The following is a 109,108-nucleotide window of genomic DNA, read 5'->3' on the forward strand; positions in this document are numbered from 1 at the left end:
TACCGAACTGATCGACCGATCCGGTCACGGCTATTTGCTGGTTGATCGGTTGAGTGGCCAGCGCGCTGATTAAGGCGCAGAGTTCAGCCAGCGAGGCGCTGTCACCATCAACTTCGGAATAAGATTGCTCAAAGACCATTGAGGCTGAGAAGGGCAGTTGCTGATCGAGTTCCAGCTCTGCAATCAGGTAAGCCTGCATAATCATCATACCTTTGGCATGAATATTACCGCCCAGCTCCGCTTTGCGCTCAATATCCATGAACTCACCATCGCCGGGATGGACCACACAGGTAATACGCGAAGGATCGCCCCAGGCACGGGGATGGCCAGGATATTCCACGACCGACAGACCGTTAATCTGACCGACCACTTCGCCTTCGGTTTCAATCAAAATCTGTCGCAGCAGGATCTCGTCACGCATCCGCTCATTGAGATAATTCTCGCGCCACAATCGTGCTTCCAGCGCATCACGCAGCGCTTCAGCATTCAGTTCATCACCCATCAGGGTCGACTCGCGCATCTGGCGCTGCAGCCAGCGCGGGCAAAGTGGCAGGGTATCCTGATCGCCGCTGTAGCGGACACCTTCCTTGATCAGCTCTGGCCAGAAGTCCGATTCCGGCAAGGGGAGACCTGCCTGTTGCGCCAGTTCAGCGTTCCAGCGACACCAGGCAAGCATGTCATCTTCATCCAGAATCTGAATGTTCTCTTCAAATTCAGTATAGATGGCCATTTCGTGCGCTTCAGGGTCAAGTTCCTGGAAGTCTGCCAGCGCTTCCCGATCGCCACACAGGACCAGGTTAAGGCTGAGCGGCAAAGGAGGAATCGAGACTGGTAGCGGCCGGCATTCATCCTGGGATATCCATTCAATATAGCCTTGCTCAATACACTTCCTGAGGCGCAACCAGAGAATCGGCTGCGTCATCAGGCTACGCAGTGACAGCACCATCGTGCCGCCATTAGCGCGATGGATCAGGCCAGGTTCCAGCTGGATTCTGTCTTTATACTGACGCACGCAGCCAAACAACTGCTCCATCTCAATCCACTCAGCAAAGTGAATACCCCCTTGACTGGTGAACGGGCGTTGAGGATCAGAGGGGGGCTGAAGCGTGACGTTATCAGCCATGATATGGTAATCACCGCCGTACAGAGTGGTACTGTCAGCCATGACCCGCTGCGCGGCCTGGGCAATAAATGCCAGATAATCGCGATTCTCCTGGCTACGAACCAGCAGTAACGGGAAACCTTGCGTCTGGTGGTGTAAATGCGCCAGTGCATTCAGCAACCGGGGCTGTACCGTTGCCAGAGCATCAGTTTCTTCATCAGCAATTCGGGAGAAAACGGATTGGTATTGCGCGCTATCTGGCTGTAAGGTCTGCCACGTAAGTTGAGTGCTGGTCAAAATAATCGCATTTGTCTTTTTAAGAAAAGCGAGATTATACAGGATTCACCCTTGTTAAGCACTGCAGACTTCCTGTTGAAGATGTGATGATGACAGCATGTTTTTCGTTGCTGCATCCGGGAAAAAAGCTGTTATTCTTAGTTCGTTACGTGATCACGATGAGATTCCGATGAAATACCAGCAACTCGAAAATCTTGAATGTGGATGGAAGTGGAAATACCTGGTGAAAAAACATCGGGAAGGTGAACTGATCACCCGTCACCTTGAGTTAAGCGCGGCGCAGGCAGCAGTAGAGAAGCTGCTGGAGATGGAAAATAATCCGGTCACGGTCAATGAATGGATTGCTGAGCATATCCATTCTGATCTTGATAACCGACTGAAACAGACCATTCGTGCTCGTCGAAAACGCCATTTCAACGCGGAACATCAGCATACCCGTAAAAAATCGATAGACCTGGAATATCTTGTCTGGCAGCGACTGGCAGGTCTGGCACAACGGCGCGGCTGCACGCTCTCTGAAACGATTGTACAGCTGATAGAAGATGCAGAACGCAAAGAGAAATATGCCACTCAAATGTCAAGTCTGAAGCAGGATTTGCAGGCGATTCTGGGTAAATCGGGTTCAGAAAGCGAATAAACAGGCAGGGAAGTCATAGTCTGTATGCTTTAGACCGAAATTTATTACTGGCATAAAAAAAACCCCGCATTAGCGGGGTTCTTTATTACGTATAAACTTAAGCTTGTGGCTGAGTTACAACGTCTTTGATACCTTTAACGTCGATTTCTACGCGACGGTCCGGTGCCAGGCAGTCGATCAGGGCATTGCGGCCTTTCACGCTGTCACAGGTGTTGCCGGTAACTGGGTTAGATTCACCCATGCCACGTGCAGAGATCTTATTAGAAGGGATACCTTTAGAGACCAGGTAATCTACAACTGACTGGGCACGTTTCTCAGACAGTTTCTGGTTGTACTGCTCTGAACCGATGCGATCGGTGAAGCCCAGTACGACAACGGAACCATCTTTAGGATCCATTGAGCTCAGCTGGCTGTACAGCTGATCCAGAGCCTGCTGACCTTCTGGCTTCAGGGTAGACTTGTTGAAGGTGAACAGAACGTCAGACTTCAGAGTGAAACGCTTGGTTTCAACAACTGGAGCTGGTGCTGGAGCCGGAGCCGGAGCCGGAGCAGCGACGTCATCCTGACCGAAGCGGTATGAAACGCCTACGCTCAGCATGCCATTGTCTGGACGGGTACCAACGGTCTGTGCATCGCCGATGTTGTTAACCCACTGGTAATCCAGACGGGTAGCCCAGTTTTTGGTCAGCGCATATTCAACACCAACAGCAGCCAGCGGAGATACGCCGGTGTCGTGGTCGCTGATGCGGCCATTAGTTGGGTTAGTCTGCGTTGCATCTGCGCGCCATACCATGCCGCCCAGACGAGTATATACGTCCAGATCGTCGTAGATTGGGTAGCTCAGTTTAGCGGCCAGCTGAACGCCCTGTGCTTTGAATGCGCCGTTTGTCACAGTACCTTTGTTAGGCATGCGGCCCAGCCAGTCATAGCCCAGCTCGAAGCCCAGGTATGGGTTTGCCTGATAGCCAACGAACGCACCTGCGCCTAGCTGACTTTCATGAGTTGGACCGTTGTTGTTCTCGTAACCGTTACCGTAGTAACCAGTGTCGTGATACTGAGACCAGCCCAGTTTAGCACCGGTGTACCAGGTGTCATCTTTCGGAGCGGCCTGCGCTACGGTAGCGAAGCCAGCCAGTGCCACTGCAATTGCGATAGCTGTCTTTTTCATTTTGCGCCTCGTTATCATCCAAATAGGCAATGAGCAAAAAGGTTGCTCTTGGTTTAAATCCTTCGCCGGGTCAAAATGCTCGCTTATGACTCTACCGCAAAAAACGGAGGTTATTGAGCACCCTGGCGAGATAAAGTCTACAACGAGATTGGAAACTTACAAGTATGATGTGAGGCGCTTGTGTAAAAAAACAGAGATTTATACACAATTTCTAACAATTAACCTGGTAGTATTGTCGTGTCAAAAAGCCCGAAAAACCGGCTAAACCATTGTCAACACTCGAACTAACAGAATCAGTGGCTTAGCGACGACAGATAAGAAAAATAGCTTGGGAAACTTCTGATTTTTACTTAATGAAACAAATCCGACTGAATTTTTATCGCAGTTTGCGGTCTGAGAGGCGCTTCTGATGTCCCACTTGCACGTAAAATCAAACCCAGCGCTTCACCTTCAGCCGCCGCAATTTCAAGTTGACGTCGCTCATCTTCATTAAGATCGTAGGGAATCCATGCCAGAACAACACTGTAATTTCCCGTACGTAACGCCTTGACCATTGCTTCAACCGCATTCAGACGTTCAGAATCGGCGATATGCATACTTTTATCCAGCGGTAATCCCGATTCCTGCAGCCAGGTACGATTAAGTTTATGTGCCGGTGTTAACCACAACTGCCAGCGTGATTGTAGACTCAGCTGCTGTAATAACGGTAACAGCAACATTTGCATCATTCCAGGCTGTTCGCTGTAGCGTAACTCAGTAATTCCACCGCCCTGAGAGGCCGGAATGGAAGCTGACGCGTAATGATGAGCATAGCGTGCATTATTAGGATGTTGTGTTCGCATAAGTTAATCACCCGCAGTGGACTGTATGAATGTACAGTACTGTCATCCTGGATAAAGATCAACCCAAATTTCTGAAAACGTCTCGCAAAAACGCGACAAGATTAGTTGAAGCGTTATTTATTCATTGAACCCGCTGACGCTTTTTTCTATCTTCTAATTACCTGATACCCAAGGTAATTTACGAGATATTTCTTACATGGAGGTGGTGCAATGAAAAAGGTGAATCCGGTTGTAGAGCGCTCCAGAGCGCGCCTGGCCCCATTGGGAACGATCGAGTCTCGCACCCAATTTGGTGGATATGCCCTGGCTGTTGAAAGCGTAGTTTTTGCCTTAATTAATAAAGATGAACTTTACCTGCGTGCCAGTGAACCCCTGCGGGAATACATTACAGATCGTCCTCTGCAACCCCTGATTTTTCGCAAGCGGGGCAAACTGGTGAGTCTCAATTACTTTCGGGTCGATGAGGCATTATGGCGCGATTCTGACCATCTGCTGGCGCTCTCAGCTGCCTCTTTAGAAACGGCGCAACTGGAGCAGCAGGACAGGCACTCTTCTCCGCGGTTAAAAGATCTGCCAAATCTCAGTGTACGCATGGAGATGATGCTGTATGAGGCGGGTGTGATGAGCGTCAATCATCTCTATCAGATTGGGGCCAAACAGTGCTGGCTTAAGTTAAAAGCGATCAACCAGCACGTTGGTTTTCAGACCTTGCTTGCGCTGCAGGGAGCGATTACGGGCCATCATGCCGCCGCGTTGCCGCAGGCAACCCGGGCCGAGCTGAATGCATGGTTTCAGCGTACTCTCTTATCAAATCCTGATCGCAGAAGCGGTGAAGGCTAGTCGGTAATTAGCGTGCGGCGAAGGCGAGCGACATCGGGCATTAATGCCACCAGCAGACCGAGTTGCTGAAGCACCAGCGGCGCACGCGTATCCGCATCTGCGGTCAGCTGGCTGATTCGCTGAGCCAGTTGATGGCGCATCGTTTCAACATGATCATCGCTGACAATCTCTGTCTGGAGCACATCCTCAACATAGCACACCGTATCATCCAGCAGTGCCAGCAGTTCTGGCGCGGTAACTTTATCGCGGTGGGCGCCCAGCGCAGAAATGTAGCTCAGAAATGAGTGGTTGGAGCACAGCAACTGAAAAGCTGAATCGCGCAGCATCTGGCTGGTGCGGATTTCACTGCTGATGTTTGATACCACCGACGCCAGTTCAGCATCCGCATTATGCGCATCACGGCGTGCAATACGATAGCCGAGACGATTATCTTTACCCTGATGATATTGCTCCATGATTGCGTCAAGATAGCGACAATTCGCTTTTAGCGTGCGCTCTGCCACTGCCGGTAACTGACGAAAGCGCCAGTCAGGCCAGATAAACGCGACAGCAAGCCAGGCCAACCCACAGCCGAGTAAGGTATCGACTACTCGCGGTAAGGCGACCTCAAATCCTTCACCTAGCAGGTTAAAGCAGAGCAGCACCAGCAGGGTGATAAACAGTGTGGCCTGAGCATACTGCACCTGCCTGAAAGCGAAGAAGAGTACGCCACTGATAACAATAAGGATTAACTGACCTTCAATCGAGGGCACCAGCCATAAAACGGGCAGACCAATCGCAATCCCCGCCAGTGTCCCGCCGATGCGCAAGGCCAGTCGTCGCTGCGTTGCGTTGTAGTTAGGCTGGCAGACAAACAGGCTGGTTAGCAAAATCCAGTAACCTCGCTCCAGTCCGGTTATCTGAATAAAACCGTATCCAATGCAGAGCACCACTGACATGCGAACAGCATGCCGGAACAGCGCTGATGCGGGAGAGAGGTGGCGGCTGAAGCGCAGCCGGATATCACTCCAGCCACTTAATCCTTCGCGCGACAGTAGATTGTCACTGTGCTGAGGATCTTCACCGGCCAGCGTCTGTTCCGATTCAATCGAAGCTAGCTGTGCGTCAATAGCGCGAAGGTTGCGCAACAGCCAGAACAGTGCGCGGGTATGTGTAGCATCGGGTTCATGCTGCTCCAGACGTTCAATCGCATTCTGTAATCGTTCAAATGCCCGCTCAAAGCGGTTGTCATGTCCCCATCTTTCACGCATCAGAATGCAATGTGCCAGTTGGCGACAGGCCTGAGCCTGCATATTCAGCAGGCGCTGAAAGCGAAACAGAATTTCGTTATAGCGCCAGTCGCCTCGTAGCAGATGATATTGCAGATGGGAAGAGCTGGCCCGTTCATGAATATCCTGCGCCACGAAGTAATAGTGAAGACTACGGCGTGTCCCGCGCGACCCGCGATCGCCGCGCAGACGACTTTGCACAGTGGTTTTGGTCAGATTCAACTGCGCCACTAACTGGCTGTTGACCATCGCCGCATCGATAAACGCGGCATCATCCTGCTCGCCAGCATCCGGATCGAACAGATTTGCCTTGGCATCAAGGTAACGCGCTAGTTGTGAAAAACTGCCGGCCATATGTTCCTGCACCGGTCGCACCGGAAACATCAGATGACCCAGTAATGTCAGCAGGTTGTACCACAGCGCGCCGAGCAGCAGCAGCAGCGGCTGCATATACCACTGACTAAATAGCCCGATGCCAAGCATGGTATAGACTGCAATCAGCAGAGCACCAAAGGCGATAGTGGCGTAGCGCTGGCCAAGGGCACCCAGCAGAATAAAGCCCCAGGTCGAGAGCGCCAGGCCGATAATAAAGGCGAACGGATAAGGAAACAGTAACTCTACTGAAACCGAAGCGATGCAGAAGCAGAGTAAGGTAATCAGCAGATTTTTCAGACGACCGGCCAGGCGATCATCGAGATCGGCCAGCGCAGCAGCGACCACTCCCAGTGTGAGAGGAATCGTCCACTCAATCTGATGAAGCCACCAGGGTATTGCGGCGCAACCACTCAGCGCAAACAGGATCCTCAGCAAATAACGCCAGGTACTGTTAAACAGATATTTCCGCCAGCCTGGCACGGCATCGGACATCATATTAATAGCGACGGGCATTGGCTTCGCGCGCTGCACGCGCCTCTTCCACGGACACAACCCTGCGTCCAACGGGCCAGAGCGCGATGGCGGCGATCTTAAAGTTAGCAATCCCTACCGGGATGCCGATGATACTGATGCACTGCACAATTCCCACGGAAATATGCGAAAGGCAGAGCCACCAGCCGAAGAAAATCAGCCAGAAAATATTCAGAAAGGTCCCGCCAGTGTTCAGAATATGACTCTTACTTTCCGGACGCAGCACATCAACATGTACCGCCTCGTTGCCAAACGGCAGCAGCGAGAGTTTAGTGATTTCCCAACAGGAGCGGGTCAGCGGCAGGGTAAAAATCAGCACGATGCTGATTAACGTGGCAAACAGCCAGCTCAGGGTGGTAAAAAACCCGCCCAGAACAAAATTGAGAATATTTAAAACGGTGCGCATGATCTTCTTTTCCTTTTGCATTCCGCAAGATGTGACGCCAAGTTTAGCCTGTTTTAAGGCTGGAGCGCCAAGGGTCTGACAGGTAAACTCCCCCTAATCCTATTCTCTGACGTTGGTGTCGGCGTGGAACTGAAAGCAACCTCAATGGGCAAGCGGCTTGCCCGCCATCCTTATAATCGTGTCCGTCTGATGGCGGCGGGTGTCGAAGTCAGTGGCGATAAGCATGAATATCTGATCCCCTTTAACCAGTTACTGGATATCACCTGTAAGCGCGGGCTGGTGTGGGGCGAGCTGGAATTTTTGCTGGCCGATGAAAAAGTGGTCCGGCTACACGGGACGGAATGGCAGGAAACGCAACGCTTTCACCACTATCTGTTGCAGGCCTGGCAGAGCTGGAGTCTGGAGATGAGCGTGGTGTGCTGCGAGGTGCTCCAGACGGTATGTGATGAAATTGAAGCGTTTAGCGCACAGGATCGCTGGCTGAACCTTCATGAGTTGCAGGCGCTGAAAACTAAAATTCGTAAACAGTTCGATGCGTTGCCGATGCCGCTCTCCCGCTTAAAAGATTTCACTGACTGCCGTGATAATTGGGCTTTTTGTCAGCACTGGCTGGAGCAGGGCGAGTCAGCCTTACGGCAGCGTAACCGCGACTGGACTGCCGCCATGCTAACCCGCTATCAGGCCTTCTTTGCCAGCGTCGAGAGCACGCCACTTAATCAATCGCAATGTGAGGCGGTGGTCAATGGCGAGAATTCTCTGCTGGTGCTGGCAGGTGCCGGTAGCGGTAAAACTTCGGTGCTGGTGGCCCGGGCAGGCTGGTTAATGCAGCGCAAGCTGGCCAGCGCCGATCAAATCCTGTTGCTGGCCTTTGGCCGCCAGGCTGCTGATGAGATGAACATACGTATTCAGTCACGGCTTTCCGCTGCTGACATCCAGGCGCGGACCTTCCATTCTCTGGCTCTGCATATCATCCGTGAAGGCAGTAATAAACAGACGGTTATTAGCAAACTAGAAAATGATGGTGATGCGCGCCGCACATTACTGATCCAGCAGTGGCGGCAGCAGTGCCGTGAAAAGAAGGCGATGGCAAACGGCTGGCGTCAGTGGCTTCGTGACGAACTTGAGTGGGAAGTGCCGGATGGGCCATTCTGGGATGATGACAGCCTGGCAAACCGGCTGGCGTCACGACTGGAGCGCTGGCTCGGTCTGATGCGTATGCATGGCGGCGCACAGGCGGCAATGATCGCGGATGTGCCCGAAGAGGTCCGGGACCTGTTCAGTAAACGTATCAAACTGATGGCACCTTTGCTGAAAGCATGGAAAAGCGCATTAAAAGAGGAGGGCGCAGTCGATTTTTCGGGGCTGATTCACCAGGCGATCGCCATTCTGGAGAAAGGGCGGTTTATCAGTCCGTGGAAACATATTCTGGTAGATGAGTTCCAGGATATTTCGCCTCAACGAGCCGCGTTACTTTGCGCATTACGCCAGCAGAATAAGCGCACCGCGCTATTTGCGGTTGGCGATGACTGGCAGGCTATCTACCGCTTCAGTGGTGCAGAGATGATGCTGACGACGTCATTCCATCACTATTTTGGTGAGGGCGACCGTTGTGTGCTGGACACAACCTACCGTTTTAACGATCGCATCGGCGACATTGCCAACCGATTTATACAACAGAATCCGCAGCAGCTGGCAAAACCGCTTAACAGCATTACCAAAGGCAATAAAAAGTCGATTTCGCTGCTGGCTCAGGAGCAACTGGAAGCCTTGCTGAACAAACTCAGCGGTTACGCGAAGCCTGATGAGCGAATTCTACTGCTGGCGCGTTATCACTATCTGCGGCCGGATTTACTGGATAAAGCCAGAACCCGCTGGCCGAAGCTCAATCTGGAATTTACGACGATTCATGCCAGCAAAGGTCAGCAGGCAGATTACGTCATTCTGCTGGGATTACAGCAGGGTAAAGAGGGTTTCCCGGCAGAGGCGCGCGAGTCGATTATTGAACAGGGCTTATTACCGCAGCCAGAAGCGTTCCCTGATGCAGAAGAGCGCCGTCTGGCCTATGTAGCACTGACGCGCGCGCGTCAGCAGGTTTTTCTGATGTTCGATAAGGCAGCGCCGTCACCGTTTGTCGATCACTTCCGCGAGCTGGGTGTGCCGGTGCTGCGTAAAGCCTGAGTTACTTCAGACGAGCGGCCAGATAACGCTGATAGTCCGGGATCATAATCTCAACGCTTTGCGCAAACAGTGGCGACTGAATGATAAAGTCAGCCGTGGAGCGGTTAGTGGCTACCGGGATATTCCATACGGTAGCCAGACGCAGCAAAGCTTTGACATCCGGATCGTGCGGTACTGCGTTGAGCGGATCCCAGAAAAAAATCAGTGCATCGATCTTCCCTTCCGAAATCAGCGCACCCACCTGCTGATCGCCACCCATCGGGCCGCTCAGCATGGCTGTCACATTCAGACCGGTATCACGATTGATCAGATTCCCGGTAGTGCCGGTGGCATAGAGGATGTGCGATTCCAGTGCGGGCTGGTTCTGTTTAACCCAGTCAAGCAGGGCGGCTTTGCAGTGGTCGTGGGCGACCAGTGCGATATGTTTTGTGGTGCCGAGGGTACGAACAGTCTGTTCCATAAAGGCGTCCTGGTAAAGCTCATGCGCAAGAAGAGAGAGCTCGAGTGTACCTCTGGCCTTTCGACGCTATCAACTCGTACGTAGCATTTTGACCAGCGTCAGTAGCTGCTGGCGTGTAGCTTCATCGAAGCGGTGAAACCAGCGGTGCAGTGAGGGCTGTTCGGCCTGAGTTGTCCAGTCCAGATCGGCGGTAAGCCGAACAGAAGAGGGCGTAGCAGAAGCAGAATTTGCAAACCGGGGCACAGAGGCAGTCTGGTGGGTGCGATTATAATTCAGCATCGCTTTTTCCATATCCGTGGTCGTGGTGTCCGGCAAGTGGTCGCGCACGCTGGTAATCTCGTTGCCCTTTTCATCCACCAGCTGAAAGTTCAGGCTGCGATCAAAATGATAACGCTCGCGTTTTGTCTCCAGCGCAGGTAAGCGAATGGTGATGGTTTTGGCCACAGCGGTGAAGGTGACGATCATCGGTACCGACTGATAATAAATGACACTCTCATTCTGTTCCTTGCGCCGCTGCTCTACCCGAAACAGAAACTGATGCTGCCCGTGGTCCAGCTCTAAACTATCCGCTCCTTTGAGAAGTGAGCCTGAAATTTTTCGACCATCCAGCACCAGCAAATCGATCTGAGGATCGAGCTTTAATGTGATGGCAGAACAGGACGCCGAAACGAGGAGGGTAAGTAACCCCGTTACAGCCAGCGACAGCTTCATTTCAACTCCGGTAACTGAAGACACAACGGATGGTGTGTAGCAAATTCTTACATTATGGCAGTTAATTTACATTTAAACATATTTATTCGTGCACGGGTTCAATTAATTTCGCTGAGGGCTTACCCGCTAAAGGGTACGCCAATCTACACTCAACACTGGCCTGAAAGGAGATAAACATGAACGATCAGACAATTCGTGAGGTGCTGACGCGCACCCAACGTATCGCCTTAGTCGGGGCAAGTGATCGCCCCGAACGTCCCAGTTACGGTGTGATGAAATATCTGCTCGACCAGGGGTATGACGTGATCCCGGTCAGCCCGAAACTGGCAGGAAAAACGCTGCTGGGGCAGCAGGTTTTTACCAGCCTGGCGGACGTGCCTGGCAAAATTGACATGGTGGATGTCTTTCGCAATTCTCAAGCCGCCTGGGATGTGGCCCAGGAGGCGATCGCCGTGGGGGCAAAAACATTATGGCTGCAACTGGGTGTGATTAATGAGCAGGCAGCGGTACTGGCACAGGATGCGGGCATGACGGTGGTTATGGATCGCTGCCCGAAGATTGAAATTCCGCGTCTGGGAATAACGCGTCAGAAATGATGAGTGTGGCGGCAGAGCGTGCCGCCACAGATTAATGTCGCAGATGAGGCGCCTCTAATTGCTGACGTACCGATGCTGCCAGCTCATCCATTGAAGGCTGCTCAGGGTGTTCAATGCTGGTTTCGCCGGAAAGTTGAATCTCAGCAACATAGGTATGAACCTGATCGCCTTCCTCATCTTCCATCACGACATGATACCAGGGCGCAGTCCGCATCTTCTCTTCCGCGCCAACATCTTCAATTGCAGGCTCATCTAACGAGTATTCAGGATCGACGTCGACGATAACCCCGAGTACGCCGGACAAACGATGACGGACCTGCTGACCAATACCAAATTTACTGGCAATCATAGTGACCTCCGAAAAAAAGCTCTTTTCCAATATGGGGTCAGGAGCCGATTTTTCAAGTCACATCACGCGGCAGGCAAAACCTTTCAGATAGAGACCTTCCGGATAGCTGGCGATCACCGGATGGTCTGCTGCCTGCCGGAACTGTTCAATGAACTGCATTTCACGGCCAGCATCCAGTGCGGCATCGGCAATGATCTTCTGGAAGAGATCGGTGGCCATCAGACCAGAACAGGAGAAGGTCAACAGGACGCCGCCTGGATTCAGTAACTGAATGGCGAGCATATTAATGTCTTTATAGCCGCGACAGGCACCCATCAACTGGCTTTTGTTTTCGACGAACTTCGGCGGATCCATAATGATCAGATCAAATTTCTCACCGCTGTCACGATAACGGCGCAGCAGTTTGAAAACATCATCACGCTCAAAGCGCGCGCGGAAAAGATCCAGCTCGTTCAGTTCAACGTTCTGACGCGCAATGTCCAGCGCCTCCTGAGAGGTATCAACGCTGATCACTTCTTTACAGCCCCCCATCAGGGCTGAAACGGCGAATCCACCCGTATAAGAGAAACAGTTAAGTACACGGGCATCCTGCGCGTAACGACGCGTGGCGAGACGACTGTCACGCTGATCAAGGTAATAGCCGGTTTTATGACCGCCCTGGATATCAACCAGCAGTTTCATACCATGTTCTGTAATCGGCAGCAGAGGCGGCGGCAATTCACCGGTGACGGTTCCCTGGGTCAACTCCAGCCCCTCTTTCTTACGCACGGCGACGTCAGAACGATCGTAGATGGCGCAGTCAGGGAAGCACTGCTGCAGGGCGGTAATAATCGCCGCACGCTGATACTCTGCGCCTGCTGAGAGCAGCTGCATTACTAAAAAGCTGCCGAAGCGGTCAATGGTGACGCCCGGTAAACCATCTGATTCACCGGCGATCAGGCGATAGCTGTCCAGACCATCGTGGGCCGCCAACCATTTGCGCCACAGCATTGCCTGTTCAAAACGGCGAACAAAAAAGGCGATATCAATAGATTCATCGGCCTGCCAGCTCCAGACGCGGGCGCGGATCTGCGATTCAGGAGAATAAGCGGCGCGTGCCAGCCATTTACCGTTGCTGTCACAAACGTCAATGGTTTCACCGAGCTGCGCTTTACCTTCCAGCCGTGCAACGGCACCTGAAAATACCCAGGGATGGCGACGGAGAAGGGACTTTTCACGTCCCTTTGCGAGAATCAATCTGACTGTCATAGTTTGCTATGCTTACCTGAAAAAATGAGGCGCCATTGTCTGGCGGATAACAGAAAATTGCAACGAACAGCAGCAGGAGAAAATAATGTCAGCAGCCTGTTTTAAAGCATGGGTTCATGGCCGCGTCTAGGGCGTCGGGTTTCGTTACAGTACTCAGGCAGAAGCCAGGACGCTGGGCGTGCTGGGCTATGCGCGAAATCTGAATGACGGCAGTGTAGAGGTACTTGCCTGGGGTGAGGCGGCGCAGGTCGATGCACTGATCGCCTGGCTTAAAGCCGGCGGGCCCGGCAACGCGCGCGTTGATAAGGTGCTGGTGGAGCCGCACCAGCCTGCAGAGCCGCCACACGGTTTTACTACCGGTTAATTACAGACATTTCGCCGGTTTTGGCAGGCCGGCGATTTTAGTTGCCTGCTTAGCCGGCCCCTCAGGGAACAGACGAAACAGATAGCGGCTGTTGCCTTTTTCTTCCCCATATTTTTGCGCCATCGCCTTTACCAGCATTCGCACGGCAGGTGAAGTGTTATATTCCAGATAAAACGCGCGTACAAAGTGTACCACTTCCCAGTGTGCCTCGGTCATGGAGAGGCCTTCCTGCCCGGCAATGTGTGCCGCCAATGCTTCACTCCAGTCGCCGGGGTTCTTCAGATAGCCTTCGGCATCGACGGCGATTTCGTTACCGTTAAAATTCACGTGACATCCTCTCAGTAAATGACGGCGCAGTTTATCAAACCGCGTGGGTAGTAAAAGCAAAAACCCCGCCGAAGCGGGGTTTTACAGTCTGACTGTCGTTGCGGATTAGTTACTGCGGGCAAAACCCAGCAGGCTCAGCAGGCTGACGAAGATGTTATAGAGCGAAACATAGAGGCTGACCGTCGCCCGTATGTAGTTGGTTTCACCACCATGAATGATATTGCTGGTTTCCCACAAAATCGCACCGGCTGAAAACAGGATGAATAGGGCGCTGATGGCCAGATGTAATGCCGGCAACTGCAAGAAGATGTTGGCCACCACAGCAACCAGTAGCACCACAAAACCTGCCATCATCATGCCGCCGAGGAAGGACATATCACGACGGGTGGTCAGCACATAGGCAGAACAGCAGAAGAACACCAGCGCAGTGCCGCCCAGCGCCAGCGCGATCACGTCGCCCATACCTGCAGTTAAAAAGGAACTCAGGATAGGCCCCAGGCAATAACCCAGGAAACCGGTGAAAGCAAAAGCGGCCAGAATACCCATCGGGCTATTAGCCAGGCGGTAGGTTAAAAACATCAAGCCATAGAAGCCGACCAGCATCAGGATTAAGCCAGGCGCGGGCAACGCAAGCAGGGTGCTGGCTGTGGCCGTAACGGCTGAAAAGGCCAGGGTCAGTCCGAGCAGAAAATAGGTATTGCGCAGAACGCTGTGCGTTGACAGCAGTGAGGACTGCGATGAAGTGACAATTCTTTCCATGTTGCGCTCCTTTAAGCAGAACACTAAATATGTGCCGAGAATACGCAGGCCATTAATGAGGGAAAAGGCGTTTTACCCTTCTTTACGCGTTAATCTGCTAATTGATTGAGCAGAGTGGCGGTTTTAACACCGAAAAATTACAATCTGGCTGTTTTTCAGGCGAATAGACAGTTACAGGCTTTACATCACTGAGCGGGGTGTTTATAGTGCGCGTCATTGCGGAGGGGTGGCCGAGCGGCTTAAGGCAGCGGTCTTGAAAACCGCCGATGGGAAACCATCCGAGAGTTCGAATCTCTCCTCCTCCGCCACTTTATCTGCCTTGGGCAATAAAGCGGCAAAAATAAATGCATTTGCCAATGCAGTATCGTTTCAAAACGGAGGGGTGGCCGAGCGGCTTAAGGCAGCGGTCTTGAAAACCGCCGATGGGAAACCATCCGAGAGTTCGAATCTCTCCTCCTCCGCCACATTTTACAGGCCAGCACTCAGTGCTGGCCTGTTTCGTTTCTGCCCTCTCTGTTTCTTCTTCCTGTCCGAAAAAAGCGTGCCTCTCTCTGTGATGCGTGGCTGCGCATTCATCTCTCCGGTGCATCTCTGCTATAGTCCACTCACCGTTTTTGCAAACATCTGGCGCTTTTCTGAGGCGAGCTGAGTTACACTGTTGATTACATCGCTCTGAGGCGAGCTAATCGGTTGATAGCCAGAGTGTTTCTTTACTGAATGAATGGAATAGGCCCAATGATCAAGAAACTGAGTCTTTGCGCATTGTCAGTGCTCGCTGCATTGCCGGTCGGAACGGTAGCATTTGCTGCTGAGGGTGATATGCAGCTGCAACAGGTGCTGATGTTAAGTCGTCACAATCTGCGTGCACCGCTGGCTGATAATGGCAGCGTGCTGGCGCAGTCGACCAAAAAGAGCTGGCCGCAGTGGGATGTTCCCGGCGGACAGCTGACCACTAAAGGTGGTGTGCTGGAAGTCTACATGGGTAACTATACCCGCCAGTGGCTGGCACAGCAGGGCCTGGTGAAGAACGGCAGCTGTCCTGACAGCAATAACGTCTTTGTTTACGCCAACAGCCTGCAGCGCACTGTGGCCACCGCCCAGTTTTTTGTTAATGGTGCCTTCCCAGGCTGTGACGTCGCTGTCTCTCATCAGGATGAAATGGGTTCCATGGATCCTATCTTCAATCCGGTTATCACAGATGGCAGCGAAGCCTTCAATAAGAAAGCGTTGGCCGCGATGGCCGCCGCGAACGAAAAACTGTCGCTGAAGCCTGCTTTCCAGCGCCTGGAAAAGATTGTCGACTACAAAGGATCGCCGGTTTGCAACAATAAAAAGCAGTGCGACCTGAGCAGTGGCCAGAACACCTTTAGCGCTGAAAATGGTAAAGAACCGAATGTGAGTGGCCCGCTGAAAACGGGTAATTCCCTGATGGATGCGTTCACGTTGCAATATTACGAAGGTTTCCCGCTGGATCAGGTTGCATGGGGCCAAATCAAAACGCCTGAGCAGTGGAAAGAGCTGTCAGCGATTAAAAATGGTTACCAGGACGCGCTGTTTACCAGCCCGGACATTTCCCGTGAAGTGGCGGCTCCGCTGGTGGATTACATCCGCAGTCAGTTAGTGGATCAGGACAAAGCCAACGCGCCAAAAATTACGCTGATGGTAGGCCATGACTCAAACATCGCCTCGCTGCTGAGCGCGTTGCAGGTCAAGCCTTATGAACTGCCTGATACCTTCGAAAAAACGCCGATTGGCGGTCAGGTTGTTTTCGAACGCTGGCATGATGCGAAAAATGATAAGGATCTGCTCAAAGTTGAGTATGTCTATCAGAGCGCCGATCAACTGCGCAACGCAGACGTGCTGAGTCTGAAGAACCCGCCGAAGCGTGTTACGCTGCAGCTGGCTGGCTGTGAGACCAATGCAGACGGCTATTGCAGTTGGGATCAATTCTCTCAGGCACTGAATGCTGCGCTACAGGGCACGCCAATGCAGCCTGCGGCACCACAACCAGCTGCCCAGTCAGACGACGGCAGTGCGAAAGCAGCAACGACACAGGATGCTGCCGCTGATAAGGCTGAGGCTGATAAAGTGACCGAGGCCAAAGCGAAAGCCGACGCCGACAAAGCCGCCGCTGAAAAAGCAAAAGCGGACAAGGCAGCAGCCGATAAAGCTGCAGCCGAGAAGGCAAAAGCGGACAAGGCAGCAGCCGACAAAGCCGCCGCTGAGAAAGCAAAAGCGGACAAGGCAGCAGCTGATAAAGCCGCCGCTGAGAAAGCAAAAGCGGACAAAGCCGCAGCCGATAAAGCTGAAGCTGAGAAAGCGAACAATGCGGCCGTAGAATCAGCAAGTGACCATAAAGCCACCGCTGACAAGGCTAACGCCGCTAACACGACTGCCACAGCGCACAACGACGAATCAAAGTCAGCGGCTGTGGCGACCCCGTAATCGCGCTATCCGGCCGATAATAAAAAACCCCGTCGAGACGGGGTTTTTTTTATGGCTACGGCGATTAACCCGCCACGACGACCAGTTTCTGGTTAGCAAACTCTTTGATGCCCAGATCAGAAAGCTCACGGCCATAGCCTGAACGTTTCACGCCACCAAAAGGCAGTTCCGCTGAGGTATCACTCTGCGAGTTGATAAACACCATGCCGGTTTCAATGGCAGAGGCCAGTTTACGACCTCGAGCAATATCGCGAGTCCAGACCGAGCCGCCCAGACCATAGTGAGAATCGTTCGCCAACGCCACAGCCGCCTGATCGTCGCCCACCACATAGACCTGCGCGACCGGTCCGAAGAACTCCTGATAATAGGCGGGGTTGTCCGGGGTGATGCCAGTGAGAAGGGTTGGCTGATAAAAGCAGCCCGCACCTTCAACAGCGTTACCGCCCGTCACCAGATTTGCGCCATTAGCGACCGCTTCGTCTACCTGTTTCACCAGGCGGTCACGCGCGTCAGCGGAAGAGAGTGGGCCAAGTGTGGTCTTCTCATCCAGCGGATCGCCCAGCGTGGCGGAACTCAACGCAGCGCTGAACTGGCTGATAAAGCGATCGGCAATCTTCTCATGCAGAATAAAACGTTTTGCGGCGGTACAAACCTGACCGCAGTTGCTGAGGCGCGCCTGCACGCCCTGACGTACCGCTTCGTCAAGATCAGCATCATCCAGCACCACAAACACATCATTGCCACCCAACTCCAGCGTGGACTTCTTAAGATGCTTACCCGCCTGCTCAGCCACGGCGCTGCCCGCGCGCTCAGAACCGGTCAGGGCGACACCCTGCACCCTGTCGTCAGCGATCAAATCGGCGACCTGATCGGTTGAGATGAATAGGTTAGTCCAGGCCCCTTCAGGCGCACCTGCTTCACGAACCAGCTTTTCAAAGACATCTGCACAATGCGGCACAATATTGGCATGTTTAGCCAGCACCGGGTTACCCAGCGCCAGGTTAGGGGCCAGCACGCGCATCAGCTGATAGTAAGGGAAGTTCCACGGTTCGACGGCCACTAAAACGCCAATAGGGTGATACTCAACCCAGGCCTCGCCCAGCTCGCTGGGATAGGACTGCGGCTGCAGAATACGTTCCGCATTCTCTGCGTAGTAGCGGGCAATCTGCGAACAGATTTTTACTTCCCCACGACTCTGACCAATCAGTTTACCCATCTCTTGACTGGCGATGGTGGCCAGTTCTTCCGCGCGGCTATCAATCAGGTCAGCCAGTTTTTTCAAGACCTGCAGACGAGGCTGAATATCACCTTTGCTCCATGAAGAATGGAAAAGGCGATCGGCCACGTCCAGCGCATGGCTGACGGCGGCTTCATCGTGTGACGGCCAGCTCTTCAGTAGCTGGTTGTTCGCGGGATTAATGCTTTGATAAGAAGACATAGCGTTCTCCTGGTGCGATAAAAAATGAGGGCGGGAAAGTCCCGCCCCTGAATCAGACGTTCTTACGTTCTACGGGCTTGTCATCCCAGGTCAGGAGATCTTTATCGGTTTTTTCGAAGGCACGAATCAGCACGTCATCATTGCCTTGCTGACGCCAGATCTCTTCTGCCAGTCTCTCATCGTAATTGGCCACTTCGAAAATGGCCTCAGCGATTTCAGGGGAGGTATGACGCAGACTGGCCCATTCGCCAACGTGATGTGCTTTTGATTGTTCAGTAGACATAGTTTTTTCCTTTGGTTAAATCAGTCCTGCAGTTTGACGGTCACTCCGGCAACATGTTCACCCTGAAAACGGGCGATGTTGAGTTCCGCTTCCGTCGGCTGACGCGAACCATCGCCGCCCGCCAGGGTAGTCGCACCATAAGGCGTGCCACCGCGAACCTGAGAAATATCGAACAACTCTTTGGTTCCGTAGCCGATAGGCACAATCACCATGCCGTGGTGCGCCAGGGTGGTCCAGACTGACGTAATGGTCTGTTCCTGACCGCCACCGGTGCCGGTTGAGGTAAAGACGCTGGCAACCTTGCCAAACAATGCGCCCGATGCCCAGAGACCGCCGGTACGATCCCAGAAAGTCCGCATCTGCCCGGCCATATTGCCAAAGCGGGTCGGGGTGCCAACGATAATCGCGTCATAGCGCGGCAGCACCTCAGGCGTAGCTTCTGCCGCCTGCTGATCGGTTTTGCCGCTCACCTGTGCAAAGCGGTCGGCCTCCATCGTTTCGGGTACCCGCAGGATATCCACTTCCGCGCCGGGAACCCGACGAGCGCCTTCTGCAACCGCGTTCGCCATTGTTTCAATGTGTCCGTACATCGAGTAGTAGAGCACCAGAATCTTGGCCATATATCTCTCCAGCTGGTTTTGACGTCCAGAAAAAGTATAGAAGAGCTTTCGTTTTACGCAGGCGATGCAGCAGACGGAGCGGATTAGTCGGGCAATAAATCTGCAGCTAATCGGTTGTAAGTTGGTAAAATGTTCATTTTTTGATCAAATTGCTGCTGGTTACTCTGTTGCTAAATGTGACTATAGGGCGAGATAAAGAAGAAACTGGCTATTATTTAATCATGGGTTAGATTCGGGCTTCGCGCCGTCAGCCCTCTGCTTTTTATTCTTAGGTATCGCAGTACGCGACAGGAGCAAACCATGACAACACATCGTGGAGGTTCAGGAAATTTTGCTGAAAACCGTGAGCGCGCCGCAGAAGCGGGACGCAAAGGGGGGAAAAACAGCGGCGGTAATTTCAAAAATGATCCGCAGCGTGCCGCACGTGCGGGTGAAAAGGGCGGACGCAGCAGCCCTAAAAAAGCGGGCGCATAAACTCATTATGCCGCCGGTTGATACCGGCGGTTAACGTCGTTGCATTTCCACCTCGCTCTCCCCCACAATGTCGTCCGAACACATCATCAGGTGAATTATGTCGGACCTACACCGCGGTTTAACACTGCGCCTGACGCGTCAGGAGCTGGTATTGCTTTTTATAACCCTGATCTGGGGCGGCACCTTCCTGGTGGTGCATCGCGCGATGCAGCACGCCGGCCCGTTTTTCTTCGTGGGACTGCGTTTTGCCACCGCCGCACTGTTGCTGGCGCTCTTTTTCCGCCGTTATCTGGCAGGTATGACCTGGCTGGAGGTTAAAGCGGGTGTGCTGATTGGTCTGTCGATCGCTGGAGGTTATGGTCTTCAGACCTGGGGAATGCAAACCATCTCCAGCAGTCAGTCCGCCTTTCTGACTGCGCTTTATGTCCCGGTGGTACCGTTGCTGCAATGGCTGTTTTTACGCCGTCCCCCGGGTTTGATGTCATGGCTGGGGATTGTTCTGGCGTTTACCGGCTTGCTGCTGGTGGCCGGGCCGCAGGATGGTCGCATCAGCCTGAACGCAGGTGAAATAGCGACGTTGCTTAGCACGCTGGCGATCGCTGCCGAGATCATCCTGATCAGCCGCTATGCCGGTAAGGTCGATGTGCGCCGCGTGACGCTGATCCAGCTGGCGGTGGCATCACTGTGTGCTTTTGGACTGATGATCCCCAATGGGGAAACGGTGCCCGCGATCTCAACGCCACTGCTGCTCAGCGCGCTGGGGCTGGGTGCGGCCAGTGCTCTGATTCAGGTCACTATGAACTGGGCGCAACGCAGCGTTTCGCCAACCCGTGCCACGGTGATCTATGCTGGAGAGCCGGTCTGGGCTGGCGTTGTGGGGCGTATTGCCGGTGAGCGCCTGCCCGCGCTGGCGTTACTGGGTGGAGCGCTGATCGTTTGCGGGGTAATCGTCAGTGAGCTACGTCTCCAACGAAAAAAAGCGGTGCAGCCTGCTACCACACCGCTGGAGTAGTTAACCCTGCTGTCGCGCCAGCGGCTTGTCCCTCTGCGCTGCACTGCGTCGGCGCAGAATGGCATTAAGGATGATCGCGCCAAAGGTGGCGGTACCGATACCGCCCAGCGTGAAAGAGCCGATTTTCAGCGCGAAATCCCCTGCGCCGAGAACCAGCGTGGTGGCGACCATAATCAGGTTACTGTTCTGACCTAAATCAACATGGTTCTGTACCCAGATGCGTGCGCCCGCCACCGCAATCAGTCCGAACACCACAATGGATGCTCCGCCAATTACCGGGGCCGGAATGGTGTGGATCAGCGCACCAAACTTGGGTGAGAAACCGGCGAGGATAGCGATGATCGCCGCGGCAACAAACGCCAGCGTGGAGTAGACTTTGGTCACGGCCATCACCCCGATATTTTCGGCATAGGTGGTGACGCCACTGCCGCCGACCGAGCCGGAGAGCATTGTGGCCAGACCATCGCCAACAAAAGCGCGCCCCATATAAGGATCGAGATTACGGCCGGTCATGCCCGCCACTGCTTTCAGATGTCCGAGGTTCTCAGCCACCAGAATGATCGCCACCGGGGCGATCAGGACCATCGCCTGCAAATTAAAGGTCGGTGCTGTCGTATGTGGCAGGCCAAACCATGCTGCCTGTGACAGCAGCGTAAAATCGACCGGCTTGCCCAGCCCCAGACCGTTGGTCAGCAGCGCATAGATCGCCCAAGCCAGAATCAGGCCGACCAGAATCAGCAGACGCTGTATCATTCCGTGGGTAAACACCGCCACCAGCCCAATGCAGAGCACGGTCATTACTGCGACCCAGCTGTCGAATGACGAGGCGGAGACGCTGTGAACCGCAATCGGTGCCAGATTCAGCCCGATAGCCATCACCACTGCGCCGGTGACCACCGGCGGCATCAGATTTTCAATCCAGCGTGTGCCGGACTTCATCACCACCAACCCTATCAGCGTATAGAGCAGGCCGCAGGCGATCACGCCGCCCAGCGCTACGCTGAGGTTAGGGTTCAGTCCCTGACCGCTGAAGCCGGTCACTGCAATCACCACGCCGACAAAGGCGGCACTTGATCCAAGATAGCTGGGCACCCGACCGCCGGTAATAAAGAAGAACAGCAGCGTACCCATACCCGAGACCAGAATGGCCAGATTGGGGTCCAGTCCCATCAGCAGTGGCATCAGTACCGTTGCGCCAAACATCGCCACCGCATGCTGTAAACCCAGCACCAGCGTCTGTCCCAGAGGCAGTGTCTCATCCGGGGCGATAATACCGTTTTCTGTTTGTGCCGACTTCTTTTGCCATTGCGGAAACCATGATCGTGCCATCGTCTACTCCAGAGCGTTATGAATGCCAGTGGGTTTCAGGGAAGCGTTAACAGGCATCCTGCCGCTTCAGGGGATGGTATCCCCTGTCAAACCACGCCAGGCCGTGGGTGGCGTCATTGCGAACTAATCCCACGACTTCGCAGAACAGGGTGTCATGCGTGCCGACACTGACAATCTGAGTGATGCGACAGTCAAAGGAAGCGAGCGCGCCGCTTAATACCGGCGAGCCGGTCACGGCCGTTGACCACTCAGCGGCGATAAAACGGTCAGTCATTGGCGTTTTGCCGCCAAACAGACTGGAGAGCGTTTCGTGGCCCGCTGCCAGAGTATTGACACAGAGCTGCATGTTTTCGCGAAACACCGGATAAACCGAAGCAGAGCGGTTAAGGCAGACCAGCAGCGTGGGCGGCGAATCCGTGACGCTGCACACCGCAGAGGCGGTAAAGCCAGCGCGTCCAGCCGGGCCTTCAGTCGTGATGATGTTGACCGCCGCGCCCAGCCGCGACATCGCATTACGAAACTCAGTTTTCTCAACGGCTGGGGTAAGGGTATCCTGGCTCATGGTGTTCTCCGCAATAGGGTTTTATCCGGCGACGCGGTGCAGCGGCTGCACGTCATCAGTGTGATCCAGCCACTGCAGCAGCAGGGCATTAAAGTTTTCGGGGTCGGTGACACTCATGGCGTGGCCGCCCCAGGTCATCATCACGTCAGTGGCATTGGGCAGGGCCGCCACCAGCTCGGTTGAGCAACTGCATGGCACCAGCAGATCGTCCTGGCTGGCAATCACCAGCACCGGTTGCGGAACGGTAGCAGCCCGTGCGCTGAAGTCGGCGCTCATCAGGGCGTGCAGCCGCCGCATCAGATTTTCCATCCCCTGAAAATGCGCGACGTGATGGCTATCTTCCCGCTCCAGCCGCGTCTGATGCTGTGCCATCCACTCAGCAGGATAGAGAAACAGCGGCTGAGCGCGAACAAATGCCTCAACGCCGACGTTGAGCAGCAAATCCTGCCGCACCTGAAAGCAGCGGCGGGTATGGGGATGCAGCGTCAGCCAGCCATTGATCACCACAATGCGTTGTATCCGATCGGGATAATCCAGCGCCAGCTGCATCCCTATCAGACCGCCCAGCGCATGACCGATCAGGCTGAAGCGCAGGATACCCTGCTGCGCCAGGGCGGCGGCCAGCTCCGCTGCCATCATCGCCATGCTGTAGCCTTCCGGTAAGCTTTCAGCGCTGCGACCGGTGCCGCGCTGGTCATAGAGCACAACCCGATAGCGTGCCGTCAGCGCCGCCAGCTGCGGCTGCCAGAAATTCGCCACGCCGCCCAGACCAGATGAGAGCACCAGCGTCGGTGCATCGGGATTCTGTAGGCCCAGAATATCCAGCTGCATCAGACCTCCGCTTTACCGATGTGCGCCACACTGGCGATCTCAATCAGCGCGTCAGGCTTGACCAGCCCGCACTGAATGCAGTAACGGGCGGGTTTATCACCGGGAAAATAGTCGGCATAGACCTGATTCACCGCGGCGTAATTTGACCAGTCGGTGATAAAGATCGAATTAAACGTCACATCGGCCATGCAACCACCGGCGGTCTCAATCACCTTTTTAATGGTTTCCAGCACATGGCGGGTCTGCGCTGCGGCATCACCCACATGTACCACGTTGTTGTCACCATCAAACGGCAGCGTACCCGAAACATAGACCACGCCATCCGCCAGCGTGCCAGGGACAAAGGGGGCAATGGGTGTGGTGGTGCCTGGCGGAACAAGGATACTTTTCGGCATAGCGACGTCCTTATAGTGGATTAGCGGTCATTCAGGCTTTCGCAGAAGGTATCAACATCAGATACCCAGCCAAAAAAGGTTTCGATATTGAACAGGGCTGCCTGCTGAGCAAAGGGCGGGCCGGCCTGATACGTGGCATCTTCCAGCACCACGCCGAAGTACTCTAGGAAGAAACCGTCGCGCAGCGTCGATTCCACACAGACGTTGGTGGCGATGCCGGTAAAAATCAGATGCCGAATCCCGCGACTGCGCAGCATGCTGTCGAGTGAAGTGTTATAAAAGCCGCTGTAGCGGGATTTTGGCAGCACAATGTCACCGGGTTGTGGCACCAGCTCATCGACCAACGCGTAATCCCAGCCGCCTTTCGACAGCAGCGAGCCCTGCAGTTCAGGCCGTTTGCGCATGGTTTTCAGCGCATTCGATTTGTGGAAGTTGGGGGAACCGGCATCGCCCGCTTCGACATAGTCACTGTCCCAGCCGTTCTGAAACCAGATGATCTGCACGCCTGCCGAACGGGCCGCTGTCACCGCCTGATGGATTTTCGCAATGACCGGCTTCGTTGCGGAGACGTCGAAGCCCGCCAGATCGAGGTAGCCGCCTTCAGTGGCATAGGCATTCTGCATATCCACAACAATCAGCGCCGTCTGGACTGGCGGAAAGGCGATCGGCTCTGGCCGCGCTGGCAGTTCAACCTGAGGAACATCCGGCGTGTGAGCACAATAAACAGTATGCATCATGCCACCTCCTGTTGTGTGTCGGGCAGCGTACTGCGACAGGCCATCAGCGGCTGAATGTGCTGCCCGAAGTTCTCGATACCTTCCAGGAAATCATCAAAAGTCAGCAGCACGCCGTGCGTGCCGTCAACCAGTGCCACCTCATCCAGCATCCGCGCCACGCTGGCATACGACCCCACCAGGGTGCCCATATTGATGTTGACTGCCGACGTCGGATCCGCCATCTGGCGCACATTGGTGTCGCTGCCCGATTTGGTATCCTGCTGACTCTGGGTGGTGAGCCACGAGAGCGCCTCTTCATCCGCACCGGCTTTGTAGTGCTCCCACTTTGCCCGTGCTTCTTCGTCCGTTTCGGCAGCAATGATCATAAACAGCACATAGGAGCCGACATCGCGACCCGCTTTTTCAGCAGCCTGCTTCATGCGAATCGAGGTCGAGCTGAACGCAGAAGGCGTATTCACACCTTTGCCGAAGCAGAAGTTGTAATCGGCGTGCTGGGCGGAGAAGGCCATACCGGCATCGCTTTGTCCGGCGCAAATCACCTTCATCGGACGCTGCGGCTGCGGACTGACACGGCAGTCGTTCATGGTGAAGAACTCACCTTTAAAGTCAGATTTTCCGGTGCCCCACAGGTCGCGCAGCACGGTAACGTATTCGGTCAGGTAAGCGTAGCGACTGCCGAAGTACTCATCGCCAGGCCAGATTCCCATCTGTTCATATTCCGGTTTCTGCCAGCCAGTCACCAGGTTAACGCCGAAACGACCGCCTGAAATGGAATCAATAGTAGATGCCATGCGCGCTACAATCGCCGGGGGCAGCGTCAGGGTGGCGGCGGTGGCATAGATCTCAATACGCGACGTGACGGCGGCCAGACCAGCCATCAGGGTGAACGACTCCAGGTTGTGATCCCAGAATTCTGTTTTTCCGCCGAAGCCGCGCAGTTTGATCATCGAAAGCGCAAAATCGAAATGGTAATACTCTGCTTTCAGCACAATCGCTTTGTTTAGTTCAAAGGTCGGCATGTACTGCGGTGCATTGGACGAAATCAGCCAGCCATTGTTACCAATCGGAATAAAGACGCCTATCTTCATGTGAAACCTCGTTGCGATGGGAAAAGGTGTTTCACGCGCTGCACTGCATCCTGCTACGTCCGTGGGGGCCGCGCTCAGTCACAATTTTGCAAACTATGTGCCACATTTTTTATTGTTATAAATAACAATGAGTTAAATTTATCCTGAAAGAGATAAGTGAAATGACGGATCCATTTCAGACCATTTGGTCAAAATTCACTGCACGTTTTTCATGCAGGCTGAGCAAAAAAGGTGCAGGGTGCGGATTGGGCAGCGATGAATCCCTTTGCTATGATGCGCTGACACCAGATGGATGAGGTAAATGTGTGAAAAGCGATGAAAAAAAGCCAACGCGTCGTTCGCGTGCGGTTGCAGCGAAGCGGGCCGCCATACTGGAAGCAGCATTAACCTTCTTCTCACAGTTTGGCATTCATGGCTCCAGCCTTGATAAGGTGGCCGAGCTGGCCGATGTCTCTAAAACTAATCTTCTCTACTATTTTCCCTCTAAAGAAGTGCTCTATGTAGCTGTGCTCAAGCAGATTCTGGATGTCTGGCTGGCTCCGTTGCGCGCGCTGGCGCACGATCAGGATCCGCTGGTTGCGATTCGGCGCTACATTCGGCTGAAGCTGGAAGTGTCGCGCGATCATCCTCAGGCATCCCGTCTGTTCTGTCTTGAGATGCTGCAGGGCGCACCCTTGCTGAAAGGGGAGCTGGCGGGCGATCTCAAGCAACTGGTGGATGACAAAGCGGCAATTATTGAACGCTGGATTGATGAAGGACGCCTGGCGGGCGTACAGCCAGAGCATCTGATATTCATGCTGTGGGCCACCACGCAGCATTACGCCGATTTTGCCACTCAGGTCGAGGCCGTTACCGGCCAGACGCTCAGCGATCCGGCGTTTTTTGAACAGACCGTTGAGAACGTTCAGCGGATGATCATTGAAGGGATTCGCGTACGCTAATTCAGGACATATCCACGGTTCGGTAACGGAGTTAATCAATGGATTCTGTTTCGCAGTTCGTGCTGGGTGCCTCAGTCAGTGTTGCCGTGATGGGACGTCGTGTACCGGTCTGGCAGGCGGCGGCGGTGGGCGGTCTCTGTGGCACCTTGCCGGATCTCGATGTCTTTATTGACCATGGCGATGCAATACGCAACATGACCCTGCACCGCACTGAAAGTCATGCGTTGCTCTGGCTCACGCTGCTCTCACTACTGATTGCAGGGCTGGTGGCGGGTCTGTTTCGTCAACGGCTGAAATGGCAGGTAGGGTGGCTCGCGATCTGGCTGGCGCTGATTACGCATCCGCTGCTCGATTTAATGACGGTTTATGGCACCCAGCTTGGCTTGCCAATGACTAATTATCCTTATGCCATTGGCAGTATCTACATCATCGATCCACTTTATACTCTGCCGCTGCTGATGGGCCTGGGCGTAGCGCTCTGGCGTCGCGGGGAAAAAGGGCTGCGCGGAAATCGGCTCGGACTGACGTTGAGTACGCTTTATCTGGTGTGGAGCGTGGTGATTCAGGGAGTCGCAGGCTGGCAGATCAAGGCATCGTTGATGGAGCAGGGCATTGCCACCAATAAAGTGCTGATAACGCCCACTGCCTTTAATACGCTGGTATGGCGCAGCGTGATTATGACGCCGGATCGCTATGGCGAAGCCTACTGCTCGTTGTTGTCGCCCTCGCGACCGCTCCAGGTGGTGTGGCATCCACGTCATCCTGAACTGTTCGACGCCTTGCGGGGCAACGGGTATGCAGAACGTATCGCCTGGTTCAGCCACGGCTTCTATGCCCTGCGTGAGCAGGATGGGCAGACGACGATTGCCGACCTGCGCATGGGCGAAGGCGATAAGTATACTTTCACCTTTGGTCTGGGTACGCCCCAACAGCCCGATCCCCGCCCGCAGCGCTTACCTTATAAACGCCCCTCTTTGTCAGTTATTTTCTCTGCGCTGGGTGAGCGCTTGTAAAAAAAGCCCGGTCAGGCGACCGGGCTGATTTCATGAAGTTACAGGTTAGCGGCTGCGACGATTACGCAGCATCCAGCCCACGCCCAGCAGCGCAAACCAGAGTGGCGTAACCATCAGGGCCTGGCGCGTATCGTCCTGCAGCGTCAGCAGTACCAGCACAAAGACGAAAAATGCCATGCAGACCCAGCACATGAATTTGCCCAGCGGCATCTTAAATGCCGATTCCGCATGACGCTGCGGATGCTTTTTACGGTAGGCCAGATAACTGCACAGAATGATGGTCCACACGAACATAAACAGAATGGCCGAGACGGTAGTCACCAGCGTAAAGACCTTCATCACATCCGGGATCAGGTAGATCAACGCTACACCAATCAGCAGGCAGAGGCAGGAGAAAAACAGGCCGGTGGTTGGCACCGCGCGGGCAGAGAGTCGGCCAAAGGCACGGCTTGCTACACCCTGCTGCGACAGGCCATAGAGCATACGGCTGGTGGAGAAGATGCCGCTGTTGGCTGAGGAGGCGGCCGAAGTCAGCACCACAAAATTGACGATACTCGCCGCAGCTGGCAGACCAATCAGGACGAACATCTCAACAAACGGACTGCGATCGGCCATCACCTCTGTCCAGGGCGTCACCGCCATAATGACCATCAGCGCCAGTACGTAAAACATAATCACCCGCAGCGGAATCGCATTAATCGCGCGCGGTAAAACTTTATGCGGATCGTGGGTTTCTGCTGCTGCCGTGCCTACCAGTTCAATACCGACAAAAGCAAACACTGCAATCTGGAACCCGGCAAAGAAGCCGCTGAGACCTTTCGGGAACAGGCCGCCGTGTTCCCAGATGTTGCTGAGCGCTGCCGAGCTGCCGCTCGGTGAGGGATAGTGAATCGAAACCAGCACAATCCCGGTCACAATCAACGCCACAATCGCGACGATTTTAATGATCGCGAACCAGAACTCCATCTCGCCAAACAGCTTGACGGTGGCGATGTTGAGTGCCAGAAAAACCACCACGCAGAGCAGGGCGCTCATCCAGATCGAGAAGCCCGGAAACCAGAGCTGGAAATAGGCGCTGATTGCCACCACGTCGGCGATGCCGGTTACCACCCAACAGAACCAGTAAGTCCAGCCAGTGAAGTAACCCGCCCATGGGCCAAGCAAATCAGCGGCAAAATCGCTGAACGATTTGTACTCGAGGTTGGAGAGCAGTAGCTCCCCCATGGCGCGCATCACAAAGAAGAGCATAAAACCGATGATCATATAGACGAAAATGATCGAGGGACCAGCCAGGCTGATGGTTTTGCCTGAGCCCATAAACAGGCCGGTCCCGATAGCGCCACCAATGGCAATCAGCTGGATGTGGCGATTATGCAGATTACGCTGTAGCTTATCGGGCGCTTCGTGAGTGCGTACGGTTTCTTTAGATTGATCAACCATAGAATTGTCTTTCCTGTCGTAATGTTGTGTCAGCTCTGCTGGCTGTTAGTCAAAGCGTCTGCCCAAGGGCAAGTGGGCATAAGATAGAGGAAGTCACCCCTAAGCCGGTAACAGTTTTTTACCTGATGTGACACCGGCCATGCCAAATTGCGGCAGCGGCAGGCCATCCTGATTAATTCTGCGTCAGTCTGAGTAATGATTCATCACGTTGTGTCAGGCAGACAGCGTAAAGGGGAATGTGCTTCTACACTTTTGTTGCTCATTATCATGCTGCAAGAGGGACTATGCGCACGCTTATCCTGTTTTTGCTATTGATCGCGCTGGGATGGGGGAGCTTACCCTGGCTTAAGCAGCATCTGCCGCCGCAGTTCAATCCCTTTAAGCCGCTCTCGGTCACCGATCCACCGGGCTGGATGACACAGATTAAAATGAAACGGCTGGCCAGCAGTCCCGACGAATGTCTGGCAGTGATGCGCCGCGCTCAACAGGCAGGCTGGGTCAGTTTCAGCGAACGTCCGGCCGTCGCGAGTAACTGTCCGCTCACTCATCCGTTGCGGATTCAGACATTTGGCCCGGTCAGCCTTAGCAGCAGCTTTTTGGCCAGTTGTCCTATGGCGGTCGCCAGCACCATGTATGCTCTGCGCAGTCGTGAACAGACCGCCAGGGATATGCACAGTCCACTGGTACGAATTACGCATGTCGGTAGTTACGCCTGCCGCAATATTTATCATCGCGCACAGGGGCGGCTCAGTGAACATGCCACCGCTGATGCCTGGGATGTGACTGGCTTCCAACTTGCTAATGGTGAGCGGCTTGAAGTCAATCGTCACTGGCAACAGCCGAAAGAAAAAGCGGCAATGCTTCATACCCTATGGCGTGGTGGCTGTGAAGTATTTGGTAATGCGCTAGGCCCGGACTATAACACCGCTCACGCCTCTCATTTTCATCTGGGTATGCGTGGCGCAGGCTACTGCCGATAACTCACCGGGCAGAATCAATACCGTGTTTGATTAAGAAACGTTCAGACGGGGGCAGCAAAACCAATCCAGTTATCATCGCTGAACCTGAGCCACACCTGAAATAGTCTGATAACAGATTAGGGAACTAATAACGAAGCTGATTTTAGTACCATTTATTGTAATAGTTCGACGCCAGCGGGATAAATCCTTTGTGCAAATTCTCAGCGTCATTTGCTCCCCTTATGCAGGGGCATAATGAAATTTTTTCATGATATCTCTGGAAGAATTAAGGGAAATTAATCCTATAAATAAAGAATGCATCTTTGTGGAAATAAACGCTTTCTAAGCCAATCTATTTTCAAATGGTTTAGTTGTGTGACTATCGGCAAAGTGATTTAACGGCCTAAAATAGAGTCAGTGTGGATCGCGCTGTCGCCATAAACAGTGATCTTAGCCATGCATTGCGGTCAGGCAGAAGAGATAAGTCAAGCTGACTTTCACGGATAGGCTTTAATGGGGTTAGGTTAGCCCCGCCGCCGCAGGATGCGAACCGATTAGCTAAGAGTATTCTCAGCCACGGGGTCAGCGGAATATTCCTAATAAGAACGTCTGTACGCTTACAGACCCGCCACTGGAACAGAGGCCGGTCTTTCGCCGTGAAGCACAGGGCGCGGGCTGTGAGCCAGTAGTCTGTCTCAAAGGTCGCCACAGGTGCTACGGCACTTTCTGACTTTGCCTGGACTTAAGGCCACAGTAACAGAGCCAACCTTATTGCCTGATGAAAAATAGGTCAGCTGATTGTGTCTGCCGCCGGGCTTGTAGAGTCGTAATTAACGCCTTGTTTAGTCATTATTTAATCAACATTAAGAATGGCTATTCAGTATTTTTAGCAGAATTTTCGGGCCTGCGATGAAATTGTATCTGTGGTCAGGGATTGAAATCCCATAAGAAAAATCTTATTCTTCAGGTGTGATTGAAATTGCCGTGGTCGGCCTCATATTGTAGAGGCAGGAACACTTTTTACTCCGCCACATCGGTGAAAGGTTAAATACGCTGTACATTGTGCCAGATTCATCCTCCAGCGATAAATTAATTTTCTTCTGCTAATTTATTCTATCCGATGAATCCCAATGATTAATACCGGAAGGGTGAGTGAAATTAACGCTGAGGCAATATGGGTACTGAAAATTATTTCGCCTGGCGAAGTGAGGCGAAAGAACAATTTCAGGCATTAACGGTTTCTTCAGAACTGAAGCCGTTATTGCAACAATTCACTGAATCATTAGGTTTCGATTATTTTGCCTTTTTGATTCAGCATCCGGTGCCTTTTACCCGACCGCGCATTCATTTACATAGCACTTATCCCCGGTCATGGGTGGAACGCTATGTGAAGCAGAATTATTACGCTGTCGACCCGGTGCTCACATTGTGTCAGCGACCGGGCAGAGGGATAGCGTGGACGCAGGAACTCTTTGCTGACGCCGGCAATCTGTGGCATGAGGCGAGAGAATATGGGCTGCAGAGCGGATTTTCATGCTCTGCAATGGCACCAAATCGCGTCATTGGTATATTATCTATATCGTCGCAACAGCCCATTTCTGTCCAGCTCTGCCATGCTGAGCTGGAGGTGAAACTACACCTTTTAGCGGAACTAAGCCTCTCTACGCTGGAACGCTTTAGCGATGATGCAATGATGGTACTAAAGAAAGAGTTTAGTCGGCGTGAGCTGGAAATTTTGAAATGGACAGCTGAAGGAAAAACGGCGGTCGAAATTTCACTTATTTTATCCATCTCTGAACATACCGTTAACTTTCACCAAAAAAACATGCAAAAGCGTTTCAATGTTTCCAATAAAACGCAGATTGCCTGCTATGCAGCGGCAATCGGACTGATTTGAACATAAAACAGCTGCTAAATTTAGCAGTTACTTTGTACAGGTCTGTTGTTTACCCTGCGCCGGGACTTTGCCAGGCTGGCGCAAAGAAATCACTGCAAACATGGGGATGTCAGAGGCGCATGATGAAAATAGTGCAAACGCAATTAAAGGATATGCCATCCTCTTTGCTTGCCGAACTCGGCAGCTACCGATATAGCGTCTTTGCGCGCGGCGAAGGGTGGTCAATTCCGCCACGCCTGAGCACGCCAGGACAGGAATATGATCGCTACGATCGTTCAGATGTCACCTGGCTTATTGCATGGAATGCACGCGAGGGCATCAGTGGCTGCGCGCGTCTGATGCCCTGGTTTGAACCTGAGCAGAGTGAAGGCATTGTGCTGCCTTTCAGCCATGAGAAAGTGTGGGAAATGTCGCGCTTCTCGGCACGGCTGGAGGTAGATGCTGAACTACCGCTGAATATTCTCTGGCACGCGGTGCAGCTGGCAGAATTGAACGGCATCGAGTACATCATCAGTTCGGCAACGCCGATGCTGGAGAAGATGTTTGAGCAGCATCAGGTGGTGTATGAGCCGCTGACACCGGGACTCATTCTGTCAGAAGATAATCTGTTTGCGATTCGTATTCCGGTGGTTCAGCCAGCTCTGGCAGAAAAGTATCGGGGAACACGGCGCTTTAATCCGGAAGAGGTCCTGCCCACGCTGGGTGTTTCGGTTAACTGGCAGGCGCACAGTTAGGATGTTTGCCCCCGCCGCTGGGGGCAAAAAGCTTACTGACGGTACGCCGTTTTAATCTGTTTAATGGTGTTGCTGAACACTTCCGCCTGGGGCTTGTCGCCCAGCGTCTGTACATAGCGTTCCATGTTGATAATCACTTTTCCTGCATCGGCCTGGCCCATACCTTTCAGGATCAGGGTGATCATCATCTTCAGACCCGCAATTTCATCCGATAATTTCCGGGCTTCCTGCGAAGTTGCAAAATCTTCATCGCTCATGAGTTTCTCCTTGGTGAATGACAACGTGTCGGCAATCTCTCCGAACAGCAGTGCGTGAGTATATCACAGGGGCTGTAAGTTGCTGATGCAGCCGGTCCGACTCGGTATAAACAGCTAATTTGTCCAGTGCAACTAATCAATCGCTGAAAGTAATCACAGCGATCGGCGGGTCAGGTTTCGCCAGAGTGTGCCGGCACAGCTTTTCATAATGCCAGTTCTTAATATACTGAAATAGTGAGAGTTTAATAATCATTTTGCGGCCCTGTCTGTTGTGAGAAAAGTCTGTTATTACTGGCTGGACGGGTCTGAAAGTAATCATGTGAAGCCTGTATTGTGTTGCTTTGTTGATGTGCTTTTGAGTCAAAAACGGTTATAATTATCGCTTGCAAGAGTGAAGTGCTCCCTCTTTTTTTAGCCTCTGGAGTTTCCCCGTTGATCAATGTGCTTCTTGTTGATGATCATGAACTTGTCCGTGCTGGTATCCGTCGCATTCTGGAGGATGTCAAAGGTCTGGCCGTGGTTGGAGAGGTCAACTGTGGCGAGGATGCGGCTAAGTGGTGCCGTGCCAATCAGGTTGATGTGATCCTCATGGACATGAATATGCCGGGGATCGGCGGACTGGAGGCGACGCGTAAAATTGTGCGTTATAATCCCGATATCAAAATCATCATGTTGACCATTCACACGGAAAATCCGCTGCCTGCTAAAGTGATGCAGGCGGGTGCAGCAGGCTACCTTAGCAAAGGTGCTGCGCCCCAGGAGGTGATCAACGCAATCCGCTCTGTGAATGCCGGACAGCGCTACATCGCATCTGATATCGCTCAGCAGATGGCCCTGAGCCAGATTGAGCCGCAAAAAGCGGAATCACCCTTTAGCTGTTTGTCGGAAAGGGAATTGCAGATTATGCTGATGATCACCCGTGGACAAAAGGTCACGGAAATTTCCGAGCAGTTAAATCTCAGTCCTAAAACCGTTAACAGCTACCGCTACCGGATGTTCAGCAAGCTGAATATCAGTGGCGACGTAGAGTTAACGCATCTGGCCATTCGACATGGCCTCTATAATGCGGAGCCGTTAATCAGTAGTGAATGACGTTTTTGATTCGAAAGCCTTTCTGAGTACGGTAACCAGTAAGCCCGGTGTTTACCGCATGTATGACGCCTCAGGCACCGTCATTTATGTGGGCAAAGCCAAAGACCTGAAGAAGCGCCTGACCAGCTACTTCCGTGCTCAGGTCGGCAGCCGCAAAACCGAAGCGCTGGTAAACAATATCCAGCATATCGATGTCACCGTAACCCATACCGAAACCGAAGCGCTGCTGCTTGAGCATAACTACATCAAGCTCTATCAGCCGCGCTACAACGTGCTGCTGCGCGATGATAAATCTTATCCCTACATCTTTCTTAGCAGCGATACCCATCCGCGACTGGCGATGCACCGTGGTGCAAAGCATGCCAAAGGCGAATACTTTGGTCCGTTCCCGAACGGCTATGCGGTGCGCGAAACCCTGGGGCTGCTGCAAAAAGTCTTTCCTATTCGCCAGTGCGAAAACAGCGTCTACCGCAATCGTTCCCGGCCCTGTCTGCAATATCAGATTGGCCGCTGTCTTGGCCCCTGTGTCGCTGGCCTGGTCAGTGAAGAGGAGTATGCACAGCAAACTGATTACGTGCGTCTGTTCCTGGCGGGGAAAGACGATCAGGTACTCAACCAGCTGGTCAAACGAATGGAAGAGGCGAGTACTGGCTTGCGCTTTGAAGAGGCGGCACGACTGCGCGATCAGATTCAGGCCGTGCGACGGATCACCGAAAAGCAGTTTGTCTCGAATCAGGGTGATGACCTTGATGTGATGGGAGTGGCTTATGAAGCAGGCATGGCCTGTCTTCACGTGCTGTTTATCCGTCAGGGCAAAGTGCTGGGCAGCCGCAGCTACTTCCCAAAAGTGCCGGTGGATACCGATCTGGCCGAGGTCGTTCAGACCTTTGTCGGGCAGTTCTACCTGCAGGGCAGCGAGGCACGTACTCTGCCAGGTGATATTTTGCTGGACTTTACCTTGCCGGATCGAGAACTGTTGGCGGAGTCGCTTAGTGAACTGGCGGGACGTCGGGTTAATATTCAGAGCAAGCCGCGTGGCGATCGCGCCCGCTATCTCAAACTGGCGCGCACCAATGCCGCGACTGCGTTAACCACGCGTCTGTCACAGCACTCCACTATTCATCAACGGCTGATGGCGCTGGCGGAGTTTCTTGAGCTTGACAAGATTAAACGCATGGAGTGTTTCGATATTAGCCACACTATGGGTGAGCAGACCATCGCCTCCTGCGTAGTGTTTGACCAGAATGGTCCGCTACGTGCCGATTATCGTCGCTATAACATCAGTGGCATTACACCGGGTGATGACTACGCTGCGATGAATCAGGTGTTGCGACGCCGGTATGGTAAAGCGATTGAAGAAGATAAAATTCCGGATGTGATTCTGATCGATGGCGGTAAGGGCCAGCTCTCACAGGCGAAGCAGGTTTTCGCAGAGCTGGATGTGCCTTGGGATAAAAACCAGCCTATTTTACTCGGGGTAGCTAAAGGCAGCGACCGTAAAGCCGGACTGGAGACGCTGTTCTTCGAAGCAGAAGGTGAGGGCGTTTCGCTGCCACCCGATGCGCCTGCGCTGCATGTTATCCAGCATATTCGTGATGACGCTCACAATCATGCCATTTCAGGCCACCGTAAAAAACGGGCCAAAGTGAAGAATACCAGCGCACTGGAAAGCATCGAAGGGGTGGGGCCAAAACGGCGTCAGCAACTGCTCAAATACATGGGGGGCCTGCAACCGCTGATGAATGCGTCCGTTGAGGAACTCGCCAATGTCCCCGGTATCTCGCATGCTCTGGCAGAAAAAATATACTACTCGTTGAAACACTAGCATTGAAACGGGGGGGGCAATGTAGGAACATAGACTAAATTCTACCTATATCCAGACAGTTACCGGCATATGCAATTAAACATCCCGACGTGTCTCACCCTGTTTCGAGTCGTGCTCATCCCGTTCTTTGTGCTGGCTTTCTATCTGCCGTTCACCTGGGCGCCGCTTGCTACTGCATTGATTTTTGTTTTTGCTGCCATCACTGACTGGTTTGATGGTTTTCTGGCGCGCCGCTGGAAGCAGACAACGCGCTTTGGTGCGTTTCTCGATCCGGTAGCGGATAAAGTGATGGTGGCGATTGCGCTGGTGCTGGTGGCAGAATATTTCCATGCCTGGTGGATTACGCTGCCCGCAGCTACCATGATTGCGCGCGAGATTATTATCTCTGCCCTGCGTGAATGGATGGCGGAGATTGGCAAACGCAGCAGCGTGTCGGTTTCCTGGATTGGTAAGGTGAAAACCACCGCCCAGATGTTCTCACTGTTCGTCTTGCTGTGGCGACCTGATGCGACCGTTGTGGGGATTGGCGTGGTGGCGTTATACATTGCTGCAGTACTGACATTCTGGTCTATGTTCCAGTATTTAAGTGCCGCGCGCGGTGATCTGCTCGAACCGTGATCGATACGATTCAAAAAGCAGCAAACGGACAGCCTGTGAGGATAATTTTATTGACTCATTGCGTCAGGTCAGTAGAATGCATCGCATCGAACGGCAGCTTGTCTGTCAGAAGGTAAGTAAAATCAGCAGGTTCGACGAAATTGCTGAAAATTGCGGGAATAGCTCAGTTGGTAGAGCACGACCTTGCCAAGGTCGGGGTCGCGAGTTCGAGTCTCGTTTCCCGCTCCAGATTCGCCGGTCAGGCTAGCCTGGCGGCATATCAATTTAAGGCGTGTTGGCAGAGTGGCTATGCAGCGGATTGCAAATCCGTGTACCTCGGTTCGACTCCGGGACGCGCCTCCAGTTACACCCTGCCCGGGTGGTGAAATCGGTAGACACAAGGGATTTAAAATCCCTCGGCTGTAAGGCTGTGCGGGTTCAAGTCCCGCCCCGGGCACCATATCGAATTACCAATAAAATCAATGATAAGCAGTGTCGTATGACCGCCCCTCAGAGGCGGTTTTTTTGTATCTGAATTACTATTCCTAATACCTCTTCCTAATATTACTTCCCTTTTGCCTGCCCTCCAACTACAGGGACAACAACTATTTTCCTGTCATATGCCGTAGTCTGCTCCACGTTCTTATGGCCTGTTATGGCTCTCTTCTCATACAAATCTCCCTCAAGATCAGACACACCCTTGGCCTTCAAATCATGGAATGTGAAATCAAAAATAAGCTCCGGAAATTTAAGCTTTGCCGCCTCACGTGCAGCACTCCAGCGACTGTTAAACCCATCGCGAGTGTAGCCCGAGCCATTAGGCTGGTGGAGTATGAAGATACTGCTCATTCCTGGCTTTAGCGGTAGTCCAGATGCCATTTTTATTGCTGCAGCAAATCGTGGTGACCACGCCTTAATCTGAGCAACACTGGTCTTGCTCTGCTTGATCAGTACACCCTCATCCATGATCTGGCTCTTTTTCATTGCGAGAACATCACCTTGTCGGGAGCAAGTGAGGTAGGCCAGTTCCATTGCTATCTTCACAATGTCCGGCGCACATGAATACAGAGCCTGATACTCTGCATCGGTAACATATCGATCTCTCGACGTCTCCTTAAATTTTTTAACTCCCTTGGTCGGATTACCTTTTACCATGCCACGCTCATAGCCCCAGCGGTACATGCGGGACATAAACGCCTTTTCCCTGTTGGCCTGAACTCGACTTTTCAATCCGCGTCTGTCCATGTACTTTCTGACGTGTTCAGGACGAATTGCATCTGAGGGCATGGCACCAAAGACAGCTAAAACATTTTTTGAATACTTCAGGTAATCCCGCTGCGTTTCACGAGCAAGCTCAAAAAAATCAGCCGATTTGAAAAAACGCTCAGCCAGTGACGCCAGCAGCTTGTCATCAGGTATTTCATTGATCAGCGCCTCATATGCCGACCATACTGAGGACTGAGCTGCATCCAGCGCACAGAGGCGTATAGCGCCTCCGTTTTTGGGATGAAACTCATAGGCTGATTTGCCGCGATAAACGCGCGGCGGCATCCAGGCATCAGCACTATTTTTGCGAACACGAGCCATTAATCCAATGCTCCGAAGTTGGGTTCAGGTTGATTCATTTCTGGGGCTTTGCGCGACGACATTGGGTCATTGAAATGCTGCCAAGTTGTCCGCGGGCGACCATCACGGCGGACGACGAAAAATATACCTGCCTGTTTCAGGCACTGGCATTGCTTAGACGGGATTTTATAGCCGGTTAATTTTTCGATATCGGCATCAGAAATAATTACGTTATTGATATCAGACATATAGTTTCTCCACACATTCCTGCTGCATCAGGTTTGTTTAGCCGTGACAGGTCACAGCGTGTTGATATTTAATTTCAGTTCATGCCAGCCGCTGGTGGCCCAGCATGCTGCTTCACCCTGGCAAGGGCAGGACTTCACCGGCAGATGATCGTCACACTTACCGCATTGCTGCTGTGATAGCACTTCAATCTGCTGCGCCAGTTCAGCGGCATCTTTGCGAATGAGTAACGCTATATACTCGTTCAGCTCATATGGTTCACGACCGGGGCGGCGTGCGGCGCAGTTATGCGCCAGCATCTCCAGTTCCTGACTATCCAGCGCCAGCTCCAGCTTTTTACCACCGGCAGCGGCCTGTCTGGCACGCTGCGCTGCTTTGCGTTCGGCGGGGGATTTAGGCATCAATTACCCTCCGCCGATTTGCGCATGTGACCAGGTGCCAGACAATGAGTTTTGTTGGCGTTGAACATCCATCCCCGTTTTTTAGCTGCCCGAACACACTCTGTTAAATTGCTGCCAGCAATACTTTTGAACCCGGTCTCTTCGGTTCGGTACTCAACGGGCAGCTTTATGACCTCGCAATTTTGGCAGTCACAGTAGAGGTCTAAGGTATAGCCACCAATTACCATCACTCCATCTCCTTCAAGAAGATAATCCAGTGGGTTTTGTCGCCTTTGCCGGTACGCTGCCAGATGGTTGGCTTCTGCTCGGTTAGGGCGATTACCTGACTTACCGGAATCTGTGTCTCATTCCATTTAAAAATCAGCGTGCCGTGTGGCCGCAATACCCGGAAAGCCTCACTGAAACCGGCACGTATATCATCGCGCCAGTTTTGCTTATCCAGCGCACCATACTTTTTCCGCATCCAGCCGTTCTCTCCGGCGCGGTCGAGGTGAGGCGGGTCAAAGACTACCTGAGCAAAACTGCAATCAGTGAACGGTAGGGCGCGAAAATCGGCGATTACATCCGGATTGATATGCAGTTTTCGCCCATCACAAAGTGTGTGCTGCTCATTACGGATGTCGGTGAATAAGGCCCGAGAATCAGTCTTATCCAGCCAGAACATGCGAGAGCCGCAGCACATATCGAGGATTGGCTGTTCCATCACTCAACCTCCACGGGCTTAAACTCAATGACCCACACCCACGGGTTAGCCTGCCAGTTGTCATCGCCGTAGATGGATGACCACAACACACCAAAGTCATGCATCTTTGCTCGACCTTCAATGCCTTCAGCAGCGGCGTCCTCCGCACTGATATCCTGCAGCCGCTCCACACGAACGCCGGTAATCTTCAGCGTTATGCGGGAAGCCCAGCGCGGCATGTGGATTGATGGCGTCCAGTTATCGACCACGGCTGGCTTATTGCATTTCTCAATTGGCACCCGGTATGTCTGCTGCGTCCAGCTCTGCTGCTCACTGGCTTTATAAACCAGTGTGGCCACGTCAGTAGCCCGGCTATGAACCCGGAATGCCTCACGCACCCACAGGCGATCACCTATTGCACCGAATGGGAAGGAGAACGGAGCCGAACGAATGTGGTTTCCGGTAGCGTTCGATTCAGTCCAGTGGTATTTGCCTGTATCGCTGCGTTTAGCTGAAGCAATTATGCGTCTTAGCCCGAACTGATTTGATTCAGGCTGCACCCTCATGATCCGGCGCGTCTGCGTCTTTCTGCCGTCGAGAACTGCACGAACCATGTCGGCGTTAAAGATGATTGGGCGTTCACGCATCTTCTTCATCCTCTTCAACAGCTTCAACTTCAGTACCATCGTAAGCAGCCTTGACGCTACTGGCTGCCGCGATAATGGTGTTGAACTGGTCAGCGTCTACTGTCACGCCGGGATACTGGCGAGAGACTTCAAAGCTGATTGCAGTAACCAGCTTCATCTGGTCGATGCGGATAATGGTTTTCATCACTCACCATCCTTACCAGTCAGCAAATGATATGGAACGCCGGGAGCATTCAGTTCGGCATAAGCAACAATCTCACCGCAATCCCAGCCCAGATAATAGGTTGAGAAATCTTCATGGCAGAAAGTCTGATGCCAGCCCACAGGCCAGTAGGGTTCACCGTCAGGCGTGTACAGCTCACAATCGGCACTATCATCTTCGTCATTATCTTCAGGCTCTGGCTGGTTGAACCATACGGCCTGCGTAACATAGAGCTGACCATTGCCATTATTGCGATAACAAACCCAATAGAGCGCACTCTCGCCTAGTTTATGAACCGGCTCACCGTCTTTGCTTAACTGCTGCCATTTGATAGCCAGCTTCGCCTCTGCTGCTTCTGCTCGCTGCTCCAGCCCCGTAAGCCGCTCCGTCACTGCCTGACGGATTTTGTTGATTTCATCCTGGGCGTCTTCTTCGCTGTTCACTTCACGAACATCGACACATGACAGACAAAGCCAGTCAACAAACTGGTTCGCTGGGAAATCTTTGATTCTTTCGCTTAATGGTTTCATGACACCACCTTCAGGGTTACCGTGCGTGTGCGAAGCAAATCCATTTCCAATTGGGAAATGATGTTGATCGCATGTGAAATGCCGGGCTGCTGGTGGTTACCCAGCGTTGTTACAGCGCGGCGTGCTTCCCCAAGGGCTTCACCGCGCAATGTACGAATCCACTGATCACAAGCTGGAGTGGCCAGCGCTGCGTTAAGGTCATCAAGCAGGGTCATGTCAGCCCCGGCAGCCTGAAGCGCGGTGATGGTGTCTGGCAGCACGCTGTTGATGCGCAGAACCTCTGCAGCCATCAGATTGGCGCGAACGGTGGCAACGTCGAGACGCGATGACAGCTCGGTGACCATCTTTGCCATTTCAATCAGAGGCGTTTCCGCACCGATGTTTTTAGCGAACTGGTGGCCGGCAGCGACGACTTCTTTATTCGATTTGAAGTGATGCATGTCATCGCCCTCAGTGAATGGTGATGGTGCTGTTAAGGCGCTCTGCTTCGTTCTGCGCCTTAATAGGATTAGTGATTACTGAACCGTCAGGCATGAACCAGCCGTTAAGGATATGGCTGTAGGGCAGGGTGATAATGCCTACGGTGATATGGTCATTAGGCTTTTGCATCGCTGTACTCCCTCCGGGCTTTATCAAACTCACTGCCAACGATCTCAACCGCGCCAAATCCATCTTTAGGCGTCGCACTGGTCTGAATGTAAATGGCATCACCATGACGGAATAAAGTAAGGCCACACAGAACCAGCATTCCCCAATCCAGACCAATAGCTTCATAGAGTTCGTCGTTATCGACTTTGGCTTTCGGGTAGTTTTCACTCCACAGCTTCTTAACTGCGGCATGCTCTTCCTTAAGGCCTTTGGGTGGTCTGGCTTTCGGCCAAGACGCATAACCAGTGTTACCCGTTGGTACTGTCCACAGCTCCTTAGCGAGGTAAGGTGCAGCATCAAAATTCACGCCGTAGAAGGTTGAGCGCGTTATATCGCTTTTAAAAACTGGCTTGCCGCCAATCAGTGAAGTCAGCTCTGCCGCTTCTTTGCGCATCTGCGCTTCATCAGCACGCGTCTTATCCCATGCTGCTAACGCCTCAGCGTTCGTAAACTTCCAGTAGCCCATAAAAGTCTCCACACACGATTTTTGGTTGCATGAATCCCTTGCCAGTGATGGCAATAAAAAACTTTTGGGATTCGTTTAAGTTGGCTGGTGAGCTACTGCAATAACCCACAGCCCGATTACTCCACACATTTGAAAGGTTGTTGCGGTGCCGGGTGCCTCCCGGGGCTCTGGTCAGACTGACAGACACCAGAGCGGAGACTCTTAGACTGTATGCAGTTTTTGTCAGTCTTCCGCGTGCGCTAGCCGCATTCACCACAACGAAAAGGACACTTACCCCACGTCTCTAAAGCGTTCGAAAACACCCGCTTTGCAAATGCCCTTATCGTTGTGAAAAAGGGCGGTTTAACCAAACCATCATGAGTAACCGCCAACACAGCAATTCAGTACTCTTAAAACGCTGGACCGCGAACTACGTTTTCAACATCACACTGCACACTCACCACACCTGCATCACCACAACAGATCACATCGGCATCCGGGAAGAGACGTAGAAAGGTAATCAGGTCCCGGAGCGTTGTGTTCGCCATGTTCTTGATCATTTTCATTCTAACTCTCAAAAGTATTGAGTAACTTCGATGTGTAGAATATAGCTACTTTAAGTAGAGAAAATCAACTACAAAAAGTAGAAAAATAGATGCGCCTGTCTTTTTTGTAGATAAATCACTGATTTTAAGACGAAAAAAAACCGGCCTAAGCCGGTTTCTCAAAGCAAGTGGATTACCCGAAGTCAAGCATCTTAAGAGGCAAGCACCTGATAAGCTTGCCAAAAATGTAAAGATCAGCCATTTCGTTTTCTTCGATAAAAAATGGGGGGTACTTTTCGTTATCAGAGAGAACTGCTAATTTTCTTCCCTTAACCTTTTGTAATCTCTTAACAAAAGTTGAATCTTCAAAGTTGAAAACATAGACCCCATCACCATTGAAATGATCAATCGCCCTGTCGACAAACAATAAATCCCGTGGAGATAAAGTTGGCATCATGCTGTCACCATCAACGTTAATTAATTCTATTCCGTCGAGTGTGCGTCTGCCGAATAACTCATAAATTCTGGTTTCAGGTATTTCTATTGAACTGATAACAGTTGGAAAAGGGGGGTTTATATATCCATGTCCAGCTGATGCATGCAAGTCCAGCTGCTTGATGCGGACAGTTCCTTTGTCAGGCATATCAAAGTTTTCCATAACGCCATAGTCGAGATAGGCAGGCGATACGGAAAGCTTGTCAGCAATCCTCAACATTTTTTCGTCCCTCGGCTTTGCTGTGCCAAGCGTATAGCGCCGCGCCATCTCATACGAGACACCACTAAGTTCTGAAAGCTCTTTAACTCCCAGCGCCTTGCTCTGGAGCGACTTATTAAGCCTGTCGGCAAAGTCTTTGTATTTAGTTTCTTCCACCATAAGTGGAAGAGTAAGCGCACAAAGCATAGTTGTCATTTCTATTTTAAGTTGCATTAAAATGCTACTTTAAGTAGTATCGATTTCACCCCATCTATGAGGACCTAAAGATGAAGCGAAGCTTCAAGAATATCAGCGAACAAGCTGTTCGCGCTGTTGGCTCAATGTCGGAAGTTTCTCGGCGTTTCGGGTTTAACTCTGTTCAGTCTGTAGCTAACTGGATCACTAAAAACCGAGTTCCTCCTGAGCGCGTAATTTCACTTTGCGAATGGGGAGGATGGGCTGTAACTCCTCATCAGCTAAGACCCGACATCTATCCTCATCCGAAGGACGGAATGCCAAGAAAAGCAGGATAAGCAAATAAATCTCACAGCATAACTACCGAAGGAAAAGAGAAATGGTAGACACAATCAACACAGCAATTCGACTGATGTGCAAAGCACATAAAGCGGGTCGTTTAGGCATGGCCGATGACTTAGGCATGACCATCGATCAGTTTCACAACCACATGTACCGCAAGTGTGGCAGTCGTTTCTTCACCCTGGACGAACTCATGAAGATGGAAGAGTTATCCGGCACGGCATGCTTGGCAGACTTTTTCGCGACACGTCACGGAAAGTTGCTGGTGGATGTCTCTGCAGTTAATGAGGTGGATAAGGTCGATCTGTATGACATCGAGATGAAAGCGAGCGCAGCAGCTGGTGAGTTGGCCATAGCAAAGATTGCCGCAGCATCTGACGGTGTGATCGACAGCAAAGAGCGTAAAACCCTGTCCGCGCTGTTCCACACCAAAATGCGCCACCAGATTCACGGCTTCTTGGGTTTTATGGCGCTGTATGGCGTCGGTGTTGCTGAGCATTCGGTGGATATGTTTGTGGCGAACGGCAGGAAAATCGATGCATCAGGTATGCAAATTGAAGTGCAGGAAATTTGAAAATGAAAAAGTTTTTAAGCCCCAAAAAAGTGACACCCGCAGGATTGCAGTCCCCGGGTGTCTGTCGCGATTTTATCAACGTGTGTGGAGAATCAATCGCATGTCCATTGTAAGCCAAAATAGAGCGGTTGGGCAATTCCGTTGCCGCGTAATCGCTGGCGTCCGTGTCTATGAGCAAATCATACCGGTCTCTGGTGGCCCTAACAACTACCAGCCAACCACGCGTTTGGTAGTTGAGTCCGCCTGGAAGAATTTCTATAGCCGACCGGCGCAGTCGAGGGTGAGCTGATGGAAAACGAGATCATTAAACCCTGGGTGGAGCGATTTAAGGACAATCGCGGCGTTGTAGTTGAGACCGTTGGTGTAGACGTCGTTAATCACCGCGTAATTTACATGCGTCCCAACTATCCACATCCCTGCATGCAGCCCCGCGCTTTGTTCAGCCAGAAGTTCAGGAAGGTGGCGTCATGAGTTTATTGCTGAAGGTTAAGCCTCTGGTCATTAGCCCAGCTCTTGCGCAGCGTATTGGGCTGAATGAGGCCATTGTGCTGCAACAGATTTGCTACTGGCTGGAGGACACCACTTCAGGTGTTGAGCACGATGGTAAACGATGGATTTACAACACCATTGAAGACTGGAATGAGCAGTTCCCTTGGTGGTCGTCAGATACCGTTAAACGCGCTCTGACCTCACTTAAGAAGAGTGGGTTGATCTACGTTGAACAGTTAAAAAAGACGCAGCATGACCGCACGAATTTTTATGCGATTAACCACGCAAACCCACTGTTGGCCGATGAGGGCAAATTGCCCTCATCGAAGGATGCAAGTTGCACTCATCGAAAAGGGCAAGCTGCCCTAATCGATAAGGGCAGTTTAACCCCATCGATGGGGGCAAATTGCACTCGTCTTACAGAGAATACAACAGAGAATACAACAGAGATTACAACAACCCCTTCTTGTCAGGTTGCATCGCAACCAGACGATGAGTGGTCAGTCGTTAATCGCTCTCGGGAAGTTTTACGCCACCTGAACAAAGTTACCGGCGCTAAGCACACAGAGGCGCAGTCGTCGATGGGCCACATCAAATCCCGCCTGAAAGACGCGTTCACGGTGGAAGAGCTTTGCCTGGTTGTGGATTACAAGCATGTCCACTGGGAAGGCACCGAGGAATACCAGTACATGCGCCCTAAAACCCTGTTCATCCCCGGCAACCTGCCTGGCTATCTGCAGTCTGCTGCCAAATGGGATAAGGCCGGTCGCCCGCCGCGCTCTGAATGGAATGCTCTGAAGCGCAACATGCAGCGGGATATCACTGTCATTCCGCAGCCTGACAGCTCAGTGCCTCACGGCTTTCGCGGTTAACAGGAGAATAATCATGATCAACCACGAATCAAAAATTCTTGAACTGATTACCCGCAATGGCCCGCTGAAGGTGCGCGAACTCTGCAAGCTGACTGGACTGCATGAGACTTCAGTGAAGCGTTTTATCAAACCCCTGTTCACCAAAGGGCTGCTTAAGCGGGCAAGCGACTGGAGCTACTCAATTAACACCGACCCGTTACCGGTAGAAAGCGAGAAATACAGCCACATGGCGAAGCAGGCCAGCGAACTGGCGGCTAAAGGATTCTGGTTGCGTGCCGCGCAGGTCTGGCGCGAGGCGATGCTGGTGGCTCGGTTCGATGCATCACGTAACGAAGCCAAAGAGAACTGCGACCGCTGCGCCGTTAAGGGCTCACTGAATTGCGGCAGCTATGGCGGACTTGATACCGGCCGCATCATTTCAGCCAGTGTGAACAGGGATTTGTTATGAAAGCGCACCTGAAGAGCCACTACCAACGCAATGAGATTTTCTATCAGGCCATCCGCACAGCAGTAGTGATGATTGCCGCACTTATTTTTGTCCTGACATGGGAGCTGACCACAGCATGAGTACTTTAGCGCGCATTTACGACGACAAGAAAAATAGCGATACCGACATCACCACCCGTAAAACCTACCTGCTGGGCGTTGATGAGCTGTATGTCGAAACTAATTACAACATTCGTGATATCGATCAGACCCATGTAGAGGAATTCCGCGATGCCTTTATCGCTGGTGAGCATGTGCCTCCGCTGGCTGTTAAGGTCACGGAGAAGGGAATTAAGATCATCGACGGCCATCACCGCTATTACGGTGCGAAGCTGGCTCAGGAAGCAGGATATACGCTGCGCCTTGAGTGCAAAGACTTCGTGGGTAGTGAAGCGGACAGCGTGGCATTCATGGTCACCAGTAGCCAGGGCCGCGCCCTGTTGCCGCTGGAACGCGCAGCTGCCTATCAGCGCCTTGTGAATCAGGGCTTAGAGCCAGCGGAGATTGCCGCCAAGGTGAAGCGTTCGATCACCGATGTAGAACAGCACCTCCAGTTGCTGACTGTTGGCGAACCGCTGATTGAGATGGTGAAGTCCGGCGAAGTAGCAGCGACCACAGCAGTTGCCCTGCAGCGTGAGCATGGCGTGAAAGCATCATCGGTGGCGCAGGAGCAGATGCAGAAGGCTAAAGCCGCTGGCAAGAAGAAGCTGACCAAGACCGATGCTATGCCGCAGTTCAGTGCAGCACAGGCACGCAAACTGGTAGAGCTTATTGCCCGACACTGTGAGGCAGAATTGCATGAGGACGCACAGGTAAACCTAGATTTTGCTACGGACCTGCAGGCGGCTGAGCTGATGGATATTATCCTGATGGCTAAAGAGCACTACGGCGTCACACAATCAGTCAGTGAGCAACCGGCACCGGCCAAAACAGAGAACGCTGATGGTGATGATCTGCCACTGCTGAAGCACGAAATCCTTGAACAAAGCGGTGTTGAGGTGTGGGCTTGCGTTCAGGCCGCGTTCAAAATGAAAGCCGAATATACCTATAGCGAATCCAAGTGGGCGCATACATGGGCGGCAGACTCCGTTGAGAACCCAACCTGTGTGACAGTGCCAGCAGAGACGATTGCCAGCGCCGTTCGTCTTATCAGGCAGCACCATGACGATCTTGAACTCAAGCTGTGGCTGTCAGAGCAGCACGATGATTCAGAAGTGGCTACTGAGCAGCTGATGCGCTTCTCAGCGGTATTGTCAGAGATTCGCCAGGACCAACCGTGCAAGGTTCAGGAGTTTGTCGCGCTGGTGGAGCAGACGAACCGTGATTGCTGGTCAAACATCCGCATGCTGCGTCAGGCAGTCCGTGAGGTAGTTGGTCAGATGACAATACCGGATGTGGGAGAGAGTGCTGCATGAAGTTAACTCTCCCGTTCCCGCCAAGCGTGAACACGTACTGGCGTAACACCAGAAAGGGAGTATTGATCAGCGCCTCCGGGCGCTGTTTCCGCTCCAACGCACTTGCCGCCGTCATGGAGCAACTTAAACGCCGACCACAGCCGATTACAGTGAACGTGCAGGTTACCGTACTGTTGTTCCCGCCAGACAAGCGTCAGCGCGACCTTGATAACTACCTCAAAGCCATGTTCGATAGCCTCACTCATGCCGGTATATGGGACGATGACAAGCAGATTAAGCGATTCATTGTAGAGTGGGGGGCCGGTCACCAAAGGCGGTAAGTCTCAGGTGGTAATCAGTGAGTTTCAGCCGTTAGCGGCATAGGTCCGCAACTGGTTACATGACCAGTAAAATTGGGTATAGTGAGTGCTGTACTGGTGATTGCAGTCGCCGTACCAAGGTTGGTCCCGCTCACTTGCAGGTGATGGGGCGGGGCCATTTAAAAATGTTGTTCCAGTGTGTGGAGAGGTCAAAATGCTGAATCAATCAGCGGGTGCTGTTGCGCCTTTAGTCAATGCTATTCAATCCCCGATCATGACAAGCCGTGAAATTGCCGAACTGACAGGCAAAGAACACAAAAATGTCACTGTAGATATTCGCCGTATGCTGGATGACCTGGGAGAAGATGCGCTGAAATTCCAGCGTATCTATTTCGACACCATGAACCGGCAGCGAACTGAGTATCACCTCGACCGTGAGCATACCGAATGCCTTATCACCGGTTACAGCGCCATTCTTCGAATGAAAGTGATCAAGCGACTGCATGAGTTAGAGGAAAGTCAGCCAGTTAAAATCCCGCAGACCTTTGCTGAGGCACTCCGCCTGGCTGCTCAAGTGGAAGAGGAGAAGGAGCGCCAGCAGCTGCAGCTTACTGAAGCCGCGCCAAAGGTTGCTTTCGTGGATCGCTATGTCACGGCCACCAGTTCAATGACATTCCGGCAGGTAGCAAAGCTTCTTGATGCTAAAGAGCCAGAGCTTCGCCTGTTCCTGATTGAAAGCCGGGTTATGTACCGCCTTAATGGCGTCCTGACGCCCTACAGCCAGCACATCGAGGCTGGTCGTTTTGAGGTCAGAACCGGAACCACTACCGAATCAAATTATATGTTCAGTCAGTCCCGCTTCACCGCTAAGGGCGTTCAGTGGATTGGCGGGCTATGGATGGCGCATAAGGCGGCAGGCGGTGCTGAGTGAGGGCATTGCTTACACCTGAAATAGCGCCGCGCACAGGAATAGTTCTGTTCAGGCCGGGACCAGAACTGATGAAGCTGTTTAAGTCTCGCGTTGTGATCAGCACTCCGACAATGGATATGGCAGACCTGCCATCAGGACGGCTGAATGAAGGCACCCAGCCGCTGCTTGATGAACCCTCACTGATTCCCTTCTTTGGTCACGAACGTGTGATAGCGGCCGCTGGTGGGCCTAATGCTCTGGCATCTTTCGTCCAGTCATTTGGCTGCTGTCAGTGGGAGCAGCCGGAAGCATGGCATCACCATGAATTCACAGTGTCAGAAATCGAAAACGGCCTGGTTTCCCTTTGCTATAGCCACGAAAATGAATTCAGGGAAGACGGCGTACCCGGTAGCCTGGAGAATATCGCCAAAGGCAATACCGCTCTCTGGATAATCAGGACTGCATGCAGCCAGATGGCGCTCAACGGCGACCACCAGCTGACATTACCGGAACTGTGCTGGTGGGCCTCACTGAATGACCTGATTGATCTCATACCGGAGGCACCAGCCAGGCGCGTTCTGCGCATGCCAAAAGAGAGCATCCAGAGCGGCGAGCTTAAAGAAGCCCGTATCGTTCCGGCCCGACCGGCACGCGAAGTTATTCAGGATGCAGCGCAGCTGGTCAAAAAGATAATCGACCTGCGCGCCGATCCGGAATCACCAGAATCATTCATGAAGCGACCTAAGCGTAAGCGCTGGGAGAATGAGAAGTACACGCGGTGGGTTAAGTCACAGAGCTGCGCATGTTGTGGAAGGCAAGCAGACGATCCTCATCACATCATCGGACACGGGCAGGGGGGAATGGCAACGAAGGCGCATGATTTATTCGTGATACCGCTATGCAGAGCGCATCACGATGAACTGCACCGGGATATGAAAGCGTTTGAAACAAAATACGGCAGTCAGGTTGAGCTGCTCTTCAGGTTCCTGGATTTCGCGATTGCAGTCGGCGTTATCGGGACAGACAAAAAATAAAGTGTGTGGAGAGGATTAAATATGCGTGACATGTCACAGGTATTGGAGCGTTGGGCTGGCTGGGCAAAATCGGACAACAGCGGTGTGGATTACTCATCAATAGCGGCGGGCTTTAAAGGTCTGCTGTCGCAGGATTCAAAATTAACGCTCACCTGCAGCGACAATGACGGCTTAATTATTGAGGGCTGTCTGGCACGGCTTAAAGAAAAGCGCCCGGATGAGCATGCGATCATTGTGCTGCATTACTTTTTTAATATCTCAAAGCGCACCCTGGCAAAGCAGGCCAAGCGGGATGAGAAGATAGTGAGAATTGAAATACAGATGGCTGAAGGCTTTATTGAGGGCTGTCTGGCGATGCTTGATGTTCGGCTGGATATGGATGCCGAACTGACACCGAAAAAAATATTGAAAAAACCTCTCACGCGGTCCGCATTTTCCTTAGTAATCTGATAAGGTCGATTACAAGCAGTGCAGCTTATCTGCTAAAAGTCAGTTCCAAATGTGTATGTCAAAGCGCCACGGACCTTACCAGCCTGGAGGCGTTTTTTATTTTAAATATTCCCTTTAGGGGATATTAATTTGTCTATCCCTTCCAGAGGATAAAAAATTCACCCTGTTGCCGACGGGCAAGGCACTTACCGCTTTTGCGTCAGGGTTCCTAAATGCTGGGGTCTGCTTTAAGATGATTCCACTACGGTGAATCTCACCTAAGCGGTGGGGCGGAATGGCAAATGTTATGCGGAACGCGAACCTGAAGCCATAACAGGGTTCACCGGGAGGCACCCGGCACCGTAGTCTTCAATTCGGCATCGAAAGGTTTGATGTAAAAAAGCCCTGCCGTATCTCAGGTGATAGCGGCAGGAAATCACACCAATGAGTTACTGACCGAAGTCAGGTCAGTAGTGCAACTCTATGATGATTACTGTTTCTTAATCTGATGATTAGCATTAAATGGCGGCACTTCATTTATCCATTGAGTGGCTTTATTCTATGCTCTGACTCATTGCAATGAATCCATCTACGCGATGGGGGCTAAATCTGAGTCGTAATGCACAATGGTGGGCGTCTGAGGTTGCAGATTTTTTCATTCACCGGGACGCACCCGGCATCGTAAAATAAGTTACCATTTCAGTGCCAAAGGTTCGCTTACGCGGACCTTTTTTATACCTGGCAGTCGTACACAACTCTTAAAGCGATCAAATATTGATCAATGCAAAAAGTTTGGCTCATAAAAAGTATTAGCATTCCTTCTTTAGTGTAGGGAGTGCTTAATATGGGCGAATACTATTACGTCGAGGTCAAAAAAAGTTGTCTGGAAGTGAATGTCCTGCACAAATCTGGTTGCGTCAGACATACAGTTCTTAACGATAAAATGACTTTTTTAGGGACTTTTTACAGGCAACAGGACGCTTTTTTGACTGCCAAAAAAAGGTACAAAACTTGTAAATACTGTAACCGCTGCTGCTCAATACTCTAATAATCGTGAGCATGCTGGTGGCTTAGTTTCATATTTTGGAAACAAAATTGCTCTCTTAGCATTTTTTCTAAGAAAGATATGCTAATGATTTGAGTTAATTAAATTTTATATCTTATCTTAAGCAATTAGTGCTGTTGTTTTTTAGTGTCATTAACCGAACATGGTCTGGCGCAGAACTTCCTTCGTGTGAGATTTGTCTTACTTCCTCCTTAGCAATAAAAAGGGGTTTGATTTGAAAATCACAAGAAGGAGGGCGTGGTTACTGGTTTTTTTATTTTCTGTTGTTGTGTGGGGGTTGATTTTTGCCGCCATGGCTTATGCTAACGATAGTGACCAGGTTGAACCAAAATCTCAGCCAGGCGAAAACACATCATCTGTAAATATCGAAAAAATAAGAAAACTCGACCTTAGTGATGAGCAAAGAAAGTTTATTGAATCGCTTATCGAATCAACAGAAAAGAAACAGAGTGACTAATAGTTTTTCATAACATTTTTGAATGTAAGTAATCATCACAAAGGTCGCCATTGAGCGGCCTTTTTTCGTTTTTGCGCACACCAATCAGTCTCCACACACACTTTTGACGCCGTGGTGCTGCGCAACTCTTTTAACTAAAGTCAGCCGCCATCATTCCGGTGGCGGGAACCAGAGCATGCCTCCAGAAAAAGATCCGGGCTTTTGGGCCACAGTCCTGCTGTGGCTGTATGCCCATAAAACAGAATGGGGATATGCCGGGGTAGCAGGCATGTTTTCACTATTACGCAGTGCCTATGCAAAAAGCTCCTGGAGTAAGCGGGTCCTTGACGCTGTTTCATGCAGCGCTCTGGCCTTCTTTGCAGCGCCCACACTTCAGGTAGTCGGCGCTCTCTTCAACTGGAACATTCCTGATGCAGCCGCACAGGTTTTCGCGGTTTACATCGGGTATGTCGGCAACGACTACATCAGCGCCAGACTGCGCGGGTGGATAGACAGGAAAGCAGGGGATACAAATGAAGGTCAGCAATAACGGCATCAACCTTATCAAACGCTTTGAAGGTCTGGAGCTAAAGACTTACAAAGACAGCGTTGGCATTCTGACTATCGGCTACGGACATACCCACGCAGTTAAAGCAGGTGACGTGATCACCGGCGAACAAGCCGATGCTTTTCTTCGTGAAGATTTACAGGTGGCAGAGCTGACCATCAATACCAATGTGAAGGTAAAGCTCACTCAGGGTCAATTCGACGCGCTGGCGTCATTCGTGTTTAACCTCGGGTCCGGCAACTTCGTTAAATCGACTCTTATCAGAAAGCTCAATGCAGGCGACTACGCTGGCGCAGCTGATGAGTTCGGCAAGTGGGTCAACGCCGGTGGTAAGAAGCTGCCCGGACTCGTTAAACGCCGTGCCGCTGAAAGAGAGGTATTTCTGACATGAACCCGTTAAACCTCATCAAAACTTTTTCACCGGTTCTTGTCATCGGTCTTATCTGCCTGGCTCTCTGGATGCTCAATGCTCGCAGCTCCCAGCTTGAAGCCACAAATCAGCGACTGGAGAAGTTAGCCAACAGCAAAGACGATCAGGTTAACGACCTGCGGTCCAAAAACGATGGTCTGGCATCAAGCGTTACTGACCTTGTAGCTGCCGTTAAGCAGCAGAATGACGTAATGAGCCAGGTCACAGAGCAGCGTGCCGTAACAGCCCAGCAGAACCGGAAACTACAGAATGAAATTAAGCGTTACCTTGCGGCGGACAAGTGTGCTGTTGCTCCTGTTCCCCCTGATGCTGCTGACAGGCTGCGCGACGCAGCAAAAGCCGCTGGTGGAGTACCGGACAGTAAAACAGCCTCAGCTAAACCTTCCGGCTGAACTGACCAGTCAGATTGATGTTCCAGCCCCATCACAGGATATGACGTTCGGTGACAGCGTAAGCCTCAACGCTGAGTTATATGGCGCTCTGGGGCAGTGCAACATTGACCGCGCTGCAATCCGGCGCATCGAAGCAGGGAACTAAGATGGCTATATTCTTCGGCAGGGTTAATAAGAGTGAATGGGAGCATACCGGCCTGTTCGCCAACATCGTTCCGGTTTACTTACGCAATATGGAATCAGGCGAACCTGATGTGTGCGCTGCTAATGGTGTGCCTGAATGGTTCTTTGAACTGATCACACTGCTGGCCTGTTGCATGCCATTGCCATATGAAGGCTTCATGTTCACGCATGTGAAGCCAATCGAATCAACTGAGAAGGCCAAAACGTTATGAGCGAAGCAAAACCGCAGAACGGCAGCACCGTTAAGGGCTATCGGACACTGTCTTATGGCGAAATCGGCAAGATGAATCAGTTCAAAGAGCTGAGCCGCCAGTTCATTGCTCTCCTGCAACAGCATGGGATGGATATGGGTGCCGACCCAACCCTACAGAACTCGACGGAATGTTGGGACGCTCATGAATGGTTGCGCGAAGCACATAAGGATATGCAACGTGCCTGTATGGCGGCATGTCGTGCTGTAGCCCGTCCAGACTCAGATTGCTGAGTTCATCACAAGGCGCATTTGCGAGCGCGCCTGATGATGTAACCAGCTTCGGAGTTACTGACTTCGATGAACAAGATTATTTCACTCACAGAAGCTGAATTGAACTCGTTGAAATACGAGTATCAGGGTTGTAGCAGTACTCACAAATTGGTATTTAAAGTAAAATGTGAGTTCACGAGTATTACTCAGGACTCAATAATGGATGCTGATTTAATTTCTTTTAAAACCATGATTGCCACACAGGAAACGGCAAAATGGACTTTTTGGATGATGTTCGCGACTTGGTTTGCGGGAGCTGCGACCTTTATGGCCGTTGTCACTTCTCTTTATATTGCAAATAGAAAACCAGTCCCTAAATTCGTAGTTTCGCAATCAACAGGGCTTATTGCTCCAAACGGACAGTGCTTTCACGCAATAATGATTGATGTAGCCAATGTTGGACTCACTCCCATTGTGATAAGTTCTATAGTCTGGGAATTCGGAGGAAGGAATCAAATCTTTAACCTTTTTCCAAGTCCATATTCGGCGAAGTTGCCCAAAAAGATTGAGCATGGCGAGTCTGCGCTGTTTATCATTGAAACGCCTGATTTTAATAATCATTTGAAAGGATTGAAGAATGATATAGCTGAAGCGCATGGTGATGTAAATAAACTTTGTATTTCTGTGCGTTTGGCTACTCAGCATAAGAAGAAATTTAAAGTTGATAAAGGCTTCCTCGAAACTCTTAAAAGTGTTTAGCGAACCGCCTTCGGGCGGTTTTTTTATTTTGTGCTGAAAAATGCATTCACTGGGTTCACTTTTCAGCATAAACGCAATGAATCATCGGCTGGTGGTCTCAAAAATACCGGGATAAATAATCGCTAACTCAAACCCTTCCAGAATAAAACTCTAAACGCCCGTCATGGGGCAGCAATCCACAGAGCCTTGCGGGGTGAGTCTATGGGGTAAGCAGCCATGCTTTCACTCTGTGGGCTGCTTTTATCCGCGTGAACTTAGGCTCACCACCGAAAGGAAAACCGATATGGCAACTGTTGTAAAAGCTGAGAAATTCAAAGTGGGTATCAGCCTGAAGGGGCATTCCCCAACATCGATTGTTGCTACAGCTAAGCCTCAGATGTTTGATGGCTGGCTCCGGGTTCATGGCGACTCGGGTTCGCACTATTTTGCTGAAGGCCAGATTGAAAGCTATTCAGTTAAAACGCTGGTTTACTCTACAGCGCTCGACAGCGAACCAAGTAACGGTCAGTACCATGGCATCAGCCCCGAACTGGCAAGCTATAAAGCGGCCAGGTTGACGGAAGCTGCTGCAGAGACGGGGCAGACACTCCAGCTGTTCAAGCATCTGTCAGTGCTGCTGCCGATTATGCACACAGCGGAACGAAATGTCTGAGCCACGCATCTACAACAGCCGCTGGGACAAAGCCAGACTGTCATTTCTAAAGTCTCATCCTCTCTGCGCGATGTGCCACCGGCAGGGCAGAGCAGTGGCGGCTGCTGTCGTTGACCACATTAAGCCGCACAGGCTGAAGGAAGCGATTAATGGAGGCAAACAGGAAGAGATAGTAAAGGCTCAGAAACTATTCTGGAACAAGGCCAACTGGCAACCCCTCTGCAAACAGCATCACGACTCGACCAAGCAGCGTGAAGAGAAGCGCGGACACGTCATCGGGTGCGATGAGAACGGCATGCCCCTCGACCCGTCATCCCATTGGCACAAATGAGAATGAATATCATTTAATGTCGAGAGTGATGGGGCTGGGGTCGAATGAGAACAATTATCATCACCATTGGGGAGGGTGGGATCAGAGTTCAGGGGATAGCGACCTCCTGACCGCCCGCCCCCCTTTTTATGCACAACCGCGAAATGAAAAGTTTTTTTCTGGGAGGTTTTTATGGCCGGAAGACGACCAAAACCGACCCATCTTAAGGTCGTTACCGGCAATCCGGGCAAGCGAAAACTCAACGACAAAGAGCCTGCACCTGCGAGAGAAATCCCCAGCCCGCCTTCACACCTCACTGATTGGGGAAAGGTTGCGTGGGGAAAGCTGACTGTCCTGCTCGACGGAATGGGCGTGCTAACCGTAGCCGATGTTCTGGCGCTGGAAAGGCTCTGTGATATTTACGCCGATATTCTTCAGCTGCGGATCACGATTGCTGAAGAGGGCAGAACCTACACGGTCCAGACCGAAGGCGGATTTCTGATAAAGGCCAACCCGGCTGTTTCAATGCTGGCTGATGCAGACCGGCGGTTTAAAAGCTACCTGGTAGAGTTCGGCCTGACACCGGCTGCCCGGTCAAAGGTGAACGTGAATGGTGGAGAAAAAGAAGAAGACCCGCTCAACCAGTTCTTCGGTTGATCCGGCTACGCAGTATGCAATGGACGTTACCAGCGGGAAGGTTATTGCCGGACCAGACATCCGCGCGGCTTGCGCCCGTCACCTTCGCGATCTGGAAGAGGGGCCGAAGCGTGGCCTGTTCTGGGATGTTGAAGCTGTAACCCGCGCTGTTAATTTCTTTGCTCAGGTTCTGAAGCTGAATGGCGGAGAGCATGAGGGTAAACCTTTTATCCTATTACCGTGGCAGTGCTTCATCGTCGGTTGCATATTTGGCTGGAAAAGCAGCGATGGTTATCGTCGATTTAGGATGGTTTACGTTGAGTCCGGCAAAGGTTCAGGAAAGTCTCCACTGGCTGGCGGTGTCGGGCTGTACTGCCTGACCGCCGATAAGGAGCCACGCGCCGAAGTTTATGCAGCAGCCACGAAAAAAGATCAGGCGATGATTTTGTTCCGCGATGCTGTGGCTATGGTCGATCAGTCGCCCGCACTTGCACAGCGCATACAGAAATCAGGCGGGGCTGGGAAAGAATGGAATCTGGCCTTTATGCAGGCAGGCTCTTTTTTCCGTCCGATCAGTTCCGATGATGGTCAGTCAGGCCCTCGACCACATTGCGCCCTGATTGATGAAGTACACGAGCATAAAAGCAACCAAGTCGTTGAGATGATGCGCGCAGGTACAAAGGGCCGCCGTCAGGCTCTGATGTTCCTGATCACTAACAGTGGCCACGATAAAACAAGCGTCTGTTATGAGTACCATGAGTACGGGCGCAAGGTTGCCGCCGGTGACCTGGAGGATGATAGCTTCTTCAGCTTCATCTGTTCACTGGATGAGGGCGATGATCCGTTTAAGGATGAATCATGCTGGGGTAAAGCTAACCCGTCGCTGGGCCAGACCTTCACGGATAAATATCTGCGGGAGCAGGTGACACAGGCGCGCGGCATGCCGTCGAAAGAAAGCATCGTCCGCCGCCTGAACTTTTGCCAGTGGGTGGAAGCGTCCGATCCGTGGATTGATAGCGACACCTGGATGAACTGCGAACAGGACTTTGACCCCGAGGATTTGGCGGGTGAAGAGTGCTATGGCGGTCTTGACCTGTCAGGCTCACGTGACCTGACGGCGCTAGCGCTTTACTTTCCAAAAACCAAAAAGCTTTTAGTTGAGTTCTGGACGCCGAAAGATTCCCTGCTTGAGCGTGCCAAAACTGACCACGTTCCTTATGACGCCTGGCTGCGCAATGGCTTTATTCACGCACCGCCGGGTAAAGCGGTCAACTACGGTTTTGTGGCCGTGCGCATCGGCGAGCTGGCGGCCAGATACGATATTAAGTGCATCGCATTTGACCAGTACCGCATCAAGTATCTGGAGCCTGAACTCGAAAGCGAGTCTGTGAGCGTTGACCTTATTCCGCACGGTCAGGGCTTTTATAAGGCGCAGGAGTCCGGGCTGTGGATGCCGCGATCAATCGAGCTGTTTGAAGAGCACCTCAACAACAAAGTACTCGTTATCCGGCCTAATCCCTGCCTGCGCTGGAATGCCGCCTCTGCGGTGCTTGAGGCTGACCAGAAGGACAACCGTATATTTGCCAAAAAGAAAAGCACCGGCCGTATCGACGGCGTGGTGGCTTCCGCTATGGCAATAGGTGCAGCAGAGGATGCGGTGCTGGTGGACAGCGGCGATCCTGATGACTTTTTTGATGACCCGATCATGGTAGGTATCTGATGAAGGAAAAAAAACAGCCGGGTCGCATCAAGAGCGCGATTGTGAACTGGCTCGGTGAGTCGATTGGGCTTAATGACGCTGCGTTCTGGCAGGAGTGGTACGGGACAAGCAGCAGCGGCAAGGTCGTGACAGCAGAGAAAGCGCTGGCGCTGGCCTCTGTCTGGGCCTGCGTGCGCCTGCTGAGCGAGTCAGTTTCAACCCTGCCGATGAAGGTTTACGAACGTGCCGCTGACGGTTCGCGCAAGCTGGCGCTTAATCATCCGGCCTATCAACTGTTGTGCCGCCGCCCGAACAGCGAAATGACGCCGTCGCGCTTCATGCTGATGGTCGTTGCCAGTATCTGTCTGCGGGGTAATGCCTACGTTGAGAAAAAGATGATCGGCACCAAGCTGGTCTCGCTGGTTCCGTTGCTTCCCCAGAGCATGAAGGTGGAGCGGCTGGACAGCGGCGAACTGCAGTACACCTACACCGAGAAGGGCGTGAAGCGCATCATTCCGGTTAAAAACATGATGCACATCCGGGGCTTTGGTCTGGATGGTGTATGCGGAATGATGCCGATGCGCACCGGGCGAGACGTGTTTGGCGCAGCGATGGCGGTCGAAGAATCAGCCGCAAAAATTTTTGAAAACGGTATTCAGACATCAGGCTTCTTTCTTTCAAAGAATCTGCTGACAAAAGAACAGCGACAAAAAAATCGCGAGAACCTCAACCGCTTCGTTGGCTCGAAAAATGCGGGCAAGGTAATGGTGCTTGAGGGTGACATGTCCTATCAGGGAATTACCCTCAACCCTGAAGATGCTCAGATGCTGGAGTCACGTTCTTTTAGCATTGAGGAAATCTGTCGCTGGTTCCGCGTACCGCCGTTTATGGTGGGTCATGTTGACAAGCAGAGCAGCTGGGCATCGAGCGTAGAGGGCATGAACCTGCTGTTCCTGACCAATACGCTGCGCCCGATGCTGGTAAATATTGAGCAGGAAATATCACGCTGCCTGCTGAACGGCGATGAAGATCTGTTTGCTGAGTTCTCCGTTGAAGGCCTGCTCCGTGCTGACAGCGCCGGACGCTCTGCTTACTACACCACTGCACTGCAGAACGGCTGGATGTCCCGTAATGACGTTCGCCGGCTGGAGAATCTGCCGCCGATTGAAGGTGGCGATATCTATACCGTGCAGCTGAACCTTACACCGCTTGAGGACCTGCGCAAAAACAGCCAGGCCGTAAACGCTAAGCTGCTGCGCGAAGTCCACGACGCGGTTTTCCCGGATATACCTCTCGAACAATCACCGCTTAAACAGGCGGCTTAGGAGCAACCCCCATGACAGTGAAAAGTCTTCCGGCAGCGCCGGAGGGGCGGCCTTTTGCGCGCGAAAATCGCGACCTGCCGTCCTCTGCAATGGAGCGCTGGAACGGCGGTATCAAAGCCGCAAAGAGTGATGAAAACAGCATTTCTGTGTTCGACGTCATCGGCGCTGACTGGTACGGCGACGGCGTTACCGCCAGCCGCATCGCGGCGGCACTCCGCTCAATCGGCGGTGCTGATGTGACCGTTAATATCAACTCGCCCGGCGGCGATATGTTTGAAGGCCTGGCGATTTATAACCTTCTGCGTGAATACGAAGGGAAAGTCACCGTTAAGGTTCTGGGACTTGCTGCCTCTGCAGCGTCGATAATCGCTATGGCAGGGGACGAGGTTCAGATTGGCCGCGGTGCCTTCCTGATGATCCATAACTGCTGGGTTTATGCGATGGGAAATCGTCACGACCTGCAGCAGATTGCGGCGGACATGGTGCCTTTTGATAAGGCGATGAACGATATCTATGGCGCACGAACCGGTCTGGATGCGGCCACTATCGACTCGATGATGAATGCTGAAACCTACATCGGCGGCAGTGATGCAGTTGAAAAAGGTTTTGCAGATCGCTTACTGGCTGCAGATGAGATTGCTGATGGCGACGACAGTCCTGCAGCTGCGCTGCGCAAGCTGGACGCGATGCTGGCAAAAACCGATGCACCGCGCTCCGAGCGTCGAAAACTTCTTAAAGCGTTAACCGGCAGCAAGCCTGGCGCTGCTGCCACCCCTGAAGGTATGCCGGGCGCTACCGACGAAATCAACCCCGAAAATATTGCTCAACTTAAAAACGCGCTGGCCGCGTTCGGCTAATAAGGATTCATCATGTCAGATGTAAATGAGTTACTGAAAAAGGTATCTGCAAAGCTGGAGGAAGTGTCCGGCACTTTCAGTCAGAAGGCTGAAGATGCGCTCAAAGAAGCGAAAAACTCCGGCCAGCTGTCTGCTCAGACCAAAGAAGCAGTAGATAAAATCGCCACTGAATTTAACGCGCTGACTGAGGCAAACAAGTCGCTGAAAGCATCGCTGGGTGATCTGGAACAGCACGTAGCGCAGATGCCGCTGGCGAATGCGAAAAACGTTATCGAAACCGTGGGCGGTCAGGTTGTTTCCTCTGAAGCGCTGAAAGCATTTTCAGCCAGCATCGAAGGTAATAAGCGCCTGAGCATTCCGGTTAAGGCTGCGTTGCTGTCGGTCAACGTTCCGGGCACCATTGTAGCGCCCGACCGTCTGCCTGGCATCGATCAGCAACCTAAACAGCGCCTGTTTATCCGCGACCTTATTGCTCCGGGTCGCACTGAATCCAATACCATCTACTGGGTTCAGCAGACCGGCTTTACCAATAAGGCAGCCACTGTTGCTGAGAACACCACCAAGCCGTACAGCGATATTACCTTTGCGGAAAAAATCACTCCGGTCCGCACCATCGCGCACCTGTTCAAAGCCGCCAAGCAGATTCTTGATGACATGCCGCAGCTGCAATCGACAATTGACGCCGAGCTGCGCTACGGCCTGAAGTACGTTGAAGAGCAGGAGATTCTGTTCGGCGACGGCACCGGCACGCACCTGAACGGTATCGTTCCGCAGGCATCTGCATACGCTGCTGCCTTCAGCGTGGCGAATCAAAGTGGTATTGATGATCTGCGACTGGCTATGCTGCAGGCGCAACTGGCGCGCTTCCCGGCGTCCGGCCATGTTCTGCACTTCATTGATTGGGCGAAGATCGAGCTGACTAAGGATTCGCTGGGTCGTTACATTCTGGCTAACCCGGCAGCGCTGACTGGTCCTACCCTGTGGGGTCTGCCGGTTGTCGCGACCGAAGCTGCTGCCTTCCAGGGTAAATTCCTGACTGGCGCATTCAATGCCGGTGCGCAGATTTTCGACCGCGAAGATGCCAACGTAGTTATCTCCACCGAAAACGCCGACGACTTTGAGAAAAACATGATCTCAATCCGTTGTGAAGAGCGTCTGGCGCTGGCCGTTAAGCGCCCTGAAGCGTTCGTTTACGGTTCCTTCACCGCACCTGCTGCAGCGTAACAGCAACGGCGGCCTCCGGGCCGCCTTTCCGGGAGTTACATATGAAACTGCTTTTGATTAAACCGAATTATTTCGGCGGCACTGTCGTTTCTGAAGGCAACACCATCGAGACCGACGAGCAGCATGGTCGCGAGTTGATTAAAAAAGGCTATGCAGAACTGGTTGAAGGCGATATTGCTGCTTTGCCAGAGCCAGAGCCAGAGCCAGAGCCAGAGCCAGAGCCAGAGCCAGAGCCAGAGCCAGAGCCAGAGCCAGCAAAAGGTAAAAACAAAAAAGGCTGAACACCATGCTGCTGACGCTCGAAGAAATTAAACAGCAGTGCCGACTGGAGAGCGACTTCACGGAAGAAGATCGGCTACTTGAGCTTTTTGCGCTGGCTGCTGAGGCAAAGGCGGTGACCTACCTCAACCGCAATCTTTATAAAACGGTGGCAGATATTGCACCGCTTGATACGGACGGCATGGTCATTACCGAAGATATCCGGCTTGCCCTGCTGATGCTGGTCAGTCACTGGTATGAGCATCGCAGTTCAGTGTCAGAGCTGGAGATGACGGAGACGCCGCAGGCGTTTGAGTTCCTGCTCTATTCGCGGCGTCTGCCGGTGTCGGGGTATTAGCATGCAGCGACGCTCATCAAACACCAGTGCCGTTTACACGCTGCCCGACCCCGGCGAGCTGAATAAGCGCATTCACCTGCGCCAGCGCATCGACCAGGCAGCAGCGGATTACGGCACAGAGCCGGTCTATCAGAATGAAAAGGATGTCTGGGCTAAGGTCCGGCAGGTGGGTGCTACCACCTATCACGAATCCGTTCAGGCTGATGACACCATAACCCACTACATGACTATCCGTTACCGCCGGGGCATCACTTCCGATTTTGAGGTGGTTTACAGCGGCTACGTGTATCGCGTTAAGCGTCTGCGCGACCTTAACTCTGCAGGTCGCTATCTGCTGCTGGAGTGTGAGGAGCTGGGCGCGGTGGAGCGCAACGGAGGGATGTATGGCTAAGCCGCTTCTGCACGTTGATTTTGAGCAACCTAAAGACCTCGTTTTCAACCGTGCAAAAATGCGCCGCGCCTTCATTCAGATTGGTCAGGTTCACATGCGTGATGCCCGGCGTCTGGTTATGCGTCGTGGCCGGTCTGCTCCGGGCGAGTATTCGGGATTCAGAACCGGCAGGCTGGCGCGATCCATCGGCTATTACGTTCCCCGCGCATCAAAAAGCCGTCCTGGTCTGATGGTGCGCATCGCGCCAAACCAGAAGCGGGGCGAGGGCAACCGCCTCATTGAGGGCGACTTTTACCCGGCTTTTCTGTTCTACGGCGTGAGGCGTGGTGCTAAGCGTAAAAAGAGTCACCATAAGGACAAGTCCGGTGGTAATGGCTGGCACGTTGCCCCGCGTAAAAACTACATGACCGAAGTGCTGGAGGCGCGAAAAACGTGGACACGTTATGTGCTGACCCGTGCGCTACGCACCTCCCTTCGTCCTGAAAGGAAAAAGAAATGAAGCTATCACTGGTGATCGCCGCTCTCCGGGCGCGATGTCCGATGTTCGCGGGCAACGTAGCCGGGGCGGCTGAATTCAAGTCTATCCCCGAAACCGGAAAGATGAAGCTGCCTGCGGCGTATGTGGTGCCGACCGAAGACGTCACCGCTGAGCAGAAGTCCCTGACTGACTACTGGCAGAACGTAACCGAAGGCTTTGCTGTTGTCGTGGTGCTGGATAATACGCGCGACGAGCGCGGTCAGGCGGCAGGGTATGACGCCGTGCATGACGTGCGGCAGCAAATCTGGAAGGCGCTGCTGGGCTGGGAGCCTGATTCAGACGCAGGTCCGGTGGCGTATTCTGGCGGACAGCTTCTGGATATGGATCGGGGTCGCCTCTACTACCAGTTTGAATTCATGCTGACGCGGGAAATCACTGAAGAAGACACGCGCCAGCAGGATGATCTCGACGCCCTGGACGAACTGAAAACGGTCGACATTAATGTTGACTACATCAATCCGGGCAATGGTCCTGACGGCATTATCGAACACCACACCCAAATCAACCCCAGCGAGTAAATCATGCAAATCAGACCCAAGCACGGGCGGTCAGTTCCTGACCCTGTCCGGGGCGATCTGCTGCCTTCAGAAGGCCGGAACGTCGAAGAGAGCAGCTACTGGCACCGCCGCATTGCGGATGGTGATGTCGAAGAAGTCAGCGCGGAAGAAGAAAAGCCCGCTGCTGACGCCAAGAAAAAGGGCGGTGAATAATGTCAGCCTCGTTCCCCACTATTCCGTCAGACCTACGCGTGCCGCTGTTCTGGGCCGAAATGGACAACAGCGAAGCGAACACCACGCAGAGCAGCGGCCCGTCACTGCTGATTGGCCTCGCCTCAGCTGACAGCACCATCGCTAAAAACAAACTGACCATCATGCCGTCTGCCGCGCTGGCGGGTAAGGTTGCAGGACGTGGCAGCCAGCTGGCCCGCATGGTGGCACAGTATCGCGCTGTCGATCCGTTTGGTGAGCTGTGGGTTATCGCGGTGACCGAGCCAGAAGGCGAAACTGCCAAAGGCACCGTGACGCTGACCGGCAATGCGCAGGCGTCAGGTTCTCTCAGCCTGTATATCGGTGCGGTGCGCGTTCAGGCCGCCGTGGTGACCGGCGACGCTCCTGCTGCCGTGGCCGCGACGCTGGCCGCCGCCGTAAACGCTAATGCTGACCTGCCGGTGACCGCCGCTGCAGCGGATGGCGTCGTGACGCTTACTGCCCGTCATAAGGGGCTTACCGGCAACAGCATTCCGCTGGCGCTGAACTACTACGGCACCGTGGGCAGCGAAGCCACGCCTGACGGCGTTAACGTTGCGATTGCCGCTATGGCGGGCGGTACGGGCTCACCGTCACTGGCTGCAACCGTGGCCGCGATGGGCGATGAGCCGTTTGACTTCATCGGCACGCCGTTCAGTGATTCCGCATCGCTGCAGACACTGGCGCTGGAGATGAACGATTCTTCCGGTCGCTGGGGCTATGCGCGTCAGCTTTACGGTCATGTTTACACGGCGAAAATCGGCACGCTCTCTGACCTGGTTGCCTTCGGCGACACCATGAACAACCAGCACATTACCGTTGCCGGTTATGAGCCTGCTGTTCAGACTGCAGCGGATGAGCTGGTCGCACTGCGCACCGCACGCAACGCCGTGTTTATCCGCACTGACCCGGCCCGCCCGACGCAGACAGGTGAGCTGACCGGCGCATTACCAGCACCGGCAGGCAGCCGCTTTACCCTGACCGAGCAACAGTCGCTGCTGAAGCACGGTATTGCCACGGCCTACGCTGAGAGCGGCGTGCTGCGCATTCAGCGCGACATTACTACCTATCAGAAAAACGCCTATGGCGTGGCGGACAACAGCTACCTCGACAGCGAAACGCTGCATACCAGCGCCTACGTTATCCGTCAGCTGAAGAGCATCATTACCAGCAAGTACCCGCGTCATAAGCTGGCGAATGACGGGACGCGCTTCGGTCCGGGTCAGGCCATCGTGACGCCTGCTGTGCTGAAGGGTGAGATGTGCGCCAGCTATCGCACGATGGAGCGGGCGGGGATCGTGGAGAACTTCGATCTCTTCAAACAGCATCTTGTGGTAGAGCGCAACGTCAGTGACCCGACCCGCGTGGATGTCCTGTTCCCGCCGGATTACGTTAACCAGCTGCGCGTCTTTGCGCTGCTTAATCAGTTCCGTCTGCAATACAGCGAGGAGACCGCGTAATGGCAAAGATTGCGGGTACAGCATACGTCAAGGTGGACGGCCAGCAGCTGTCGCTGACCGGCGGCATTGAGGTGCCGATGAACACCAAGGTGCGTGATGACGTAATCGGCCTGGCCGGTGACGTGGATTATAAAGAAACGCACCGCGCGCCCTATGTCAAAGGCACCTTTAAGGTGCCGAAGGCATTTCCGGTCACCAAACTGATGGACTCAGACCAGATGACCATCACCGCCGAACTGGCTAACGGCATGGTTTACGTGCTGTCTGAAGCTTTCCAGTTCGGTGAAGCAAATCACAATGCGGAAGAGGGTACGGTAGACCTCGAATTCCACGGCTCAGAAGGATTTTACCAGTGAGAGAACTTCAGCTTTCAAAACCTATTACGGCACATGGTGAGACTATCCATGTGCTGGAGCTGCGCGAGCCATCGTTTGACGAGATCGAGCAAATCGGCTTTCCGTTCACCATTGGCAGTGAAGGCAATATCAAAATCGACAGTTCAGTATCGCTGCGCTATATCCCGGTACTGGCCGGGATACCGCGGTCGTCTGCCAGCCAGATGGCGAAGATTGATATTTTCAAAGCCTCAATGACGATTCTGGGTTTTTTTACCGGCTCGGGAGCGGGAGAAATCTCCGGCAGCGATGTTACAACGTCGCTCACTTCTGGCGAATAAACCCTCTCGAACTGAAGCGGTCAGCTCTTTCCGATTTTCTTGAGCTTGAGGAAGAAGCAGTGCGTATAAGCGAGGAAATTAAGAATGGCTGACAGCTTCCAGTTAAAAGCCATAATCACGGCCGTTGACCAGCTTACCGGCCCGATGAAAGGGATGCAGCGTCAGCTGAAGGGGTTCCAAAAGGAATTTTCATCGCTGGCAGTTGGAGCAACAGCTATTGGCGCATCCATTCTGGGTGCGCTGGCTATCCCTGTAAATCAGGCCATTAAGTTTGAATCAACGATGGCTGATATCCGCAAGGTTGTTGACGGCCTTGATAACGCTGACGCTTTCAGGAAGATGAGCCAGGACGTTATTGACCTGTCAACGAAGCTGCCGATCACAGCTGACGGTATCGGTCAGATTGTCGCTGCAGCTGGTCAGGCAGGCATCGCCAGAAATGAGCTTGTCGGGTTTGCGGAAGATGCGGCCAAGATGGGTATTGCGTTTGACCAGACTGCGGAAGAGTCCGGGCAGATGATGGCCACCTGGCGAACCGCTTTCAAAATGACGCAAAAAGATGTTGTCGGGCTGGCAGACAAGGTGAACTACCTTGGCAATACCGGTCCGGCCAGTGCAGCTAAAATCTCTGAGATAGTCACCAGCGTTGGCTCTCTTGCAGCTGTCAACCATGTCTCCACGGGAAACCTTGCCGCACTGGGTGCAACCATTGCGGGAATGGGCGTGCAGTCTGAAGTTGCCAGCACTGGTATCCAGAACTTCATGCTGTCGCTTTCCAATGCTAATACCGGTAATGCAAAGAGGGTTCTGAAGCAAATCGGTATGACGCCTAAATCTCTTGCCAGCGGGATGGTGAAAGATTCTAAAGCAACCATGCTCAAGGTGCTGGAAGGTATAAAGAAACTACCAGAGCAAAGCAAATCAAAAGCACTCGAGTGGCTGTTCGGGAGAGAGTCGATAAAGGCTATCGCACCGCTTCTTAACAATCTTGATCTGCTTCGCAAAAACTTCGGAAAGGTTGCTGATGCACAGCAGTACGCTGGCTCCATGCAAAAAGAGTATGACTCCCGTGCAGACACTACCGAAAACAAGCTCACGCTGATGCAGAATGGCATTACTGCGGTAAGCATTGCCCTCGGTGATGCGCTTACGCCACAGCTTAAGCAGGGGGTTGTTGCGCTAATGCCTTATATAAAGCAGACGGAAAAGTTTGTCAGAGATAACCCCGAACTGGTCAGGTCAGTTGCGAAATTCGCTATTTCTCTGGTTGGAGTTGGCGTCGCGGTCGGGACCGTTTCGCAGTCTTTTAAAGTGCTTAACATGGTAATGAACCTGTCGCCTGCCAAGCTGGCTATCGCTGCGCTTGCTGCCGGTGCTTTGCTGATAATCAACAACTGGGATCAAGTTGGCCCGGTTGTGAAGCAGGTCTGGACTGAGATAGATAATGTCGCTCAGGAGATGGGGGGCTGGCAGACCGTAATTGAGGGTGTCGGCGCAGTAATGGCCAGGTCTTTTGCTATCAAAACTATTGGCTCTCTGCAGCAGGCTGTGACTCTTGCAGGTTCGCTGTCAGGTTTGCTGGGTACAATCAGCCGTCTTGGCGCAATGACAATCACGATTGGAATTGCAATCTCGCTTCTTAAACAGCTGCAGGATTTAGACAAGCAGGCAAATGCGCAGGGTGTAAGCAAGGGTGAGTTTCTGGTTAACCGCCTGCAGTCACAGGAGCGAGAGCGGGGATATAACGGCTTCTTTCCGAGGTTGCGTGAAATTCTGGGAATGGACAACCCGATACCTGAAGGGCGTTACGATCCAAAAGTGGGGCTCGACCGGCCATCTTCTACAGGCCGACCGCAGGCAGGCGAGCTGAAAGTTAATTTTGAGAATGCGCCACCGGGCATGCGTGTTGCTACTCCAGCTGGCAGCGCAACTCCCTGGCTTAGTTATGATGTTGGATACAACCGATTCTCAAACCAATAACCCGCTCCGGCGGGTTTTTTTATGTCCGGAGTAAGCCATGGCCTGGAAAGATAATCTGCAGGATGCCTCACTGCGTGGCATCGCGTTTAAGGTGGACAGCGACGAGGCAACCTTTGGGCGTCGCGTGCAGGTGCATGAGTACCCCAATCGCGACAAACCGTGGGCGGAAGATTTGGGCCGCGCGACGCGCCGCTTCAGCGTTCAGGCTTATCTGATTGGCGATGATTTCTTTGAGCAGCGTAACCGGCTGATTGAAGCCATTGAAAAGCCGGGATCATGCACGCTGGTTCATCCTTACTACGGCGAGATGACCGTGGTGGTAGATGATGCCGTTCGCGTCAGCCATTCACAGAGCGAAGGGCGTATGTGCCGCGTCAGCTTCAGCTTCGTTGAGTCCGGTGAATTATCGTTTCCCACCGCTGGACTGGCAACTGGACAGAAACTCACATCGTCAGTTTCATTCCTGGACGATGCAATTTCATTGGCGTTCGGTGCCTTTGGCATGGATGGCACGCCTGACTTCCTGCAGGACGGCGTGCTGGATGAGGCAACCGGTATGTTCAGTACTGTGACCAGTTCCTTTCAGTATGTTGATTCTGGTATCAGCGCCGCATCACGTCTGATGCAGGGCGATTTATCGGTGCTGCTTAGCCCGCCGTCGAGCGGCATGAGCTTTGTTAACCGGCTGCAGACTATGTGGCGCGCCGGAACGCGGCTGACGGGTAACACTTCTGACCTGATGTCAATGATTAAGGGGCTGACCGGCGTCACGGTTGATTCGGGTCTGGCCCCGCGCGGTGTATGGAAAACCGACAGTAAGACAGCACAGGCGCAGACCACACAGCGCAATTATGTTGCGCAGGCGGTGCGCACCACGGCCATCAGCGAGGCGGCCGCAACGGTAACCAGTCTGCCGCAGCCTGTAAACCGCACCGTCACGCGCCAGCAGGACCCGCAGCAGCCAGTCGTGGTATCGCATCCTGCCGTCAGCAACATACGTCCTGATTCCGGTAATGCGGCTTCTGATTCAGGCACTACAGCGACAGCGACCATTTCCGCTTCTTCGGGCGTAATCACCTCTCTGGATAACAGCAGCGTTATTTCCTGGGATGACCTTGCCCAGGTGCGTGACAGTCTCAATGAAGCCATCGATCTTGAGATGGAGCGGGTATCAGATGACGGGCTATATCAGGCACTGGTCACCGTGCGCACGGACGTTAACCGCGATATCTCAGCCCGACTGGAGCAGGTCGAGCGTATGACTGAGCGGACACCATCACAGGTCATGCCTGCACTGGTGCTGGCCGCAGACTGGTACGACTCAGCCTCCCGAGCCGGTGATATCACAGCGCGTAACGGCATCCGCCATCCCGGCTTCGTGCCGGTTCAGTCACTGAGGGTGCCGGTACGATGAACAACACAGTTATTTTACGGGTGAACGGTCAGGAGTGGGGAGGCTGGACTTCGGTCAGGATCGCCGCAGGTATTGAGCGTATTGCCCGCGACTTCACCGTTGAGATTACCCGCAGCTGGCCCGGCGATACCGATCAGGCGGTGCGCAGTACCCGCATTAAAAACGGCGATCTGGTTGAGGTGCTGATAGGCACCGATAAAGTGCTGACCGGCTACGTTGAGGCTACGCCGGTCCGGTACGACGCACGTAGCATTAGCACCGGGATTTCAGGGCGCAGCAAAACGGCTGACCTTATCGATTGCTCAGCCACGCCGTCACAGTATGCCGGGCGTTCTCTGGCGCAGGTGGCTGCAGAGCTGGCGAAGCCGTTCAGCATTATGGTGGTGGATGCGGGCGGCGCATCCGGTGCGCTTCAGGGAATTCAAGCCGACCAGGGCGAAACAGTCATGGACGTGCTGAACAAGATGCTCGGACTGCAGCAGGCGCTAGCGTATGACAACGCGCAGGGCAATCTGGTTATCGGTGGCATCGGCAGCCAGCAGGCGCATACCGCACTGGTGCTGGGTGAAAACATTCTTTCCTGTGATACAGAAAAGAGCATCCGCGACCGATTCAGCGACTATCAGGTGTCCGGTCAGCGCAAGGGTAACGACGACGACTTTGGCGAAGCGACAACTACGGCTATCCGCTCAAAGACCATCGATGGCGGCCTGAAGCGCTACCGCCCGATGATTATCCGCCAGACCGGCAACGCCACCACGGCAACCTGCAGCGCACGCGCAGAATTTGAGATGCGCCAGCGTGCTGCACGCACCGATGAGGTGACCTATACCGTACAGGGCTGGCGGCAGGGTGACGGCTCACTCTGGCTGCCAAACCTGCAGGTGATCGTCTTTGATCCCGTTCTGGGTTTTAACAACCGTCAGATGGTGATCGCTGAGGTGACCTACCAACAGGATGAAAACGGCACCGTGACCGAAATCCGCGTCGGGCCACCGGATGCTTATCTCCCTGAGCCTGCGAAACCCGGTAAGCGTAAGAAAAAGAAAGAAGAGGATGATTTCTGATGGCTAACCCGATTTCAGGTATGGGGCGTGCTTTGTCGAACCTATTGGCACGTGCGGTCGTTCGCGGACTGAACACGGCAACAAAGTGCCAGATGCTGCAGGTTGAAATGGCGGGTGGCGAGGGCAAAAGCGACATTGAGCATATGGAGCCTTACGGATATACGGCTGCGCCTCTCATCGGGGCTGAGGCCGTGGCCGCTTACTTTGACGGTGACAGGTCACACGGTGTAGTGCTGGTTGTCTCTGACAGGCGTTACCGCATTAAAGGTCTGAAGCCTGGTGAAGTGGCGGTATATGACGATCAGGGACAGTCGGTCACGCTGACCCGTGCTGGGATAGTTGTTAATGGCGCAGGCAAGCCAATCACGTTTACCAATGCGCCAAAAGCCCGATTCGAAATGGACATCGAATCGACAGGCGAGATCAAAGATAAGTGTGATTCTTCCGGCCTGACCATGTCAGCCATGCGCGTCTCCTATAACGGTCACACACATAAAGAGAACGGATCGGGCGGCGGCACTACCGACGCGCCCACGCAGAAAATGGTGGCGTCATGATTATTGTAATTAATGGAGTGCCGCGTGACGTGACGTGGCCGCCCGATCCTCTTACACGCGCGGTAATTATCTCACTGTTCTCCTGGCGAAAGGCTGAGCCTGACGACAGCCCGGAACAGGAAAACGGCTGGTGGGGTGACAGCTTCCCGACCGTGCAAAATGACCGCATCGGCTCACGTCTATATCTTCTCAGTCGGCAGACGCTCACCAATAAAACGCCGCTCAAAGCCCGCGAATATATCAGCCAGGCGCTTCAGTGGCTGGTGGATGACGGCGTGGCGGTAAGGGTAGACGTGAAGGCCGAGCGGACCGGGATTACCACGCTCAGCGCGTCGGTTGTTATCAGCCAGAAAGACGGCAATCGCACGGCATTTTCTTTTGACGATTTATGGAGTGAACTTAATGGCTGACAGTGGATTTACCCGCCCGACACTCCCTCAGTTAATCACCACCGTCCGCAACGATATTCTCACCCGCCTGGCTGCAGACACCACACTGGCCGCATTGCGCCGTACCGATGCAGAAGTTTATGGACGGGTCCAGGCGGCGGCGGTTCATACCGTGTATGGCTACATCGACTATCTGGCGCGCAACCTTTTGCCGGACCTTGCGGATGAGGACTGGCTGACACGCCACGCCAACATGAAGCGATGCCCGCGAAAAGCGGCTACAGCAGCAACCGGTTATGTGCGCTGGGATGTGGCAACGAGCGGCATCCCTGTTCCTGCCGGTGTCACAATTCAGCGTGATGATCTCGTTTCATTCACCACGACAGCTAAAGCGACCTCGGCGGGTGGCGTTCTGCGCGTGCCGGTTGTCTGCGATACGGCAGGTAAAGCAGGCAACACCGATGACGGGCTGGCAATGCGCCTGGTTAGCCCGATTACCGGACTGACCTCAGCTGGTGTGGCGGACAGCATTCAGGGTGGCGCTGACATTGAAGATTTAGAAGTCTGGCGTGCCCGCGTCATTGAGCGGTGGTACTGGACCCCGCAGGGCGGCGCTGACGGTGATTATGAAGTCTGGGCTAAAGAAGTGGCTGGCGTAACACGCGCATGGACATACAGGCACTGGAGCGGTCGGGGAACGGTAGGCGTTATGGTGGCGAACAGCGACCTCATTAATCCGATCCCTGACGCTGCTACCGTCGCAGCTGTAAAGGCATACATCGAACCGCTTGCCCCGGTGGCCGGAGCAGATATCTACGTTTTTGCTCCCACGCCTCACATCGTTAATTTCCAGATTCGACTCAACCCGAACACTGCAGCAGTGCGCTATTCCGTAGAGGCTGAGTTGCGCTCAATGATGCTGCGCGATGGCGGTCCTGAAAACGTGCTGAAGCCGTCCCGCATCAGCGAAGCTATTAGCATCGCAACGGGTGAGTACAGTCATACGCTGGTCAGCCCTGTTGCTGATATCACCATCGGGAAAGGCGAGTTGGGTGTGGTGGGGGCAATCTCATGGACTTAACGGCGCAGTACCGGCAGATGCTTGGCGCTCTGCTGCCGCGTGGCCCGGCGTGGGACAGTGACGACCTGCTACTGACCGGTATGGCACCTTCACTTTCTGCAGTACACAGCCGCGGCGATTCGCTCATGCTGGAGACTGACCCACGATCAGTGACGGAGCTGATTGACCGTTATGAAAGCATCAGCGGACTGCCGGACAGCTGCGCACCTGCAGGCGTGCAGACCCTGCAGCAGAGACGACAGCGGTTGGATGCAAAGATAAATCTGGCGGGCGGCATCAATGAGGCGTTCTACCTGGCCCAGCTTGAGGCGCTGGGTTACACGGGCGTCACTATCACCCGCTACAACAAAAGCCAGTTTAACTGCCTGTCCGTTTGCACCGACTCACTTTACAGCGATGAATGGCGCTACTACTGGCAGGTGAATATGCCCGCCTCCACGCAGATAACGCCGATGACGGCCATCAGCAACTGTACGGACAGCCTGAGAATGTGGGGTGACACCGTTGCGGAGTGCGTCCTTAACAAGCTGGCCCCCTCACACACTTACGTTATTTTCAGATACCCGGAGTAAACATGCATCGTATTGACACATCTACCGCGCAGGTGGATAAATTTGGCGCGGGTAAAAACGGCTTCACCGGTGGTAATCCTCAAACCGGTGAATTGCCTACCGCGCTGGACGCAGAATTTTTCGATTCAGTTCAGGAAGAAATTTCGGCGGTGATAGAAGCCGCAGGCCTGACGCTTACCAAATCTAACAGAGCTCAATTGCTCTCAGCTATGAACGCGCTGGTTGGCCCCGGACGGCTGATCAACGTGCAGGTTTTCAAAGCCAGCGCCCCTTACAAAAAATTTCCCGGAACGAAAAACGTCATCGCCGAGGTTCAGGCGGCAGGCGGCTCGGGCGCCAACACAGGGTATTCAGGTTCGTCAACCGTTTCTCTGTCTACAGGCGGCAGCGCCGGAGGTTATGCAAAATCAAAGTTAGCAGCAGATCAGGTTGATGGGCAACTTGTCACAGTGGGTACGGGTGGCAAACCTAAAGCAGGGTTACCCTCATCTGGCAGCGCAGGGGGTGATTCATCAATCGGAAGCCTTATTACGTGTAAAGGTGGCAGTGGCGGCTATGGTCAGGAACAGGCGACACCGCCTTTTACATGTACTGGCGTTCTGGGTGGTGACGCAACAGGCGGAAATATTGTGAACACCCCCGGGGGGAGTTCTGAGCACGGCGTTTCTCTCAGCACCGGATCGAACTTTGTTGGTAAAGGCGGAGATTCGTTCTTCGGCAAAGGTGGATTCAGCCGCGCAAATAACAACTCGGTCGGAAACGATGCCAATGGCTTTGGTTCAGGCGGGGGCGGCGCAGTCGGCGGCCCTAACAATACATCAACCGGCTACAAAGGTGGCGCGGGTGCTGATGGTATCGTGCTTATCTGGGAGTATGCATAATGACAGCTTCATCTTACGCTCTGATTAAAGACGGCGTTGTAGTGAATGCAGTGCTGTGGGACGGGGAAGGAGACCTGTTTCCTGAGTATGAAACTTACGAGATAAAAGAAGAGGACCCGGTCAGCCCAGGCTTTACTGCAGAGAAGGACAAAAAAGGTAACTGGGTATTCACTGCCCCGGTAGTTGAAATCACCCCTGAAGAGCGCGCACAGAAAAATTTGAGCACTGCGCAGTCGCAATACAACCGCGCATCAGCACAAATCACTGCCCTTAACCAACGCATTGAAGACGAGGATTACAGCGGAGATTACACTGAGACGGCGGTGGCAAAGTCTAAAAATGACTGGACCACGTACCGTAAGGCTTTGAGGGCGTACATTTCTGAAGCGGACGGGAAGGAGGCGTTGCCAGCACCTCCAGGTTTTTAGTTAAAAGTTTCAAACACCTCAAACTTTATCTGTTAATTTTATTTCTTGATTAAATCCATGCTCCAACCTGGGGGGTTAGTTCTAATGTTAACTATATCCCCCTTTCGAGCGATTTCAAATTTTTTAACATCTTCTTCATAACCAACTTTTTGAAGTTTAGGCATTCTGTACGAAGCAATTAGACATGGAATAACTAATAGTATAAATAACAAATTTGCTAGCGGGCGCTTTATTGAAATATTTTTAGATATGATAAGTAGAAGGCAGAAAATAGCCATTCCAGAAGCAATAAAATACCTGCATCCCACTATTGGTATTTCAAATAGAGGCCACTGCTCACTTAAGTTGTTTATAACGGGCTTAAAGATTGATAGCCCAACAATTATAGTCACGTAAGTGAATACTACCTTGTACTGCCAGCCGCATCTAAAGAAGTAGAATAAAGAAGACGCAATTACGAATGCACATATTATTATGTTTAATATGTTTTCTCCCCACACCCACCTAACATATTGTAGGTCAATCAAAGAGCCTAAGATAATCTTATATGATAATATACTTGCAAACAAATCCCAACTGGCACCAAGTGGCGCTGATGTTCTGTCAGCGCTAAAGGTTACAATAGCTGCACATTGAGTAAGAAAGCAAAAGGTAAAAACGACATCAAATAAATTTAATTTCTTTATGGCATTAGTTATTGATCCGTGTTCGATTATTCTTTTTAATGCCAAGCAAGGTGCAAGAATGCCAATGAATGGCCCGCTAAGCCCACATATTACCAGTATTATAAAATCATGACATTTCCAAAATAAGCCGACTGGCGGCTTTGAAATCATGATGCACAATAAATAGATGGCTAAGTAAGTATGCGCGTTGGTTATATTTATATATGCTTCTTGTATGTTGGGTTGTAGCACAAAGTAAAAACAAAATATTATTCTATATTTTATATTAACAAAGCTCATCCTGCCTGACAGCACATATACTAAAAAAAGGCCCCGTAAAGTTACAGCTGCAGCCAATGCCGTAACCGCCGAAGAGCTTACTCCCAGAAAAGACGCAAGTGACATCGTCAATTTAGGTAGGGTTTGGAAGTAGCCATCCCTTGGCGTAATTAAAGAATCAAAAGCCCCAATATTCCAAACAGATTGCAAAAATGCTTTGCCATCCTCAGCCCACAATTGAGGGTGATTGAAAATATCGGGACGCCTAGTAATCATTATTGCCAAAAGAACAACTAAAATTAATAGTGTCTGGGTTTTATTCAACCTGTTTTCCATATATAACATAATTTTATTCTCTGTCTTCCTTTTTAATATATCTAGGTCTTTTCTTGGTCTCAATGTAGATACGACCTATGTATTCTCCCAGAATTCCAATCCCAATCAGTTGCACACCTCCAAGAAAAAGAATTGAAACCAGAAGAGAAGAGTAGCCCGCCACGGGATTACCCCAGAATATCTTGTCTACTATCATCCAGATGCCATAAATGAAAGATAGTCCGGCAACGAAAAATCCAATATATGTCCACATGCGTAGAGGGAACGTAGAGAAGGAAGTAATTCCCTCTAAAGCCAGATTCCACAACTTCCAACCATTGAACTTTGTTGTTCCGGCCACACGTTTCTCACGCGTATATTCAACAATATCAGTTCTTCCGCCAACCCATGACAGAATGCCTTTCATAAACAGGTTACGCTCGGGCAGAAGCTTGATGCTCTCAACCACGGTGCGAGACATTAGCCTAAAGTCGCCAACGTTTTCTTCAATTTTTGGCGAGCTTATTTTATTATGCAGGCGGTAAAACCATTCTGCAGTCTTGCGCTTCATGTGGCCGTCAGTGCTCCTGTCAGTACGCTTAGCCAGAACCATGTCTGCGCCGGACTGCCAGCAATCAATTAGCTTGGGTATCACTTCCAGCGGATCCTGCAAATCAACATCTATAGGGATAATCGCATCACCAGTGGCACATTCGATGCCTGCGAAGAGCGCCGCTTCTTTACCGAAGTTCCTGGTAAAGAATATATTCCGAACTAATGGGTCACTTTCTTGCATATCCTTCATTAGTTGCGGCGTGAAATCGGTACTACCATCATCCACGAAGACGATTTCGATTTCGTATGGCTTCAAAAATTCTTTATATCTTACGTCGCTGTAAAAATATCTTATCGCATCTTCTTCATTGAAGACGGGAACTACTAGCGATATCTTCATTTTTCTCTCTAAAAATAATATATTTAGAATAAAGGAATCCGCAAACAAGGCTCACTGCAGAAAATACGACCAGAGTCGCTATAGGGTTCACATGCAGCCGGTCTGCCGAGCTACCAATAAGAGTGGCAACGGCACCCATAAAAAATACATACATCATGTATCTGAATGTGGTCGCCTCAGAGCTAAAGGTCCACCGTGCATTTGCGAAGAATGAGAACGTAACAGCAACACAGAAGGCCGCGAAGTTGGAAAGTGATTGAGACTGATCGTTTTTAATGCAGATGGCAAACACTACCCAATGAATGAGCGTATTAAGAATGCCGATTGTCATATAGCGGGCAAATAATTTAGCCATGTGAACACCTGAAAATGTAGATAACGAATTTTGTCATTTCGTTAAGAGATGTTCAAGGAATCGATCATAAATGTAAGGACATAAAAAAGCTCGGCCACCGGGCAATGACTCAGCCGCTCCTGCCACAGCAGGCTGCGGGATGGGTGATTTGAGATTAGTCACTCACCACCGGAAGCGCCAACCAAAAATCCCTTTCGGCTCAACCCCTTTACAAATCTGTGTACCAGCTCGCCTTGATCAAACCTACCGATTGATATTACTGTTTATCCATACAGTATTTGTTAGGGGGGGATTTATCATGGCGAGAGAGGGCGACATACATGCAGCCTTCGTTGGAGCGATAACGAAGGACATCAGGGGGCGGCAGATTGTCACAACAGCGGCGTTCCAGAAGCGACTGGATGACGTGAATCACGTCTGGACGCTACAGGAGTGCAACCGGTGGATTCGCCGGTACCAGAACTTCTTCTTCGAGCTGGTTACAGAGGAAAGCGAGAATAAGACCTGGTCGTTACGCAACATGGGATACGTGAGGTAATTATGGGGTTTCCATCACCAGCTTCAGATTACATAGAGCGGCGTATCGACCTGAACGATGTCCTGATGCCTCACCGCAACAACATGATCCTGATTGAGACGCCTGACGGGTTCGTGCTGGCGGATAAATCGCTGAAGCCAGTGCCAGGCGACAAGGTCGCGTTCCAGCTCGGCGAGTTCCCGCAACTGGGAAGATTATTCAGTTCGGGGATTATCACTTCGGACGGTGAAACGATCGACGGAGATGGCATGGATGGGATTATCGTGCTGGGGAAAGTAACTTCCGAGATAGTGTCCGTTTATGAACCGAGCAGGCCGATAATTTAAGGAAAATACTTCATAATAAGGCCTCATGCTCACTACTAAGTTATTGAATAAATTAGGACTGACACTGATGCTATATTATGAAAGATTGGTCTATTGTGTTGATTTAAATTCTAAAAGCGCCTGATTTAAAATCCCTCGGCTGTAAGGCTGTGCGGGTTCAAGTCCCGCCCCGGGCACCATATCGAATTACCAATAAAATCAATGATAAGCAGTGTCGTATGACCGCCCCTCAGAGGCGGTTTTTTTGTGCCCGCTATTCCACAATAATTGTTGCCTTATTATCACGATAATCTTGCCTCAGTTAACTGACTGCACAGCAGTCATGACTCGTCATCTCATTGTTTACTGGCGCTGTCGGTTAATGCCTTGATGTAATGGGGGAGGTAGGCTCTGAGCCGCTCTATTGCTGAGGAGCATTAGAAGAACGTTCACACATACAACGTTGCACTGGTTACGGATGTGAGCCGCTTTAAATAACTGCGGATTACGAGGTGTCCAGGTATCTGGACACCTCGCTACAGGCGACGCAGATCGGTCTGCTATTCAGGATGGCTTAACCGTGACAGGTCCAAAACCTACTTAACTCATTCCAGAATGCCGAATCAATGTAAGACTGGAAGCGTTTCAGCAAAAGCAGTCCACACCGTTTGCATGCGGGACGACGTAATTTCAGATGATGTCTGCTCTGGTAAGTGAGATGTTGAAGGTTTTACGGCGTGTAAAAGCGACCAGCCCAGATATGGCTGGTCACAGGTTTTACGTTTTTATACTGTCAAAAAACGAGGAGTATGAATAATTGAGCTACATGTCGATTAATTCTCAGCCGATGTCTTTAAGGATACCCATAAAGAAATCTTCTGATTCTGCGGGCGTATGAGAAGCGCCATAAATCGCACCACCTATTCCGCCAATAACCAGACCAGCCACGACACTGAGGAGTTGTGACAGACCAAAGGTTAACATCCCCGCAATCCCTCCAGCCCATTTGCCAAAAGAAAATGAAAGTGTTGTTGCGCCAATTACTGCACCATTTAAAATGGCTTCACCCGTTGCTTCAACTTCTGCAGCGGTTGCGACACCGCCTGCAACGATGCTTATTTCATGATGACTTAGATGCCGCATAAGGTCTTTTCTCTGATTTAAAAATAAAAAAGAGTGCCACCATGGATAGAGTCCTTGCATAGGCACTCTCCTGTTGGCTTAAAGCATCACCCAGCGAATTCCATAATTTTGTTGAAGAAGGTTTCAACCTGTTCTGATGTATGGGTCGCGCCATAAAGTGCGCCACCGACTCCGCCGATAGCAAGACCCGCTACGACACCGACGAGTTGCGACAGGCCGAAAGTCAACATACCTGAAATCCCTCCAGCCCATTTACCACCGATAAACGCGTAGGTCGTCGCACCAATAACCGCGCCTTCGAAGCTCTCCTGCCAGCCAGCACCAGAAACCATCTCGATTTGATTCTTACGAAGTTCTTTCATAGTAATTTCCTTTTTGATAGAAGATATTATATACCGGCTATGACATAACGTAGATAATCATAAGGGCTGGCAGGAAATTATATAAATAGTAATATGTCCAAATATTCCCTATTTATCTATACAATCCTGTGGAACCTCACAAATAATGTAGGACCAGGTACTGATCTCCTTCCGTAGATTTAAGTGACCTGTAGTTTTGTTATTTTTGGCATTCGTTTTTTTAACTTTTTTTTAAAAATTTTATAAATAACGTATGATTATTTTTCTGAGAGTTTTGATTAGCAACCAGATCACAATATTGTTTGGTAAATACCCGCTGCTTGCACTTGCCCGATGAGAGAGTAGCCCTATCCTTGTGCACACCGCGCTGCTTTTCCAGACACGCCTTTCGGGCAGAGTATGAAGGTGTGACTGCAACTCTTAGTGGGGTGACGATGGGGTTCACTCCTGGTACGCGTTCCATCCGCTACATTCCTGTTAACGCCTTTCCCATCCCTGCTATTGCTTAGCCAGCACCAATATTACATCTGACTCCACTCATTTTAGCGACCTGTCTCGAATTATATAACCTGTTGAAAAGGGGTGTTTTATCGTGTTGTGGTGCCTGCTACTTGCCGTCACAGAAATGTTAATTCCTAAGATTACCTCTTTCAGCCCCGACTTAGCTGAATCGGCTTTACCCCGTATTATCAGTGATGCGCCAGCTTAATGTGCGCGGTGTTATCACCGTACTGATGAGTGCCGACCTGAGGTGGCTCTCACTACGTTCATCTGGCAGGCTGCGTGAGTTAGTGGAGGAGATGACAGCAGAATTACCGTTTACTCAGGGGCATCAGCGGTACGCTTTTATGCAGAGTCAGCGCGGTGCACTGGCGAAAAACAGGGCTTAAGCACCTGGTTGCTGGCGGCGGGTATGGCATTGAACACTGAACTGACAGTGGGGGGACGATCTTAACTGCACTTATCAGGTGATGATTCATTATCTGAAAAGACCCGTTCCGCTGAGCGTATTCAGGCACTCTTTTGTGAAAGTGATCTGCTGGCATTTGGTGCAATGCCGGCGATCAGGGACGTTGGTCAGGTTATCCATCTGGCGGTGGCTGGGTTTGGAGACGGTGAGGAAGCCCGCAGATCAACCTGGCAGCTTACCTGCTGGTCAACTGACCTCAGGCAGATTGTTGGCAGCGCGGAGGATTGCTGGCCGGGGTCGCAGGAAAAAAACCGCAGTGTATTGAAAATCACCACAAAATCGCCCGGACAGGGTTAAGCCATCGACCCGTATGGCAAATTGTCGGCGATTATTTGAGACGCCTCGCAACTCGTGCATGCTGACAATGCGTTCCAGGCCGGAGCGCGCTAAGGTAGCTCTTTATTTAAAAGGAGTTGTTATGAATGGCATTATGAAGTTCGTCCGCGGCTGGCTGGTGTTCTCTGTACTGTGGGGCGTGTTCATGTGGTTTATGTCATGGCAGCAGCAGGGCAAAGAGCCTGGTCTGGCGATTCTGACCAGTCTCTATGCCGGTTTACTCTATCAGGCGTTGATCACCATGGTTGGCCGCTATCGGGCACGGCGGCAACAGGTTGAGTGAGTTCTGCTGCCGGAGAGGCAGCAGAACGGACTCTCTTAGCCGAAATTACCGGTGAGGCGCTGATGGAAGTCAGTACTGCGTGGATCCAGCCCCTCAATGGTGACTTCTGCTCCATAACGCTGATAGCGATACTCAATCCCATCAAGCGCTGCGACGCTGGACGCATCCCAAATCTGCGCGTACGTTAAATCGATAGTGACCTGTTTGGGATCATGGGCGTAATTGAAGTGTTCGAACAGGTCGTTGCTGCTGGCAAAAAACAGTGGGCCGCGCACCACATAGCGTACCGACTCGCCATCTTCGCTCAACTGGCGTTCCGCATGAATAACGTGCGCAATTCGGCGGGCAAACAGCAGCATCGCCAGGATCACGCCAGCCAGGACGCCCAGAGCCAGATTGCCTGTCCACACAGTCACCGCCACCGTCAGCACCATAATCAACGTTTCCGACCACGGCATTCGTTTCAGGGTGGCGGGCTGCAGGCTATGCCAGTTAACAGTTTTCACTGCGACCACCATCATGATCCCGGCCAGTACCACCATAGGGATTTGCGCCATAATCCGGCTCAGCCCGGTCACCAGTAACAGCAGCACCAGACCGGCGGCCAGAGTAGAGACCCGACTGCGTGCCCGGCCCAGCTCAACATTGACGATGGTCTGACCTATCATCGCACACCCGGCGATACCGCCATAAAACCCTGCCAGAATATTCGCCACACCCAGGCCCCAGGATTCACGACGCTTACTCGAAGGGGTATCAGTCAGGTCGTCGACCAGTTTGGCGGTCAGCAAGGACTCCATCAGCCCGACAAAGGCGATGCTGAGTGCCGTGGGCCAGATAATCTGCAGGGTTTGCAGGTTAAGGGGCACCAGCAGGCTGTTAAAACCGGGCAGACCGGGACTCATTGGCCCTTCATCGCCGACGTTCGGCATGCGATAGCCCATCAGCAGTGCGACTGCCGTTACCACCACAATGGCCACCAGGGGAGAAGGAACAGTTTTTATCAGACGCGGTAACAGCAGCACAATAGCCAGGGTGACGGCAAAAAAGAGCCACACCAGTGATGACTGTCCCCAGACGTGCGGCACCTGAGCAAAGAAAATCAGCACCCCGAGCGCATTCACAAATCCCAGCATCACTGAGCGGGGGATATAGCGCATCATGCGCGCCAGACCGGCCACACCAAACAGAATCTGAATCACGCCGCCCATGACAACTGCGGGCAGAATATATTCAACGCCGTGTAGATGGACCATCGGCCCGATAACCAGCGCCACTGAACCCGCTGCAGCCGTGACCATTGCCGGACGACCGCCCAGTATCGACAGGGTCAGGCAAAGCACCACCGAGGCGACCAGGCTGACTTTCGGGTCTACACCGGCAATCACGGAAAAGGAGATCACTTCAGGGATCAGTGCCAGCGCGGTAATCACTCCGGCCAGGCATTCACGGGTTAGCAGCGCAGGCGAACGCAGAACGCGCCCCATGCTGATATCGCACGCCGCAACGTCGGTTGTGGCAACATCATTGGTTTGATTCATAGAGGATTGCAGGCTCTTTAGTTATTTTGCTCCCGCGCGAGGGGCGGGAAGATCAGGATAAACAGTGAGGGACAGATAGTAACGGGCGATAGGCTAAGATGCCAGAAAAAGGCGGATGACTCCTTCCGTGGAGTCGCGATTACAGTGAGAAATCGTCCGGGGTTTTATGGACCACCAGTTCAAGCAGCTGTCGGTAGATATCCAATAACTCCCTGTCGCTTTCCAGTTCCAGCCGATGAATAAGCTTTGAGATAATAGCTTTATTGTTTACTGGCATGCCGGATTGCAAAATTTCTGCAACGAGGATGCCCATCATCTCCATCTCGCTGGCTGGCTTATTGGCAGCAGAATTAAAATAATCAGCAATTTCCTGATGAGTCCGGGGAAGAATATGTTGCATGTGTAAGCCCTTCAGAACAGCCCGATTCCAGTTCGGATGTCAGGACAAAAGCGATCAAAAAAAACCTCGCATGGACAGATGCGATGGTACCAATGTCACAAATTGAGCAGATAAAAAATAACCTCTGGAGGTGGAAATCCACTGACACCTTCAGAGGCGACGCAAGAGCATCATTCATTGCAGAGTCGCATGACAACGCATGGCAGTAAACTTATACAATGAAGGCCAATCTGTACAATCGGATCCTTTGATAAAAAGTGCTATTAATACCTTATCAACCATTTATAAGAATTATTCCGAGCCAAAATCTGTACAGATAACCTGTACAAACGGCGGGATTGACGGGGGAGCAGAGCAGGACAGGGACGCAGTGACCAGCGTCCCGCAAAAAGATTAACTGAACAGCGTCAGTTTTGACGTGAGCTTACGCAGAGCTTTTTTATCGCCGACGACCGCGATTCCCAGCAGACGCCATTGCTGACGCGGTTGTTGCCGCAGGACGGCGCTCAGCGCCTGATAATCGGTGGTGGTCTGACCCTCTTCCGGAAACAGTACCAGATCATACTCAGCCTGTTCGCACTGTTCCCGCAATGCATTGAGCTGTTCGCTGGTCGCTGCCAGCACCGGAATCCCGGTAGCGATCAAACCGGGTGAAGGTCGCATCTCAGCATCCTGCAGGGTGTCGCCAACCAGCGCCGGATGTCGCTGTCCCAGGGTTAATGCTATCACGGCGGCAGCATTGGTGGCTTTGCCTGGCGGCAGAGCGGCATTCAGTATCATCACACATCGTGGGTCTTGCATTGCGCTTCTCCTGACTAAAAAACGCATTGTGGCAAGTGGCTTAACCCAGGTCTGGAAGATTTGTGCAGGCGTGCTGATAGCGGGCCGGGGAAAGCTGGCACGCGCGTTTAAACCAGCGGCCAAGGTGACTCTGATCGGCGAAACCCAGCGCGGCTGCCACATCGGCGACGGGCTGCCCTTGCGCCAGCTGACGACGCGCCAGGCTAAGCCGCCATTGCACCAGCCAGGCGTGGGGCGGCAAACCCCAGTGAGTATTGAACAGTCGCGATAACCGGAAGCGATCTACCTGCAGATGCTGCGCCATCTGCACCAGGCCGGGATTATCCATATAATGGGCAATCAGCCAGTCACGTGCCTGCAGCGCCAGCCGGGCATCTTTATCCAGTAACTGAGCAGGCAGTGACCACTGCCGGTAGGGGGTGAGCTGACCAAACATCCGGTCCAGCGCCGCCTCTTTAATGATGGCGGGATGGTTGTGCCACAGCGCATCAAACGCATGCCAGACAGCATAAGCCAGCGGGCGGTCATCGCGCAGCGTGGCAGCAAAGTGTAGCTCACGCGATAAGGAGCCATCAGCCTGATTAGGTGCGAGGTATCGGGCAATCTGCTGCGGTGAAAGATAGAGCATCCGGTAAGTGAAACCGCTGTCGTTGATGGCATCACCATCATGCAGCTCCTCCGGCTCCAGCATAAAGACCGTACCGGGCCGACTCTGATGCTGTTTGCGCCGTGAATGAAATTGCTGTACACCTTGCTCGGTTACACCAATCAGATAACTGTCGTGCCAGTGAGGATCATAGGCGTGGCCGGTAAAATGGGCGCGCAGTACCTCAATACCGCTGACGGCGTCACAGCGTAAATCGACCCAGTTTGTTGATGCCTGTTTCATGTTATCCGGCTCCCGGTTTAGGCCCCTGGACATTCTGCCGCGATCCACTAATTTTTAACAGACCGGACGCTTTTCATTCGCCTTTCGCTTTGCGTATAATAACGCCTCCATTCAATTAGATATCTTACTATTAGGCTGCTAACATTTGTCTCAGCATACGCGTACCTTTACCCACTTACTGCATCTGACCGCACATGCCTGGCGTCTGGCGGTGGATCGTCATCTTAAAGATAGCGGCTTAAGCATGAGCAGCTGGATGGCCATCGGGCTGATTGCCAGTGAACCGCAACGCATGACCCAAACCGAACTGGCGCAGCTACTGGGGCTGGAAGATGCCAGCATGGTGCCGCTGGTGGATCGGCTGGTAAAACAGTCACTGCTGACGCGGGTCCAGCCGCCAGAAGATCGACGTAAACGTCACCTGGTGCTGACTGACAAGGGCAACGAAGCGTTTGCCAAAGTGAAAACTGAGGCTGACGCACTCCGCACTGAAATGCTGGCCGATATTGATCCCCAGGATCTGGCCGTGACCGAGCGCGTATTGCAACAACTGCTGAGCCGCATGGGAAGTATGTAGCAGTGGCAAAGCGAAATCCCTACGCTGCACGCGAGTGGTTGCCGCACGAAAAACCGATGCTGCCGGGCTCGCCCTCGACTCCGCTGCATCCGATGCCAAAACGGCTGGCGTTTGGCTTGATAGGTTTACTTATCTCGCTGACCGGTGCGCTGAGTAACGCGCTGGTCACGGCGAATCTGGTTAATCTGCAGGGCACCTTTGGTGCCTGGTCGAATGAAATTGCCTGGCTGCCAGCGGTCTACGTGATGGGCAACATCTCTATTAACCTGCTGTTGGTGAAGTTCCGTCAGCAGTTTGGCCTGCGCGTTTTTACCGAGGCGTTTCTGGTGCTTTATGTGCTGGTGGCGTTCTTCCATCTGTTCGCCAACGACCTTAGCTCGGCGATCATAGTGCGTACCGCTCATGGCATGGTGGCTGCGGCGCTCAGCTCTTTGGGCATCTACTATCAGGTACAGGCCTGGCCAGCAAAACATCGTCTGAAAGCGCTGGTGATTGGCCTGACGGTCTCGCAGTTGGCTATCCCGCTGGCCCGCTTATTTTCTTCTGAATTGCTGCAGCTTAATGAGTGGCGCGGTCTTTATTTGTTTGAACTCGGTCTGGCGCTGATTGCGCTCGGCGGCGTGCTGCTGGTGAAACTGCCACCGGGCGATCGTATCAAAACCTTTGAAAAGATGGATTTCGTCACCTTTATCCTGCTGGCACCTGGTATGGCGCTACTGTGTGGCGTATTAACGCTGGGACGTATTGAGTGGTGGTTCACCACACCGTGGCTCGGTATCTGTAGTGCGATCGCCCTGACGTTGATTGTCGCTGCGATTGTCATTGAACATAACCGGCGCAATCCGCTGATCAACACCCGCTGGCTCAGCAGCGGCATGATGGTGCGGCTTGGCATTGTGATGATTATGATCCGTATTGTACTGGCGGAACAGAACACCGGGGCGGTCGGCTTTTTGCAGCTAATCGGCTTGCAGAACGATCAGATGCGCGGTCTGGCACTGGCGATCATTGCCGGGGTTATCGTCGGCATCGCCGCCAGTGCGATGACCATTAAGCCCAATCATCTCAGCTGGCCGATTGTCACCTCGCTGATCGTGATGATTATTGCCTCGCTGATGGATGCGCAATCCAGCCCGCTGACCCGCGCCAGTGAGATGTATTTCAGCCAGTTTCTGCTGGGCTTCAGCAGCGCATTTTTCATGGCACCCGCAATGCTGATGGGCATTGGCAGCGTGGTCACTCAGCCGAAAAATCTGGTGAGTTTTGTAGTGCTGTTTGGCATGAGTCAGAACCTTGGTGGGTTGATTGGCTCCGCCATTCTTGGCACGTTTCAGGTCTGGCGGGAAAAATATCACTCCAGCCTGCTGGGCGATCAGCTTTCCCTGCTCGACCCCAACGTCACCGAACGGCTCAGCCAGTATAATGCGCTGTTTAATTCGCTGGTGGGTGACGATGTTCTGCGCGGTGCGCAGAGCACCAGCCAGTTACAGACGGTCGCCACGCTGCAGGCAAACGTGCTCGCCTATAACGACACCTACCTGCTAACCGCCGCGCTGGCACTGGTCACCCTGATGTGGGTGATCTGGCGTTTAACCCGGCGTCGTTATCTTGACTGGCGTCAGGCGCAATTCAACCTGCGTGAGCAGCAACAGCTGGCCGCATTACAGGAAGCAACGGAGAAACAATGAGTCAGCAGGATGAGCTTCAGGCGGTGGAGCGTGAACGCGCGAATCGTCGCCGTATTCTTTCTATCGCCGCAGGCAGCGGCATTGTCGTCATTGGAGTACTGGTTATCCTCTATGCCTGGCAACTCTGGCCCTTCACCAGCGCAATACAAAGCACCGAGAATGCGTATGTGCGCGGCCAGGTGACCTTCATCAGTCCGCAGGTCAATGGCTATCTCACCTCGGTAGAAGTGATTGATCTGCAGCCAGTGAAAAAAGGGCAGTTGCTAATGACAATTGACGACCGTATCTATCGCCAGCGGGTGCATCAGGCGCAGGCGCAGCTGACGATGAAGCAGGCGGCACTGAATAATAACCTGCAGCAGCGGCGCAGCGCAGAAGCGACCATTCAAAGCAATAAAGCGGCGCTGGAGAATGCCAAAGCACAGGCGCTGAAAAGCGGTTTCGATCTTAAGCGCGTTGACAACCTTACGGCGGATGGATCGCTGTCGGTGCGCGAACGTGATGCCGCCCGAGCCGCAAACGCGCAGGCACAGGCACAGGTGCGTCAGGCTGCGGCGCAGATCGCGGTAGCCCAGCAGAATCTGCAAACCGTCATCGTTAACCGCGACGCGCTGGAGGGCGATGTCGACAGCGCTCGCGCCGCGCTGGAACTGGCGGAGATCGATCTGGCGAATACCCGAATTACCGCGCCCGACGATGGCCAGCTCGGTCAGCTATCGGTACGCACCGGCGCCTATGTCACGGCCGGTACGCGCCTGACCTCAGTCGTGCCTAATCGCAAATGGATCATCGCGAACCTGAAAGAGACCCAACTGGCAAATATTCGTCCTGGCCTGCCGGTAACGATTCGGGTCGATGCGCTGGATGGCAAACGCTTTAATGGTCAGGTTGAGTTTATCTCTCCGGCCGCAGGCTCGGAGTTCAGTGCGATTTCGCCCGACAACGCCACCGGTAACTTCGTTAAAATCGCGCAGCGCATTCCGGTTCGCATCCGCATCAACGATCAGGATATGCGCCAGCTGCGCCCCGGTATGTCGGTTGAAGTCAACATTGACACCGCCGCCCAGCCCGCCGGTGAGGGCGCACGATGAAGGTTCGTTTACTGATCGGCGTTGTGGCACTACTGCTTACAGGCTGTGCCACCCAGGTTGAAAAGGCACCGGCCTCTCTGCCGATCCCCGACGCCTGGCGCCATAGTGTCGGGCCATCTACCGCGCCGGAGGCGGAGTGGTGGCACGCTTTTCATGATGAGTCTCTCAACCGGCTGGTGACGCAGGCGCTGCGCAATAATCCCGATATTCTTACGGCGCGATCCAGAGTGGATCAGTATCGTGCCCAGTTGCGTGCAACGCAGGGCGATAATTTTCCAACCCTGAGTGCTGGGGTGGCTGCTACCCGTCAGCGCACGCTCTCGTCAGTCACGGGCCAGCCGTATGAAAGCGATGTTTTTCAGGGCTTATTACAGGCGAACTACGAGGTCGATCTTTGGGGGGCGCGCAGCAGCAGCATCACAGCGGCGCAGGCGACCTTAGCTGCGCAGCAGGCCGCCGCGTCTGCCGCAGAATTGACCATCGCCAGTTCGGTAGCGACGGGTTATTTCAACCTGTGTGCACTGGATGAGCAACTGCGGGTCACGGAGGCGACGCTGGCGACGCGTAACAATTCGCTGAAGCTGGCACAGCGTCAGTTTGAAACCGGGTACACCTCCAGGCTGGAATGGATGCAGGCTGCCTCCGAATATCAGTCGGCCAGGGCGCAGATGCCGCAGTTGCAGCATCAGATCACCCAACAGGAGAACGCGCTGAGCATTCTGATGGGCATGAACCCGCGCACCATTGCCCGTCGGCAACAGTTCGACCAAATCTTACCGCAGCAGATGCCCGCGCTGCTGCCATCAGAACTGCTTAATCGCCGCCCGGATATCGTGCAGGCGCAGCGCCAGTTACTGGCTGCAGATGCCAGCCTGGCCTCATCGCGGGCTAAGCTACTGCCCGGCCTTAACCTGACCGCCACCGGTACTCTGCAGAGTTCGGTGCTGCACCAGTTAGCGGACGACCCGTTTCGGCTGTGGAGCGTGGGCGGCAGCATTCTGGCGCCTCTGCTGAACCGTGAAGCGCTGACGGCGCAGGTGGATGTCTCAATGGCGACACGGAATCAGGCACTTTATGGCTATGAAAAAGTGGTCCGCAACGCCTTCTCGGAAGTCAACGATGCGATAGACGCCATCAGGCAGCGTGAGGCACAACTGCAGGAACTGCAAAAACAGGAAGCCTATGTGACGGAGGCGCTGCGCATTGCTCGCAATCGCTATCAGAACGGCTACGCTTCCTATCTGGATGAACTGGATGCCCAGCGAACCCTGTTTTCCACCCAGCTAAATCGGGTGACCGTCAAAAATAACCTGCTGCTGGCGCAGATCGATCTCTACCGTGCGCTCGGCGGAGGCTGGACTCTGGCATCAACACCGTGATTTCAGAGGTCGATCCAGCCGCAACCAGAGTTTCTGCGCACGGGATCGGCCTCTGAGCTGTCGCGGCGACTGCGCACTTTACCCGCTGCAATCCCCTAAATAACGCTTAAAAACCCATTCATACTTCTGCTTACCTGTCTTTACATTCGATGGTATCATGCGCGGGTTTTAAGCCAGTCAGACGGAAAAACGTGCTAAAAGTTCAGCGTGCCCGAGGCGAGAAATCCGTTTAACTTACTGATATTAAGCAAAAAAAGAAGGGATTCAGCATGAATAAAAAAACAATTTTTACGCTGGCAGTGATTGCTGCGTTATTGACCGGTTGTGCACGCACTGCGCCGATTCACAACGTGAATCAAACGCTCACTCAGCGTTACAGCGACAACCAGATGAAAACGGCGATCATTGAAGCAGGGATTGGCCGTAAATGGGTAATGACGCCCGTTTCACCGGGCGTTATCAATGGCCGCCTGGCCCAGCGTGATTTCGTCGCGACCATCCGCATTTCTTATACCAGCCAGAACTACCGCATTGATTATGTCAGCAGTGAAAACCTGAAAGCAGGGCAGGGCCAGATCCACAATAACTATAACCGCTGGATTACCAATCTTGATCAGGATATTCAGTTACGACTCTCAGCCCTGGCCGCTCAGTAATGCGTGCGCTGCCGCAATGATTTGCCGACAGGCGATCTGAGCATAAAGATCTCCGGCAACCGGCCGACAAATCAGATGAGCTGCTATTGCTGAACCACCCCATAAACCACTACCGTGAAGGCCCGATGCGGTAGAGGCAGAGGCTTTCAGGAATGCACTTTTTTTGCAGGGGCAGGGGTGACGATCCGAAGAACGCCGACTCCACATGTATGACGAAAAGAGTGTTGAGATGAGACTCGCTTACTCACTGGTCGACTGGCAGGCTCTGGCTCCGGGATTACACGGGCGCGAGGCCTGGCAGGACTGGGCGCAACAGGGCACCGTTATCGACCCCCAAGAGCCGATGGCGAAGCCGCAATTCTTACCGATGATGACGGCGCGTCGTCTGAGCGGCGGCAGTCGTGCGGCGGTTGAGTGTGGTCTGGCGCTGCTGGCGTGTCAGCAGGTTGACGCAATCGTGTTTACCAGTCGTCACGGTGAACTTGAGCGTAATCTGCGTATCCTCACCATGCTGGCAGATCAGCAGGCGATGTCACCCACGGATTTTGCCATGTCAGTTCACAATTCGGCGGTCGGCAGCCTGACCATTGCGGCAAAAGCGCCGTTGGTCTCCACCTCAATAGCCGCCGGCATTGACTCTTTCCAGCAGGGGTTGATTGAAGTCAGCGCCCTGCATCAGGCGGGTTATGAGCAGGTGCTGCTGGTCGATTTTGATGGCATCGTGCCTGACTATTATCTGCCGTGGCTGTCGGAACAGCGCATTAATTTCCCCTATGCGGTGGCGCTGCTGCTGCGTGCGGGCGACCAGCTGCACTGCACTGGCCGCGCGGCTGCAAAGGAGAGGACACCGTCACCATTACCACAGAGCCTGCGTTTTCTGCAGCAGTGGCTGGCAGCATCGCCCACCTTTAGCCTGCCAGGCGAACGTCTGACATGGCACTGGGAAAGAAACTATGGCTGATTGTTCACAACCGGCGCAGTGCGCGAGCAGCCGTGTTAATTATTGCTGGCGGCTGGTGATGACGGCAGTGAGTTTTGCCCTGTTTGGCCTCGGCGGGCTGCTGCTGTCACTGATTGGCTTCAACCTGCTGCTGCTGGTACAGCGCGATTCGCTGCGCCGCCGCTTGCTGGCCCGACGTGCGATCGCCTTCAGCTTCCGCTGCTTTCTGCGTTTCTGCAGGATGACCGGGGTCTACGACTTTCGTATTGAAGGGGCAGCGCTGCTGCAACAGGATCGCGGGTGCCTGATTGTCGCCAATCATCCCTCATTGATTGACTACGTGATGATCGCCTCGGTGCTGCCAGAGATGGATTGCCTGGTTAAAGCCGATCTGCAAAAGAACCTCTTTATGCGTGGGGTGATCCGCGCTGCCGACTATCTGATCAACAGTGAAGCGGAGACGCTGCTGCCGGATAGTCAGCAGCGACTGGCGCGCGGCGACAATATTCTGATTTTTCCGGAAGGCACCCGCACCCGCTACGGACAGCCGCTGACCCTTCAGCGCGGGGCTGCCAATATCGCGGTACGCGCCGGATGCGATCTGCGTGTGGTTCACATCACCTGCAGCCAGCGTATGCTTGATAAACAGAGCCGCTGGTATCAGATTCCGCCGGTGAAACCGCTGTTTACCGTGCGAGTACAGACGCGAATCGACAGTCAGTCGTTTTGTGAAAGCAATCCCGATGCGCAGCCGCTGGCCGCGCGTCGCCTGACCCGCCATTTACAGCAGGCGCTGGTCCCCCAGAACAGGTAAGACGAAAACCGGTATGGATTCATTAATTAACGATATCAAACAGATGATTATCGACACGCTGAACCTCGAAGAGCTCAGTTCCGATGATATAGAGACTGACGCTGCGCTATTTGGCGACGGATTGGGGCTGGACTCCATTGATGCCCTGGAACTTGGCCTCGCAGTGAAAAATCGTTACGGCGTGGCGTTGTCCGCTGAGAGTGAAACTCTGCGTGCCCACTTTTTCTCTGTTGCGACGCTGGCAGCGTTCGTCAACCAACAGCGCGCCTGAAAGCGGAGACAATCTTATGATGAACAAAGAAGAGATTTATCAGGAAGTGGCTTCGCTGCTGACCAGCCTGTTTGAAATTACGCCTGAGGATATTCATCCAGCGGCACGTCTGTATGAAGATCTCGAACTCGACAGCATTGATGCCGTCGACATGGTGGTTCACCTGCAAAAACGTACCGGTCGTAAAATTAAGCCGGAAACCTTCCGCGCGGTGCGTACCGTGCAGGATGTGGTGGATGCGGTGGAACAACTGATGCGCGAAGACGCCTGATCCCGCCGTGTCTGCTGCTACGCTTCGCCTGCTGAATCTGCTTACGCTGCTGGCCTGGCCAATGCTGGTCTGGCTGGCGCTGACCCAGCCCCGCTGGCAGGGACTGTTCTGGCTGCTGGCGCTGCTGTTTGGCCTGCGCTGGCTGCAACTGCGTCGTCAGCAACATGCCATGGGTGCAGTGATGGGGTGGCTGGCGCTGCTCGGCGCACTGCTCTGTGTCAGTAGTCAGCTGTTGCGTACGCAGCATCTGTTGCTGTGGTATCCGGTGGCGGTCAATCTGGCGATGCTGCTGGTATTTGGGGCCTCGCTCTGGAGCGCGATGCCGCTGGTGGAGCGCATCGCCCGGCTGCGTGAGCCAGAACTTCCTGCCGCCGCAGTGCCTTATACCCGACGCGTCACCCAAATCTGGTGCCTGTTTTTTATCGGCAATGGCAGCATGGCGATCTTTACCTGTCTGAAGGGCGATCTGCGCCTCTGGACGCTGTGGAACGGTGGTATCAGCTACCTGCTAATCGCCACGCTAATGGGGGCTGAATGGCTGGTGCGTCAGCGTGTGAGGCGAAAATCATGAGGGTGGCTGACTGGCTGACGGGGGCCGATCGCGAGGTCGCCTGGCGAGGTGATCAACCGCTGATGCTTAGCGCGATGCAGCGTCAGGTGCTGGCACTCAGCCAGCGCTTAGCGGCACATCCGGGCACGCACTGGGCGCTCTGTTTTGATGACAGTTACCGTTTTTGTGTGGCGCTGCTGGCGAGCTGGTATGCCGGTAAAACGCCGGTAATGCCGGGTCACAGCCGCGCTGCCCTGCTGGATGAGATGCAGGCGCAGTTGGATGGCGTGCTGTGCGACATGCCGCTGGCGGTCAGCCTGCCGCTGCTCGCCTGGGATGACGCAGAAGCGCGGGGTGAGCTGCCGCCGCTGCCGACGTGTTCACAACTGGTGCTCTTTACTTCGGGATCCACTGGCGCACCGCGTCAGGTGGTGAAGTCGCTGGCGGTGATGGAGCAGGAGAGCCGCTGGCTCAGCACCCTGTGGGGCGAACAGTTGCAAGGGTGTCGGGTTATCGCCTCAGTCAGCCATCAGCATCTCTACGGTTTATCGTTTCGACTTTTCCTGCCAATGACACTCAGGTTGCCGTTTTCCGCCCAGCCGCTGTTTTACGGCGAACAACTGGCCCAGCTTTCGCGCGACTGTCGCTATGCCTTTATCAGCAGCCCGGCCTTTTTATCGCGGCTGGACAGCCCGCTGGCAGCCCCCGCCTGTGCGATGATTGTCTCTGCCGGTGGCGCTCTGCGCGGATCGGATGCGGAGCAGGTCTGGGAGCGTTTTGGCTGTCGGGTCAGTGAAATCTATGGCAGCACCGAAACCGGTATTCTGGCCTGGCGTCAGTGTAATCGCGCGGAAGCACCCTGGCGCTGTTTCCCGGCGGTCAGACTGAAGCAGGTGACGCCCGATCGCTGGCAGGTCTGGTCGCCGCTGATTGCGGATGCCAGCGGACTGCCGCTCGATGATCGACTGAACAGGCAGCCGGACGGCGGATTTCAGCTGGCAGGACGCCACGACCGTATTGTGAAAATTGGGGATAAGCGAATCTCGCTAAGCGAGATAGAGCGCCGTCTGACCGACCTGCCAGAAATAAAGGATGCCGTGGCGCTGGTGATCACGCGTCATGAGCGTCAGGCGATTGGCGTGGTGCTGTCGCTTATCAGCGTGCTGGATGAGGCGGCATTGCATCAGCGCAAGCAGCAGTGGAAACGCCAGCTGCAGCGCTGGCTGGAACCGCTGGCGATGCCGCGTTACTGGCGGGTTGTTCCCACCATTCCGGTGACCCCCCAAAGCAAACGCGCCTGGCCGCAAATAGAGGAACTTTTTTATGTTGCCGATTGAACGCAGCCGGAAGTTGCAGACTGACAGCGTCACGCTGACCCTGCAGATTGAGGCCGGGCTGTTCTGGTTCCAGGGCCACTTTCCGGCGCTGCCCATTCTGCCCGGTGTGGCGCAGCTCGACTGGGTGATGTACTACGGTGTGTCACTGCTTGCGCCCGGCAAACAGTTTGCCGCCATTGAGAACATTAAATTCCAGCAGCCGGTGTTACCCGACTCGCTATTACTACTGCGTCTGGACTGGGACGCTGAAAGATCGCGCCTGAGTTTTCGTTACAGCCTGCTGAGCGACGATGGTGAGCAGAGTGCCAGCAGCGGAAAGATCGCGCTGTGTTAAGCGCCCCGTTCTCGCCCTGCGTGGTGATCCCCTGCTACAACCACGGTGCGATGATGGCGTCGGTGCTGGCACGGCTGGCACCGTTTAACCTGCCGGTGATCGTCGTGGATGACGGCAGCGATGCGGCCACCCAGCTTCAGCTGGCGACGCTGCACGCCCCGCAGCTCAGTGTGCTGCGGCTCGACAGCAATCAGGGAAAAGGCGCGGCGGTGATCCACGGTCTGCGTGCAGCGGCAGCACGCGGCTTCACCCATGCGGTGCAGCTCGACGCGGACGGTCAGCATCAGGCGGAAGATCTGCCACTGATGCTGGCGGAAGCTGAGCGCTATCCTGACACGCTGATCTCTGGTCAGCCGCTCTATGACGACTCGATCCCCACATCACGCCTTTACGGTCGCTACATCACCCACTTCTGGGTCTGGATCGAAACGCTGTCGCTGTCGATCCGCGACAGCATGTGTGGTTTCCGCGTCTATCCGCTGGCTGAGACGCTGGCGCTGTGCAATCGCCGCACCATCGGTCAGCGCATGGATTTCGACACCGAGATCATGGTGCGGCTCTACTGGCAGGGCACCCGCAGTCGCTTTATCCCGACCTGCGTTACCTATCCCGCCAGCGGGCTGTCGCACTTCGATGCGCTCTACGACAACCTGCGCATCTCCTGGATGCATACCCGACTCTTTTTCGGCATGCTGCCGCGCATTCCCTGCCTGCTGGCGATGCGCAAGCCACCGACGCACTGGTCTGTGGAGTCGGAGCGGCGCGGACAGTGGGGATTACGCTTTATGCTGGCAGTCTATCGCTACGGCGGGCGGCTGCCCTTTACGTTGCTGCTCTGGCCGGTGGTGGCGATCTACTGGCTGAGCGGTCAGCGCGCGCGACGCGCTTCCCGGCAGTGGCTGGCACAGGTCACTGCCGCCGCGCAGCAGCGGCAGATTACGTTGCCGCCACGGCTTAACAGCTACCGCCACTTTCTGCGGTTCGCCGGGGCGATGCTGGATAAAGTGGCCAGCTGGCGCGGCGACCTGCACTGGGGGCGGGATATCGATTTTGCGCCAGGCGCTGAAGCGGTGATCCGCGCACCTGCGCCGCAGGGTAAGCTGATTCTCGCTTCTCATCTTGGCGACATTGAAGCCTGTCGCGCCATGGCGCAGCAGGTCAGCGGGCTGGTGATTAACGCGCTGGTATTTACCGACAACGCCCAGCGTTTTCGGGCCGTACTGGAAACTGTCGCCCCCCAGGCAGGGGTGAATCTGATGCCGGTCAGTGATATCGGGCCGGAGACGGCAATCCTGTTGCAACAGAAGCTGGATGCGGGCGAGTGGGTTGCGATTGTCGGAGATCGCACCGCGGTGAATCCGCAACGCGGTGGGGAGCGGCGGGTGATCTGGAGCGACTTTCTGGGCCGCGCTGCGCCGTTTCCCCAGGGACCGTTTGTACTGGCGGCTGCATTGCGTTGTCCGGTGCTGCTGATGTTCGCTCTGCAGCAACAGGGTAAACTGCGTATCCACTGTGAGCCTTTCGCCGATCCGCTGCTGCTGCCACGGGCGCAACGTCAGCAGGCGCTGCAACAGGCTGTCGATCGCTACGCGGCGCGGTTGGCCCATTACGCGCTGCTGGCCCCGCTCGACTGGTTCAACTTTTTCGATTTCTGGACGCTGCCTGATCAACAGGCGCACCATAAGGAGTCTGACCATGACTGAACATCATGCTGAAGTCGTGCTGACCGTCTCATTCCACGACTGCGATCCCATGGGCGTGGTCTGGCACGGTAACTATTTCCGCTTTTTCGAAGTGGCACGCGAAGCCCTGCTGCGCAGCATTCACTACAGCTATGCGGAGATGGCCGCCAGCGGCTACGTCTGGCCGGTGGTCGATGCCCGGGTCAAATACCGTCAGCCACTCCGCTGCGAAGAGACGATTCGCGTCAGCGCCCGGATTACTGAATATGAGAACCGGCTGCGCATCGACTATGAAGTGCGAAACGCCGCCGGTCAGATCACCACCAAAGCCCATACCCTGCAGGTGGCGGTGGAGCAGGAGAGTCAGGCGTTGTGCTTTGTTTCGCCAGACATTTTACTGGAACGTTTAGGAGTGAAAGGATGCTGAAAATAGTGATTACCGGCCTGCTGCTGTGGGCCAGTGCCGCCAGTGCGGTCACGCTGGATCAGCTGCAGCAGCGTTTTGCCAGCCAGCCGGTGATCCGGGCAGATTTTATCCAGACGCGCACGATTGCAGGCATGCGTCAGCCGCTGGTGTCGCACGGACAGATGCTGATCGCCCGCGAGCAGGGGTTATGGTGGCATCAGCAGACGCCGTTTGTGATGACGCTGCTGCTGGATGACAAACGCATGGTGCAAAGCCTCAGCGGCCAGAAGCCTCAGGTGATCACCGCCGACAGCAATCCGCAGATGTTCCAGTTCAACCATCTGTTGCGGGCACTGTTCCAGGCCGACCAGAAGGTGCTAAACGAGAACTTCAGCGTGGCCTTCAGCGATCGCGGTAAGGGTGCCTGGACGCTGGATCTGACGCCCAAAGCTGCGCCACTCAACAAAATCTTCAACCGTATCTCGCTGGCGGGCAGCGCCTTTCTGGATAGCATCAATCTGGATGATAAGCAGGGCGATAAAACACAAATCCAGCTTAGTAATACCCGCATTGAACCGCCGCAGTTGAGCGACGAGGAGCAGGCGCGTTTTGCCGGGCCGTAATGATCGGCTGCTGGCCTTCCTGTGGCTGACCCTCTGTCTGCTGCTGGCGGCGGCGCTCGCGTTGTTGTTGCCGCGCAGCCAACTCAACAGCAGCGTGTTGGCACTGCTGCCGCAGCAGAATCTGGGCGCGGCACCGCCTGCGCTGCAGCAGGGCTTTATGCAGCGGCTGGATCGCCAGCTGGTGTGGCTGGTTTCCCCCGGTAAGCAGGACGACACCCAGGTCGCCGCCTGGTGGCTGGCTCAGCTGCGCGCGCTGCCTGACCTGAAACAGGTGCAGGGCGATTTTGATGCGCAACAACAGCAGCAGTGGGGCCGTTTTGCCTGGCAACACCGTAATGGCCTGATTGATGAGGCGACACGCAGCCGGTTGCAAAATGGCGGCGAGGCGCAGGCGGACTGGCTGCTGGCTCAGCTCTTTTCGGCCTTCTCCGGCGTCAGCAGCAAAGAGTTGCAGGGCGATCCCCTGATGCTGGTACGCGGTTCACAGCTGGCGCTGGCACAAAACGCCGGACGGATGACGCTGCATGACGGCTGGCTGACCGTAAAAGATGAGCAGGGTCGGCAGTGGTATTTTCTGCATGGCGAACTGGCGAACAACGCCTTCAGTATGCAGCAAAGTCATGCGCTGGTGACCCGGCTCAACGCGCTGGAGCAGCAGCTTAAAAATCGCTGGCCACAGGCAAAACTGCTGACGCGTGGCACGGTGCTTTTCAGCGATAACGCCAGCCAGCGTGCGCAGCATGATGTCAAAACGCTGGGCAGTGTGACGCTGGGTGGTGTCGTCCTGCTAGTGCTGCTGGTCTTCCGCTCACTGCGCCCGCTGTTGCTGACCATCACGTCCGTGGCCATCGGCGCGATGGCTGGCACGGTGATGACGCTACTTTGCTTCGGTGAATTGCATCTGATGACGCTGGTGATGAGCCTGAGTATTGTGGGCATCTCTGCAGATTACACCCTCTACTACCTCACCGAACGCATGGTTCACGGCGACCAGCAGACGCCGTGGCAGAGCCTGCGTAAAGTACGCGGCACGCTGCTGCTGGCACTGGCTACCACCGCCGTCGCCTGGCTGCTGATGCTGCTTGCCCCGTTTCCGGGGCTGCGTCAGCTTGCGGTGTTTGCCGCCAGCGGCTTAACGGCCTCCTGCCTGACCGTCATTCTGATCTATCCGTGGCTGGTACGCGGATTACCGGTGCGTCCGGTGCCGCTGATGGTGCCACTGGCGCGCTGGCTCGCCGCCTGGCGTCGTCAGCGCGGGCTGCGCGTCGGATTACCCGTGGTGATGGCGATCTTCGCCCTGGCCGGTATCGCCCAACTGAAGGTGGATGATGACATCGCGCATCTGCAAAGCGCCCCTGCGCATCTGCTGGCGCAGGATCGCCAGCTGGCAACCCTGACCGGCCAGCGCGCCGATCAGACCTGGTTTGTCGTCTGGGGTGATGACGCACAGAAGACGCTTCAGCGGCTCGAAAAACTGGCACCGGATCTGCACCAGGCACAGCAGCAGGGTTGGCTGCAGCACTATCGACTGCTGCCGCTGCAGTCGCTGGCGCAGCAACAGCAGGATCTCCAGCTGTTGAAACAGGCCGCCCCGGCCATTACGGCCCGCCTGCAGCAGGCGGGTATTGCGCTGACCACGCCGGATCTGACCCTGATGCCGGTGACGCCGGATGTCTGGCTGGCGAGTCCGCTGAGTGAAGGCTGGCGACTGCTGTGGCTGACGCTCCCGGACGGGCGCAGCGGCGTACTGATCCCCACCAGCGGCGTAAAAAACAGCGCCGCACTTGCGGAACTGGCAAAGCAGCATTCAGGCGTCAGCTGGATTGACCGTAAGGCGAGTTACGATTCACTGTTCAGCTTCTGGCGCACCTTACTGAGCGGGTTGCTGGCGCTGGCGCTGCTGTTGATCACCCTGAGTTTTGTACTGCGGCTGGGGCTAAAGGCGGGCTTACGCAGTGCGCTGCCATCGCTGCTGTCGCTGATGATGGCGCTGGCAACACTGGGCTGGATCGGCGCATCGTTGAACCTGTTTGCGCTGCTGGCGCTGATTCTGGTGCTCGGCATCGGCATTAACTACACGCTCTTTTTCAGCAACCCGCAGGGTACACCGCTGACCTCGTTGCTGGCGGTGTCGCTGGCGATGATCACCACCTTACTGACGCTGGGTTTGCTGGTCTTCAGCAGCACCAGCGCAATTGCCAGCTTTGGCACGGTATTATGCAGCGGCATCTTCAGCGCTTTCCTGCTGTCGCCGCTGGCGATGCGACCCACCCGATCAAGGAGTAAACGATGATCCGCGCCGCCTTTATTCTGCTGACGGCGCTGCTGCTCAGCGCCTGTGCCGGACCGGCACCCGACAGCAGCCAGCCCACCGCCTGGCTGAAACCGGGCGTGAAGATTACGCTGCCGCCGCCGGGCATCCATCCTGCCTTCCAGCAGCAGCAATTGCTGACCGGCCAGGTCAAAGGGCAGAGTCAGTCACTGCTGGTGCTGCTCAGCGCCGATGAACAGCAAATCGATCTCGCCGGACTTTCCTCGGTCGGCATTCGCCTGTTCAGCCTGCGCTACGATACCAGCGGTATTCACACCCAGCAGCTAATGCCACTGCCGCAGATGCCGCCCGCCAGTCAGGTGCTGGCTGACATCATGCTCAGCTACTGGCCGCTGGATCGGTGGCAGAAACAGCTGCCGCCAGGCTGGACGCTGCAGGATCAGGGGTTAAAGCGACGGCTGATTGATGCCGATAACCAGCTGGTGACCGAAATTGATTATCTGCAACGCGGTAATCAGCGCCAGCCGATCAGCATTCAGCAGCATGCCTTCGGCTACCAGATCCGTATACAACATTTGGACGCTTCATGATTTACATCTCTGCCGTCGGTATGTTGAACGCCCTGGGTAATGACAATCAGCAGATTGCAGCCAGCCTGAAAAAGGGTGAGGCACCTGGCATGCAGCTGTGTCATGGCTGGCTGAGCGGAAACCGCGCCTGCTGGCTCGGCAGGGTTGAAGGTGAGCTGCCACCGATTCCTGTCGCCTTAAGCGCGCACAACACCCGTAATAACCAGCTGCTGCTGGCCGCGCTGGCGCAGATTCGTCCGGCGCTTGACGCGGCGATGACGCGCTATGGTGCCAGCAGAGTCGCGATTGTGCTGGGGACCAGTACCTCGGGTGTGGATGAGGGCGATCAGCAAGTTCGCGGCAGCCAGCCCGATTATCACTATCAGATGCAGGAGCTGGGTGATCCTTCCCGTTTTCTGGCTCACTATCTGCAGGTGGATGGTCCGGCCTATACCATTTCAACAGCCTGCTCCTCCAGCGCCCGCGCCATTATCAGTGGTGAGCGGCTGATCGCGGCGGGGCTGGCGGATGTGGCGCTGGTAGGCGGAGCAGACTCACTGAGCCGGATGCCGATTAACGGATTCGACAGCCTCGAATCGCTCTCTGAGCGTCGCTGCGTCCCTTTCAGCCGCGATCGCGACGGCATCTCGATTGGCGAAGGGGCCGCGTTGATGCTGCTGACGCGGGAACCGCAGCCGCTGGCACTGCTGGGGGCTGGTGAGTCTTCTGATGCCTGGCATATGTCCGCTCCCCACCCGCAGGGTGAGGGCGCTGAACGGGCGATGCGCATGGCGTTGCAACAGGCCAATCTGTTGCCGCCACAGGTCGGCTACATCAATCTGCACGGCACGGCGACGCCACTTAATGACCAGATGGAAGCCTCCGTGATACAGCGTCTGTTTGGCAATGCGGTGCCGTGCAGCTCAACCAAACATCTGACCGGTCATACGCTGGGCGCGGCAGGGGTGTGCGAAGCCGCACTCAGTGCGCTGATCCTGCAAAACAATCTGCCGCTGCCCGCCCAGAATTTCAGTGAGGCGGCGCAGGATGAGTCACTGCCGGATTGCGGATTGCTATTACAGTCGCAGACGTTGCAACGGCCTGTCATCGCCTCAAATTCATTCGCCTTTGGCGGCAACAACACTTGTCTGATTCTGGGACGTCAACATGTTCGTTAATTCTCCTGCGGCTCACTGGCTGCCGCACGCTGCACCCATGCTGCTGCTTGATGAGCTGATCGCCGTGGATGATGCGCAGGTTCACTGTCAGGTGTCGACCTGCGCCCATGGCGTACTTGCGCCGTTTCTGACGCCACAGGGCGAACTGCCCGCGTGGTTTGGCATTGAGATGATGGCGCAAACCGTGGGCGTCTGGTCGGGCTGGCATGCGAAGCAGGGCGGCGCAACGCTTATCCCGCCCGGTATGCTGCTGGGCGGGCGCGGCTGGCGAGCAGAACACCCCCTTTTTCCCGCCAGTGTTACGCTGGATATCAGAATGACGCTGCTGATGCGCGATGACCGCATGGGCAGTTTTGAGGGCGATATTCGTCAGGGCACCCAGCTGCTTGCCAGCGGTCGTCTGAACACTTATCAACCCAATGAAGCAGAGTTACAGCAATTAATGTCACAAGGACATCAGCCATGACAGATTCGGTATTAGTGACGGGCGCCAGTAAAGGCATTGGCCGCGCGATAGCGCTGCGTCTTGCTCAGGATGGCTATGAGGTTATCGTCCATTTTAATCGCGATCGCGCTGGCGCTGAGCAGTGCCTGCAGCAGATTGAAACGACAGGCGGCAGCGGCCGAGTTCTGGGATTTGATGTAGCTGACCGGGCGGCAACCCGCGCCGCGCTGGAGGCGGACATTGAGCGCCACGGAGCGTACTATGGCGTGGTAAGTAACGCCGGTATTACCCGTGATGCGGCGTTTCCCGCTCTGACGGATCAGGAATGGGACAGCGTAATCCATACCAATCTCGACAGTTTTTACAACGTCATCCAGCCCTGCGTGATGCCAATGATCGGCTTGCGGCGCGGTGGCCGCATTATCACCCTTTCTTCGGTCTCCGGGATGATGGGCAATCGCGGTCAGGTGAACTACAGCGCAGCGAAAGCGGGCATTATCGGTGCCACCAAGGCGCTGGCGATTGAACTGGCTAAACGTAAAATCACCGTTAACTGCATTGCACCCGGCCTGATTGACACCGGCATGGAGGGGCTGGAACCCCAGGTGATTGAAGACGCGATGAAGATCGTGCCGATGAAGCGCATGGGCACGGCTGAAGAGGTGGCCGGGCTGGCGAGCTATCTGATGTCTGAAATCGCAGGCTATGTGACGCGTCAGGTGATTTCGATTAATGGAGGCATGCTGTGATTCAGCGAGTGGTCGTAACCGGTATGGGCGGCGTAACCGCCTTTGGTGAGTCCTGGGCTGAGGTCTCGGCGCGGATTCGCGCAGGCCGTAATGCGGTGCGTTTTATGCCAGAGTGGCAAGTCTACGACGGGCTGCATACCTTGCTGGGCGCGCCAGTGGATGACTTTGCGCTGCCTGCGCACTACACCCGCAAGCGTATTCGCGCCATGGGCCGCGTTTCGCTGCTGGCAACGCGCGCGACCGAGCTGGCACTGACCCAGGCGGGCCTGATTGATCATCCGGTGCTGACCAGCGGCGAAACAGGTATCGCCTACGGTTCGTCGACCGGCAGCACCGGACCGGTCAGCGAGTTTGCGACCATGCTCACCGAAAAGCATACCAACAATATTACCGGCACCACCTATGTGCAGATGATGCCGCACACCACTGCCGTTAATGCCGGGCTGTTTTTCGGCTTGCGCGGTCGCGTGATCCCGACCTCCAGCGCCTGTACCTCAGGCAGCCAGGCGATTGGCTATGCCTGGGAAGCGATTCGTCACGGGTATCAGACGGTGATGGTGGCGGGCGGTGCGGAGGAACTTTGTCCATCGGAAGCGGCGGTGTTCGACACCCTGTTTGCCACCAGCCAGCGGAATGATGCGCCACACACCACGCCTGCACCTTTTGATCAGCAACGCGATGGTCTGGTGATTGGCGAAGGAGCGGGCACGCTGATCCTGGAGTCGCTGGAACATGCCCAGGCACGCGGTGCAACAATTTACGCTGAACTCACCGGCTTTCACACCAACTGCGACGCAGCCCATATCACTCAGCCGCAGCGGGAAACCATGCAGATTTGCATCGAACGGGCGTTGCGAAGCGCGGGTATTACGCCGTCAGAGGTAGGTTATGTAAATGCGCATGGCACGGCCACTGAACGGGGTGACATGGCCGAAAGTCTGGCGACGGCGGCAGTGTTTGGCGAAAAGACGCCGATCTCCTCACTGAAGTCCTATTTTGGTCATACGCTGGGTGCCTGTGGGGCACTGGAAGCCTGGATGAGTATTGAGATGATGCGGGAAGGGTGGTTTGCGCCAACCCTGAACCTGGCGCAACCCGCCGCCGATGGCGGTCAGCTTGATTACATCATGGGTGAGCCGCGAGAGCTTGAGACCGACTACATCCAGAGCAACAACTTCGCCTTTGGTGGGATTAACACGTCACTGATTTTCAAACGCTGGCGCGGCGTTTAATCTCAGGCCCGAGCCGGGCAGGCACGGGCCAGTTTATTTTTCGGACGAAAGAACCGGACGATAATCAGCCTTTCATTTACACTGTCACTCACCGCATCACTCCCGGCGGCCCATGATTTTCACAGGATAGTTATGTCTTTGCCCTTGCCGCCAGACGATCACGATGAGCCGATTCGCCAGTCACTTGACGATGCGCACTTTGCGATAGTGGTGCTTGCGGTGACCTCGGTAACGCTTATAATCTTTGTCCTGATGATTACGCTCTGGATGAGCTGACACGCACAGGGATTCAACGGATTGAATAAGGAGAAGGCGATGGACTCCAGAGATGACAAGTTAATCGCAATTATCGGTTTGCTGGCCGCCTGTCTGATTGGGGTGACCTTCCTGTTTACCATGGTCTGGCTGACTGATGTACGTCACCCTGCCGATCCCTCTCTCGACGTCCGCTCCTGTTACCCTAAAAAGCCCCCCTCTCAGCACGTCTGATTACGTGTCGCAAACTTAATCTGCTGACTGCGCAACACCAGCGCCAGGGCTTCATGCAGGTTACGGTTTCCATTGGGATCGGCTAATCCCAGCAGCGGGCCTGGCGAACGCCGGTCATCGGCCCAGGCGGGATACTCCACTATCGGGTAGAGCGAAATACCCTCCACCGCAATGCCCTGATCCAGCGCTACCGCCACATTCTCACTGATCTCCTGCAGCCAGGGCGCGCGCGCTTCACCCTCTGCGCCGGTTTCGGCAATCAGCATCGGACGCTGGTAGCGTTGCCAGCACTGCGCCAGCAGAATGTGCAGCGGAACACGCGCCGGATCTTCCAGCGACATCGGCTGATCGGGGAAAAACCAGTGGTTATCGGGATAGTAGTTCAGGCCGAGGATATCCAGGCAATCTTCACTGCCGCCTAACTCTTTATCGACGCGGCCAGCCAACATATCCCAGGCTTCGAACTGTGCCTGATGCTGCGCATCGGCATAGGGTTTGCTGTCCGGGTTATCGGGATGATGCGCAATCTGTACCAGCGGATCGGTCAGGACAAAACGCGCCTCCGGATAGACCTCACGAATGGCATGAATCGCCGCCAGCGAGGCGCGGACCAGTTGGCGCTTTAGCTCTTTACCGCGATGCGCGGCATGGGGATTAAGCCAGGCCACATCCGCCCCGGCCCATGACCAGAATGAGATTTGATTAACCGGTGTAAAGAACGGGCGTTCGATGCCCTGATCGCACATCAGTTGTGCCATCGCGCGGGCGAACCGACTAAAATGGTCAACAAATTCGGCCTTCCAGATATTCAGATGATCGGGATAACCAAAGTGCGCCAGCTCCCAGATGATCTCCATCTGCTGACGTCGTGCGGCTTCTACCATTGGCAGAAAGCTCTGCCAGTCATACTGGCCAGGGATCTTTTCAATCAGATGCCAGCGCGCGCCGTCGCGGGCGGTAAGCAGATGCTGCTCAGCCAGCGCGGCATAATCTTTTTCCAGCAGCATATCGTGTCCGCTGCTGATCACCATATCGAGCCGTTTATCCGGCGTACGACAGGCAGTGGAACAGGGGAAACTGCCCTGGAAAAAGCTGCGAAACAGGCTGGGATGGTAGCGCTGGCGGGCATCCAAAAGGGGTTGATGAGACATATTCCTCTCCTGCCGGGCCAATACCGGTCACAGATCGTCCGGTTAAGTCTAGACTAAAAAACGCCCGCGGCCGCGCACTCAATCGGAACAGTGGTATGGTGTCGGAGGTCGGGCCGGGGAATAATAAAAATAACTGCACTTTTCAGGGAATTGTCATGACCGAAGCGTTTGAGCTCTCCCAGCCATCGGAATATACCAGCTGGCTGGAAACACAGCTGGAGCCAGAGTGTCAGCGCCATCCGGGGCTGAGCGGTATCCATCAGTTGAGTGACGGGCTGGATGCTTTTGCTGCCCGCTATCTGTTGATGCAAAAAGCGGAGCGTTCACTCGATATTCAGTACTACATCTGGCAAAACGATCTCTCTGGCCGGTTGCTGTTCAGCGCCGTGCTGGAGGCGGCCCGTCGCGGCGTGAAGGTGCGGCTGCTGCTGGATGATAACAATACGCCGGGCCTGGACGACACGCTGGCCCAGCTCAACCGCCATCCCAACATTGAGGTGCGGCTGTTTAATCCGTTCTCATTTCGTACCCTGCGCGCGCTGGGTTATCTCACCGATTTTGCTCGTCTGAACCGCCGCATGCACAACAAAAGCTTTACCGTGGATGGTGTCACGACCGTAGTCGGCGGGCGCAATATTGGCGACGAATATTTCGGCACCGGCAATGAACCGCTGTTTGCCGATCTCGACGTGATGGCCATTGGCCCGGTGGTTGAAGAGGTGTCAGAGGATTTTGAGCGCTACTGGCACAGTAAGCCGGTAGCGCTGCTGCAGCAGGTGCTGGATGAAGAGGCACCGGAAGAAGACAGTGTGAGTCTGCCTGCTGAGTGGCGTCACAGTGAACCGGTGCAGCGCTACCTTCAGCGGCTGGAAAACGCTTCGCTGTTGCAGGAACTGGAGGAGGGCACGCTGGCGCTGACCTGGGCAAAAGCGCGCCTGCTGAGTGACGATCCGCGTAAAGGGCTGGGTAAAGCGCGCGCCAGAAGCCTGCTGCCGCAGCGGATGCTGGAGGTGATTGGTACCCCACAACAGCAGTTCGACATCATCTCGGCCTACTTTGTGCCAACCCGTGCAGGTGTCGCCCAGCTGCTGGCGCTGAAGCGCAAAGGGGTGAAAATTGCCATTCTGACCAACTCGCTGGCGGCCAACGATGTGTCGATTGTTCATGCCGGTTACGCTAAATGGCGCAAAAAGCTGCTGCGCCACGGCATTGCGCTTTATGAGCTGAAACCGCAGACGGGTGTCCCTGAAGCCCCGCACGACCGGGGCTTAACCGGTAACTCTGGCTCCAGCCTGCATGCCAAAACCTTTTCGGTGGACCAAAGAACGTTGTTCATCGGCTCGTTTAATTTCGATCCCCGTTCAGCGGTGCTGAATACCGAGATGGGACTGGTTATCGAGAGTACGGCGCTGGCCGGAGAAACGCATCAGCGTTTCAGCCAGTCGATGCGTGATCGGGCATGGACACTGCGGCTGGATAAGTGGGGACGGGTAAACTGGCTGGAGTATCCGGATGAGCCGCAGCAGATTGTGCATAAGCACGAGCCGGGCTGCTCCTGGTGGCAACGGCTGCAGGTTAGGTTAGTGTGGCGACTGCCGATTGAGTGGCTGCTGTAATCCTGGACTCTTCACCGCAGTCGGCTCCCAAACCACAGATTGCTCACCACAGACGACTCCCCGACGTAAAGCGATGGGAGCCAGTGCCCGTAGCAAAGCATCGCGGGCCATGGCTGGCCCGCGCTGAGCCTGCCATGGATGGCATCTTTTGCGTCTTTGCGGAGGGCACTGGCTCCCTGAGCCTGCTCGCTGGACTCAAGGCGATGAGGGCAAAGTCCCATCGCTTTGAGTTGTTAACTGTACCCAGGCATTACCATCAACTCCCTTGTCCGGCCTGTTTGCGTTCAAACTTCCCGGAAAACAGGAACCGCAGCAGCGGAATGCGCAGGTGAATCTCATACAGCATAAACGCGATGCCAAACACCATCAGCAGGCCGACAAAAAAGCCCAGCGTGTTGTTTTGAATCCGTGGCGTGACATAAATACCATACAGCAGTGTCAGCGGATGGTGCACCAGATAGATAAACAGCGACGCATTGACCAGATACATAATGCGCGGTGAATGCGCATTCAGCAGTTTATGACCGAAGCAGAAGCAGACGTTTAGCATGCAGAGTCCCATCAGCGTCGTGATGATCGCATCCAGTTCATATAACCAGCCATCGCCACTGCTCAGACGCTGATTGGTGCAGTAAGCCACAAACAGCAGCAGCGCACCGATCCACATCACCGGATTAAAACGCACAAACAGTTGCTTCAGCGGCGGATGTTTCCACGCCAGCGCCCCCAGCATAAAGAACGGCAGATAGAAAAGTGTCTGCATCACAATAATGTTGAACAAGCCATCCATCAGCCAGTCAGGCTGGCATATAAACACCAGGCGACGGAACACACACCACACAAGCGCCCACGCCAGCACGCCAGTGGTCAGTGCCCCCCAGCCAACCTGCGAATAATCCGTAGTGCGGTGTTGATCGCGCAACCAGCGGAACGTCACCATGCCCAGCGTGGTAAGCATCACCAGCACCACCAGAAACCACAGGTGTGAAATCAACTCCCACATCAGATTATTAAACTTCTGATACGGAGTGTAACGGGGCCAGTCAGCCAGCTTATCTGTCCAGGCTTTCAGCATGAAAAATTGCGGCAGCGTGATCAGCGGAACGGCGGTGAGTAACGGGATCCCCACACGCTCCAGACGCACCTTAAGGAAACGTCGTGGCTGATAACGCAGATAAAGCATGTAGGAGAAGTAACCCGAGATGACAAAAAACACCTGCATACGAAACGCATGAATAAAATCATTCAGCAGCGTCAGCCATAACGAGGCCTCATGACTGTTTACTGCCCATTTCTGCGCGGAGTAGATGAGGGAAACGTGAAACGGCACCCCAAGTAACATCAGATACGCGCGGATAGAGTCGAGGAAGTATTCACGTTCAGGTTTTACAGTACTCATAAAGTTCCAGTTCGTTAGTACGTTGGCCAGTTTCACCCTGAAACCGGATTATGCCCGGAGAAAATTCTACCTGGGATAAACCAGGTATACTATCAGTGGAATCCGTAGTGTCTGATTGTCTTAAAGTAGCGTTAAGCCTGACGAAATGCTGGAACAATGTTGCGCATAAGCTGTCGGAAAACTGAATAATCCTTTAAGATAAACGGGTTTGATTTAAGCACACGAAAGGGGGGGATGTGCTGACTAAAGAAAAAAATAAAGCTGGACTGATGAAGGTACGCTGGATTGGTACTGCAGTTCTGCTGGCGTTGTACGCTAATAACAGTTGGGCGTTTAACATAGATGATGTTGCCAGACAAGCCAAAGCGTTGGCAGGGAAAAGCTTCGAAGCGCCTAAAAGCAATTTACCCTCTCAATTTCGTGAAATGAAATTTGCTGACTATCAGCAGATCCAGTTTAACCACGATAAAGCGTATTGGGGCAAACTGCGCACGCCATTCAAGCTGGAGTTCTATCATCAGGGAATGTATTTCGATACCCCGGTGCAGATCAACGAAGTGACCGCCAGCGCGGTGCGCGAGATTAAATACAACCCCGATTATTTTAATTTCGGTAATGTAAAACATGACGCGGATGCGGTAAAAAACCTCGGTTTTGCCGGTTTCAAAGTGCTTTATCCACTCAACAATAAGGGTAAAGACGATGAGATCGCCAGCTTCCTGGGCGCCAGCTATTTCCGGGTGATCGGTGCCGGTCAGGTTTATGGCCTGTCGGCGCGTGGACTTGCCATCGATACGGCGCTGCCGTCCGGTGAAGAGTTCCCACGGTTCAAAGCGTTCTGGATTCAACGTCCGAAGCCACAGGACAAGCAGCTGGTGATCTATGCCCTGCTCGATTCGCCGCGTGCGGCGGGTGCGTACCGCTTTGTGCTGCATCCAGGTGACGCTTCAACGGTTGATGTGCAGTCAAAAGTTTACCTGCGTGATAACGTCGGCAAACTGGGTATTGCACCGCTGACCAGTATGTTCCTGTTTGGTCAGAACCAGCCTTCTACAGTGAACAACTTCCGTCCGGCACTGCACGACTCTGACGGTCTCTCCATCCATAATGGCAACGGTGAGTGGATTTGGCGTCCGCTTAACAACCCGCGTCATCTGGCGGTGAGCACTTACACCATTGAGAATCCAAGAGGGTTTGGTCTGCTGCAGCGTGGGCGTGACTTTAACAACTATCAGGATCTTGATGACCGTTACGACCTGCGTCCAAGCGGCTGGGTGGAGCCATTAGGCGACTGGGGTAAAGGCCGGGTTGAACTGGTTGAAATCCCGACGGCAGATGAAACCAACGACAATATCGTTGCGTTCTGGACGCCGGAAAC

At 53.7% G+C, this 109,108-nt stretch carries 131 protein-coding genes, 5 tRNA genes and 3 pseudogenes (2 of these 139 cut by a window edge); 93 read left to right on the forward strand and 46 right to left on the reverse strand.

The window, feature by feature from the left end:
* Window positions 1–1,515: pseudogene (locus WFO64_RS02760) on the reverse strand (AAA family ATPase) (it extends 353 nt beyond the left edge of the window).
* 53 nt (window positions 1,516–1,568) lie between these two features.
* On the opposite strand from WFO64_RS02760, the gene matP reads away from it, so the two are divergent.
* Entirely contained in the window at window positions 1,569–2,036 is a 468-nt protein-coding gene (gene matP, locus WFO64_RS02765; protein ID WP_337008707.1) for a macrodomain Ter protein MatP, read from the forward strand.
* 97 nt (window positions 2,037–2,133) lie between these two features.
* Here matP and ompA read toward each other — a convergent pair whose 3' ends face one another.
* Window positions 2,134–3,204 (reverse strand): porin OmpA, encoded by a 1,071-nt coding sequence (ompA, locus tag WFO64_RS02770; RefSeq protein ID WP_337008709.1) that lies wholly within the window; start codon window positions 3,202–3,204, stop codon window positions 2,134–2,136.
* Between the two features lie 350 nt (window positions 3,205–3,554).
* Window positions 3,555–4,046: an SOS-induced cell division inhibitor SulA gene (gene sulA / locus WFO64_RS02775; protein WP_337008710.1), complete on the reverse strand. Its 492-nt coding sequence runs from the start codon at window positions 4,044–4,046 to the stop codon at window positions 3,555–3,557.
* 210 nt (window positions 4,047–4,256) lie between these two features.
* Here sulA and WFO64_RS02780 point away from each other — a divergent pair, with 210 nt between their 5' ends.
* Window positions 4,257–4,886 carry a TfoX/Sxy family DNA transformation protein gene (locus WFO64_RS02780; RefSeq protein WP_337008712.1) on the forward strand — a complete coding sequence of 210 codons (630 nt, stop codon included), beginning with the start codon at window positions 4,257–4,259 and terminating at the stop codon, window positions 4,884–4,886.
* Here the strand turns inward: WFO64_RS02780 and yccS are convergent.
* Both yccS and WFO64_RS02790 read right to left on the reverse strand, forming a co-directional pair.
* Window positions 4,883–7,042: a YccS family putative transporter gene (gene yccS, locus WFO64_RS02785; protein ID WP_337009486.1), complete on the reverse strand. Its 2,160-nt coding sequence runs from the start codon at window positions 7,040–7,042 to the stop codon at window positions 4,883–4,885. The genes WFO64_RS02780 and yccS overlap by 4 nt on opposite strands.
* Window positions 7,026–7,466: a YccF domain-containing protein gene (locus tag WFO64_RS02790; protein WP_010669786.1), complete on the reverse strand. Its 441-nt coding sequence runs from the start codon at window positions 7,464–7,466 to the stop codon at window positions 7,026–7,028. Before WFO64_RS02790 ends, yccS begins: the two co-directional genes overlap by 17 nt.
* Window positions 7,467–7,589: 123 nt before the next feature.
* On the opposite strand from WFO64_RS02790, the gene helD reads away from it, so the two are divergent.
* Window positions 7,590–9,644, forward strand: coding sequence for a DNA helicase IV (helD, locus tag WFO64_RS02795; protein ID WP_337008714.1), 2,055 nt, complete (start codon window positions 7,590–7,592; stop codon window positions 9,642–9,644).
* 1 nt (window position 9,645) lies between these two features.
* Here the strand turns inward: helD and mgsA are convergent, their stop codons facing one another.
* Window positions 9,646–10,104, reverse strand: coding sequence for a methylglyoxal synthase (mgsA, locus tag WFO64_RS02800; RefSeq protein WP_337008716.1), 459 nt, complete (start codon window positions 10,102–10,104; stop codon window positions 9,646–9,648).
* A gap of 69 nt (window positions 10,105–10,173) precedes the next feature.
* The gene (locus WFO64_RS02805; protein WP_337008718.1) at window positions 10,174–10,815 is read right to left on the reverse strand and encodes a YccT family protein; all 642 of its coding nucleotides are present in this window, start codon (window positions 10,813–10,815) and stop codon (window positions 10,174–10,176) included.
* Window positions 10,816–10,991: 176 nt separating this feature from the next.
* Between WFO64_RS02805 and WFO64_RS02810 the strand changes: the two genes are divergently transcribed.
* Window positions 10,992–11,411: a CoA-binding protein gene (locus WFO64_RS02810; RefSeq protein ID WP_337008720.1), complete on the forward strand. Its 420-nt coding sequence runs from the start codon at window positions 10,992–10,994 to the stop codon at window positions 11,409–11,411.
* A gap of 31 nt (window positions 11,412–11,442) precedes the next feature.
* On the opposite strand, the gene hspQ is transcribed toward WFO64_RS02810, so the two are convergent.
* Window positions 11,443–11,760 carry a heat shock protein HspQ gene (hspQ, locus tag WFO64_RS02815; RefSeq protein ID WP_337008722.1) on the reverse strand — a complete coding sequence of 106 codons (318 nt, stop codon included), beginning with the start codon at window positions 11,758–11,760 and terminating at the stop codon, window positions 11,443–11,445.
* Window positions 11,761–11,817: 57 nt separating this feature from the next.
* The gene (rlmI, locus tag WFO64_RS02820) at window positions 11,818–13,008 is read right to left on the reverse strand and encodes a 23S rRNA (cytosine(1962)-C(5))-methyltransferase RlmI (RefSeq protein ID WP_337008724.1); all 1,191 of its coding nucleotides are present in this window, start codon (window positions 13,006–13,008) and stop codon (window positions 11,818–11,820) included.
* A gap of 85 nt (window positions 13,009–13,093) precedes the next feature.
* Between rlmI and yccX the strand changes: the two are divergent.
* Window positions 13,094–13,372: pseudogene (yccX, locus tag WFO64_RS02825) on the forward strand (acylphosphatase).
* On the opposite strand, the gene WFO64_RS02830 reads toward yccX, so the two are convergent.
* Window positions 13,373–13,699: a TusE/DsrC/DsvC family sulfur relay protein gene (locus WFO64_RS02830; RefSeq protein WP_337008726.1), complete on the reverse strand. Its 327-nt coding sequence runs from the start codon at window positions 13,697–13,699 to the stop codon at window positions 13,373–13,375.
* Between the two features lie 105 nt (window positions 13,700–13,804).
* Complete coding sequence (yccA, locus tag WFO64_RS02835; RefSeq protein WP_285720706.1) at window positions 13,805–14,458, reverse strand: FtsH protease modulator YccA; 654 nt, start codon at window positions 14,456–14,458, stop codon at window positions 13,805–13,807.
* Window positions 14,459–14,678: 220 nt separating this feature from the next.
* Between yccA and WFO64_RS02840 the strand changes: the two genes are divergently transcribed.
* The 3 genes from WFO64_RS02840 (at window position 14,679) to agp (ending at window position 16,903) form a co-directional block, all read left to right on the forward strand.
* A tRNA-Ser gene (locus WFO64_RS02840) sits at window positions 14,679–14,766 on the forward strand.
* A gap of 68 nt (window positions 14,767–14,834) precedes the next feature.
* Window positions 14,835–14,922 (forward strand) — tRNA-Ser (locus tag WFO64_RS02845).
* Window positions 14,923–15,193: 271 nt separating this feature from the next.
* Complete coding sequence (gene agp, locus WFO64_RS02850; protein ID WP_337008728.1) at window positions 15,194–16,903, forward strand: bifunctional glucose-1-phosphatase/inositol phosphatase; 1,710 nt, start codon at window positions 15,194–15,196, stop codon at window positions 16,901–16,903.
* Window positions 16,904–16,967: 64 nt separating this feature from the next.
* Here the strand turns inward: agp and WFO64_RS02855 are convergent, their stop codons facing one another.
* Genes WFO64_RS02855 through wrbA form a run of 3 tightly spaced genes read right to left on the reverse strand, consistent with a single transcriptional unit; the run spans window position 16,968 to window position 19,244 of the window.
* Window positions 16,968–18,341 (reverse strand): NAD-dependent succinate-semialdehyde dehydrogenase, encoded by a 1,374-nt coding sequence (locus WFO64_RS02855; protein ID WP_337008730.1) that lies wholly within the window; start codon window positions 18,339–18,341, stop codon window positions 16,968–16,970.
* 52 nt (window positions 18,342–18,393) lie between these two features.
* A complete protein-coding gene (locus WFO64_RS02860; protein ID WP_337008732.1) occupies window positions 18,394–18,624 on the reverse strand; it encodes a YccJ family protein in 231 nt (76 codons plus the stop codon).
* 20 nt (window positions 18,625–18,644) lie between these two features.
* Entirely contained in the window at window positions 18,645–19,244 is a 600-nt protein-coding gene (gene wrbA, locus WFO64_RS02865) for an NAD(P)H:quinone oxidoreductase (protein WP_337008734.1), read from the reverse strand.
* A gap of 300 nt (window positions 19,245–19,544) precedes the next feature.
* Between wrbA and WFO64_RS02870 the strand changes: the two genes are divergently transcribed.
* Together WFO64_RS02870 and WFO64_RS02875 are read left to right on the forward strand one after the other, a co-directional pair.
* Window positions 19,545–19,718, forward strand: coding sequence for a general stress protein (locus tag WFO64_RS02870; RefSeq protein WP_337008736.1), 174 nt, complete (start codon window positions 19,545–19,547; stop codon window positions 19,716–19,718).
* A gap of 97 nt (window positions 19,719–19,815) precedes the next feature.
* Window positions 19,816–20,730: a DMT family transporter gene (locus WFO64_RS02875; protein WP_337008738.1), complete on the forward strand. Its 915-nt coding sequence runs from the start codon at window positions 19,816–19,818 to the stop codon at window positions 20,728–20,730.
* Here WFO64_RS02875 and rutG read toward each other — a convergent pair whose 3' ends face one another.
* Genes rutG through rutA form a run of 6 tightly spaced genes read right to left on the reverse strand, consistent with a single transcriptional unit; the run spans window position 20,731 to window position 25,672 of the window.
* A complete protein-coding gene (gene rutG, locus WFO64_RS02880) occupies window positions 20,731–22,059 on the reverse strand; it encodes a pyrimidine utilization transport protein G (RefSeq protein WP_337008740.1) in 1,329 nt (442 codons plus the stop codon).
* 46 nt (window positions 22,060–22,105) lie between these two features.
* Window positions 22,106–22,621, reverse strand: a complete 516-nt coding sequence (gene rutF / locus WFO64_RS02885; RefSeq protein WP_337008742.1) for an NADH-dependent FMN reductase RutF — start codon at window positions 22,619–22,621, stop codon at window positions 22,106–22,108.
* Between the two features lie 21 nt (window positions 22,622–22,642).
* Window positions 22,643–23,452 carry a pyrimidine utilization protein D gene (gene rutD / locus WFO64_RS02890; protein ID WP_337008744.1) on the reverse strand — a complete coding sequence of 270 codons (810 nt, stop codon included), beginning with the start codon at window positions 23,450–23,452 and terminating at the stop codon, window positions 22,643–22,645.
* Window positions 23,452–23,847, reverse strand: a complete 396-nt coding sequence (rutC, locus tag WFO64_RS02895; RefSeq protein ID WP_337008746.1) for a pyrimidine utilization protein C — start codon at window positions 23,845–23,847, stop codon at window positions 23,452–23,454. Before rutC ends, rutD begins: the two co-directional genes overlap by 1 nt.
* 20 nt (window positions 23,848–23,867) lie before the next feature.
* Entirely contained in the window at window positions 23,868–24,581 is a 714-nt protein-coding gene (rutB, locus tag WFO64_RS02900) for a pyrimidine utilization protein B (RefSeq protein ID WP_337009488.1), read from the reverse strand.
* Window positions 24,581–25,672, reverse strand: a complete 1,092-nt coding sequence (gene rutA / locus WFO64_RS02905) for a pyrimidine utilization protein A (RefSeq protein WP_337008748.1) — start codon at window positions 25,670–25,672, stop codon at window positions 24,581–24,583. The genes rutB and rutA overlap by 1 nt, the downstream gene beginning before the upstream one ends.
* Before the next feature lie 305 nt (window positions 25,673–25,977).
* Between rutA and rutR the strand changes: the two genes are divergently transcribed.
* Window positions 25,978–26,613, forward strand: coding sequence for an HTH-type transcriptional regulator RutR (gene rutR / locus WFO64_RS02910; protein WP_337008750.1), 636 nt, complete (start codon window positions 25,978–25,980; stop codon window positions 26,611–26,613).
* A gap of 38 nt (window positions 26,614–26,651) precedes the next feature.
* A complete protein-coding gene (locus WFO64_RS02915) occupies window positions 26,652–27,626 on the forward strand; it encodes a metal-dependent hydrolase (RefSeq protein WP_337008752.1) in 975 nt (324 codons plus the stop codon).
* Window positions 27,627–27,671: 45 nt separating this feature from the next.
* Here the strand turns inward: WFO64_RS02915 and cycA are convergent, their stop codons facing one another.
* The gene (gene cycA / locus WFO64_RS02920) at window positions 27,672–29,066 is read right to left on the reverse strand and encodes a D-serine/D-alanine/glycine transporter (RefSeq protein WP_337008754.1); all 1,395 of its coding nucleotides are present in this window, start codon (window positions 29,064–29,066) and stop codon (window positions 27,672–27,674) included.
* A gap of 284 nt (window positions 29,067–29,350) precedes the next feature.
* Here cycA and WFO64_RS02925 point away from each other — a divergent pair, with 284 nt between their 5' ends.
* The 3 genes from WFO64_RS02925 (at window position 29,351) to WFO64_RS02935 (ending at window position 32,656) form a co-directional block, all read left to right on the forward strand.
* Entirely contained in the window at window positions 29,351–30,046 is a 696-nt protein-coding gene (locus tag WFO64_RS02925; protein ID WP_337008756.1) for an extensin-like domain-containing protein, read from the forward strand.
* Between the two features lie 1,153 nt (window positions 30,047–31,199).
* A complete protein-coding gene (gene sdiA / locus WFO64_RS02930) occupies window positions 31,200–31,922 on the forward strand; it encodes a transcriptional regulator SdiA (protein WP_337008757.1) in 723 nt (240 codons plus the stop codon).
* Window positions 31,923–32,044: 122 nt separating this feature from the next.
* A complete protein-coding gene (locus WFO64_RS02935) occupies window positions 32,045–32,656 on the forward strand; it encodes an autoinducer synthase (RefSeq protein ID WP_337009490.1) in 612 nt (203 codons plus the stop codon).
* A gap of 32 nt (window positions 32,657–32,688) precedes the next feature.
* Here WFO64_RS02935 and WFO64_RS02940 read toward each other — a convergent pair whose 3' ends face one another.
* A complete protein-coding gene (locus WFO64_RS02940) occupies window positions 32,689–32,913 on the reverse strand; it encodes a DUF2594 family protein (protein WP_337008759.1) in 225 nt (74 codons plus the stop codon).
* Between the two features lie 432 nt (window positions 32,914–33,345).
* On the opposite strand from WFO64_RS02940, the gene uvrY reads away from it, so the two are divergent.
* From uvrY to WFO64_RS02970, 6 genes are all read left to right on the forward strand, one after another.
* Window positions 33,346–34,005 (forward strand): UvrY/SirA/GacA family response regulator transcription factor, encoded by a 660-nt coding sequence (uvrY, locus tag WFO64_RS02945; protein WP_337008761.1) that lies wholly within the window; start codon window positions 33,346–33,348, stop codon window positions 34,003–34,005.
* Window positions 33,998–35,830 (forward strand): excinuclease ABC subunit UvrC, encoded by a 1,833-nt coding sequence (uvrC, locus tag WFO64_RS02950; RefSeq protein ID WP_337008763.1) that lies wholly within the window; start codon window positions 33,998–34,000, stop codon window positions 35,828–35,830. Before uvrY ends, uvrC begins: the two co-directional genes overlap by 8 nt.
* 69 nt (window positions 35,831–35,899) lie before the next feature.
* On the forward strand, window positions 35,900–36,448 hold the full coding sequence (gene pgsA, locus WFO64_RS02955; protein WP_337008765.1) for a CDP-diacylglycerol--glycerol-3-phosphate 3-phosphatidyltransferase: 549 nt from the start codon (window positions 35,900–35,902) through the stop codon (window positions 36,446–36,448).
* 152 nt (window positions 36,449–36,600) lie between these two features.
* A tRNA-Gly gene (locus tag WFO64_RS02960) sits at window positions 36,601–36,676 on the forward strand.
* A 40-nt stretch (window positions 36,677–36,716) separates the two neighbouring features.
* Window positions 36,717–36,790 (forward strand) — tRNA-Cys (locus WFO64_RS02965).
* Between the two features lie 10 nt (window positions 36,791–36,800).
* Window positions 36,801–36,887: transfer RNA gene (locus WFO64_RS02970), tRNA-Leu, on the forward strand.
* Between the two features lie 104 nt (window positions 36,888–36,991).
* Here WFO64_RS02970 and WFO64_RS02975 read toward each other — a convergent pair.
* From WFO64_RS02975 to WFO64_RS03030, 12 genes are all read right to left on the reverse strand, one after another.
* The gene (locus tag WFO64_RS02975) at window positions 36,992–38,014 is read right to left on the reverse strand and encodes a tyrosine-type recombinase/integrase (RefSeq protein WP_337008767.1); all 1,023 of its coding nucleotides are present in this window, start codon (window positions 38,012–38,014) and stop codon (window positions 36,992–36,994) included.
* Entirely contained in the window at window positions 38,014–38,241 is a 228-nt protein-coding gene (locus WFO64_RS02980; RefSeq protein ID WP_337008769.1) for a DUF4224 domain-containing protein, read from the reverse strand. Before WFO64_RS02980 ends, WFO64_RS02975 begins: the two co-directional genes overlap by 1 nt.
* A 51-nt stretch (window positions 38,242–38,292) precedes the next feature.
* On the reverse strand, window positions 38,293–38,640 hold the full coding sequence (locus WFO64_RS02985) for a hypothetical protein (RefSeq protein ID WP_337008771.1): 348 nt from the start codon (window positions 38,638–38,640) through the stop codon (window positions 38,293–38,295).
* Window positions 38,641–38,866: 226 nt separating this feature from the next.
* A complete protein-coding gene (locus WFO64_RS02990) occupies window positions 38,867–39,343 on the reverse strand; it encodes a class I SAM-dependent methyltransferase (protein WP_442956117.1) in 477 nt (158 codons plus the stop codon).
* Entirely contained in the window at window positions 39,343–39,969 is a 627-nt protein-coding gene (locus WFO64_RS02995; protein ID WP_442956118.1) for a hypothetical protein, read from the reverse strand. The genes WFO64_RS02990 and WFO64_RS02995 overlap by 1 nt, the downstream gene beginning before the upstream one ends.
* The gene (locus WFO64_RS03000; protein ID WP_337008777.1) at window positions 39,962–40,153 is read right to left on the reverse strand and encodes a hypothetical protein; all 192 of its coding nucleotides are present in this window, start codon (window positions 40,151–40,153) and stop codon (window positions 39,962–39,964) included. The genes WFO64_RS02995 and WFO64_RS03000 overlap by 8 nt, the downstream gene beginning before the upstream one ends.
* Window positions 40,153–40,701, reverse strand: coding sequence for a hypothetical protein (locus tag WFO64_RS03005; RefSeq protein WP_337008779.1), 549 nt, complete (start codon window positions 40,699–40,701; stop codon window positions 40,153–40,155). Before WFO64_RS03005 ends, WFO64_RS03000 begins: the two co-directional genes overlap by 1 nt.
* On the reverse strand, window positions 40,698–41,141 hold the full coding sequence (locus WFO64_RS03010; protein ID WP_337008781.1) for a hypothetical protein: 444 nt from the start codon (window positions 41,139–41,141) through the stop codon (window positions 40,698–40,700). Before WFO64_RS03010 ends, WFO64_RS03005 begins: the two co-directional genes overlap by 4 nt.
* Before the next feature lie 10 nt (window positions 41,142–41,151).
* The gene (locus WFO64_RS03015) at window positions 41,152–41,310 is read right to left on the reverse strand and encodes a DUF1317 family protein (RefSeq protein ID WP_337008783.1); all 159 of its coding nucleotides are present in this window, start codon (window positions 41,308–41,310) and stop codon (window positions 41,152–41,154) included.
* Window positions 41,297–41,815, reverse strand: coding sequence for a hypothetical protein (locus WFO64_RS03020; protein WP_337008785.1), 519 nt, complete (start codon window positions 41,813–41,815; stop codon window positions 41,297–41,299). Before WFO64_RS03020 ends, WFO64_RS03015 begins: the two co-directional genes overlap by 14 nt.
* Window positions 41,816–42,204: 389 nt before the next feature.
* Complete coding sequence (locus WFO64_RS03025; protein ID WP_337008786.1) at window positions 42,205–42,342, reverse strand: hypothetical protein; 138 nt, start codon at window positions 42,340–42,342, stop codon at window positions 42,205–42,207.
* A 190-nt stretch (window positions 42,343–42,532) separates the two neighbouring features.
* Window positions 42,533–43,267 (reverse strand): LexA family transcriptional regulator, encoded by a 735-nt coding sequence (locus tag WFO64_RS03030; protein WP_337008788.1) that lies wholly within the window; start codon window positions 43,265–43,267, stop codon window positions 42,533–42,535.
* A 53-nt stretch (window positions 43,268–43,320) separates the two neighbouring features.
* Here WFO64_RS03030 and WFO64_RS03035 point away from each other — a divergent pair, with 53 nt between their 5' ends.
* From WFO64_RS03035 to WFO64_RS03245, 44 genes and pseudogenes are all read left to right on the forward strand, one after another.
* Entirely contained in the window at window positions 43,321–43,566 is a 246-nt protein-coding gene (locus WFO64_RS03035; protein ID WP_337008790.1) for a transcriptional regulator, read from the forward strand.
* A gap of 41 nt (window positions 43,567–43,607) precedes the next feature.
* On the forward strand, window positions 43,608–44,144 hold the full coding sequence (locus tag WFO64_RS03040; RefSeq protein ID WP_337008792.1) for a YmfL family putative regulatory protein: 537 nt from the start codon (window positions 43,608–43,610) through the stop codon (window positions 44,142–44,144).
* 288 nt (window positions 44,145–44,432) lie between these two features.
* Window positions 44,433–44,615, forward strand: a complete 183-nt coding sequence (locus WFO64_RS03045; protein WP_337008794.1) for a DUF4222 domain-containing protein — start codon at window positions 44,433–44,435, stop codon at window positions 44,613–44,615.
* The gene (locus tag WFO64_RS03050) at window positions 44,612–45,505 is read left to right on the forward strand and encodes a conserved phage C-terminal domain-containing protein (protein ID WP_337008796.1); all 894 of its coding nucleotides are present in this window, start codon (window positions 44,612–44,614) and stop codon (window positions 45,503–45,505) included. The genes WFO64_RS03045 and WFO64_RS03050 overlap by 4 nt, the downstream gene beginning before the upstream one ends.
* Before the next feature lie 13 nt (window positions 45,506–45,518).
* A complete protein-coding gene (locus WFO64_RS03055) occupies window positions 45,519–45,953 on the forward strand; it encodes a PerC family transcriptional regulator (RefSeq protein WP_337008798.1) in 435 nt (144 codons plus the stop codon).
* Window positions 45,950–46,072, forward strand: coding sequence for a hypothetical protein (locus WFO64_RS03060; protein ID WP_337008800.1), 123 nt, complete (start codon window positions 45,950–45,952; stop codon window positions 46,070–46,072). The genes WFO64_RS03055 and WFO64_RS03060 overlap by 4 nt, the downstream gene beginning before the upstream one ends.
* Window positions 46,069–47,406: a ParB/RepB/Spo0J family partition protein gene (locus tag WFO64_RS03065; RefSeq protein WP_337008802.1), complete on the forward strand. Its 1,338-nt coding sequence runs from the start codon at window positions 46,069–46,071 to the stop codon at window positions 47,404–47,406. The genes WFO64_RS03060 and WFO64_RS03065 overlap by 4 nt, the downstream gene beginning before the upstream one ends.
* A pseudogene (locus tag WFO64_RS03070) lies at window positions 47,403–47,769 on the forward strand (RusA family crossover junction endodeoxyribonuclease). Before WFO64_RS03065 ends, WFO64_RS03070 begins: the two are co-directional and overlap by 4 nt.
* Before the next feature lie 150 nt (window positions 47,770–47,919).
* On the forward strand, window positions 47,920–48,636 hold the full coding sequence (locus WFO64_RS03075) for a phage antirepressor KilAC domain-containing protein (RefSeq protein WP_337008804.1): 717 nt from the start codon (window positions 47,920–47,922) through the stop codon (window positions 48,634–48,636).
* Entirely contained in the window at window positions 48,633–49,649 is a 1,017-nt protein-coding gene (locus WFO64_RS03080) for a DUF968 domain-containing protein (RefSeq protein WP_337008806.1), read from the forward strand. The genes WFO64_RS03075 and WFO64_RS03080 overlap by 4 nt, the downstream gene beginning before the upstream one ends.
* Before the next feature lie 21 nt (window positions 49,650–49,670).
* Window positions 49,671–50,099, forward strand: a complete 429-nt coding sequence (locus WFO64_RS03085; RefSeq protein ID WP_337008808.1) for an antiterminator Q family protein — start codon at window positions 49,671–49,673, stop codon at window positions 50,097–50,099.
* Between the two features lie 1,259 nt (window positions 50,100–51,358).
* Window positions 51,359–51,601: a hypothetical protein gene (locus WFO64_RS03090; RefSeq protein WP_337008810.1), complete on the forward strand. Its 243-nt coding sequence runs from the start codon at window positions 51,359–51,361 to the stop codon at window positions 51,599–51,601.
* Between the two features lie 175 nt (window positions 51,602–51,776).
* Entirely contained in the window at window positions 51,777–52,130 is a 354-nt protein-coding gene (locus WFO64_RS03095) for a phage holin, lambda family (RefSeq protein ID WP_154926675.1), read from the forward strand.
* Window positions 52,114–52,539 (forward strand): lysozyme, encoded by a 426-nt coding sequence (locus WFO64_RS03100; RefSeq protein WP_337008814.1) that lies wholly within the window; start codon window positions 52,114–52,116, stop codon window positions 52,537–52,539. Before WFO64_RS03095 ends, WFO64_RS03100 begins: the two co-directional genes overlap by 17 nt.
* A complete protein-coding gene (locus WFO64_RS03105) occupies window positions 52,536–52,970 on the forward strand; it encodes an Rz lytic protein (RefSeq protein ID WP_337008816.1) in 435 nt (144 codons plus the stop codon). Before WFO64_RS03100 ends, WFO64_RS03105 begins: the two co-directional genes overlap by 4 nt.
* Complete coding sequence (gene lysC / locus WFO64_RS22505) at window positions 52,885–53,115, forward strand: Rz1-like lysis system protein LysC (RefSeq protein ID WP_442956119.1); 231 nt, start codon at window positions 52,885–52,887, stop codon at window positions 53,113–53,115. The genes WFO64_RS03105 and lysC overlap by 86 nt, the downstream gene beginning before the upstream one ends.
* Complete coding sequence (locus tag WFO64_RS03110; RefSeq protein ID WP_337008818.1) at window positions 53,051–53,365, forward strand: hypothetical protein; 315 nt, start codon at window positions 53,051–53,053, stop codon at window positions 53,363–53,365. The genes lysC and WFO64_RS03110 overlap by 65 nt, the downstream gene beginning before the upstream one ends.
* Complete coding sequence (locus WFO64_RS03115; protein WP_337008820.1) at window positions 53,362–53,637, forward strand: Acb2/Tad1 domain-containing protein; 276 nt, start codon at window positions 53,362–53,364, stop codon at window positions 53,635–53,637. The genes WFO64_RS03110 and WFO64_RS03115 overlap by 4 nt, the downstream gene beginning before the upstream one ends.
* Window positions 53,638–53,835: 198 nt before the next feature.
* Window positions 53,836–54,375: a hypothetical protein gene (locus tag WFO64_RS03120; protein WP_337008822.1), complete on the forward strand. Its 540-nt coding sequence runs from the start codon at window positions 53,836–53,838 to the stop codon at window positions 54,373–54,375.
* Window positions 54,376–54,658: 283 nt separating this feature from the next.
* Window positions 54,659–55,027 carry a hypothetical protein gene (locus tag WFO64_RS03125; protein WP_337008825.1) on the forward strand — a complete coding sequence of 123 codons (369 nt, stop codon included), beginning with the start codon at window positions 54,659–54,661 and terminating at the stop codon, window positions 55,025–55,027.
* A complete protein-coding gene (locus WFO64_RS03130; RefSeq protein ID WP_337008827.1) occupies window positions 55,020–55,358 on the forward strand; it encodes an HNH endonuclease in 339 nt (112 codons plus the stop codon). The genes WFO64_RS03125 and WFO64_RS03130 overlap by 8 nt, the downstream gene beginning before the upstream one ends.
* Before the next feature lie 171 nt (window positions 55,359–55,529).
* Window positions 55,530–55,994: a phage terminase small subunit P27 family gene (locus WFO64_RS03135; protein ID WP_029519569.1), complete on the forward strand. Its 465-nt coding sequence runs from the start codon at window positions 55,530–55,532 to the stop codon at window positions 55,992–55,994.
* The gene (locus WFO64_RS03140; protein ID WP_337008830.1) at window positions 55,948–57,693 is read left to right on the forward strand and encodes a terminase large subunit; all 1,746 of its coding nucleotides are present in this window, start codon (window positions 55,948–55,950) and stop codon (window positions 57,691–57,693) included. The genes WFO64_RS03135 and WFO64_RS03140 overlap by 47 nt, the downstream gene beginning before the upstream one ends.
* Complete coding sequence (locus WFO64_RS03145; protein WP_337008832.1) at window positions 57,693–58,997, forward strand: phage portal protein; 1,305 nt, start codon at window positions 57,693–57,695, stop codon at window positions 58,995–58,997. The genes WFO64_RS03140 and WFO64_RS03145 overlap by 1 nt, the downstream gene beginning before the upstream one ends.
* 11 nt (window positions 58,998–59,008) lie before the next feature.
* Window positions 59,009–59,854 carry a head maturation protease, ClpP-related gene (locus WFO64_RS03150; protein WP_337008834.1) on the forward strand — a complete coding sequence of 282 codons (846 nt, stop codon included), beginning with the start codon at window positions 59,009–59,011 and terminating at the stop codon, window positions 59,852–59,854.
* A 12-nt stretch (window positions 59,855–59,866) separates the two neighbouring features.
* The gene (locus WFO64_RS03155; protein WP_337008836.1) at window positions 59,867–61,078 is read left to right on the forward strand and encodes a phage major capsid protein; all 1,212 of its coding nucleotides are present in this window, start codon (window positions 59,867–59,869) and stop codon (window positions 61,076–61,078) included.
* A 41-nt stretch (window positions 61,079–61,119) separates the two neighbouring features.
* Entirely contained in the window at window positions 61,120–61,359 is a 240-nt protein-coding gene (locus tag WFO64_RS03160) for a DUF7210 family protein (protein ID WP_337008839.1), read from the forward strand.
* Window positions 61,360–61,364: 5 nt separating this feature from the next.
* A complete protein-coding gene (locus WFO64_RS03165; protein WP_010246528.1) occupies window positions 61,365–61,694 on the forward strand; it encodes a head-tail connector protein in 330 nt (109 codons plus the stop codon).
* A gap of 1 nt (window position 61,695) precedes the next feature.
* A complete protein-coding gene (locus tag WFO64_RS03170; RefSeq protein WP_337008842.1) occupies window positions 61,696–62,085 on the forward strand; it encodes a phage head closure protein in 390 nt (129 codons plus the stop codon).
* Window positions 62,078–62,584, forward strand: a complete 507-nt coding sequence (locus WFO64_RS03175) for a hypothetical protein (RefSeq protein WP_337008844.1) — start codon at window positions 62,078–62,080, stop codon at window positions 62,582–62,584. The genes WFO64_RS03170 and WFO64_RS03175 overlap by 8 nt, the downstream gene beginning before the upstream one ends.
* Window positions 62,581–63,141, forward strand: coding sequence for a phage tail terminator protein (locus WFO64_RS03180; protein ID WP_337008846.1), 561 nt, complete (start codon window positions 62,581–62,583; stop codon window positions 63,139–63,141). Before WFO64_RS03175 ends, WFO64_RS03180 begins: the two co-directional genes overlap by 4 nt.
* A gap of 3 nt (window positions 63,142–63,144) precedes the next feature.
* Window positions 63,145–63,333 (forward strand): DUF2635 domain-containing protein, encoded by a 189-nt coding sequence (locus tag WFO64_RS03185; RefSeq protein ID WP_337008848.1) that lies wholly within the window; start codon window positions 63,145–63,147, stop codon window positions 63,331–63,333.
* The gene (locus WFO64_RS03190; protein ID WP_337008850.1) at window positions 63,333–64,829 is read left to right on the forward strand and encodes a phage tail sheath subtilisin-like domain-containing protein; all 1,497 of its coding nucleotides are present in this window, start codon (window positions 63,333–63,335) and stop codon (window positions 64,827–64,829) included. The genes WFO64_RS03185 and WFO64_RS03190 overlap by 1 nt, the downstream gene beginning before the upstream one ends.
* On the forward strand, window positions 64,829–65,185 hold the full coding sequence (locus WFO64_RS03195) for a phage tail tube protein (RefSeq protein WP_010246516.1): 357 nt from the start codon (window positions 64,829–64,831) through the stop codon (window positions 65,183–65,185). The genes WFO64_RS03190 and WFO64_RS03195 overlap by 1 nt, the downstream gene beginning before the upstream one ends.
* On the forward strand, window positions 65,182–65,505 hold the full coding sequence (locus WFO64_RS03200) for a phage tail assembly protein (RefSeq protein WP_337008852.1): 324 nt from the start codon (window positions 65,182–65,184) through the stop codon (window positions 65,503–65,505). The genes WFO64_RS03195 and WFO64_RS03200 overlap by 4 nt, the downstream gene beginning before the upstream one ends.
* Before the next feature lie 84 nt (window positions 65,506–65,589).
* Window positions 65,590–67,485, forward strand: coding sequence for a phage tail tape measure protein (locus WFO64_RS03205; RefSeq protein ID WP_337008854.1), 1,896 nt, complete (start codon window positions 65,590–65,592; stop codon window positions 67,483–67,485).
* 37 nt (window positions 67,486–67,522) lie between these two features.
* Complete coding sequence (locus WFO64_RS03210; RefSeq protein WP_337008855.1) at window positions 67,523–68,899, forward strand: DNA circularization protein; 1,377 nt, start codon at window positions 67,523–67,525, stop codon at window positions 68,897–68,899.
* Complete coding sequence (locus tag WFO64_RS03215; RefSeq protein WP_337008857.1) at window positions 68,896–69,966, forward strand: phage baseplate assembly protein; 1,071 nt, start codon at window positions 68,896–68,898, stop codon at window positions 69,964–69,966. Before WFO64_RS03210 ends, WFO64_RS03215 begins: the two co-directional genes overlap by 4 nt.
* Window positions 69,966–70,523 carry a phage baseplate assembly protein V gene (locus WFO64_RS03220; RefSeq protein ID WP_279856678.1) on the forward strand — a complete coding sequence of 186 codons (558 nt, stop codon included), beginning with the start codon at window positions 69,966–69,968 and terminating at the stop codon, window positions 70,521–70,523. Before WFO64_RS03215 ends, WFO64_RS03220 begins: the two co-directional genes overlap by 1 nt.
* The gene (locus WFO64_RS03225; protein WP_337008861.1) at window positions 70,520–70,933 is read left to right on the forward strand and encodes a phage GP46 family protein; all 414 of its coding nucleotides are present in this window, start codon (window positions 70,520–70,522) and stop codon (window positions 70,931–70,933) included. The genes WFO64_RS03220 and WFO64_RS03225 overlap by 4 nt, the downstream gene beginning before the upstream one ends.
* Window positions 70,926–71,993 carry a baseplate J/gp47 family protein gene (locus tag WFO64_RS03230; protein ID WP_337008863.1) on the forward strand — a complete coding sequence of 356 codons (1,068 nt, stop codon included), beginning with the start codon at window positions 70,926–70,928 and terminating at the stop codon, window positions 71,991–71,993. The genes WFO64_RS03225 and WFO64_RS03230 overlap by 8 nt, the downstream gene beginning before the upstream one ends.
* Window positions 71,984–72,565: a YmfQ family protein gene (locus WFO64_RS03235; protein WP_263056407.1), complete on the forward strand. Its 582-nt coding sequence runs from the start codon at window positions 71,984–71,986 to the stop codon at window positions 72,563–72,565. The genes WFO64_RS03230 and WFO64_RS03235 overlap by 10 nt, the downstream gene beginning before the upstream one ends.
* Window positions 72,566–72,567: 2 nt before the next feature.
* Window positions 72,568–73,446: a glycine-rich domain-containing protein gene (locus tag WFO64_RS03240; RefSeq protein WP_337008865.1), complete on the forward strand. Its 879-nt coding sequence runs from the start codon at window positions 72,568–72,570 to the stop codon at window positions 73,444–73,446.
* On the forward strand, window positions 73,446–73,874 hold the full coding sequence (locus WFO64_RS03245) for a hypothetical protein (protein ID WP_337008867.1): 429 nt from the start codon (window positions 73,446–73,448) through the stop codon (window positions 73,872–73,874). The genes WFO64_RS03240 and WFO64_RS03245 overlap by 1 nt, the downstream gene beginning before the upstream one ends.
* Window positions 73,875–73,912: 38 nt before the next feature.
* On the opposite strand, the gene WFO64_RS03250 is transcribed toward WFO64_RS03245, so the two are convergent.
* The 3 genes from WFO64_RS03250 to WFO64_RS03260 are packed head-to-tail and all read right to left on the reverse strand — an operon-like array spanning window position 73,913 to window position 76,443.
* Complete coding sequence (locus WFO64_RS03250) at window positions 73,913–75,142, reverse strand: hypothetical protein (protein ID WP_337008869.1); 1,230 nt, start codon at window positions 75,140–75,142, stop codon at window positions 73,913–73,915.
* Window positions 75,143–75,167: 25 nt separating this feature from the next.
* Entirely contained in the window at window positions 75,168–76,088 is a 921-nt protein-coding gene (locus WFO64_RS03255) for a glycosyltransferase family 2 protein (RefSeq protein WP_337008871.1), read from the reverse strand.
* Window positions 76,054–76,443: a GtrA family protein gene (locus WFO64_RS03260; protein WP_337008873.1), complete on the reverse strand. Its 390-nt coding sequence runs from the start codon at window positions 76,441–76,443 to the stop codon at window positions 76,054–76,056. Before WFO64_RS03260 ends, WFO64_RS03255 begins: the two co-directional genes overlap by 35 nt.
* 298 nt (window positions 76,444–76,741) lie before the next feature.
* Here WFO64_RS03260 and WFO64_RS03265 point away from each other — a divergent pair, with 298 nt between their 5' ends.
* Both WFO64_RS03265 and WFO64_RS03270 read left to right on the forward strand, forming a co-directional pair.
* A complete protein-coding gene (locus WFO64_RS03265) occupies window positions 76,742–76,981 on the forward strand; it encodes a hypothetical protein (RefSeq protein ID WP_337008875.1) in 240 nt (79 codons plus the stop codon).
* A gap of 2 nt (window positions 76,982–76,983) precedes the next feature.
* A complete protein-coding gene (locus WFO64_RS03270; protein ID WP_337008877.1) occupies window positions 76,984–77,307 on the forward strand; it encodes a phage repressor protein in 324 nt (107 codons plus the stop codon).
* 819 nt (window positions 77,308–78,126) lie between these two features.
* On the opposite strand, the gene WFO64_RS03275 is transcribed toward WFO64_RS03270, so the two are convergent.
* The 3 genes from WFO64_RS03275 to WFO64_RS03285 all read right to left on the reverse strand — a co-directional run bounded on the left by WFO64_RS03275 (window position 78,127) and on the right by WFO64_RS03285 (window position 79,254).
* Entirely contained in the window at window positions 78,127–78,489 is a 363-nt protein-coding gene (locus tag WFO64_RS03275; protein ID WP_337008879.1) for a hypothetical protein, read from the reverse strand.
* A 26-nt stretch (window positions 78,490–78,515) separates the two neighbouring features.
* Complete coding sequence (locus tag WFO64_RS03280) at window positions 78,516–78,791, reverse strand: hypothetical protein (protein WP_337008881.1); 276 nt, start codon at window positions 78,789–78,791, stop codon at window positions 78,516–78,518.
* Window positions 78,792–79,011: 220 nt separating this feature from the next.
* Window positions 79,012–79,254 (reverse strand): hypothetical protein, encoded by a 243-nt coding sequence (locus WFO64_RS03285; protein ID WP_337008883.1) that lies wholly within the window; start codon window positions 79,252–79,254, stop codon window positions 79,012–79,014.
* Window positions 79,255–80,179: 925 nt separating this feature from the next.
* On the opposite strand from WFO64_RS03285, the gene WFO64_RS03290 reads away from it, so the two are divergent.
* Window positions 80,180–80,380 carry a DUF6404 family protein gene (locus WFO64_RS03290; RefSeq protein ID WP_337008885.1) on the forward strand — a complete coding sequence of 67 codons (201 nt, stop codon included), beginning with the start codon at window positions 80,180–80,182 and terminating at the stop codon, window positions 80,378–80,380.
* 35 nt (window positions 80,381–80,415) lie between these two features.
* On the opposite strand, the gene WFO64_RS03295 is transcribed toward WFO64_RS03290, so the two are convergent.
* The 4 genes from WFO64_RS03295 to WFO64_RS03310 form a co-directional block, all read right to left on the reverse strand.
* Window positions 80,416–81,921, reverse strand: coding sequence for a SulP family inorganic anion transporter (locus tag WFO64_RS03295; RefSeq protein ID WP_337008887.1), 1,506 nt, complete (start codon window positions 81,919–81,921; stop codon window positions 80,416–80,418).
* Between the two features lie 139 nt (window positions 81,922–82,060).
* On the reverse strand, window positions 82,061–82,321 hold the full coding sequence (locus WFO64_RS03300) for a biofilm/acid-resistance regulator YmgB/AriR (protein ID WP_337008889.1): 261 nt from the start codon (window positions 82,319–82,321) through the stop codon (window positions 82,061–82,063).
* A gap of 393 nt (window positions 82,322–82,714) precedes the next feature.
* Window positions 82,715–83,122, reverse strand: coding sequence for a DUF2000 domain-containing protein (locus WFO64_RS03305; RefSeq protein WP_337008891.1), 408 nt, complete (start codon window positions 83,120–83,122; stop codon window positions 82,715–82,717).
* Between the two features lie 40 nt (window positions 83,123–83,162).
* Window positions 83,163–84,011 (reverse strand): AraC family transcriptional regulator, encoded by an 849-nt coding sequence (locus tag WFO64_RS03310; protein WP_337008893.1) that lies wholly within the window; start codon window positions 84,009–84,011, stop codon window positions 83,163–83,165.
* A 145-nt stretch (window positions 84,012–84,156) separates the two neighbouring features.
* Here WFO64_RS03310 and WFO64_RS03315 point away from each other — a divergent pair, with 145 nt between their 5' ends.
* The 23 genes from WFO64_RS03315 (at window position 84,157) to WFO64_RS03425 (ending at window position 103,564) form a co-directional block, all read left to right on the forward strand.
* Window positions 84,157–84,588 carry a MarR family winged helix-turn-helix transcriptional regulator gene (locus tag WFO64_RS03315; protein ID WP_337008895.1) on the forward strand — a complete coding sequence of 144 codons (432 nt, stop codon included), beginning with the start codon at window positions 84,157–84,159 and terminating at the stop codon, window positions 84,586–84,588.
* 2 nt (window positions 84,589–84,590) lie between these two features.
* Window positions 84,591–86,276 carry an MFS transporter gene (locus WFO64_RS03320; RefSeq protein WP_337008897.1) on the forward strand — a complete coding sequence of 562 codons (1,686 nt, stop codon included), beginning with the start codon at window positions 84,591–84,593 and terminating at the stop codon, window positions 86,274–86,276.
* On the forward strand, window positions 86,273–87,367 hold the full coding sequence (locus WFO64_RS03325) for an HlyD family secretion protein (protein WP_337008899.1): 1,095 nt from the start codon (window positions 86,273–86,275) through the stop codon (window positions 87,365–87,367). Before WFO64_RS03320 ends, WFO64_RS03325 begins: the two co-directional genes overlap by 4 nt.
* A complete protein-coding gene (locus tag WFO64_RS03330) occupies window positions 87,364–88,746 on the forward strand; it encodes an efflux transporter outer membrane subunit (RefSeq protein ID WP_337008901.1) in 1,383 nt (460 codons plus the stop codon). Before WFO64_RS03325 ends, WFO64_RS03330 begins: the two co-directional genes overlap by 4 nt.
* A 269-nt stretch (window positions 88,747–89,015) precedes the next feature.
* On the forward strand, window positions 89,016–89,402 hold the full coding sequence (locus WFO64_RS03335) for a hypothetical protein (protein ID WP_337008903.1): 387 nt from the start codon (window positions 89,016–89,018) through the stop codon (window positions 89,400–89,402).
* A gap of 229 nt (window positions 89,403–89,631) precedes the next feature.
* Window positions 89,632–90,363, forward strand: a complete 732-nt coding sequence (locus tag WFO64_RS03340) for a beta-ketoacyl synthase chain length factor (protein ID WP_337008905.1) — start codon at window positions 89,632–89,634, stop codon at window positions 90,361–90,363.
* Complete coding sequence (locus tag WFO64_RS03345; RefSeq protein WP_337008907.1) at window positions 90,356–91,156, forward strand: lysophospholipid acyltransferase family protein; 801 nt, start codon at window positions 90,356–90,358, stop codon at window positions 91,154–91,156. Before WFO64_RS03340 ends, WFO64_RS03345 begins: the two co-directional genes overlap by 8 nt.
* A 13-nt stretch (window positions 91,157–91,169) precedes the next feature.
* The gene (locus WFO64_RS03350; RefSeq protein ID WP_337008909.1) at window positions 91,170–91,427 is read left to right on the forward strand and encodes a phosphopantetheine-binding protein; all 258 of its coding nucleotides are present in this window, start codon (window positions 91,170–91,172) and stop codon (window positions 91,425–91,427) included.
* 16 nt (window positions 91,428–91,443) lie between these two features.
* Window positions 91,444–91,698: an acyl carrier protein gene (locus WFO64_RS03355; RefSeq protein WP_337008911.1), complete on the forward strand. Its 255-nt coding sequence runs from the start codon at window positions 91,444–91,446 to the stop codon at window positions 91,696–91,698.
* 7 nt (window positions 91,699–91,705) lie between these two features.
* Complete coding sequence (locus tag WFO64_RS03360; protein WP_337008913.1) at window positions 91,706–92,269, forward strand: hypothetical protein; 564 nt, start codon at window positions 91,706–91,708, stop codon at window positions 92,267–92,269.
* Window positions 92,266–93,585 (forward strand): AMP-binding protein, encoded by a 1,320-nt coding sequence (locus WFO64_RS03365; protein ID WP_337009492.1) that lies wholly within the window; start codon window positions 92,266–92,268, stop codon window positions 93,583–93,585. The genes WFO64_RS03360 and WFO64_RS03365 overlap by 4 nt, the downstream gene beginning before the upstream one ends.
* Window positions 93,572–93,919, forward strand: a complete 348-nt coding sequence (locus tag WFO64_RS03370; RefSeq protein WP_337008915.1) for an ApeI family dehydratase — start codon at window positions 93,572–93,574, stop codon at window positions 93,917–93,919. Before WFO64_RS03365 ends, WFO64_RS03370 begins: the two co-directional genes overlap by 14 nt.
* The gene (locus tag WFO64_RS03375) at window positions 93,913–95,622 is read left to right on the forward strand and encodes a glycosyltransferase family 2 protein (protein ID WP_337008917.1); all 1,710 of its coding nucleotides are present in this window, start codon (window positions 93,913–93,915) and stop codon (window positions 95,620–95,622) included. Before WFO64_RS03370 ends, WFO64_RS03375 begins: the two co-directional genes overlap by 7 nt.
* Window positions 95,615–96,028 (forward strand): acyl-CoA thioesterase, encoded by a 414-nt coding sequence (locus tag WFO64_RS03380; protein WP_337008919.1) that lies wholly within the window; start codon window positions 95,615–95,617, stop codon window positions 96,026–96,028. The genes WFO64_RS03375 and WFO64_RS03380 overlap by 8 nt, the downstream gene beginning before the upstream one ends.
* On the forward strand, window positions 96,022–96,630 hold the full coding sequence (locus WFO64_RS03385) for an outer membrane lipoprotein carrier protein LolA (protein ID WP_337008921.1): 609 nt from the start codon (window positions 96,022–96,024) through the stop codon (window positions 96,628–96,630). Before WFO64_RS03380 ends, WFO64_RS03385 begins: the two co-directional genes overlap by 7 nt.
* Entirely contained in the window at window positions 96,617–98,923 is a 2,307-nt protein-coding gene (locus WFO64_RS03390; RefSeq protein ID WP_337008923.1) for an MMPL family transporter, read from the forward strand. The genes WFO64_RS03385 and WFO64_RS03390 overlap by 14 nt, the downstream gene beginning before the upstream one ends.
* Window positions 98,920–99,492, forward strand: a complete 573-nt coding sequence (locus WFO64_RS03395) for a DUF3261 domain-containing protein (protein ID WP_337008925.1) — start codon at window positions 98,920–98,922, stop codon at window positions 99,490–99,492. Before WFO64_RS03390 ends, WFO64_RS03395 begins: the two co-directional genes overlap by 4 nt.
* On the forward strand, window positions 99,489–100,649 hold the full coding sequence (locus WFO64_RS03400; protein ID WP_337008927.1) for a beta-ketoacyl-[acyl-carrier-protein] synthase family protein: 1,161 nt from the start codon (window positions 99,489–99,491) through the stop codon (window positions 100,647–100,649). Before WFO64_RS03395 ends, WFO64_RS03400 begins: the two co-directional genes overlap by 4 nt.
* The gene (locus tag WFO64_RS03405) at window positions 100,639–101,115 is read left to right on the forward strand and encodes an ApeP family dehydratase (RefSeq protein ID WP_337008929.1); all 477 of its coding nucleotides are present in this window, start codon (window positions 100,639–100,641) and stop codon (window positions 101,113–101,115) included. The genes WFO64_RS03400 and WFO64_RS03405 overlap by 11 nt, the downstream gene beginning before the upstream one ends.
* Window positions 101,112–101,843: a 3-ketoacyl-ACP reductase FabG2 gene (locus tag WFO64_RS03410; protein ID WP_337008931.1), complete on the forward strand. Its 732-nt coding sequence runs from the start codon at window positions 101,112–101,114 to the stop codon at window positions 101,841–101,843. Before WFO64_RS03405 ends, WFO64_RS03410 begins: the two co-directional genes overlap by 4 nt.
* Window positions 101,840–103,075, forward strand: a complete 1,236-nt coding sequence (locus WFO64_RS03415) for a beta-ketoacyl-ACP synthase (RefSeq protein WP_337008933.1) — start codon at window positions 101,840–101,842, stop codon at window positions 103,073–103,075. The genes WFO64_RS03410 and WFO64_RS03415 overlap by 4 nt, the downstream gene beginning before the upstream one ends.
* A gap of 132 nt (window positions 103,076–103,207) precedes the next feature.
* Entirely contained in the window at window positions 103,208–103,351 is a 144-nt protein-coding gene (locus WFO64_RS03420; RefSeq protein ID WP_010246429.1) for a hypothetical protein, read from the forward strand.
* A 39-nt stretch (window positions 103,352–103,390) separates the two neighbouring features.
* Window positions 103,391–103,564: a hypothetical protein gene (locus tag WFO64_RS03425; protein ID WP_337008935.1), complete on the forward strand. Its 174-nt coding sequence runs from the start codon at window positions 103,391–103,393 to the stop codon at window positions 103,562–103,564.
* On the opposite strand, the gene WFO64_RS03430 is transcribed toward WFO64_RS03425, so the two are convergent.
* Window positions 103,552–104,715: a beta-glucosidase gene (locus WFO64_RS03430; RefSeq protein WP_337008937.1), complete on the reverse strand. Its 1,164-nt coding sequence runs from the start codon at window positions 104,713–104,715 to the stop codon at window positions 103,552–103,554. The genes WFO64_RS03425 and WFO64_RS03430 overlap by 13 nt on opposite strands.
* A gap of 155 nt (window positions 104,716–104,870) precedes the next feature.
* Here WFO64_RS03430 and WFO64_RS03435 point away from each other — a divergent pair, with 155 nt between their 5' ends.
* On the forward strand, window positions 104,871–106,331 hold the full coding sequence (locus WFO64_RS03435) for a phospholipase D family protein (protein WP_337008939.1): 1,461 nt from the start codon (window positions 104,871–104,873) through the stop codon (window positions 106,329–106,331).
* A gap of 256 nt (window positions 106,332–106,587) precedes the next feature.
* Here WFO64_RS03435 and mdoC read toward each other — a convergent pair whose 3' ends face one another.
* The gene (gene mdoC / locus WFO64_RS03440; RefSeq protein WP_337008941.1) at window positions 106,588–107,730 is read right to left on the reverse strand and encodes a glucans biosynthesis protein MdoC; all 1,143 of its coding nucleotides are present in this window, start codon (window positions 107,728–107,730) and stop codon (window positions 106,588–106,590) included.
* 266 nt (window positions 107,731–107,996) lie between these two features.
* On the opposite strand from mdoC, the gene WFO64_RS03445 reads away from it, so the two are divergent.
* On the forward strand, window positions 107,997–109,108 hold the 5' portion of the coding sequence (locus WFO64_RS03445; protein ID WP_337009494.1) for a glucan biosynthesis protein G. Its footprint extends 424 nt past the window's final position; only the first 1,112 of its 1,536 coding nucleotides appear in the window; its start codon is at window positions 107,997–107,999; its stop codon lies off the right edge, out of view.

The sequence above is a fragment of the Pantoea sp. AS142 genome (assembly GCF_037152305.1).
In the GTDB taxonomy this organism is placed as follows: Bacteria; Pseudomonadota; Gammaproteobacteria; order Enterobacterales; family Enterobacteriaceae; genus Pantoea.

Coding starts and splice junctions, on each gene's coding strand:
- matP (WP_337008707.1), top strand. CDS start 1,569: ATGAAATACCAGCAACTCGAAAATCTTGAATGTGGATGGAAGTGGAAA.
- ompA (WP_337008709.1), bottom strand. CDS start 3,204: ATGAAAAAGACAGCTATCGCAATTGCAGTGGCACTGGCTGGCTTCGCT.
- sulA (WP_337008710.1), bottom strand. CDS start 4,046: ATGCGAACACAACATCCTAATAATGCACGCTATGCTCATCATTACGCG.
- WFO64_RS02780 (WP_337008712.1), top strand. CDS start 4,257: ATGAAAAAGGTGAATCCGGTTGTAGAGCGCTCCAGAGCGCGCCTGGCC.
- yccS (WP_337009486.1), bottom strand. CDS start 7,042: ATGCCCGTCGCTATTAATATGATGTCCGATGCCGTGCCAGGCTGGCGG.
- WFO64_RS02790 (WP_010669786.1), bottom strand. CDS start 7,466: ATGCGCACCGTTTTAAATATTCTCAATTTTGTTCTGGGCGGGTTTTTT.
- mgsA (WP_337008716.1), bottom strand. CDS start 10,104: ATGGAACAGACTGTTCGTACCCTCGGCACCACAAAACATATCGCACTG.
- WFO64_RS02805 (WP_337008718.1), bottom strand. CDS start 10,815: ATGAAGCTGTCGCTGGCTGTAACGGGGTTACTTACCCTCCTCGTTTCG.
- WFO64_RS02810 (WP_337008720.1), top strand. CDS start 10,992: ATGAACGATCAGACAATTCGTGAGGTGCTGACGCGCACCCAACGTATC.
- hspQ (WP_337008722.1), bottom strand. CDS start 11,760: ATGATTGCCAGTAAATTTGGTATTGGTCAGCAGGTCCGTCATCGTTTG.
- rlmI (WP_337008724.1), bottom strand. CDS start 13,008: ATGACAGTCAGATTGATTCTCGCAAAGGGACGTGAAAAGTCCCTTCTC.
- yccA (WP_285720706.1), bottom strand. CDS start 14,458: ATGGAAAGAATTGTCACTTCATCGCAGTCCTCACTGCTGTCAACGCAC.
- agp (WP_337008728.1), top strand. CDS start 15,194: ATGATCAAGAAACTGAGTCTTTGCGCATTGTCAGTGCTCGCTGCATTG.
- WFO64_RS02855 (WP_337008730.1), bottom strand. CDS start 18,341: ATGTCTTCTTATCAAAGCATTAATCCCGCGAACAACCAGCTACTGAAG.
- WFO64_RS02860 (WP_337008732.1), bottom strand. CDS start 18,624: ATGTCTACTGAACAATCAAAAGCACATCACGTTGGCGAATGGGCCAGT.
- wrbA (WP_337008734.1), bottom strand. CDS start 19,244: ATGGCCAAGATTCTGGTGCTCTACTACTCGATGTACGGACACATTGAA.
- WFO64_RS02870 (WP_337008736.1), top strand. CDS start 19,545: ATGACAACACATCGTGGAGGTTCAGGAAATTTTGCTGAAAACCGTGAG.
- WFO64_RS02875 (WP_337008738.1), top strand. CDS start 19,816: ATGTCGGACCTACACCGCGGTTTAACACTGCGCCTGACGCGTCAGGAG.
- rutG (WP_337008740.1), bottom strand. CDS start 22,059: ATGGCACGATCATGGTTTCCGCAATGGCAAAAGAAGTCGGCACAAACA.
- rutF (WP_337008742.1), bottom strand. CDS start 22,621: ATGAGCCAGGATACCCTTACCCCAGCCGTTGAGAAAACTGAGTTTCGT.
- rutD (WP_337008744.1), bottom strand. CDS start 23,452: ATGCAGCTGGATATTCTGGGCCTACAGAATCCCGATGCACCGACGCTG.
- rutC (WP_337008746.1), bottom strand. CDS start 23,847: ATGCCGAAAAGTATCCTTGTTCCGCCAGGCACCACCACACCCATTGCC.
- rutB (WP_337009488.1), bottom strand. CDS start 24,581: ATGCATACTGTTTATTGTGCTCACACGCCGGATGTTCCTCAGGTTGAA.
- rutA (WP_337008748.1), bottom strand. CDS start 25,672: ATGAAGATAGGCGTCTTTATTCCGATTGGTAACAATGGCTGGCTGATT.
- WFO64_RS02915 (WP_337008752.1), top strand. CDS start 26,652: ATGGATTCTGTTTCGCAGTTCGTGCTGGGTGCCTCAGTCAGTGTTGCC.
- cycA (WP_337008754.1), bottom strand. CDS start 29,066: ATGGTTGATCAATCTAAAGAAACCGTACGCACTCACGAAGCGCCCGAT.
- WFO64_RS02925 (WP_337008756.1), top strand. CDS start 29,351: ATGCGCACGCTTATCCTGTTTTTGCTATTGATCGCGCTGGGATGGGGG.
- sdiA (WP_337008757.1), top strand. CDS start 31,200: ATGGGTACTGAAAATTATTTCGCCTGGCGAAGTGAGGCGAAAGAACAA.
- WFO64_RS02935 (WP_337009490.1), top strand. CDS start 32,045: ATGAAAATAGTGCAAACGCAATTAAAGGATATGCCATCCTCTTTGCTT.
- WFO64_RS02940 (WP_337008759.1), bottom strand. CDS start 32,913: ATGAGCGATGAAGATTTTGCAACTTCGCAGGAAGCCCGGAAATTATCG.
- pgsA (WP_337008765.1), top strand. CDS start 35,900: ATGCAATTAAACATCCCGACGTGTCTCACCCTGTTTCGAGTCGTGCTC.
- WFO64_RS02975 (WP_337008767.1), bottom strand. CDS start 38,014: ATGGCTCGTGTTCGCAAAAATAGTGCTGATGCCTGGATGCCGCCGCGC.
- WFO64_RS02980 (WP_337008769.1), bottom strand. CDS start 38,241: ATGTCTGATATCAATAACGTAATTATTTCTGATGCCGATATCGAAAAA.
- WFO64_RS02985 (WP_337008771.1), bottom strand. CDS start 38,640: ATGCCTAAATCCCCCGCCGAACGCAAAGCAGCGCAGCGTGCCAGACAG.
- WFO64_RS02990 (WP_442956117.1), bottom strand. CDS start 39,343: ATGGAACAGCCAATCCTCGATATGTGCTGCGGCTCTCGCATGTTCTGG.
- WFO64_RS02995 (WP_442956118.1), bottom strand. CDS start 39,969: ATGCGTGAACGCCCAATCATCTTTAACGCCGACATGGTTCGTGCAGTT.
- WFO64_RS03000 (WP_337008777.1), bottom strand. CDS start 40,153: ATGAAAACCATTATCCGCATCGACCAGATGAAGCTGGTTACTGCAATC.
- WFO64_RS03005 (WP_337008779.1), bottom strand. CDS start 40,701: ATGAAACCATTAAGCGAAAGAATCAAAGATTTCCCAGCGAACCAGTTT.
- WFO64_RS03010 (WP_337008781.1), bottom strand. CDS start 41,141: ATGCATCACTTCAAATCGAATAAAGAAGTCGTCGCTGCCGGCCACCAG.
- WFO64_RS03015 (WP_337008783.1), bottom strand. CDS start 41,310: ATGCAAAAGCCTAATGACCATATCACCGTAGGCATTATCACCCTGCCC.
- WFO64_RS03020 (WP_337008785.1), bottom strand. CDS start 41,815: ATGGGCTACTGGAAGTTTACGAACGCTGAGGCGTTAGCAGCATGGGAT.
- WFO64_RS03025 (WP_337008786.1), bottom strand. CDS start 42,342: ATGGCGAACACAACGCTCCGGGACCTGATTACCTTTCTACGTCTCTTC.
- WFO64_RS03030 (WP_337008788.1), bottom strand. CDS start 43,267: ATGCAACTTAAAATAGAAATGACAACTATGCTTTGTGCGCTTACTCTT.
- WFO64_RS03035 (WP_337008790.1), top strand. CDS start 43,321: ATGAAGCGAAGCTTCAAGAATATCAGCGAACAAGCTGTTCGCGCTGTT.
- WFO64_RS03040 (WP_337008792.1), top strand. CDS start 43,608: ATGGTAGACACAATCAACACAGCAATTCGACTGATGTGCAAAGCACAT.
- WFO64_RS03045 (WP_337008794.1), top strand. CDS start 44,433: ATGGAAAACGAGATCATTAAACCCTGGGTGGAGCGATTTAAGGACAAT.
- WFO64_RS03050 (WP_337008796.1), top strand. CDS start 44,612: ATGAGTTTATTGCTGAAGGTTAAGCCTCTGGTCATTAGCCCAGCTCTT.
- WFO64_RS03055 (WP_337008798.1), top strand. CDS start 45,519: ATGATCAACCACGAATCAAAAATTCTTGAACTGATTACCCGCAATGGC.
- WFO64_RS03060 (WP_337008800.1), top strand. CDS start 45,950: ATGAAAGCGCACCTGAAGAGCCACTACCAACGCAATGAGATTTTCTAT.
- WFO64_RS03065 (WP_337008802.1), top strand. CDS start 46,069: ATGAGTACTTTAGCGCGCATTTACGACGACAAGAAAAATAGCGATACC.
- WFO64_RS03075 (WP_337008804.1), top strand. CDS start 47,920: ATGCTGAATCAATCAGCGGGTGCTGTTGCGCCTTTAGTCAATGCTATT.
- WFO64_RS03085 (WP_337008808.1), top strand. CDS start 49,671: ATGCGTGACATGTCACAGGTATTGGAGCGTTGGGCTGGCTGGGCAAAA.
- WFO64_RS03095 (WP_154926675.1), top strand. CDS start 51,777: ATGCCTCCAGAAAAAGATCCGGGCTTTTGGGCCACAGTCCTGCTGTGG.
- WFO64_RS03100 (WP_337008814.1), top strand. CDS start 52,114: ATGAAGGTCAGCAATAACGGCATCAACCTTATCAAACGCTTTGAAGGT.
- WFO64_RS03105 (WP_337008816.1), top strand. CDS start 52,536: ATGAACCCGTTAAACCTCATCAAAACTTTTTCACCGGTTCTTGTCATC.
- lysC (WP_442956119.1), top strand. CDS start 52,885: ATGCTGCTGACAGGCTGCGCGACGCAGCAAAAGCCGCTGGTGGAGTAC.
- WFO64_RS03110 (WP_337008818.1), top strand. CDS start 53,051: ATGGCGCTCTGGGGCAGTGCAACATTGACCGCGCTGCAATCCGGCGCA.
- WFO64_RS03115 (WP_337008820.1), top strand. CDS start 53,362: ATGAGCGAAGCAAAACCGCAGAACGGCAGCACCGTTAAGGGCTATCGG.
- WFO64_RS03120 (WP_337008822.1), top strand. CDS start 53,836: ATGGATGCTGATTTAATTTCTTTTAAAACCATGATTGCCACACAGGAA.
- WFO64_RS03125 (WP_337008825.1), top strand. CDS start 54,659: ATGGCAACTGTTGTAAAAGCTGAGAAATTCAAAGTGGGTATCAGCCTG.
- WFO64_RS03130 (WP_337008827.1), top strand. CDS start 55,020: ATGTCTGAGCCACGCATCTACAACAGCCGCTGGGACAAAGCCAGACTG.
- WFO64_RS03135 (WP_029519569.1), top strand. CDS start 55,530: ATGGCCGGAAGACGACCAAAACCGACCCATCTTAAGGTCGTTACCGGC.
- WFO64_RS03140 (WP_337008830.1), top strand. CDS start 55,948: ATGGTGGAGAAAAAGAAGAAGACCCGCTCAACCAGTTCTTCGGTTGAT.
- WFO64_RS03145 (WP_337008832.1), top strand. CDS start 57,693: ATGAAGGAAAAAAAACAGCCGGGTCGCATCAAGAGCGCGATTGTGAAC.
- WFO64_RS03150 (WP_337008834.1), top strand. CDS start 59,009: ATGACAGTGAAAAGTCTTCCGGCAGCGCCGGAGGGGCGGCCTTTTGCG.
- WFO64_RS03155 (WP_337008836.1), top strand. CDS start 59,867: ATGTCAGATGTAAATGAGTTACTGAAAAAGGTATCTGCAAAGCTGGAG.
- WFO64_RS03160 (WP_337008839.1), top strand. CDS start 61,120: ATGAAACTGCTTTTGATTAAACCGAATTATTTCGGCGGCACTGTCGTT.
- WFO64_RS03165 (WP_010246528.1), top strand. CDS start 61,365: ATGCTGCTGACGCTCGAAGAAATTAAACAGCAGTGCCGACTGGAGAGC.
- WFO64_RS03170 (WP_337008842.1), top strand. CDS start 61,696: ATGCAGCGACGCTCATCAAACACCAGTGCCGTTTACACGCTGCCCGAC.
- WFO64_RS03175 (WP_337008844.1), top strand. CDS start 62,078: ATGGCTAAGCCGCTTCTGCACGTTGATTTTGAGCAACCTAAAGACCTC.
- WFO64_RS03180 (WP_337008846.1), top strand. CDS start 62,581: ATGAAGCTATCACTGGTGATCGCCGCTCTCCGGGCGCGATGTCCGATG.
- WFO64_RS03185 (WP_337008848.1), top strand. CDS start 63,145: ATGCAAATCAGACCCAAGCACGGGCGGTCAGTTCCTGACCCTGTCCGG.
- WFO64_RS03190 (WP_337008850.1), top strand. CDS start 63,333: ATGTCAGCCTCGTTCCCCACTATTCCGTCAGACCTACGCGTGCCGCTG.
- WFO64_RS03195 (WP_010246516.1), top strand. CDS start 64,829: ATGGCAAAGATTGCGGGTACAGCATACGTCAAGGTGGACGGCCAGCAG.
- WFO64_RS03205 (WP_337008854.1), top strand. CDS start 65,590: ATGGCTGACAGCTTCCAGTTAAAAGCCATAATCACGGCCGTTGACCAG.
- WFO64_RS03210 (WP_337008855.1), top strand. CDS start 67,523: ATGGCCTGGAAAGATAATCTGCAGGATGCCTCACTGCGTGGCATCGCG.
- WFO64_RS03215 (WP_337008857.1), top strand. CDS start 68,896: ATGAACAACACAGTTATTTTACGGGTGAACGGTCAGGAGTGGGGAGGC.
- WFO64_RS03220 (WP_279856678.1), top strand. CDS start 69,966: ATGGCTAACCCGATTTCAGGTATGGGGCGTGCTTTGTCGAACCTATTG.
- WFO64_RS03225 (WP_337008861.1), top strand. CDS start 70,520: ATGATTATTGTAATTAATGGAGTGCCGCGTGACGTGACGTGGCCGCCC.
- WFO64_RS03230 (WP_337008863.1), top strand. CDS start 70,926: ATGGCTGACAGTGGATTTACCCGCCCGACACTCCCTCAGTTAATCACC.
- WFO64_RS03235 (WP_263056407.1), top strand. CDS start 71,984: ATGGACTTAACGGCGCAGTACCGGCAGATGCTTGGCGCTCTGCTGCCG.
- WFO64_RS03240 (WP_337008865.1), top strand. CDS start 72,568: ATGCATCGTATTGACACATCTACCGCGCAGGTGGATAAATTTGGCGCG.
- WFO64_RS03245 (WP_337008867.1), top strand. CDS start 73,446: ATGACAGCTTCATCTTACGCTCTGATTAAAGACGGCGTTGTAGTGAAT.
- WFO64_RS03255 (WP_337008871.1), bottom strand. CDS start 76,088: ATGAAGATATCGCTAGTAGTTCCCGTCTTCAATGAAGAAGATGCGATA.
- WFO64_RS03260 (WP_337008873.1), bottom strand. CDS start 76,443: ATGGCTAAATTATTTGCCCGCTATATGACAATCGGCATTCTTAATACG.
- WFO64_RS03265 (WP_337008875.1), top strand. CDS start 76,742: ATGGCGAGAGAGGGCGACATACATGCAGCCTTCGTTGGAGCGATAACG.
- WFO64_RS03270 (WP_337008877.1), top strand. CDS start 76,984: ATGGGGTTTCCATCACCAGCTTCAGATTACATAGAGCGGCGTATCGAC.
- WFO64_RS03275 (WP_337008879.1), bottom strand. CDS start 78,489: ATGCAAGGACTCTATCCATGGTGGCACTCTTTTTTATTTTTAAATCAG.
- WFO64_RS03280 (WP_337008881.1), bottom strand. CDS start 78,791: ATGAAAGAACTTCGTAAGAATCAAATCGAGATGGTTTCTGGTGCTGGC.
- WFO64_RS03285 (WP_337008883.1), bottom strand. CDS start 79,254: ATGGAACGCGTACCAGGAGTGAACCCCATCGTCACCCCACTAAGAGTT.
- WFO64_RS03290 (WP_337008885.1), top strand. CDS start 80,180: ATGAATGGCATTATGAAGTTCGTCCGCGGCTGGCTGGTGTTCTCTGTA.
- WFO64_RS03295 (WP_337008887.1), bottom strand. CDS start 81,921: ATGAATCAAACCAATGATGTTGCCACAACCGACGTTGCGGCGTGCGAT.
- WFO64_RS03300 (WP_337008889.1), bottom strand. CDS start 82,321: ATGCAACATATTCTTCCCCGGACTCATCAGGAAATTGCTGATTATTTT.
- WFO64_RS03305 (WP_337008891.1), bottom strand. CDS start 83,122: ATGCAAGACCCACGATGTGTGATGATACTGAATGCCGCTCTGCCGCCA.
- WFO64_RS03310 (WP_337008893.1), bottom strand. CDS start 84,011: ATGAAACAGGCATCAACAAACTGGGTCGATTTACGCTGTGACGCCGTC.
- WFO64_RS03325 (WP_337008899.1), top strand. CDS start 86,273: ATGAGTCAGCAGGATGAGCTTCAGGCGGTGGAGCGTGAACGCGCGAAT.
- WFO64_RS03330 (WP_337008901.1), top strand. CDS start 87,364: ATGAAGGTTCGTTTACTGATCGGCGTTGTGGCACTACTGCTTACAGGC.
- WFO64_RS03335 (WP_337008903.1), top strand. CDS start 89,016: ATGAATAAAAAAACAATTTTTACGCTGGCAGTGATTGCTGCGTTATTG.
- WFO64_RS03340 (WP_337008905.1), top strand. CDS start 89,632: ATGAGACTCGCTTACTCACTGGTCGACTGGCAGGCTCTGGCTCCGGGA.
- WFO64_RS03345 (WP_337008907.1), top strand. CDS start 90,356: ATGGCTGATTGTTCACAACCGGCGCAGTGCGCGAGCAGCCGTGTTAAT.
- WFO64_RS03350 (WP_337008909.1), top strand. CDS start 91,170: ATGGATTCATTAATTAACGATATCAAACAGATGATTATCGACACGCTG.
- WFO64_RS03355 (WP_337008911.1), top strand. CDS start 91,444: ATGATGAACAAAGAAGAGATTTATCAGGAAGTGGCTTCGCTGCTGACC.
- WFO64_RS03365 (WP_337009492.1), top strand. CDS start 92,266: ATGAGGGTGGCTGACTGGCTGACGGGGGCCGATCGCGAGGTCGCCTGG.
- WFO64_RS03370 (WP_337008915.1), top strand. CDS start 93,572: ATGTTGCCGATTGAACGCAGCCGGAAGTTGCAGACTGACAGCGTCACG.
- WFO64_RS03380 (WP_337008919.1), top strand. CDS start 95,615: ATGACTGAACATCATGCTGAAGTCGTGCTGACCGTCTCATTCCACGAC.
- WFO64_RS03385 (WP_337008921.1), top strand. CDS start 96,022: ATGCTGAAAATAGTGATTACCGGCCTGCTGCTGTGGGCCAGTGCCGCC.
- WFO64_RS03395 (WP_337008925.1), top strand. CDS start 98,920: ATGATCCGCGCCGCCTTTATTCTGCTGACGGCGCTGCTGCTCAGCGCC.
- WFO64_RS03400 (WP_337008927.1), top strand. CDS start 99,489: ATGATTTACATCTCTGCCGTCGGTATGTTGAACGCCCTGGGTAATGAC.
- WFO64_RS03405 (WP_337008929.1), top strand. CDS start 100,639: ATGTTCGTTAATTCTCCTGCGGCTCACTGGCTGCCGCACGCTGCACCC.
- WFO64_RS03410 (WP_337008931.1), top strand. CDS start 101,112: ATGACAGATTCGGTATTAGTGACGGGCGCCAGTAAAGGCATTGGCCGC.
- WFO64_RS03420 (WP_010246429.1), top strand. CDS start 103,208: ATGTCTTTGCCCTTGCCGCCAGACGATCACGATGAGCCGATTCGCCAG.
- WFO64_RS03425 (WP_337008935.1), top strand. CDS start 103,391: ATGGACTCCAGAGATGACAAGTTAATCGCAATTATCGGTTTGCTGGCC.
- WFO64_RS03430 (WP_337008937.1), bottom strand. CDS start 104,715: ATGTCTCATCAACCCCTTTTGGATGCCCGCCAGCGCTACCATCCCAGC.
- WFO64_RS03435 (WP_337008939.1), top strand. CDS start 104,871: ATGACCGAAGCGTTTGAGCTCTCCCAGCCATCGGAATATACCAGCTGG.
- mdoC (WP_337008941.1), bottom strand. CDS start 107,730: ATGAGTACTGTAAAACCTGAACGTGAATACTTCCTCGACTCTATCCGC.